93 protein-coding genes, 1 rRNA gene and 3 pseudogenes are annotated in these 82,197 nt (G+C 40.9%); 16 read left to right on the top strand and 81 right to left on the bottom strand.

Annotated features, from left to right (window positions below; all coding sequences use genetic code 11):
• From BUB11_RS20985 to BUB11_RS20955, 6 genes are all read right to left on the bottom strand, one after another.
• Positions 1 to 171 (bottom strand): 16S ribosomal RNA (locus tag BUB11_RS20985); the annotation flags it as partial.
• 456 nt (positions 172 to 627) lie between these two features.
• Positions 628 to 936: a DUF6897 domain-containing protein gene (locus tag BUB11_RS20980; protein WP_073031974.1), complete on the bottom strand. Its 309-nt coding sequence runs from the start codon at positions 934 to 936 to the stop codon at positions 628 to 630.
• 38 nt (positions 937 to 974) lie between these two features.
• Positions 975 to 1,838 carry a nitroreductase family protein gene (locus tag BUB11_RS20975; RefSeq protein ID WP_073031972.1) on the bottom strand — a complete coding sequence of 288 codons (864 nt, stop codon included), beginning with the start codon at positions 1,836 to 1,838 and terminating at the stop codon, positions 975 to 977.
• Between the two features lie 603 nt (positions 1,839 to 2,441).
• A complete protein-coding gene (locus BUB11_RS20965) occupies positions 2,442 to 2,888 on the bottom strand; it encodes a DUF6773 family protein (protein WP_084110441.1) in 447 nt (148 codons plus the stop codon).
• The gene (locus BUB11_RS20960; RefSeq protein ID WP_073031967.1) at positions 2,881 to 3,090 is read right to left on the bottom strand and encodes a helix-turn-helix transcriptional regulator; all 210 of its coding nucleotides are present in this window, start codon (positions 3,088 to 3,090) and stop codon (positions 2,881 to 2,883) included. Before BUB11_RS20960 ends, BUB11_RS20965 begins: the two co-directional genes overlap by 8 nt.
• A gap of 169 nt (positions 3,091 to 3,259) precedes the next feature.
• Positions 3,260 to 4,870, bottom strand: coding sequence for a gamma-glutamyltransferase family protein (locus BUB11_RS20955; protein ID WP_073031965.1), 1,611 nt, complete (start codon positions 4,868 to 4,870; stop codon positions 3,260 to 3,262).
• A 218-nt stretch (positions 4,871 to 5,088) separates the two neighbouring features.
• Here BUB11_RS20955 and BUB11_RS20950 point away from each other — a divergent pair, with 218 nt between their 5' ends.
• Together BUB11_RS20950 and BUB11_RS20945 are read left to right on the top strand one after the other, a co-directional pair.
• Positions 5,089 to 5,586, top strand: a complete 498-nt coding sequence (locus BUB11_RS20950) for a DUF2680 domain-containing protein (protein ID WP_073031963.1) — start codon at positions 5,089 to 5,091, stop codon at positions 5,584 to 5,586.
• A gap of 303 nt (positions 5,587 to 5,889) precedes the next feature.
• On the top strand, positions 5,890 to 6,804 hold the full coding sequence (locus BUB11_RS20945) for an RluA family pseudouridine synthase (RefSeq protein WP_073031983.1): 915 nt from the start codon (positions 5,890 to 5,892) through the stop codon (positions 6,802 to 6,804).
• A 108-nt stretch (positions 6,805 to 6,912) separates the two neighbouring features.
• On the opposite strand, the gene BUB11_RS20940 is transcribed toward BUB11_RS20945, so the two are convergent.
• From BUB11_RS20940 to BUB11_RS27910, 10 genes and pseudogenes are all read right to left on the bottom strand, one after another.
• Positions 6,913 to 7,161: a MoaD/ThiS family protein gene (locus tag BUB11_RS20940; RefSeq protein ID WP_073031962.1), complete on the bottom strand. Its 249-nt coding sequence runs from the start codon at positions 7,159 to 7,161 to the stop codon at positions 6,913 to 6,915.
• A complete protein-coding gene (locus BUB11_RS20935) occupies positions 7,158 to 9,056 on the bottom strand; it encodes an aldehyde ferredoxin oxidoreductase family protein (RefSeq protein WP_073031960.1) in 1,899 nt (632 codons plus the stop codon). The genes BUB11_RS20940 and BUB11_RS20935 overlap by 4 nt, the downstream gene beginning before the upstream one ends.
• Positions 9,057 to 9,062: 6 nt before the next feature.
• Positions 9,063 to 10,163, bottom strand: a complete 1,101-nt coding sequence (locus BUB11_RS20930) for an iron-containing alcohol dehydrogenase (RefSeq protein WP_242947631.1) — start codon at positions 10,161 to 10,163, stop codon at positions 9,063 to 9,065.
• Positions 10,138 to 10,266: a hypothetical protein gene (locus BUB11_RS28870; protein ID WP_282434030.1), complete on the bottom strand. Its 129-nt coding sequence runs from the start codon at positions 10,264 to 10,266 to the stop codon at positions 10,138 to 10,140. The genes BUB11_RS20930 and BUB11_RS28870 overlap by 26 nt, the downstream gene beginning before the upstream one ends.
• Before the next feature lie 212 nt (positions 10,267 to 10,478).
• On the bottom strand, positions 10,479 to 11,054 hold the full coding sequence (locus tag BUB11_RS20925; RefSeq protein WP_073031956.1) for a TetR/AcrR family transcriptional regulator: 576 nt from the start codon (positions 11,052 to 11,054) through the stop codon (positions 10,479 to 10,481).
• 100 nt (positions 11,055 to 11,154) lie between these two features.
• Positions 11,155 to 11,451: pseudogene (locus BUB11_RS20920) on the bottom strand (arsenate reductase family protein); the annotation flags it as partial.
• Between the two features lie 186 nt (positions 11,452 to 11,637).
• Entirely contained in the window at positions 11,638 to 12,210 is a 573-nt protein-coding gene (locus tag BUB11_RS20915; RefSeq protein WP_073031953.1) for a nitroreductase family protein, read from the bottom strand.
• A gap of 125 nt (positions 12,211 to 12,335) precedes the next feature.
• Complete coding sequence (locus BUB11_RS20910; RefSeq protein WP_242947629.1) at positions 12,336 to 12,860, bottom strand: TIGR00725 family protein; 525 nt, start codon at positions 12,858 to 12,860, stop codon at positions 12,336 to 12,338.
• A 56-nt stretch (positions 12,861 to 12,916) separates the two neighbouring features.
• Positions 12,917 to 13,279, bottom strand: a complete 363-nt coding sequence (locus tag BUB11_RS20905; protein ID WP_073031949.1) for a YccF domain-containing protein — start codon at positions 13,277 to 13,279, stop codon at positions 12,917 to 12,919.
• 13 nt (positions 13,280 to 13,292) lie between these two features.
• Positions 13,293 to 13,466, bottom strand: a complete 174-nt coding sequence (locus BUB11_RS27910; protein WP_200797963.1) for a hypothetical protein — start codon at positions 13,464 to 13,466, stop codon at positions 13,293 to 13,295.
• A gap of 296 nt (positions 13,467 to 13,762) precedes the next feature.
• Here BUB11_RS27910 and BUB11_RS20900 point away from each other — a divergent pair, with 296 nt between their 5' ends.
• Positions 13,763 to 14,563, top strand: coding sequence for a DUF3786 domain-containing protein (locus BUB11_RS20900; protein WP_073031948.1), 801 nt, complete (start codon positions 13,763 to 13,765; stop codon positions 14,561 to 14,563).
• Between the two features lie 14 nt (positions 14,564 to 14,577).
• Here the strand turns inward: BUB11_RS20900 and BUB11_RS20895 are convergent, their stop codons facing one another.
• The 4 genes from BUB11_RS20895 to BUB11_RS20880 all read right to left on the bottom strand — a co-directional run bounded on the left by BUB11_RS20895 (position 14,578) and on the right by BUB11_RS20880 (position 18,786).
• On the bottom strand, positions 14,578 to 15,741 hold the full coding sequence (locus BUB11_RS20895) for an amidohydrolase family protein (RefSeq protein ID WP_073031946.1): 1,164 nt from the start codon (positions 15,739 to 15,741) through the stop codon (positions 14,578 to 14,580).
• Between the two features lie 139 nt (positions 15,742 to 15,880).
• Positions 15,881 to 17,065, bottom strand: coding sequence for a pyridoxal phosphate-dependent aminotransferase (locus tag BUB11_RS20890; protein WP_073031981.1), 1,185 nt, complete (start codon positions 17,063 to 17,065; stop codon positions 15,881 to 15,883).
• A 194-nt stretch (positions 17,066 to 17,259) separates the two neighbouring features.
• Positions 17,260 to 17,862 (bottom strand): DUF2238 domain-containing protein, encoded by a 603-nt coding sequence (locus BUB11_RS20885; protein WP_073031945.1) that lies wholly within the window; start codon positions 17,860 to 17,862, stop codon positions 17,260 to 17,262.
• A 51-nt stretch (positions 17,863 to 17,913) separates the two neighbouring features.
• Positions 17,914 to 18,786, bottom strand: coding sequence for a glutamate mutase L (locus tag BUB11_RS20880; RefSeq protein WP_073031944.1), 873 nt, complete (start codon positions 18,784 to 18,786; stop codon positions 17,914 to 17,916).
• Positions 18,787 to 19,019: 233 nt separating this feature from the next.
• On the opposite strand from BUB11_RS20880, the gene BUB11_RS20875 reads away from it, so the two are divergent.
• Complete coding sequence (locus tag BUB11_RS20875) at positions 19,020 to 19,697, top strand: C40 family peptidase (protein ID WP_073031979.1); 678 nt, start codon at positions 19,020 to 19,022, stop codon at positions 19,695 to 19,697.
• A gap of 137 nt (positions 19,698 to 19,834) precedes the next feature.
• Here the strand turns inward: BUB11_RS20875 and BUB11_RS20870 are convergent, their stop codons facing one another.
• The 19 genes and pseudogenes from BUB11_RS20870 to ilvE all read right to left on the bottom strand — a co-directional run bounded on the left by BUB11_RS20870 (position 19,835) and on the right by ilvE (position 38,491).
• Positions 19,835 to 20,185 carry a GIY-YIG nuclease family protein gene (locus BUB11_RS20870; RefSeq protein WP_073031943.1) on the bottom strand — a complete coding sequence of 117 codons (351 nt, stop codon included), beginning with the start codon at positions 20,183 to 20,185 and terminating at the stop codon, positions 19,835 to 19,837.
• A gap of 4 nt (positions 20,186 to 20,189) precedes the next feature.
• Positions 20,190 to 20,669 carry a DUF6530 family protein gene (locus tag BUB11_RS20865; protein ID WP_073031942.1) on the bottom strand — a complete coding sequence of 160 codons (480 nt, stop codon included), beginning with the start codon at positions 20,667 to 20,669 and terminating at the stop codon, positions 20,190 to 20,192.
• 422 nt (positions 20,670 to 21,091) lie between these two features.
• Complete coding sequence (locus BUB11_RS20860; RefSeq protein ID WP_073031941.1) at positions 21,092 to 21,955, bottom strand: DUF3221 domain-containing protein; 864 nt, start codon at positions 21,953 to 21,955, stop codon at positions 21,092 to 21,094.
• Positions 21,956 to 21,976: 21 nt separating this feature from the next.
• Positions 21,977 to 22,630, bottom strand: coding sequence for a YjgB family protein (locus BUB11_RS20855; RefSeq protein ID WP_073031940.1), 654 nt, complete (start codon positions 22,628 to 22,630; stop codon positions 21,977 to 21,979).
• Positions 22,631 to 22,802: 172 nt separating this feature from the next.
• On the bottom strand, positions 22,803 to 23,471 hold the full coding sequence (locus BUB11_RS20850) for a phosphatase PAP2 family protein (protein WP_073031939.1): 669 nt from the start codon (positions 23,469 to 23,471) through the stop codon (positions 22,803 to 22,805).
• A 40-nt stretch (positions 23,472 to 23,511) separates the two neighbouring features.
• Entirely contained in the window at positions 23,512 to 24,660 is a 1,149-nt protein-coding gene (locus BUB11_RS20845) for an MGDG synthase family glycosyltransferase (protein ID WP_073031938.1), read from the bottom strand.
• 672 nt (positions 24,661 to 25,332) lie between these two features.
• Positions 25,333 to 26,580, bottom strand: coding sequence for an MFS transporter (locus tag BUB11_RS20840; RefSeq protein WP_073031937.1), 1,248 nt, complete (start codon positions 26,578 to 26,580; stop codon positions 25,333 to 25,335).
• 175 nt (positions 26,581 to 26,755) lie between these two features.
• On the bottom strand, positions 26,756 to 27,430 hold the full coding sequence (locus tag BUB11_RS20835; RefSeq protein WP_073031935.1) for a protein kinase family protein: 675 nt from the start codon (positions 27,428 to 27,430) through the stop codon (positions 26,756 to 26,758).
• Between the two features lie 154 nt (positions 27,431 to 27,584).
• The gene (locus tag BUB11_RS20830; protein WP_073031933.1) at positions 27,585 to 28,835 is read right to left on the bottom strand and encodes a glutamate-5-semialdehyde dehydrogenase; all 1,251 of its coding nucleotides are present in this window, start codon (positions 28,833 to 28,835) and stop codon (positions 27,585 to 27,587) included.
• Positions 28,836 to 28,887: 52 nt separating this feature from the next.
• Positions 28,888 to 30,006 carry a glutamate 5-kinase gene (proB, locus tag BUB11_RS20825; RefSeq protein WP_073031931.1) on the bottom strand — a complete coding sequence of 373 codons (1,119 nt, stop codon included), beginning with the start codon at positions 30,004 to 30,006 and terminating at the stop codon, positions 28,888 to 28,890.
• The gene (gene proC / locus BUB11_RS20820) at positions 30,003 to 30,812 is read right to left on the bottom strand and encodes a pyrroline-5-carboxylate reductase (RefSeq protein WP_073031929.1); all 810 of its coding nucleotides are present in this window, start codon (positions 30,810 to 30,812) and stop codon (positions 30,003 to 30,005) included. Before proC ends, proB begins: the two co-directional genes overlap by 4 nt.
• 117 nt (positions 30,813 to 30,929) lie before the next feature.
• The gene (locus BUB11_RS28070; protein ID WP_207650051.1) at positions 30,930 to 31,088 is read right to left on the bottom strand and encodes a hypothetical protein; all 159 of its coding nucleotides are present in this window, start codon (positions 31,086 to 31,088) and stop codon (positions 30,930 to 30,932) included.
• A 201-nt stretch (positions 31,089 to 31,289) separates the two neighbouring features.
• Positions 31,290 to 32,351 (bottom strand): 3-isopropylmalate dehydrogenase, encoded by a 1,062-nt coding sequence (leuB, locus tag BUB11_RS20815; RefSeq protein ID WP_073031927.1) that lies wholly within the window; start codon positions 32,349 to 32,351, stop codon positions 31,290 to 31,292.
• Positions 32,344 to 32,766: pseudogene (locus BUB11_RS20810) on the bottom strand (LeuD/DmdB family oxidoreductase small subunit); the annotation flags it as partial. The gene leuB and the pseudogene BUB11_RS20810, both read right to left, overlap by 8 nt.
• Positions 32,762 to 34,309: a 2-isopropylmalate synthase gene (locus BUB11_RS20805; RefSeq protein WP_282434031.1), complete on the bottom strand. Its 1,548-nt coding sequence runs from the start codon at positions 34,307 to 34,309 to the stop codon at positions 32,762 to 32,764. The pseudogene BUB11_RS20810 and the gene BUB11_RS20805, both read right to left, overlap by 5 nt.
• Before the next feature lie 25 nt (positions 34,310 to 34,334).
• Positions 34,335 to 35,333, bottom strand: coding sequence for a ketol-acid reductoisomerase (ilvC, locus tag BUB11_RS20800; RefSeq protein ID WP_073031923.1), 999 nt, complete (start codon positions 35,331 to 35,333; stop codon positions 34,335 to 34,337).
• Between the two features lie 77 nt (positions 35,334 to 35,410).
• A complete protein-coding gene (gene ilvN, locus BUB11_RS20795; RefSeq protein WP_073031921.1) occupies positions 35,411 to 35,890 on the bottom strand; it encodes an acetolactate synthase small subunit in 480 nt (159 codons plus the stop codon).
• Positions 35,891 to 35,894: 4 nt separating this feature from the next.
• Positions 35,895 to 37,583 carry a biosynthetic-type acetolactate synthase large subunit gene (gene ilvB, locus BUB11_RS20790; protein WP_073031919.1) on the bottom strand — a complete coding sequence of 563 codons (1,689 nt, stop codon included), beginning with the start codon at positions 37,581 to 37,583 and terminating at the stop codon, positions 35,895 to 35,897.
• Positions 37,584 to 37,609: 26 nt separating this feature from the next.
• Complete coding sequence (gene ilvE / locus BUB11_RS20785; RefSeq protein WP_073031917.1) at positions 37,610 to 38,491, bottom strand: branched-chain-amino-acid transaminase; 882 nt, start codon at positions 38,489 to 38,491, stop codon at positions 37,610 to 37,612.
• A gap of 398 nt (positions 38,492 to 38,889) precedes the next feature.
• Between ilvE and BUB11_RS20780 the strand changes: the two genes are divergently transcribed.
• The 3 genes from BUB11_RS20780 (at position 38,890) to BUB11_RS20770 (ending at position 41,702) form a co-directional block, all read left to right on the top strand.
• Entirely contained in the window at positions 38,890 to 40,182 is a 1,293-nt protein-coding gene (locus BUB11_RS20780; RefSeq protein ID WP_073031915.1) for a homoserine dehydrogenase, read from the top strand.
• 30 nt (positions 40,183 to 40,212) lie between these two features.
• A complete protein-coding gene (thrB, locus tag BUB11_RS20775; RefSeq protein ID WP_073031913.1) occupies positions 40,213 to 41,106 on the top strand; it encodes a homoserine kinase in 894 nt (297 codons plus the stop codon).
• A gap of 266 nt (positions 41,107 to 41,372) precedes the next feature.
• The gene (locus BUB11_RS20770) at positions 41,373 to 41,702 is read left to right on the top strand and encodes a hypothetical protein (protein ID WP_073031911.1); all 330 of its coding nucleotides are present in this window, start codon (positions 41,373 to 41,375) and stop codon (positions 41,700 to 41,702) included.
• 81 nt (positions 41,703 to 41,783) lie between these two features.
• Here the strand turns inward: BUB11_RS20770 and BUB11_RS20765 are convergent, their stop codons facing one another.
• On the bottom strand, positions 41,784 to 42,623 hold the full coding sequence (locus BUB11_RS20765; protein ID WP_073031909.1) for an NAD(P)/FAD-dependent oxidoreductase: 840 nt from the start codon (positions 42,621 to 42,623) through the stop codon (positions 41,784 to 41,786).
• Between the two features lie 222 nt (positions 42,624 to 42,845).
• Here BUB11_RS20765 and BUB11_RS20760 point away from each other — a divergent pair, with 222 nt between their 5' ends.
• From BUB11_RS20760 to BUB11_RS20745, 4 genes are all read left to right on the top strand, one after another.
• Positions 42,846 to 43,244: a PadR family transcriptional regulator gene (locus tag BUB11_RS20760; protein ID WP_073031907.1), complete on the top strand. Its 399-nt coding sequence runs from the start codon at positions 42,846 to 42,848 to the stop codon at positions 43,242 to 43,244.
• The gene (locus BUB11_RS20755; protein WP_073031905.1) at positions 43,241 to 44,065 is read left to right on the top strand and encodes an extracellular solute-binding protein; all 825 of its coding nucleotides are present in this window, start codon (positions 43,241 to 43,243) and stop codon (positions 44,063 to 44,065) included. The genes BUB11_RS20760 and BUB11_RS20755 overlap by 4 nt, the downstream gene beginning before the upstream one ends.
• A 78-nt stretch (positions 44,066 to 44,143) precedes the next feature.
• Complete coding sequence (gene chrA / locus BUB11_RS20750; RefSeq protein WP_073031903.1) at positions 44,144 to 45,406, top strand: chromate efflux transporter; 1,263 nt, start codon at positions 44,144 to 44,146, stop codon at positions 45,404 to 45,406.
• A gap of 254 nt (positions 45,407 to 45,660) precedes the next feature.
• Complete coding sequence (locus tag BUB11_RS20745; protein ID WP_073031901.1) at positions 45,661 to 47,232, top strand: N-acyl-D-amino-acid deacylase family protein; 1,572 nt, start codon at positions 45,661 to 45,663, stop codon at positions 47,230 to 47,232.
• Positions 47,233 to 47,264: 32 nt separating this feature from the next.
• Here the strand turns inward: BUB11_RS20745 and thpR are convergent, their stop codons facing one another.
• The 3 genes from thpR to BUB11_RS20730 form a co-directional block, all read right to left on the bottom strand.
• Positions 47,265 to 47,810, bottom strand: a complete 546-nt coding sequence (gene thpR / locus BUB11_RS20740) for an RNA 2',3'-cyclic phosphodiesterase (protein ID WP_073031899.1) — start codon at positions 47,808 to 47,810, stop codon at positions 47,265 to 47,267.
• Between the two features lie 19 nt (positions 47,811 to 47,829).
• Positions 47,830 to 48,093, bottom strand: a complete 264-nt coding sequence (locus tag BUB11_RS28485) for a YcxB family protein (protein WP_242947628.1) — start codon at positions 48,091 to 48,093, stop codon at positions 47,830 to 47,832.
• Positions 48,094 to 48,423: 330 nt separating this feature from the next.
• Positions 48,424 to 48,639, bottom strand: a complete 216-nt coding sequence (locus BUB11_RS20730) for an aspartate/glutamate racemase family protein (protein WP_143187676.1) — start codon at positions 48,637 to 48,639, stop codon at positions 48,424 to 48,426.
• Positions 48,640 to 48,875: 236 nt separating this feature from the next.
• Here BUB11_RS20730 and BUB11_RS28865 point away from each other — a divergent pair, with 236 nt between their 5' ends.
• Positions 48,876 to 48,998 carry a hypothetical protein gene (locus BUB11_RS28865; RefSeq protein WP_282434029.1) on the top strand — a complete coding sequence of 41 codons (123 nt, stop codon included), beginning with the start codon at positions 48,876 to 48,878 and terminating at the stop codon, positions 48,996 to 48,998.
• Between the two features lie 22 nt (positions 48,999 to 49,020).
• Here the strand turns inward: BUB11_RS28865 and BUB11_RS20725 are convergent, their stop codons facing one another.
• Positions 49,021 to 49,455 (bottom strand): GNAT family N-acetyltransferase, encoded by a 435-nt coding sequence (locus tag BUB11_RS20725; RefSeq protein ID WP_073031895.1) that lies wholly within the window; start codon positions 49,453 to 49,455, stop codon positions 49,021 to 49,023.
• 144 nt (positions 49,456 to 49,599) lie between these two features.
• Between BUB11_RS20725 and ilvD the strand changes: the two genes are divergently transcribed.
• Entirely contained in the window at positions 49,600 to 51,261 is a 1,662-nt protein-coding gene (ilvD, locus tag BUB11_RS20720; RefSeq protein WP_073031893.1) for a dihydroxy-acid dehydratase, read from the top strand.
• Positions 51,262 to 51,358: 97 nt separating this feature from the next.
• On the opposite strand, the gene BUB11_RS20715 is transcribed toward ilvD, so the two are convergent.
• From BUB11_RS20715 to BUB11_RS20630, 18 genes and pseudogenes are all read right to left on the bottom strand, one after another.
• A complete protein-coding gene (locus BUB11_RS20715) occupies positions 51,359 to 51,733 on the bottom strand; it encodes an MmcQ/YjbR family DNA-binding protein (RefSeq protein ID WP_073031892.1) in 375 nt (124 codons plus the stop codon).
• Positions 51,734 to 51,753: 20 nt separating this feature from the next.
• Entirely contained in the window at positions 51,754 to 52,395 is a 642-nt protein-coding gene (locus BUB11_RS20710) for a class I SAM-dependent methyltransferase (protein ID WP_073031891.1), read from the bottom strand.
• A gap of 120 nt (positions 52,396 to 52,515) precedes the next feature.
• Entirely contained in the window at positions 52,516 to 53,265 is a 750-nt protein-coding gene (locus tag BUB11_RS20705; RefSeq protein ID WP_073031890.1) for an N-acetyltransferase, read from the bottom strand.
• A gap of 82 nt (positions 53,266 to 53,347) precedes the next feature.
• Positions 53,348 to 54,133, bottom strand: coding sequence for a VanW family protein (locus tag BUB11_RS20700; RefSeq protein ID WP_073031977.1), 786 nt, complete (start codon positions 54,131 to 54,133; stop codon positions 53,348 to 53,350).
• Between the two features lie 734 nt (positions 54,134 to 54,867).
• Positions 54,868 to 56,640 (bottom strand): annotated as a pseudogene (locus BUB11_RS20695) (FAD-dependent oxidoreductase); the annotation flags it as partial.
• Between the two features lie 67 nt (positions 56,641 to 56,707).
• Entirely contained in the window at positions 56,708 to 56,917 is a 210-nt protein-coding gene (locus BUB11_RS28480) for a hypothetical protein (RefSeq protein WP_073031888.1), read from the bottom strand.
• Positions 56,910 to 57,110: a DUF362 domain-containing protein gene (locus BUB11_RS28475; protein WP_073031887.1), complete on the bottom strand. Its 201-nt coding sequence runs from the start codon at positions 57,108 to 57,110 to the stop codon at positions 56,910 to 56,912. The genes BUB11_RS28480 and BUB11_RS28475 overlap by 8 nt, the downstream gene beginning before the upstream one ends.
• A gap of 56 nt (positions 57,111 to 57,166) precedes the next feature.
• Positions 57,167 to 57,370 (bottom strand): FmdB family zinc ribbon protein, encoded by a 204-nt coding sequence (locus BUB11_RS20680; protein ID WP_073031886.1) that lies wholly within the window; start codon positions 57,368 to 57,370, stop codon positions 57,167 to 57,169.
• Positions 57,371 to 57,732: 362 nt separating this feature from the next.
• Complete coding sequence (locus tag BUB11_RS20675; RefSeq protein ID WP_073031885.1) at positions 57,733 to 59,262, bottom strand: hypothetical protein; 1,530 nt, start codon at positions 59,260 to 59,262, stop codon at positions 57,733 to 57,735.
• Between the two features lies 1 nt (position 59,263).
• The gene (locus tag BUB11_RS20670) at positions 59,264 to 59,629 is read right to left on the bottom strand and encodes a hypothetical protein (protein WP_073031883.1); all 366 of its coding nucleotides are present in this window, start codon (positions 59,627 to 59,629) and stop codon (positions 59,264 to 59,266) included.
• Between the two features lie 12 nt (positions 59,630 to 59,641).
• Complete coding sequence (locus tag BUB11_RS20665) at positions 59,642 to 60,265, bottom strand: cytochrome b N-terminal domain-containing protein (RefSeq protein ID WP_073031881.1); 624 nt, start codon at positions 60,263 to 60,265, stop codon at positions 59,642 to 59,644.
• Positions 60,262 to 60,714: a QcrA and Rieske domain-containing protein gene (locus BUB11_RS20660; RefSeq protein ID WP_073031879.1), complete on the bottom strand. Its 453-nt coding sequence runs from the start codon at positions 60,712 to 60,714 to the stop codon at positions 60,262 to 60,264. Before BUB11_RS20660 ends, BUB11_RS20665 begins: the two co-directional genes overlap by 4 nt.
• Before the next feature lie 225 nt (positions 60,715 to 60,939).
• Positions 60,940 to 61,836, bottom strand: coding sequence for an NrfD/PsrC family molybdoenzyme membrane anchor subunit (nrfD, locus tag BUB11_RS20655; RefSeq protein WP_073031877.1), 897 nt, complete (start codon positions 61,834 to 61,836; stop codon positions 60,940 to 60,942).
• A 21-nt stretch (positions 61,837 to 61,857) separates the two neighbouring features.
• Positions 61,858 to 62,433, bottom strand: coding sequence for a 4Fe-4S dicluster domain-containing protein (locus BUB11_RS20650; protein ID WP_073031875.1), 576 nt, complete (start codon positions 62,431 to 62,433; stop codon positions 61,858 to 61,860).
• 37 nt (positions 62,434 to 62,470) lie between these two features.
• Positions 62,471 to 64,678: a molybdopterin-dependent oxidoreductase gene (locus tag BUB11_RS20645; RefSeq protein WP_073031873.1), complete on the bottom strand. Its 2,208-nt coding sequence runs from the start codon at positions 64,676 to 64,678 to the stop codon at positions 62,471 to 62,473.
• 71 nt (positions 64,679 to 64,749) lie between these two features.
• Positions 64,750 to 65,319, bottom strand: coding sequence for a YeeE/YedE thiosulfate transporter family protein (locus BUB11_RS20640; protein WP_159436961.1), 570 nt, complete (start codon positions 65,317 to 65,319; stop codon positions 64,750 to 64,752).
• Between the two features lies 1 nt (position 65,320).
• Positions 65,321 to 65,833: a YeeE/YedE thiosulfate transporter family protein gene (locus BUB11_RS20635; protein WP_242947626.1), complete on the bottom strand. Its 513-nt coding sequence runs from the start codon at positions 65,831 to 65,833 to the stop codon at positions 65,321 to 65,323.
• Positions 65,834 to 65,840: 7 nt separating this feature from the next.
• Complete coding sequence (locus BUB11_RS20630) at positions 65,841 to 66,755, bottom strand: cytochrome c3 family protein (protein WP_073031869.1); 915 nt, start codon at positions 66,753 to 66,755, stop codon at positions 65,841 to 65,843.
• Positions 66,756 to 67,051: 296 nt separating this feature from the next.
• Between BUB11_RS20630 and BUB11_RS20625 the strand changes: the two genes are divergently transcribed.
• Positions 67,052 to 67,249 (top strand): hypothetical protein, encoded by a 198-nt coding sequence (locus tag BUB11_RS20625; protein WP_073031867.1) that lies wholly within the window; start codon positions 67,052 to 67,054, stop codon positions 67,247 to 67,249.
• A 155-nt stretch (positions 67,250 to 67,404) separates the two neighbouring features.
• Here BUB11_RS20625 and BUB11_RS20620 read toward each other — a convergent pair whose 3' ends face one another.
• The 16 genes from BUB11_RS20620 to BUB11_RS20545 all read right to left on the bottom strand — a co-directional run bounded on the left by BUB11_RS20620 (position 67,405) and on the right by BUB11_RS20545 (position 79,985).
• Positions 67,405 to 68,259: an Mrp/NBP35 family ATP-binding protein gene (locus BUB11_RS20620; protein ID WP_073031865.1), complete on the bottom strand. Its 855-nt coding sequence runs from the start codon at positions 68,257 to 68,259 to the stop codon at positions 67,405 to 67,407.
• Positions 68,260 to 68,457: 198 nt separating this feature from the next.
• Entirely contained in the window at positions 68,458 to 68,832 is a 375-nt protein-coding gene (locus tag BUB11_RS20615; protein WP_073031863.1) for a NifB/NifX family molybdenum-iron cluster-binding protein, read from the bottom strand.
• Positions 68,833 to 68,978: 146 nt separating this feature from the next.
• The gene (locus BUB11_RS20610) at positions 68,979 to 69,467 is read right to left on the bottom strand and encodes a DUF134 domain-containing protein (RefSeq protein ID WP_073031861.1); all 489 of its coding nucleotides are present in this window, start codon (positions 69,465 to 69,467) and stop codon (positions 68,979 to 68,981) included.
• A 200-nt stretch (positions 69,468 to 69,667) separates the two neighbouring features.
• A complete protein-coding gene (locus BUB11_RS20605; RefSeq protein ID WP_073031860.1) occupies positions 69,668 to 69,946 on the bottom strand; it encodes a metal-sensitive transcriptional regulator in 279 nt (92 codons plus the stop codon).
• 106 nt (positions 69,947 to 70,052) lie between these two features.
• On the bottom strand, positions 70,053 to 70,634 hold the full coding sequence (locus tag BUB11_RS20600) for a lytic transglycosylase domain-containing protein (RefSeq protein ID WP_073031858.1): 582 nt from the start codon (positions 70,632 to 70,634) through the stop codon (positions 70,053 to 70,055).
• Between the two features lie 71 nt (positions 70,635 to 70,705).
• Positions 70,706 to 71,311, bottom strand: a complete 606-nt coding sequence (coaE, locus tag BUB11_RS20595) for a dephospho-CoA kinase (RefSeq protein WP_073031856.1) — start codon at positions 71,309 to 71,311, stop codon at positions 70,706 to 70,708.
• A gap of 12 nt (positions 71,312 to 71,323) precedes the next feature.
• A complete protein-coding gene (gene ytaF, locus BUB11_RS20590; RefSeq protein WP_073031855.1) occupies positions 71,324 to 71,983 on the bottom strand; it encodes a sporulation membrane protein YtaF in 660 nt (219 codons plus the stop codon).
• 64 nt (positions 71,984 to 72,047) lie between these two features.
• Positions 72,048 to 73,889, bottom strand: a complete 1,842-nt coding sequence (locus BUB11_RS20585; RefSeq protein WP_073031852.1) for an ABC-F family ATP-binding cassette domain-containing protein — start codon at positions 73,887 to 73,889, stop codon at positions 72,048 to 72,050.
• 177 nt (positions 73,890 to 74,066) lie between these two features.
• Complete coding sequence (locus BUB11_RS20580; protein ID WP_073031850.1) at positions 74,067 to 74,486, bottom strand: ferritin family protein; 420 nt, start codon at positions 74,484 to 74,486, stop codon at positions 74,067 to 74,069.
• Between the two features lie 91 nt (positions 74,487 to 74,577).
• The gene (locus BUB11_RS20575; protein WP_143187679.1) at positions 74,578 to 74,925 is read right to left on the bottom strand and encodes a ribosomal maturation YjgA family protein; all 348 of its coding nucleotides are present in this window, start codon (positions 74,923 to 74,925) and stop codon (positions 74,578 to 74,580) included.
• 149 nt (positions 74,926 to 75,074) lie between these two features.
• The gene (locus tag BUB11_RS20570; protein ID WP_084110435.1) at positions 75,075 to 75,416 is read right to left on the bottom strand and encodes a DinB family protein; all 342 of its coding nucleotides are present in this window, start codon (positions 75,414 to 75,416) and stop codon (positions 75,075 to 75,077) included.
• A 12-nt stretch (positions 75,417 to 75,428) separates the two neighbouring features.
• Positions 75,429 to 75,881 carry a GNAT family N-acetyltransferase gene (locus tag BUB11_RS20565; protein ID WP_073031848.1) on the bottom strand — a complete coding sequence of 151 codons (453 nt, stop codon included), beginning with the start codon at positions 75,879 to 75,881 and terminating at the stop codon, positions 75,429 to 75,431.
• A 117-nt stretch (positions 75,882 to 75,998) separates the two neighbouring features.
• Positions 75,999 to 76,757: an AAA family ATPase gene (locus tag BUB11_RS20560; protein ID WP_073031847.1), complete on the bottom strand. Its 759-nt coding sequence runs from the start codon at positions 76,755 to 76,757 to the stop codon at positions 75,999 to 76,001.
• Positions 76,758 to 76,775: 18 nt separating this feature from the next.
• The gene (locus BUB11_RS20555) at positions 76,776 to 77,699 is read right to left on the bottom strand and encodes a TIGR01777 family oxidoreductase (protein ID WP_073031845.1); all 924 of its coding nucleotides are present in this window, start codon (positions 77,697 to 77,699) and stop codon (positions 76,776 to 76,778) included.
• Between the two features lie 184 nt (positions 77,700 to 77,883).
• Positions 77,884 to 78,696 carry a metallophosphoesterase gene (locus BUB11_RS20550; protein WP_073031843.1) on the bottom strand — a complete coding sequence of 271 codons (813 nt, stop codon included), beginning with the start codon at positions 78,694 to 78,696 and terminating at the stop codon, positions 77,884 to 77,886.
• A 155-nt stretch (positions 78,697 to 78,851) separates the two neighbouring features.
• Positions 78,852 to 79,985 carry a glycosyltransferase family 2 protein gene (locus tag BUB11_RS20545; protein ID WP_073031842.1) on the bottom strand — a complete coding sequence of 378 codons (1,134 nt, stop codon included), beginning with the start codon at positions 79,983 to 79,985 and terminating at the stop codon, positions 78,852 to 78,854.
• Positions 79,986 to 80,311: 326 nt separating this feature from the next.
• Between BUB11_RS20545 and BUB11_RS20540 the strand changes: the two genes are divergently transcribed.
• On the top strand, positions 80,312 to 80,503 hold the full coding sequence (locus BUB11_RS20540) for a hypothetical protein (protein ID WP_073031841.1): 192 nt from the start codon (positions 80,312 to 80,314) through the stop codon (positions 80,501 to 80,503).
• A gap of 7 nt (positions 80,504 to 80,510) precedes the next feature.
• Complete coding sequence (locus BUB11_RS20535; protein ID WP_073031840.1) at positions 80,511 to 80,831, top strand: hypothetical protein; 321 nt, start codon at positions 80,511 to 80,513, stop codon at positions 80,829 to 80,831.
• Positions 80,832 to 81,008: 177 nt separating this feature from the next.
• On the opposite strand, the gene BUB11_RS20530 is transcribed toward BUB11_RS20535, so the two are convergent.
• The 3 genes from BUB11_RS20530 to BUB11_RS20520 all read right to left on the bottom strand — a co-directional run bounded on the left by BUB11_RS20530 (position 81,009) and on the right by BUB11_RS20520 (position 82,048).
• A complete protein-coding gene (locus BUB11_RS20530) occupies positions 81,009 to 81,332 on the bottom strand; it encodes a HepT-like ribonuclease domain-containing protein (RefSeq protein ID WP_073031839.1) in 324 nt (107 codons plus the stop codon).
• Positions 81,329 to 81,619, bottom strand: coding sequence for a nucleotidyltransferase family protein (locus tag BUB11_RS20525; RefSeq protein ID WP_073031838.1), 291 nt, complete (start codon positions 81,617 to 81,619; stop codon positions 81,329 to 81,331). Before BUB11_RS20525 ends, BUB11_RS20530 begins: the two co-directional genes overlap by 4 nt.
• 213 nt (positions 81,620 to 81,832) lie before the next feature.
• Complete coding sequence (locus tag BUB11_RS20520) at positions 81,833 to 82,048, bottom strand: hypothetical protein (RefSeq protein WP_073031837.1); 216 nt, start codon at positions 82,046 to 82,048, stop codon at positions 81,833 to 81,835.
• Between the last annotated feature and the right edge of the window lie 149 nt (positions 82,049 to 82,197).

The raw sequence follows: 82,197 nt of genomic DNA, 5'->3' as shown, positions 1-82,197 counted from the left end.
CCCTCGTTTCCAAGGGTTGTCCCGGCTTTATGGGTAGGTTACCCACGCGTTACTCACCCGTCCGCCACTAAAAACTTCTCTAAGTAAACTTATTGAAATTCTCCGTTCGACTTGCATGTGTTAGGCACGCCGCCAGCGTTCGTCCTGAGCCAGGATCAAACTCTCCAAAAAAAGTTATTTCACTTCAATGAAGAAGATGATTCGCTCATGATTTCTTTTGAAACTCTTTCGAGTTTCTCTCATTGGCTGTCCTTGTTGTTTAGTTTTCAAAGACCATCATTTTCTTTGGCTGTTTAAGGCCAGAGTTGTATCTTAGCATTTTCAACTCTCGTTGTCAATAGCTAATTTCTTAACCTTGAGTCAGATGCATAGAGTAGTAACTCTTGCCTTTCTGATTTACCAAGTGCGTTTGAGGCACCCAGTCATAATACCATTTTCATGATATGCTGTCAACGACTATTTTAACTCCTATTGCTCTCAAATATTCACCTCAATGGAGCAAAGTCATTATAATATCATAGATACTTACGTGCCCGTCAATATGGTGTTTCAAGATTAAAGAACTCTATTTCTAGGTCCTTTCATTTCAAGGGGTTTGGATACCGTACTATATTGTAGCATTTGCATTTATATCATTTTTATACTCTGAATAAATTCCGCATTAATAAGTTCGTTACCTTTTTTCGTTTCTACTTCAAGCCAATTTTCATTGACACCTATTATTATTCCCTTGACAGTAGTTCCAAAAGTCCCTGTGGATATCAGACATTTCTTGCCGATGTACTTTTTGATGAGCTCGTTAGTCATTATATCTACACCTTTCCTCTTCCTGATTTTTAACAGTACCGCCTTATGCACCGCACGTTGCTGTGGCAAAATGATAAAAAATATTATGAACAATGGCAAGTAGATTGCAATCCATGACCCTGCGTTCAATAGACCTCATCCTTCACATTAAATAGAATAATAATAGATTAAATGCCATCGACCCAACTAACCAAATACTCGGTATCTGGTGGTGTACTGATGCTTCCGATATCCCTGATCTGCCATTTTCCACTGATACCTTGTTCTTTGGCAGTCAGTTCAAAATGACACATGGCAATACCCATATCGACTCTTTGCAAATCGTGAGCCATAAATTTAGCATAGCCCTTAGTGTGTTGGAGAAAGAAATGACTCTTATTAGTATCCTTCACAAACCTCCACGGTTGCTTATTGGAAGCTGAGGGTGCAAGTCGAAGCATTTCCAGAGGGGTTTCGTATTTCCCAGCCGCCGACTTAGACAAATGATGCCCAAAATCACTATTGAAGAAAAGCTCGCTCCATCCTTTTCTGTTCTTTGATCCGGCAGTAAATCTCATAGCAGAATCGATCAAACTCTTTCTATTGCTAGGATAACCAATCGGCGAGATACATGGCAAGATCTCATGATCTTTTTGCTCAATCGCTTTAGCAAATTCACTTTTCTTAAAAGTACCTCCAAGCCAACAAGTACCTAACCCCAAGGATGTAGCATATAAAACAACCTTCTCAAAGGAATATCCAAAATCCTCCAAATCTCTGTCAGCCTTTTCAACTGCGGCAACAACATAGGTCGATGCACCTTTTATCACCCCATAAGTCCCTAGCTTTACGCTCGATTCTTTACGAGCAAGATCACTTTCAATGAGCTCAAATCTTACATTTCCTCCAAATGGACCCCTGGAGGTTAAAAAAAATCCACGCAACTTATCCTGAATCTCAGGCGTTAATGGTTGCTCTAAATAAGTCCGGACAGAAATTCTTTTTTTAACTATTTCTGTGATCGATGATCCAAATAGTAGTTCATCCGACATACCAAAACCTCCAAGACTTTTATTTAACACCAACCACTATCTTTGTAAGCACCTGTTTACGATACCCATTTCTAGGTTGCAAAGGAAATGCTTCTAGCACACTATTATAGCAAATACTGGAGATTATAAAAGTTCTTTTACATAATGACTCTTTTCACAATCTACGCCCGGAAACTTAAACTCTCTAAACACTTACTATATTTGTTTATCAAAGTTGTAAGTGTTTAGAGAAAAATAGACCCCGGCTTAATACCGAAGTCATCTAGAGAATTATAATTACCTATGAATTTTCGAGATTAGAACTAAGATACTGGAGGAGTAGCTTTCTTCTCAGACTTCTTCTTCATTTTCTCCTTGTTCCTAGGACTTTTGTCTCCCATGAAAAATACCTCCAATCTCACATTAACCCTAGTATTGCAGGTAAAACATTTTTCCATACATAATCTGTGCCTATTCTCGGCATTAGGGTATAAACCACATATCCAGGGGTTAAATCTTATCCCCCCTACATAAGGTTCCTTCAAAAAAACTTCTTAAACCTTTATGCTAAAGTTTTCATCAGCACCTTTACCCTCTAAGCATTGATGATTTGTCGCTGGTTAATTATTCATCGTTTCTAGCTTGCCACTTAGTGAGTAAGCTAACAATCCCTAATACAATAAATAATACGATTGAAAACACAAATAAAATCATCGCACTATTATCCCCAGTTGAAATTGGTTTTTTCAAAGAATCCATGTTGAGATAAGCAACTGTTCCAGCCACGAATGCTGCCCCCCCAATACCAAGGGCAATTCTTCTACCTATATTCTCATTTCTATTTTTAGGTCTAGGTCCAACGTAGGAATTATTCCATATTATTCGAGTCAAATAATAAGTCATACACCCTAGCATAATAACGAAAACATTCATGGGATACTGAAGCCAGCGGAAACCAAACCCACTGAGCCCAATGTCAATCAAAAGAAGGTAAAAAAGTAACATAAACGCTTGATTCCCAACCATGTTTCGTTTTTGAACTTGCATTTCATCTAAGTTAGTTCTACTCATCTTCATCTTCCTCCCAAAATAGTTGATCGAGGGTTTTCCCTAATACTTTGCAGATAGAAACGCACAACTTAATAGATGGATTATAATCCCCTTTTTCAATGGCATTAATAGTCTGCCGAGTTACTCCCGTGGCATCTGCCAGATCTTTTTGTGACATGTCTTTAGCCGCCCTTGAAGATTTCAACTTCAAATTTTTGCTCATTCCAACACCTCAAGTATAATAGTAATACGTATTTATCTTTTTGTCAATTATATCATACATTTTGTATTATTAATTTGCCACAGTAAAAGGCAGCAAAAGCAGCAACAACAAAAAAAGAGCAAAAAACTCCTAGATGCTTATATCTAGGAGTCACTAAAACCTCCGCTAATTACCACATGGCAATATGCCCATCCGCTCTTGGCTCAGTGCCTCCGGCTAATATCCCATCTGCGGTTCTCCAGATGATTTGACCGCGTCCAAAACTGGATGTATCCATCGACCATTTTATGTCATGTCCCCTGCGGACAAGTTCCTGAGCAATATGCTCTGGGAAAGAGTGTTCAATCTCAATGGTTTTCCCATTAATCCATTGCCAACGAGGTGCATCAAGGCTTGCTTGAGGATTCATATGATAATCAAGAGTGTTCATGACAACCTGGACATGTCCTTGAGGTTGCATAAATCCTCCCATAACTCCGAAGGGGCCAACTGGAAGGCTATCTTTTGTTAAGAATCCGGGAATGATAGTATGGTAAGGCCTTTTACCCGGTTGAAGACAATTAGCGTGGTTGGGATCCAGGGAAAAATTATTCCCGCGATTGTGAAGGCTAATCCCCGTCTCTGGGACGACCAATCCTGAACCAAATCCCTTATAGTTGCTTTGAATAAACGAAACCATATTTCCCTCCCCATCTGCAGTTGCCAAATAAACCGTCCCCCCTTTCGGCGGGTTTCCAGGTTCGGGCTGAAGAGCTCTTTCTCCAATTAGCTTTCGGCGATCCGCAGCATATCCTTCCGAAAGAAGACCTTCAATATTTAATGACATCTGAGATGGATCAGCTATGTATTTCTTCCCGTCAGCAAATGCCAACTTTAGGGCCTCGATTTGAAGATGATAGGAATTTGCACACTCTTTCATCTCAAAATCAAACCCTTTTAAAATATTTAAAGCCATCAACGCGACTAATCCATGTCCGTTAGGAGGAATCTCCCATACGTCATAGCCACGATAATTTACGGAGATCGGGTTTACCCATTCAGGCTTGTAAGCAGCTAAATCTACTTTCCTCAGAAAACCGTTGTGACGTTGAGAAAATTGAACGATCTTATCAGCTATGTCTCCATGGTAAAACGATTGAGCCTTTGTTTCAGCAATCGATTGTAACGTTCGGGCCTGATCCGCAGACCTCCAGAGCTCCCCAATTTTTGGAGCACGCCCTTGAGGAGCAAACGTTCGAAACCAGTTCTCAAACTGCTCGCCTTTAAGCTTATGAACATATCGGTCAAAGGAGATCTCCCAATTCCTTCCTACCGTCGGAGAAATGGGGTAACCTTCTTCCGCATACTTTATGGCAGGTGCCATCACCTCAGTTAGGGGAAGCTTACCAAAACGGGCTGATAATTCGGCCCAAGCTGCTGGCGCTCCCGGAACGGTGACAGGGAACCATCCATAAGCAGGCATTTCTTGACACCCGGCATTTTTTAAAGTCTGCATGGTGAGCTGTTGAGGTGCAGGACCACTAGAATTAAGCCCATAAAGTTGACCCTTTGTCCATACTAAGGCAAAGGCATCTCCTCCAATTCCGTTCGAGGTCGGCTCCAAAACCGTCAGGCATACGGCAGCAGCAATCGCTGCATCTATCGCATTTCCGCCTTTTCTCAAGACAGATAACCCAGCTTCAGCTGCAAGAGGCTGGGCAGAGGCTACCATACCGTTTTTGGCGTAAGCAGTCATTCGGCGGGACGCATAAGGATTATGAAGTGTGTTAAAGTCGAGCATTAAGATCCCCCTTCTAATTAGTTATTAATCACACTCTGCTATTATGGTTAATAACTGGACAAATACTTAATTCTTTATATTATAATAATGTTAAAATAGCAATATTGAAAAGCAAAACTCTTTTTAATTTAGCTTTGATTTGTCATACTTTTGACACATATCCTGGCTATAATTCAGTCATAAGGTTAAATTAACTAATCAAAAGGAGCGAAACAATCATGAGAAAAATGAAAACTTACATTGCAGCCGCCACAATTGTAGGGCTTTTAGGGGTGACAGGAACTGCTTTTGCAGCAGTAATCGGTCAGACGCCTGCAGAAATTACAGCAGGATTAACTTCTAAAACTGTCGAACAGGTCACGGCAGAAAGAGCAACAGGAAAGACATACGCTACTATAGCAGATGAAGCAGGTAAGTTAGACGAGTTCAAAGCACAAACTCTTGAGCAAAAGAAAGCAATCCTTGACCAAAGAGTAGCAGCCGGCAACCTTACTCAGGAACAAGCGGACGCTATTTATAACTCACTGAAGACAAATCAAGCCACCTGCGACGGAACAGGCAGTGCAGCAATTGGAAAAAGTACGGGAGCCGGATTTGGTCTGGGGCAGGGCCAAGGAGTGGGTCAGGGTATGGGGCGAAAAGGGAATAATTCAGGTCAACGCACTGGAGGGGGCTTTGGGGGCGGAATGGGCAGTGGAGCCTGCGTGAACTTCTAAGCAGGGTTTAAAATGAAAAATACAGCTAGGAAACTATCATGTTTCCTAGCTGTATTTAATTTAGATCATACTTCATTAACCAACCAAAGAAAATCATTGCTTTTCTTCTATCTACTTTCATAAGTGAAATGAAATATCTATGCCTTCATATTTAAAAAACTTAGTTAAAATGGTTTTTTATATGATATTGAGGTGAAAATATGGTAGTGTAGAGGGAGAGTTTTCCCCTTTTAGTGTTAGCTTAATATGATTAAAATACACAGGAAATGTTGTGACAAGAGTGCAAAGATTGGAACCGGCGTTATGAAGTCATATAATGCATACCCTATTGATGAGGAGCATCAAGGTCTTACGATTGAGGTCTACCTAAAACAGGTTCAGAAGTATTCAGGAAGAAAGATTCAGAAGCTAACCCGACTAAAAGGAATCTTGCTTAACAAAAAGCCCGTTTTCTTACAGAAGAAGGTTAAAACGGGAGATATTTTACGAGTACTGTCCCTTGAAGACTCGTCCTACGGAGTTGAACCGGAGTCAGGTCCAATTGAAGTCTTGTACGAGGATAGTTATCTAATAGTATTGAATAAGCCCTCTGGTCTATTGGTACATCCTGCGGGCCAAACTTCCCGGGGTACGTTAAGCAATTACCTTGCCCATTACTATCAACAGCAGGGAGCAATCTGCACAGTTCGTCCAATACACCGCCTGGACAGAGAAACTTCAGGGTGTGTTGTATTTGCCAAAGACAGCCATACCCAAGCCTTATTAGATGGCTTGCTGAAAGAAGGAATTCTAAAGCGCACTTACCAAGCCGTGGTTCATGGTCTTATGGATCCTCCAGCCGGAACCATCAATGCCCCAATCGGCTCACACCCTACCAAGCCGAACCGGCGCGCGGTAAATCCCAAAGGGGACCAAGCTGTTACCCATTACAAAACGATTCGGAGCTTTTCTGAAGCTTCACTGTTAGAACTAACTCTAGCCACCGGCAGGACTCATCAAATCCGTGTTCATTTAACTCACGTTGGGCATCCAATTATCGGAGACAGGATGTATGGAAAAGGCTCGCCATTCATAACGGGTCAAGCTTTACACGCCTCATTTTTACACTTCCCACACCCGGTTGAGGAGCGTGAAATTGCAGTTGAAGCTCCATTTCCAGCAGATTTTTTACGAGTACTAGAAAATCACTTCAGTTGTAACCACGAACCAGATAGTTAAAGTTAATCACTCCAAAAATAGGGATAATCTCATTTTTCATAAACAACCCCCCCATTACCACGTCATTAATGGGGGGGTTGTTGTAACTCCTGATAATTTGCAGATCATTTACCCTCCACTGGAAGGACTGAGTAATGCCAACTCATCGCCATCCTTTAGTAGCACAGAAAAACGCTTTTTACCATTGATGTGTTGTTTATTGACAAACATAATTGCCTGACTCAGCCGATGTTCAGAGATGTTTGGACAGCTTTGCATGACCTGATTTAACACCTGCTTTACTGTGCCTTCTTTTACAATCAGCTGCCTTATATTACAGTCAACACAAATCAACCCAAAAAACTTAACAGTAATCATATACTATAGCCTTCCAAACCTAACTTTTTCAGTCTGCGTCTTGTTGGCACACCCTGTTCATCCCAGCCTCTGATTTTGTAGTAATCTTTAATCATTACATCCAATTTCACCTTACTGTCAGCGTCATCTGCCCTTTGAAGTTCACTTATAAGTCTCTTGGGGAGGGTATCGTCACTACTCTTCAAACCTTGTCTAATATTGATAATTCTTTCCAGGTTGTAACCCCGTTCTCCGGTTTTGATAAATCTTCCGATAGTTGTTTCAAAGCCTGTCACTGATTTAATTGAATAAGGATGCGGCAGTATACCCTTTACGTTAAAACTCATTAACCAAGAATGGTTATGCAAAAAGGCCACTAACCAACCAAAAGAAGGTATAACTTTGTTAATAAACCTCACAAGAATATTATTGGGATTTTTTATCAGTGCCCGTGGTAATAACGAGTAAGTGGTAAATAAACACGTTCCACCAGCTGATACTGCTTCCATGAGATCTTGAAAGAAAATCGTATAGGCAGCTTTTCCCTTGGAGATCCTCCCGCTAACATTCAGCCCCAGTCCTTCAAGCACAACAAGGTAACCGCCATTTAAGTGACAACCTCCTCTGTTTGCTGTTGCATACCCAAGTCCCATCCCCTGTGCAGCCCGAGGTTCATATGCGGCAATCTCCAGACCTTTGACATTCATCGCAAAGTCATTGCCGCCATATTTATCTGCAATACGTCTTGTTCCTTCTGCCAATACATCACCAATTCCTTGCCGAGTTGCAACTTTTTTAACTAATTCCTCCAGACCTATACAGTCGCCAAAGTTCAAGCCACTATTCCATAAGCCTTTTTCATTGAGTTCCATTGCAAAACCAACACTGCTCCCAAAACTAATGGTATCCATTCCATACTCGTCGCATAGATGATTGAGGTTTAAGATACTTTGCATATCATTGTTAAGCAAATTGCTGCCTAATAACCCCATTGTCTCCAACTCAGGTCCTTTAACATTTTTCCCATAGGCTTTGACCACCCTGCCACATTGAATTGGGCAAGTAACACAGCCCTTATTTTTTATTGTAAAATCTTGTCTTAATGTTTCACCATTAATCTTTTCAAAATCCTTATAATTGCCCCTTGAATAATTCTTAGTAGCAAGTTGATTGCGAAAATTCATCATACTTACAAGCGACGCAGTTCCCAGCTTTGGCAACTGTTCCCCAGTAAGTAGATGTGATTTAAGCTTTTTAATCCAATTCAGGTTGTGTTTTTTTAAATTATCCCTGTCGTAAATTCTTATGTTGTCTGTTCCACTCGCAATAATACCTTTAAGATTTTTGAAACCAAAAACAGCGCCAACTCCCCCACGCCCCGCAGCCCGCTCCTCGCTGATAACAGCTGCATACCTCACCATGTTTTCGCCGGCTATACCAATGACGAATTTACCTATGTTTTTTCCACCCAACAAATCTTGTACTTCGCTTGTATTTTTTCCCCATAAATGTTCAGCATTTTTAATGGATATATCTTCATTCCGGATATCGATATATACCTTTCCCTTACTTTTTCCGCAAATGACCAATCCATCATAACCCGCACGCCGGAGATGTAATCCAAAGCTTCCGCCACAATTTGAGGAAACTAAAAGACCTGTTAAAGGGGAAATTGTGGACACATTAAACCTGGATGAACACGGTGATGTTGAACTTGTAAGAGGGGAAGTGGTGATTACAATAATGTTCTCCTCAGAAAATGCTTCCACCTTGCTCTTGAAAGAATCATAGATAATCTTAGCAGCCAGAGTCTTGCCTCCAAAAAACATTTCTCTGTCTTTATCAGACACGGGATAATCCTCAACTTTGCCACTGCTCAGATTTATCTTAGCAATTTTCTCAGCATAACCAAACATAATTACCTACTCCTTAATAATAAGATAAATTCTCATTATATCCTCTTCATTCATAATCTTTGGCACAGGATAAAGCGGGTTGCTTTCTGCCAAAGCACGTTTTACCATTAAAGGAACATCACTCTCAATAATGCCGTTCACCTTATTGGGAATCCCCATACTTTCATTGAGCTTCTTAATTGCATTAATAAAGTTAACTGATTTTTGTTCACTGTTATCGCCTGGTTCACTTAAACCAACCAAATCGGCAAGCTTAGACAAAGGTTTGTGTACTGACTTGCCATAGTATTCTAAAACATAAGGCAGGATGATAGCATTAGCCAGTCCGTGAGGAACTGAGTAAAATCCACCAAGCGTATGGGCGATCGCATGGACATAACCAACATAGGCTCGTGTAAATGCCAGACCAGCAAAAAACGAAGCCTCTTGCATATTCTTACGCGCAGCAAGGTTTTGGCCGTTGGAATATGCTTCATAAATGTTTTCGAAAATCAACTTTACTGCATTTCTACTATACTGTTTTGTGGCTTTTGTGTTACTCCTGCCGATGTAAGCTTCGACGGCATGTGTCAAAGCATCAATCCCGGTTGTCGAGGTAATATGTGGCGGCAGATTAACCGTAAGCACCGGGTCAAGCACTGCATATTGTGGAATTAGAGCGGTGTCATTGATTGCATACTTTTCATGGGTCCTGTTGTCCGTAATAACTGCCGCAATTGTGGTTTCACTGCCAGTACCGGAGGTTGTTGGAATAGCATATAGAGGAGGGATTTTTTTCAAAACCTTAAATAACCCCTTCATTTGAGGAATGCTCTTTTTCGGTCTTGCTGCACGTGCACCTACACCCTTTGCACAATCAATGGGTGATCCGCCGCCAAAAGCTACTATACCTTTGCAATTGTTTGTATTGTACATCTGTAATGCTTCCTCAATATTATCAATAGTTGGGTTCGGGACAGTTCGATCATATACTATAAAGTCAACGCCCTCATTGCTCAAGCCTTTAAGCAATCCATCCATAAGTCCCAGTGATACAATCATTTTGTCAGTTACTATCAAAACGCTGTCAATACCCTTATTTTTAATTAGCTTTGGCAACTTGTTCAAGCTGTTTTCTCCCTCTATCAACTCTGGCATACGCCAAGGCAACAAGTAAGAAATCCCTTTGAAAACGCATTGATAAATCCTGCAATACAATTGATACATACATATCACCCTCCCCCTCTTAAACATTGAGTCTCCTTAGTCACGTCCAAGATCCTGCCCTTGTTTGAACTCCCACTAATTCTTATGCTTTCGCCTAAAATTTACTTATCTTTTAGTTATTTATCCAAAAATATGATCACTTTTGTTATAATACCATTCTCTACTCCTTTTAGTAGCTTCTATCAGTCGTCCGACCGACCGATAGAAGCTAAATAATTACTTAACCTTTGATAATATTTTAGCAATCCCATCAATTGGAATCGTTTCCTCACCAAGCCTGCACTGAATTGTAAATCCGTCAATTGCAGCCAATATTATATAAGATAATACTCTATAGTCTGTTGAACTTTCTTTTAACACCTTTCTTAACCCATTTTCCAGTGTGATTCTCCATTCTTTATACTTTTCCCTAAAACGTTGATTAAGGGGTTCATTGCTCGTTACTGCATCGCTAATAAGATAAAGATGCAACTTTCCCCTGGTTTCAGCCGTCGATATTCTTTCGAATACCACCCTTAATACTTCCTCCGCTATAAGGTTATGCTCGATATTGTCAATCCAAGATAAAAGCTCTTCGGTAATTTTTTTAAGATGAATATCTGCAATGTCGTAAATAATATCACTCTTATTAGAGTAGTAGTAATATAATGTTCCTTTGCTTATGCCAACTTCTTTGGAGATATCAGCAAGACTGGTATTTTTGACACCTTTCTGGGCAATCAATTTACTAGCTGCCTCAAGTATGCTTTGTCTCGTACTGATTAGTTGACTCCCGGTCTCTTCTTTACTCATTTTTCACCTCATACCATTACCCAACTAACTAAAAACATCTGGGCTTCATTTCGCAGTAAAAAACCCCACAATTCCCCAAAACGGAGGGGAATTGTAGGGTTTAACTATACTTCTCCTCTGCCTTAAAACCTATAATCAGTTCGTTATTCCGTACAACTAGGGGGCGGATAATAGCCTTTGGATTTACAGCCAAAAAATTGGCTACAGCCAATTCGTTAGAGTCCTCAAGTTCTTTCCCAAGTTCCTTGTAGGTTTTGCTTCTCTTATTCAGCAAACTCTGAACGAGAACACCCCCAAGTTTAGCAAGGTCAGTCAGTTCTTCGACGGAGAGAGGGTTTTTCACAATATTGCGGTATTCAAACTTAACATTCTGTTGCAGAAGACCCGCTTCTGCTTTACGGCAAGTCGTTCACTGGGGAAAGCAATAAAATGTCAGCATTTTCTTTTTCCTCCTATGTCTAGGGTATATACCGTCTCTCCAAGAACTTGGATCTTATATTTAGAAGTAGGATGTACCATCAAAATATTTTTTACAACCCAGTTTGGCAAGAGGCGAAAGGGGTGCATCGAATCTTGTTTATGATTATAAGTTTATTATTATGTCCTCAAGAGCACGTTTGGGCACATGATGTATCCCTTGCTGGTCTCTCCAATACTTTATGTCTCCTGATTCGCCTAGCTTGTCTATGACCACCACTTCTTTAGGTTTACCCAGGGCAATCACTGTTAAAATAGCAAAATGGTTAGGCAGATCTAATTCTTGAGCTAGTGCAACACGGTCAATCGAATTAAATTGGCATCCTCCTAAACCTTTTTCGACAGCACCTAACAATATGCTCTGAACAGCAATTCCGTGGTCCCAAAAGAAACCTTTACTAATCCTTTGATCATGAAGCACGACCACGTATGCACTAGGCTGCTCCCCTTCTTGAGGCCCATCCCAGTCCTTAAAATAACCAGCCCATTTTAAGGTTTTAAAAATTCGATTATTAATTTCGGGTGTCTGGGATATTATGTACTTTAGCGCCTGAAGATTCCCCCCCGTTGAAGAAAGCCTTGCAAGATCAACGAGGTCTTTTAAAGTCTCACAGGTTACCTCTATGTCCTGATAAAATCGGCGATAGGTCCGATTTTTTTCAATGAGTTCACGAATCATATTAAATATCCCTCCAAAAAGTTATATCTATCAGCGTAGAAAATTACAGTTGGACCGTCTCTTTGTTCTCAATAATATTATTTCCGTGGCAACCATTACCTTAAATGTCTCATGCCAATAAGATCTTACTTTTTTATTCGGCTTAAGGCCAAATCCAAGGCCTCTTTAACCGTCTGTGCATAATCCAGTTTAATGCTTTTTCTTTCATCTAAATACTCTTCTTCATACGCTATAGTCCTCACTTTTTTAGCCCATCCGCCTGAAGGTTCCAGAATTACAACAGGTTTAAGGTTCAGGTATGCCGCAGATAATTCCCCCAGTGTGCCATTACCTCCACCCACCATTATTAAGGCATCCGAAGAATGAACAAGAATTAAGCTCCGATAATCAAAACTTAATCCTGTATTAATAGGAATGTCAATATATTTATTGGCCCTATCCATCGTATCTCCCGGTAAAATCCCTACTACTAGACCATTAGCCTCTTTGGCTCCTTTAGAAGCACATTCCATCACACCGTTTGTACCACCCGTTAAGAGAATTGCACCTCTAAGAGCAATTTCCCGCCCCATTTCTTGGGCCAATTGTTGCAGTTCAGCAGATATGTCCCCTGATTGCCCGATAACCCCAATGCGTATCAAAATACTCATCCTTTCCGAAAAATGTATAGCCCTTGTATAATATGTCACTGAAAAGTAACATTATGCTAGCGTATTTTCGCCCCGAAAGGTATGAGCCCAAGTTTAGCAAATTTGAAATGCTGAAGCCCAAAAGGTACACCAACAATTGTTATACAAAATAGTGCACCTATAATCAGATGGGCTATGGCAAACTCCCATCCAAAAACGATCAGCCAGATGATATTAAAGATTAATCCGCCAGCTCCAAAATGTCCTAGTTCTATTTCTTTTCCAAAAGGCCATAGTACAAATACCGAAATCTTGAAACATTGGAGGCCAAAGGGTATACCAATGATTGTTATGCACAATAAGGCCCCTGCTAAAAACCATAAAGCTGAAGCAATAATACCTCCAATTAATAGCCAAATAATATTGCCAATTATGTTCATTTACGCCCTCCTTTTATTTAGTCATCACAGTCTGCAGTACAGGTAATCCATAATAAACTAGGGCAATAATAAATACTATGCTAATGGCCAACTTAAATAACTTCTTAAGAATGAAGCCGACAGTAGCGATCACTAAACCTCCAATTAGTATTTCTTGAAATCCTAACCCCCCGAAGAAATTCTCCATAATTCATAACTCTCCTTCTAAAAGTTCTATAATACATTCTATATCACACTCTCCAAAGAAGGAAGACCATATGAAAATACTTAAATGACTGCCATTCATGAAAAGATCAGCACGAATTTAAACCCTTCCCCGTTAAAGGGTAATCCATATTGAGGCATATGAGATTGTTGTTACAGAAATGCGCAACAATGGAGGAAATCGGGATTAAATATAGAATCTAAATATTTAAAAGTTTCCGAACATCCCTTTTTCCGTCAATTACTAAGTTGCTATTTGCTGAAAGGAGTTTAAAGCCTATGTCAAAGCTAGATAATCCGCTAAATATATACAAGTTACTTCCAAAATCAAATTGCAAACTTTGTGGAGTAGCGACCTGCTTGGCGTTTGCCGCTGCTGTAATCAGGGGCGACAAACGTCTCAAAGAATGCCCTCATCTGGAGAACAATACAATCGAAGAACTTGAGGGTAAGATTATCAGACAAATGACTCCTGAAGAGCATCTGAAGCAAGTACTCGTCCCGCTGAAAGAAGAAATTGTCAAAGTAGATTTTTCTGCTTCAGTGAAACGATTGGGAGCTAAGCTTTCAGGCGATAAGATAACAATTAAGTGTCTTGGCAAAGACTTTACAGTTGATTCTAAGGGCACTGTTATATCTGACTGTCATATTAATGTCTGGGTAATTGTACCTTTACTGAACTATATCATCAGAAGTGCGGGAATTGATCCTTCTGAAAAATGGGTTCCTTTTAGGGAGCTTAGCAGCGACACGGTATGGGATTCATTTTTCGAACAAAGGTTTGAAAAACCTTTAAAGCAACTAATAGATAGCTATCCCGATCTTATTGAAGATTTGATTTATATTTTTAACGGAAAGCCAGTAGAAACTAGTTTTACCTCCGATATTTCGCTTGTATTATACCCTTTGCCAAAGATTCCCTTACTTATTTGTTACAAGAAACCAGAAGAGGATCTAGAATCTAAGCTCAATGTTTTTTTCGATAGCACAGCGGGAGACAATCTCCAGATTGATTCAATCTATAGGCTTTGCGTTGGACTTCTGGTAATGTTTCAAAAGATCTCTTCGAGACACATATAGACATAAAACTCCTATTAAATGTTCTTCACAAGCTGTAATTGATTCATCGGAGTTCCGACGTCTAACCTTCCCAATTCAGGTCTGCCAAAGATCCGAGCATTTTCATGCGTTGCCATACCATAGACCTCCAGCCTTGGGATTCCAGACTGAACCATCCAGTCTATCTCATCATACAAGCTCTCAGCGTGAGGCACTTGATAAGCGCCGGCATCTGTGCCAACACCCAGCCGGACGTTTAAACAATAAGCTTCATGGATTTTTGCCAAGTGAGCCTCCAGAATACGTTTCAAAGTATCAACTTCATGTGGGGAGTAACGATCGGATGGATATTTCAGTATATTCCCTATCGGTGACACCGTTGGAACCCAAGCAATGCTCTTTTCTCTCATCCGCTCAAGATCTTTGGTCGTCATATAATATCCGTGTTCAATTGAATCAACTCCAGCTTCAACAGCTAATGAGATTCCCTCTTCCCCACTGGCATGAGCCATGACAAGTATTTGACGTTCATGAGCCGCTTCGACGATCTCCCTTAATTCCTCTACCGTCCACTGATTAGGACCCACCCTCGAAAAATCATCAAACCGAATCAATCCTGTAACGATAACTTTAAGTTGGTCTATGCCTTGGTTGAAGAAATCACTCTCCTTTTCCTGCCATTCCCTAAGGTCTTGAAAGCCCCGACCAAGAAAACGGCCATACATTCCCGCTCGACCCACAGCCTCGTGAACTGATATGACCTTAGGCCCAGACCACAATCCTTCATTAACCTTGTTTTTTGCTTTCCAGGAAAAGCCCGGTAAGTCTCCGCCGTCTCGAATAGCAACAATTCCCATCTCCACATATCGCTGTAAAAACACTTTAATGTTGTCCTCAATCAATAGAGGCTGATCCCAATTTTCTAAGCACTGATAAAAATCCAGGCTGTCTAAAGCTAAATGAACATGGGCATCTAGCCATCCAGGCAAAAGGAAATAGGAGCTCCATAGCAACGACGGTTCAGTGTGACTTTCTAAATGACTTAAAGCCTTCAATGAGTTGACCTTGCCATCCTTCCATTTTAAAAGCACAGGTTGAGAACACATACCCCGTTCATGGCTCCAATACCCTGCGATGATCGTTTCCCCTTCATCGGGAATTTCCAAGATTTTTCGTTCTGAACTGCACGAAATGTACACCCTATTTATCTCCTCTCTATCCTAAGTAGAAGTTATTCTCAATCTTAATCTTTCCTGCCAGATATTTACCTAAAAGAGCAAGAAGCACCCAGTTAAAGGGTTTAGCTTCTTGCTCTTATTTACACCCGGACGCACAGTCTTATTTTAGTTCTTCAATCAATGCCTTAAAGCCGGGCAGTGCTTTCACGATTGTTTCATAAGCAACACAATAGGCAATTCGGACATAACCGGGGCATCCAAATGCAGACCCAGGAACTATGAGAATATTTTTCTTATTAGCCAAACTGCAGAATTCGGCATCGTTTTCAATAGGGGATTTGACAAACATGTAAAATGCACCCTCGGGTTTAATACATTGGTAGCCATAGGACAAGAGCTCCTTATAAAGAAGTTCCCGATTCCTATTATAAGCTTCAAGATCCACCTTTGCATCCAAGCATTTCACAATAACGCGCTGAAATAATGCCGGCGCGTTAACAAAACCTAAGATGCGATTTGCAATATTGGCTGCAGAAATAATATTTTCAAAATCGGCTGCTTGATCTGAAATCATTAGATAGCCTATTCTTTCGCCGGGAAGCGAAAGTGATTTGCTATACGAGTATCCGACGATGGTATTTGCATAATACTTTGACAGGTATGGTACCTCAGCCTGATCGTAAGCAAGCTCTCGATATGGTTCATCGGCAATCAGATATATATCTGTGCCAAATTCCTTTTGCTTCTCTCTCAGTATTTCAGAAAGCTTGATTATAGTTTCTTCCGAATAGATAACCCCTGTTGGATTATTAGGAGAATTGATGATAACCGCTTTGGTTTTAGGGGTAATTTTATCCTTGAATTCTTTAAGATTTGGTTGAAAATCAATCGTATTAGGCGACACTGCAATTAATTCACCATCGAAGTTTTTGACGTAGTTTCTGTACTCTCCGAAAAAAGGGGCAAAAGTAATTACCTCATCCTTTGGATTAAGTAAGGTTTTCAAAATAACATTTAACCCGCCTGCTGCGCCGACGGTCATAAGAATACTGTTGTGGGTAATTGTGGTACCAAATTTATCATTGATAGATTTGGCAATCGCTGCCCTAACTTCTTCATACCCTGAATTATTCATATACCCGTGAATACCTATAACATTTTTATCATTTACAATCTCTAAAATTGCCTTCTTCACTTCTTCAGGCGGTTCAACATTGGGGTTTCCAAGGCTAAAATCGAAAACATTTTCCGCGCCGTAGATTCCTGCTAACCTTTTACCCTCCTCAAACATTGCCCGAATTACAGAACTGTTTTTTACCTGCTCATGCATTTTTTCTGAAATCATACCACTCAAACCTTTCTTCTTTAACTAATATTGGAAATTGTGGATAAGTCGAATATAATTAAATTGAAAAATAAGTTCCCTTCAAGATTTCGATAAAAAATCCGATAATCCTGCCAGCACTATATGATTATTGTCTGCTGAGACTGGGGCTCAAGATTTCTCAGATAAAGCGCTTGCTCTAATATCCTTTATGATTAGCGTTCTTTATGTTTCAAGCCGTGAAAATAATAATAAAAAATCGCTGTGCAAAAAGCCGCCGCAATTTTTACAAGAAGATCCATTGAAGTGTCTTCAAGTCCGCCCTTTACCATGTTCGTATTAAATAAATAATCCCCTATAAACTCGAACATTTCCCATAGAGTGCCTAGGGCAATTGCAACACTAAAAGCAACTATTACTGCAAATAATCTGAATCGTTGCTCGGAAATTTCTTGTCTCTTTTTGAAAATTCCTTCTATCAAATAAAGTGCTATGATAACAGCATAGCTCCCAAATATTGCATGGAGAAATAAATCCCACCACCAAAATATTACATAGAAATTCTTGATTTCCCCCAAGAATTGTGCAAAAAAGATAAATACTAGGGCTATTGTTTGAAAGCCAGAAGGTAGAAGTATGTTTCTTTGATTAGCAATACGGGTAACTATAAAAGGAAAAATAAGACAAACGACAGCGAGCATTGCCAAACTCAAGTTCTTCCATTGTCTAAATGCAATATCTTCAATAGCCGTATATATAAGAATTATCTCAAAAAACAAAGCCATTCCAAGTGACAGAGTACTGTATTGATTATTCATTAGAGCAAGACTCCTTCCGAATGGAATCTCTGGGGAGGCCCTTATCCTGATCTAATTTTCTACTCCAAATGATTCACGCATTAATTGCCAAGCCGCTTTTCGGTAGGTGGCTGTTAAACTTCCCAAGGATGACATAATACAATCTTTGTCTAATAAAATAGCGATTTTTTCTTCTGAAAACAGTGTACCCGCCATCCCCATAATGCTTTCCTGAAAAATTTCAAGGCCATTAGGTAACTGAGTTAGTGCCACACCTGTTCCAACAATCCACCGAATATTACTTAAATCTCTCTCCCCACAATTACCCGAGACACCACTATGTCGTTTTAGAGCAATTGTTATTGCGGCGGAAGTTATCTCAGCGCTAAAGACCATCTGTTCAGGTGTTTCCGGTCTGGATGTAATAAGTTTTTCCCATTCTTCTCCATGATGTTCTACGATTCTATTTTCACCTATCAGCTTTACCAAGGGTAAAGGATTAATAAGAACTCCCAAATCCTCTTCAACCGTTCGTTGGGGCATTAGTCCAGAAGTTAGCGAATACAAGTTTGTCGCTATCGCACCAACATCAAGTACCAGGACTTCTCCAACTTCCTCATAGATCAGTTTAGCAGCTTTCATAATAGCTTCAGTAGCCGGTAAAATCCCGCCCGTAAAAACAATTGGTCCATTCACTTTCATTGTGTGAATTTTCGGCACTGAACTTACAGCATAAAAAGGTATATCCCCTAAACAACCAACAGGTCCGATATCTTTCTCTAAGTCAGTAAGAGCAAATTGTAACCCAGTTCGATAATCCCCATCGTATTCAGTCGTCAGAGAGATCCCTTGCCCTAGTAAAAGTGGATTTTCCGTGTCTAGATTGGCAAATGCTTTCACAACTATTGTATCATCACCAATTTCGGCGACTAATACCTTTTGCATACTCTCTCTCCTCACTTAGGCAACTTATTGGCATCTATTATCCTACCCCAAAAAAGAAAAAGTACCCGAAACGGTTTTTAAACCTGAAATATAGATAAGGTTATTTATGGAAGTTCAACCAACAACTTGTACTATATTTTTAGGTAGTCAGCATGTATACTTCACTGTACGAGGCCTTAAAGATAGTAAGCAACAGGAAAGGGGTAGTACTAGTGAAAAAAAGTATTTTATTAATGACATTAGTTATAATAGCTATTATCGCCTCAGCTTCCGTAACCCAAGCTGCAACATTAAAGGCAGGCTCAACAGGTTCAGAAATCATTATGTTGCAATCAGAGCTCCAATCCTTAAATTACGATGTTGGTCCGGTGGACGGAATTTTCGGAAGTAAAACCAAAGCCGCTGTTCAGGCATTTCAACGTGACAATAATTTATTAGTTGATGGAATTGTCGGTCCACAAACACAAGAAGCCTTGAAAAAAGCAACTATTTCTAATTCAGATGTTTCAAATGCAAGTATTTTAAAAGCAAATACTTCGCCTCAGGAAAAAACTAACCAAATAATAAGTACAGCCAAAAGTTTCTTAGGCGTTCCCTACAAATGGGGAGGCACCACTCCTTCAGGCTTCGACTGCTCTGGCTTTACCCGTTATGTTTTTGCCAGCCAAAATATTTCTTTACCGCGTGTCAGCATTGATCAATATGCAGTAGGAACCCCAGTAGCCTTTAACAATCTTATTCCAGGTGACTTGGTTTTCTTTAACCTTGTCTCAGGAAAGCAAGTAAGTCATGTAGGCATCTATATTGGAGATAATCAATTTATCAGTGCAACCAGCAGTAAGGGAATTGCTATTTATAGCTTTACTCCCTATTGGGCAAATGCCTATGTGGGAGCGAAACGTATCTATTAAACATTCCTCAAATATTTAAAAGCATTATACAGAATTAACTTGCTTACCCAGCTTGACGAGTCAATCTAGTTTCGATGAAAGTTAACGTTTTCACTAAATAACATCAAAGGCCACGCATACGCGTGGCCTTTCCCATTTCATTTCATATAAAACTCAACTTCTTGTTTCGCCATTTTTTCTTCCCAATCCATTTGTAACAACGCTAAATCATCTTTATAATCGGTTTTTGTTTCATCCTTGTCATATTCGAGATTCTCTAACACCTCAATTGTAAAGCTCTCTTCCCCATATTCTTTCCATTCCTTTTGTAACTCTCGGTTAGGATAAGCACCCAATTCCAATTTGAACTTGATGCTGTTTAGGGTCGCTCTCAAATTTTGTGTTCCTTCAATTAGACATTTATTATTGTGCTTAGACCGGATAATTAGTACTCCCATATCCGGTTTCATTTGTAGATATTGTTGTTTCAACTCTTTCTTTCTGTCCATTAGTTTAATAACCCATCTCCTTAAGAATCCTGCTTAGAGTACTCAACCGTTCCCCCATCAGCTCGTCATCAATACTCAGCGCCTGGCTGAACAACTTTATGTCTTCATTAATTTTTTCATTATCTGTACATACTGCTACTGTCATAGCGTCACCTTGTAAGCCCACCCGGTCTATGACAGGAGTTTCAGTATCGTATAATTTTTCATATCGATAAGCCTCTCTGAAATGCAGTTTTGCTCTGCATATTAGAATTGCAAGATCTAGGACACGATGAAGGGGTAGTTCCTCAGACTGTCTTGACCATTTTTCTCCCGTATATCTCCATACTTTAGCTGATACATCTACCTTACCTCGATCATTCCACTGGGCAAGTCCTAATGAAAGACCTTTTGCATCTGAATTATAGGCATATCTGCCATCAACATTTTCATAATTCTCCGAAATAATAACTGGTTTATGCTTTAAAGTGGTCGGTATTTTCATTATCTCTACCTCCAAAATTTTGATCAACCTTAGTAATTTAGTAAATTACTAATTCACTGTATTTAGTATAGACTTTCTGACAAGCAAAGTCAAACAACATAAAAGACCGCCACAAATAGTGACGGTCCCTAAAAGTTACTTGCAATACTTGTACAGACGCGACGATTCAAATATTAGAGGGTCCGGTCAAGGCCGTTTGCCTAAAAACGTTTAATTCGCCAAGATCAAAGCGGCATTTGGACAGTAGTTGGCTATGACCCCAGGTAACCCTGCTCGCATAGAGGCTAGTTTCAAGGCAGAAAAAAGGGGTTCCCGGAAGTGTATTTTGAGAACCCCTTTATCATATTCTCCGTAATAAGCAAGCCCAAAATGCTTGCTTTCTAAGTATTATGGGCTTGGTTTCCGGTTATTCAATCGCTATACTAATCTAAAAAGTTGCTCTTTGTTAATCGAATCATTTCTACTTTGGAATCTGCTTTCACATCCTGGTTTAACAGCGAATTATCATCTTTGTCTAAGTCAAAAATAATTAACTGCCCATCTCCCAGATCGTAAAAACCTTCAAGTCTACCTTCCCCGTGCCGACTTTCTAACTGTTTATAATTCGGACCGTAGTTATCAAACACGTCTTTAGCCATATCTCCTATTTTACTTCCCCTATTTGTCGGAAATTGTGCCGAGGTGGTCTCAATTTCGAGAACCTGTCCGGAGTCCTTTCCTACAATAACGGTAACTCCTTTATCATAGGTTCTCTTATTCCAAGACTCTGGAAAATGACCTGGCTCTTCGTGGTACTCCTCCTTAAAGACACTTCCTAATATCTCATTAACCTGACTTTGACTGTCACCAAGTTGGATTTTTCCAATGCTCGGGCGCATATCAGTATCAGCCTGTTCATCTTTCAGGATTGTAATCTCATCAGCTGTTGCCTGAACCGGATATGACTCAGCAACTGGCCCAATGAACCTCACTTCCACTTTTAGGTTTTCCTGCAAAGCATCGAAATTGGAATTCACTACATTGTCCGCAGATTTTTCATTGATCTTAGTCTTTTGGGTTACTTTAATTGAAGCCTGGTCATAAGGCTTAGAGCCTTTTTCCCCTTCGACTAAAATAGTTCCAAGAATCTCCCCTGATTGGTTCTTAGTCAACTTGATGACGGTACCAACAATATCTGTTTTATTGGTACCTTGTAAATCTCCAGGATTTTGGGAGTTAGCTGAACCGCATCCAGAAAGCGTAAATATCCCTACTAAGGAAATAGCAATTAATTTAATTATTTTCATAATTTCTCCCTCTGCAACTAGTTACCACTGTCGCCCCGGATCATCAGCCATATTGTTAACAGTACCTGCAGGATGAAGCACAAGATAATGATCCATCACAGGATCAGAATTGCTAGCAGTCGTCAGTGGGAATACAAACTCTATCTTAAATTCCGGCCCAGCTGTATAACCGATGATTTCTTCTCCATTAACTTTCACGTCATAAGCTGGAGTTCCATATACTTCTTTAGTTTTCGCAAGAGAAAGCTGCTTCAGCTGTTTATCAAAGGATCGAACCTCAAAAATCCGGGAACCTTTGTTAAAACCAAACACGGTTGCCTTGTTCGAATAGGTAGCATAGCTTCCTTTGGCAGCCGCGACCCATTCAGTTTTTTCCGGCTCTCCCCATTTACTCTTTACATCTTCAATGACGGTTGTCTTCACAGGAAAATCATTATTAATAACTTTCCCTTGCTCCGCTAATTGCTTCATGTTTAGCAGTAACTCCTTCGCCGCATCTGTTGTTTGGGGTGCAGAAGACGATGGTGGCATTTGCGACGGAGTTTGCGAAACCGAGTCCGTTGGCTTTGAGGAATCAGAATTTTGGGGATTTGATGGTGAACACCCGACAATCAGTGTCAAAGCCAGCGTTGCAATCATGTACTTTAAGAGTCTCTTTTTAGTTGCAATACTCATGATCTTTCTCCTTACTTATAATTGAGTGATGGTACATTTCCTTATTAATAGACGTTATCAGACCCTTAAATCTGACGTTAAACATGTCATAATTTTCTATAGATCATCTTGCGCAACCACTTAGTCCTCATTTCAGGATGTCAAAATCCTGTTAAATGAGCTAGTTCCCAAATTAAATCTCTGATCTCTTTTTCACCATCGACCACAAGTAGGGGTCCTTTAGCCATGCGCGTAATCCCTCCAATTTTACATAAAAAACCAGATCGAAAATTAAGCCACCTAATACTATCGAGGATAAGAGATCTAAAATTACATGTTGCTTAATAAATTGGGTCGCTAAAATAATTAAAATAGCGGTGATATATACTACAGTTACATTTAAATAATTTTTAGCAGGATACTTGTTAATCGCTTTAATCATTAAAAAGCTCAATAGAACATGAATACTTGGAAAGGCGTTAAAGGGCTGGTCATTATTATAAACAAACGCAATCAGCATAGTCAAAAAGTCATTACCCACAAGATCGGGCCTAGGAACATTTGTTTGAAAAAAGAAATAAATCCCATAAGATATCAATAATCCAAGATTAATTGACAACAACGTCCGGTAAAAGATTTTTTTATCTTTAAAGCAAAAGTAAGTTAACGTTCCAAATATGAAGAAATACCATGATAAATAGGGCAAAACAAATATTTTTAGAAATGGAACACCTTGGTCTAAGTCGGTAACTAAGCTATGGGTACCCCGGTTAGCATTATTGAGCAAAACATAAATAATATTCAAAATCGGAATTGACAACATTAAACATAGAGGCATGAGATTTTTAATGTTCTTTTGCATCTCTTTTAATCTTCCTTTCGACCGATAACTATATTCAAAATCAACCGGTTTTTTTCTTATTTCTTGGATTCCTCATTAATTCAAGCATATTATTCACAGTCTGTTCTGCGGAGTGACCGAGTAAAGCGTATGACGCTTTCTCCCGCATTTCCTCAATCTCCTGTGGATAACTCAAGAAGCGACTAAGTAATCCTTCTAATTCCTCTTCTGTACCAGCAATCTGTCCCGCACCAATGCGTTTCACAAAATTTGCATTTTCTTCTTCTTGACCTGGTATGGGCTGATAAATCACAATCGGTAAGTGCTTCGTCAGCGCCTCAGTAACCGTTAAACCTCCGGCCTTGGTTATGATCAAATCGGTTACTGACATTAGTTCTTCCATGTTATCTGCGTACCCTAACCGTACCATGGGATTACGAGCCTTTGCAGCCACTTCATGCAAAGAGTTATACAATTTTTTATTATTTCCACAAACAATAATTGACTGTACCGGAACCTCTGAATCTGCAAGCTTTTTGCAAATTCTTTTTGTACTTTCCATACTTCCGTGCGCTCCCATTACCAGAAAGGTAGGCAAATCTTGTTTGATACCCAGCTTGGAGCTAATTAACTCTCGATCTATCTTCTTTTCAAATTTCGGACTAATTGGGATTCCTGTCACGTGTATCCTTTGCGAGAGGATTCCCTCTGTCACTAACATTTCCTTAACTTCTTCACAAGCCGCTATATAGCAATCCACACCCGAATGCACCCAATGACTGTGAACAGTGTAATCCGTAATTACTGTGATCACTGGAGCCTGGAGAATATGTTCTAGCCTCAGCTGAGCTAGAATCGAAGAAACTGTAGGATAAGTGCACACAATAAGATCTGGATTAAATTCCTGAATATATTTGAGGAAATCAGATCGACCTAATTGGTTCAAAAAACACTGAATCCTTGAATTAGGACTAAGCTTCGATGTTCGATAATAAAATTTCCCCCAAAGCTTTGGTGAATGTTTGATCAACTCAAAGTAGAGTTTTTTTACCACGCTATTAAATCGCTTACTCAAAAAATCACCAAAATCTAAATGAGTCACAATTGCCGAAGGTTCCTTGATACGCAGTCCCTCAATAACTGCTTCAGCCGCCCGCAAATGTCCGTTTCCAAATGCTGCAGAAAACACGAGAATCCTTAACTGCTTCAACTTTAAACCCCCTTCTCAATAACCTTCTTTTAAAACGATATTAGTAATATGAACCACCCAGGCTATATAGCGACGCACCTTAAGTGAACTCGTTAAACTAAAGTTATACATCGAGACTTCGGTGGGACTCTACCCCCATCGAAGCAGCACACTGGGTCCCACTCCCACTTGTAAAAGCGAGAGTCTGACGATTTGATAAAAGGACATCATTTAGGTCATACCTGCATTATAAGTTTTAGTTCTTAAAATAATGTTAGGCTAATTCTTAGGAAATTCTTAAAATTAGGTTAAAAAATCTTTGGACGATTGACTGGGATTTAAAATTGACAATAGCAAACTCACTCATAGTTACCTAACGTAAAAATATGAGCTAATACTAAACTCTATATTTTTAGACGTAAAGTTTTGGTTTTTAACTTCATATTTTACTTTTTTCTTTATTTCAAACGGTGACATAGCTGTCAAGATAACGTGATAGGGGGACCTTTAGAAAGCATAAAATGAATGTTTAATAGCCCAAAGGACCTGTACCACTTTTCGAGTGATCACAAGTCCTCTTTAATAACTTAGCGAATTCAGTATAATAATTGGTTGTATTTCCCTCGTAAAACCCTAAATCTCATGATCTCTAGCTTATCAAGAATTCAATAGGATAATCCAAAATATGCATAGTTACAGTTCAGGCTTTGAGATTGGCTTTCCAGCCTCAATTAACACTTTGTTACCCAGCAAGAAAAATCCCTGAATAAACAGAAGCAAACCAGTTCCTATCAGGAGCCACTCTATTTTAATGATGTCAGCAAGTGGTCCAAACAAAAGCATTCCTAATGGCAACATCGTGCTTGCTATCATCCCTAAGACACCAAATACTCTTCCTAGAAAATTAGCCTCTACTTTCTCCTGTAATAATACCGTAGAGGGTGTATTAAAGAGCGGCAACGCAATTCCGGCTAACCCCATGATAGTTAGATAAATCCAAAAAACAGGAACAACTCCAAGGGCAAAGGTACAGACTCCAATAAGGAGGCTTGCCAATGTCATCGAGTGAATCCTATTTTTAAAACCACCCCAAGAAGCCATAATCAGGCCACCCAAGATCATGCCAATAGAAAAGGTTATTTCGATGGCCGTTAAACGCCAAACATCGTCACCAAAACTTCGTGCAACCTGCAGCGGCGTTAAAAAAGAAACAGGTGCAATTAAAAAAAAGAAGAATGTGCAAAACAGAAAGAACCTCTTGATATACGCATGATTTTTAATGTAGTTAAAACCTTCATGCATATCACTGAAATAGCTCGTTGTTTGCTTTGCTTGGGCTTTCTCATGAACAGGAACATGCAAAAACAAAATTAAAACCAAAACCGCAATGGCTGCTGTAAAAACATCTATAAAGAAAATCATTTCGATGGTAACCATGGTGAGCAGTGCACCGCTCACCATAGGAGACATCAGCATAACTATAGCTTGTATACTTCCGTTTGTTGCGTTAACCTTAGTTAGTTTATCCTCCGGTACAATTTGCGGAAGGAAGGCTCCTATCGCCGGCATTTGGATCGCTGACCCTAGAGCTCGTATGGCAGATGTCACAAAGAGCAACCATAGCGAACCATATCCCGTCAAAAACAATATAGCTAAAACTAATGTTGATAATGCAATCATAGAATCGGAAAGAATAATTAATGTCTTTCGATTATAACGGTCAGCCCATACTCCTGCAAACGGAGAAAGAAGCAAGGTCGGAAGAAAACCGCAAATAATGGCTATCGTCATCATGATACCTGACTGTGTTGTTAATGTGATGTGCCACATAATTGCATACTGAACCAGTGATGATCCAAAAAGTGATATGGTCTGGCTAGTCAAAAACAGGATAATATTCTTTTTCCAATCTATATTCAAATCTAAAATGTTTCTCTCCATCCTTTACCTTGTGAAATTCATAATGACGGAACAACGTCTCTAATTCTATTACTCCAACTTTATAGGCTCTTCTGCCTGATTACAACTTAATATATGTTATTATTTCTTATCAATTGTTTTTTATAAATGATGGACAAGAATTTGTCCTATAACACTCACAAGGTTGTGGATTTATTCACTTACTACCCATTCGGAAAAGTACAATGAGATCTTTAATAAAGTCTTGAACATTAAGACTCTCAGGCTTCGCCTGATTATACCATTTACGTACAGTCTCTATTATCCATAGCGGAAGGGCTCTTCCATCAAACAAGTGGTAATATTCCTTATATCCTTCTTTCAAGTATTCCCACCTTTTATCGTTTCCCGGTTTCATATATTCAGAGACATCCAGAAGTTTAGCTTTGCCTTCGTGGAGGAGTATGTTCTTTAAATGAATATCTCTAGGATTTAATCCTCTGCCGAGTACATAGTTTATCGCATTATCTACGTCTTCAATAACCTGCTTTGGGATATGAATGCCTTTCAAGAGACAATCGTACAGAGTTATTCCCTCTTCAAAACGAATCACAAGAAAATTAAATCCTCTGCCATAATACACAGGAAAATACTCCGAGTGACCTAGTTTTAAATAAACCTCATTTTCTTGTTCTAACTTACCTAATTTGTCATTACTAAACACTTTGTAAGCGTAGTGTGGCAAATACAAAAAACGAAATACCGCGGCATCTGTTCCTACACCTACACACTCGAATTTGTTAGAATCTCCCTTTACTGTAACAAGCTCATTTTCTCCATTAGATATGACTTTTAATTTACTTAATTCTCTCTCGACAATATCCCATTCCATTAAGCACACACCCTTTAATCCAATGTTGCACCGGGTCTTCGCAATTCCCCGAATATGAACTTAACTATCACTGAATCTTAAAATTACCTTTTATAGAATTGTGGCAGTCTGCACTAAAGGCCGCCAGTAAGTGGCGGCCTTCTATTCGCACCAGTTATTTTACTATTTGTCCATCCCCATAAACAATATATTTGATCGTCGTCAATTCTCTCAGACCCATTGGTCCACGGGCATGTAACTTTTGAGTACTTATTCCAATCTCAGCTCCAAAGCCGAATCGCCCACCGTCTGTGAAACGAGTTGAAGCATTGACATAAACAGCGGCTGCATCAATTTCTCTTAAAAACCGCTGAGCCCTTGTGTAATTCTCAGTGATAATCGTTTCAGAATGTTTGGTACTATATTTGTAAATGTGATCCAGGGCACCATCAAGCCCAGACACAACTTTAACGCTTAAAATTAGGTCCAGATGTTCTGCCACCCAGTCTTCCTCTATAGCAGGAACGGCATAAGGCAAGATTTCACACGTTCTAGAACAACCTTTTATTTCGACTTGATTTTTCCTAAGCTCCTCTCCAATTAGTGGGAGAAAGTTTTCTGCGACTGCATCATCTATGAGCATAGTTTCCAAGGCATTGCAGACTCCTGGATTTTGGGTCTTAGCATTTATAACAATGGGAATGGCCTTTTTATAATCTGCATCTCGATCAACAAAAGCATGACACATACCAGTTCCGGTTTCAATCACTGGTACGGTGGCATTTTGTACCACTGTTTGAATCAGCCCAGCACCCCCTCTGGGAATAATGACATCTACATAATCATTTAAACGCATCAGTTGTTGGACCCATTCTCGATTAGTCTCTGTAATCAATTGGATACATCCTGACGGCAATCCGCTCTCTTCAGCAGCTTCCGCAATTACTCTTGCCAAAACCTTATTGCTTTCTAAAGCCTCCGACCCTCCCCTGAGAATGACCACATTTCCAGATTTCAGACACAAGGCAGCGGCATCGACCGTCACGTTGGGTCGTGCTTCATAGATCATCGCCACAACCCCTAAAGGAACCCGAGTCTGTTGAATACGCAAGCCATTCGGACGCGTCCAAACTTCCCCTTCTCCCACAGGGTCTCGTAATGCAACAACCTCTTTAAGGGATTGACTTATCTGTGCAATGCTCGCCGAAGTCAACCTTAAACGATTGACAAGACTCTTCTTAAGACCTTTCTCTTCAGCCGCTTGAACATCGAGGCTATTTGCCTTAAGAATTTCTCCCTCATTTTTCAGGAGCGCCTCGGACATTAAGGTTAACGCATCATTTTTGGACTCTGTACTGGCAAAAGCCAACTGACGAGCCGCTTGTTTAGCTCTTTGCCCAATTTCAATTAATTCTGGGTGAAACATAAGCAGTGACCTCCTACCATAAACTTAACCTTCTTATCAATTATTTGAGTAATTAATCCACCATAAGTGTCATGTTGTCACGGTGAACTACTTCTTCACCGTCAAAATCTGCAATAAGTTGATGAATTTTCTCAGAATGAAGTCCTTTTACCGTCTGAACTTCATCATTACTCAACTCTACCACTCCTCTGGCAATCTCCTCTCCCTGCGTATTGACTATCCGAACGATTTCTTTACGTTCCCAAGTCCCCTCAGCAACTATAATTCCTTTCGCCAGCAGACTTTTGCCTTCTTTCACAAGGGCCTTGGCTGCGCCATCATCGACTTGGATACTGCCTTCAGTTAACCCTGCATAAGCAATCCAGCGTTTCCGACCTGCAAGACGATGCTTTAAAGGCTGAAAATATGTTCCCTCTGGTCCTTGACCCTTGGTCAAGAAGGTGAGTTCTCGAAGTCGCGTAAAATTCAAAAGCAGCATCCCAATTCCAAAACGAGTAGCTATTTTGGCTGCCCTAAGTTTAGTGACCATCCCTCCAGTCCCTAGTAAGCTTCCTGCCCCGCTCGCCATGCTTTCAACTGCAGAGACCTCTGTTACTTCTTTAATAAGCTGTGCTGACTCATCCTTTTTGGGATTGGCGGTATACAAGCCATCCACATCTGTTAAAATAACCAACAAGTCTGCACCGACAAGCCCTGCCACTAAGGCTGACAGAGTATCATTATCTCCAAAACAGAGCTCATCCACTGCAACTGTGTCGTTTTCATTAATAATAGGCACGACTTGTAAACGCAGTAATTTCTCCAGAGTATTTTGAGCGTTCCTATAGTGTGATGATTGTGCCAAATCTATACGAGATAATAAAACTTGAGCCCCTACAATACCATGCCGTTCGAGATTTCGAGTATACATCTCTATTAGTACCCCTTGACCCACAGCAGCAACGGCTTGTTTACCTGCTAAATCCCGGGGCCGAGCTTGGAGCTTCAGTTGACCCATTCCTGCCGCCACCGCACCCGAAGAAACAATAATGCACTCCACCCCATTTTCCTTTAGGGCGGCGACTACTGAGACGATCTCAGTTATGGCTTGTTCATCTAAACCACCATGAGGATGGTTCAAACTGCTGCTCCCAATTTTCAAGACAACCCTACGAACCTCACTTAATGTCACTCTGAATACTCTCCTTCCAAATCTTCCGCGCGCCGTGCACAAGCCTTTGCCGCATTCAGCACGGTTTCAGCCAATTTCTCATCCGTAAATACATTTAAAGCCGCATACGTCGTGCCATTAGGCGAAGTCACTTCTTCACGCAGTTTTCCCGGCGATTTATCGCTTTCTGCGATCATCTTCCCCGAACCAATCAAGGTTTCAAGAACCAATATCTCAGCCTCTTCTTCGCTAAGCCCTAATTCTACTCCTGCTTTTATTAAGCTCTCGGCGAATAGATAAAAATATGCTGGTCCGCTTCCACTAATTGCTGTTAATGCATTGATGTTTTTTTCTGGAACCCACATGATCCGCCCTGTAGCCGAAAAGATCTTCTCCCCTATTTCGGCCTGTTCTTCTGTAACATTATCACCGCGTACCAATCCAGTCATGGAATGAAGCACTGCCGTTGAAGTATTCGGCATTGCCCGTACCACAGCAACCCCCGGCAAGTATTTATAAAAGACCTTCAATGGGACACCCGCTGCCACACTAATAACCAGTTTATCCTTCAATGGAAAATCCTTTAAATCTTTAAGGACAGCTTGAACATCCTTCGGCTTCACCGCAATGATCAAGACGCGAGAATCTTCCACGAGCTCCAATAATGGAGCTGCAATAACATTATATCTATCAACCAAGCCTTGGAGCCGTCCGCGATTGGAAAGATTCGTCACTCGAATCTCAAGTGAACTATTTGACTGCTTAAGACCACTTATCATAGCCTCCGCAATATTTCCCCCACCAATAAACCCAATAGACTGAGTCATTCTTTACACCCTTTCATAACCCTTTAATCTTATCAACCTTGGCCAACCTTTAATAGCATACCAATCCTGCCGATCCAGTAAACCCAACATATGTGAACGGGCAATTTCCCCTGACTTTCACAGACCCAAAAGACCTAAAAAAAGGCCCCTTTCATCCTCATCAAGGACGAAAGAAGCCTTCCGCGGTACCACCTTTATTGCCAATGCCAACTCTATAGTGCCAGATTGATCCAACAACATTCCGCATAACGGTGGAAAAACCGTCCGATTCTTCATCAGAGCATCACGACTGGGGTTCTGATATCGAAGGCGGAAAAACTCTCAGCAATTGCTTTTCTCTCTGAACACCACCGTCTACCATACTGGGTCGATCCCATGCTTTATTCAATATCTAGTTAACTATACTCTATCTCATCCATCCAAATATTTCAAGTGTCAATAAAAATATTAGCTTATGCAAACCGAAGCAAACACGACCTACTTCAGCGCCTCAACCACAGCATTGCCCATTTCTCGAGTTCCTAGTACTTTATCCCCTGGTTTTGCTAAATCAGGAGTTCTGTACCCCTCTTGCAAAACGCGTTCAACCGCTCTCTCGATTTTCTGAGCTTCATCCTCTAATCCAAACGAATAGCGTAACATCAATGCTCCCGAGAGAATTGTAGCTAAGGGATTGGCAATATTCTTACCAGCAATATCCGGTGCCGAGCCATGAGCTGGTTCGTAGAGTCCTTTACTCCCGTTTAAGCTTGCCGAGGAGATCATTCCGATCGACCCCATTAGCATAGACGCCAAATCTGTAAGGATATCTCCGAACATATTTTCCGTAACGATAACATCAAATTGCTCCGGTAAACGAACTAATTGCATAGCTGCATTATCCACATACATATGAGTCAATTCGACCTCTGGATAATTTTTTGCAACTTCAAGGGTTATCTCTCTCCAAAAACGAGAAGATTCTAATACATTTGCTTTGTCTACTGAGCAAAGTTTCTTACGTCGCTTAACTGCCGTTTGAAAACCTAGTTCTACAATGCGTTTGATTTCTTCTTCTGTATAAATCAACGTATCAAATGCACTTCTTGGGTTTGTTCCTCTCCCTTTCTCGCCGAAGTAAAGTCCGCCAGTCAATTCACGAAGAACAACCAGATCAACGTTCTTAACTACTTCGCTGCGAAGAGTCGAGGCATCAACTAACATGGGTAGCATTTTTATAGGACGAATATTGGCAAACAGCCCCAAGGCCTTTCTAATCGGGAGCAGTCCTCCTAACTCTGGACGTTGCGGAGCAGGAAGGGTATCCCACTTAGGGCCTCCTACGGAACCCATTAAAACCGCATCGGCTGCTTGAGCCGCCGCTAATGTTGCATCTGGCAAAGCCTTGCCCACTTCATCAATCGCGGCTCCACCTATCAAGCCATACTCAAAATTTAGACTGGTAGAATTACCTTTCAAGACCGCTTCTAACACCTTAACGGCTTCCGGAGTAATCTCTACCCCAATACCATCTCCTGGAAGAACTAGTACATTAGGCATTTTTTCTTCTCCCTTCAATATAAGGAATAAGACCACCAGCACGTATCAATTCCTGCATAAAAGGAGGAAAGGAGCGAGCTCGGAACTGGCTATTTGTTGTCCTATTCTCGATAATACCTGTCGCAAGATTTACTTCTATCTCATCTCCCGGAGAAATTCCGGCTACCGCTTCAGGGCATTCCATAATTGGCAATCCAATATTAAGCGCATTGCGATAGAAAATCCGCGCAAACGACTCGGCAATTATTACTTTAATACCACAAGCTTTAATGGCGATCGGAGCATGTTCGCGCGAGTAACCGCATCCGAAGTTTTTGCCGCCGACCATAAGGTCTCCAGACTTAACTTCCTGAGCAAACTGTGTTCCTGCATCTTCCATACAATGTGCTGCCAAATGCTCAGGAGTGGATTTATTTCTCTAGTATTTCAATCCACCCTCGTGAGAAGGCACGGTTTACAGCCTGGAGATAACCTCGTACACTTGCTTCAATTATATCTGTACTTACTCCACGCCCAGCAACTAAATTCTCACCAAATTTCACACTAACCGTTACTTCTCCTTGGGCATCTTCTCCACCATCGAGAGCTTGCAAGGAATAGTGAATCAATTTACCTTGGGTTCCCAGAACTTTATCAATGGCTTTAAATGCCGCATCAACTGGTCCATCCCCACACGCCGCATCTGCTAACCGTTGCCCCTGAAACATGAGCCCGACAGTAGCCGTAGGAACCAGATGGGTCCCGCTTGAGACCTGCAAATAATCTAAGTTTATCAGATCCGTTTTCTCTTTTTGCTCGTCTGCCAGGGAGAACAAATCTGATGTTGTTACTTCTTTCTTGCGATCTGCCAATAGTTTAAACCGAGAAAACAGCTCTTCAAATCGGCCCTCTTCCAAATTCAGCCCAAGATCTGTCAGCCGTTGCTGAACCGCATGTCGCCCTGAGTGTTTTCCTAAAACGATAGATTCAACATCAATCCCTATCACACTTGGTGACATGATTTCGTAAGTGGAACGTTCTTTAAGCATTCCATCTTGGTGAATACCCGATTCGTGAGCAAAAGCGTTCTTACCCACAATCGCCTTGTTATGTTGAATCATCATGCCTGTTAAACGGCTTACCAATTGACTGGTTCTGGCAATTTCCGCTGTCACAATACTAGTTTCAACATTAAACTGGTCCTTGCGGGTGTGCAAAGCCATGACAAGTTCTTCTAAAGCCGCATTCCCTGCCCTTTCCCCGATCCCATTAACCGTACACTCTAACTGATGCACACCTACCCCAACAGCGGCCAGGGAGTTCGCCACCGCCAGGCCCAAATCATTGTGGCAGTGGACACTGACTTTGACCTTCTCAATCCCAACTGTACGCTCCATGATCGATTGCAAAAATGCAGCATACTCTTCGGGTGTAGCATACCCCACAGTATCCGGAATGTTAAGGACCGTTGCTCCTGCTTGAATAACCCCAGAGAAAACTTTAGCTAGAAAATCCACATCACTGCGGGACGCATCTTCGGCACTAAACTCAATGTCACTTACTTTGGATTTTGCCAATCGAACTGCCTGAATGGCTTGTTCAAGCACATCGTCGGGGGATTTTTGTAATTTATAAAGCATATGAATCGGTGAAGTGGCAATAAAGGTATGAATGCGCGGAGACTCTGCACCGGAAATTGCTTCCCAGGCACGTTCAATATCTTTGGCATTGGCCCGCGCAAGGGCAGCCACACTTACGTTTCTTACTTCTTGAGCAATCCTGCGCACTCCCTCAAAATCTCCAGGGGAGGCAATAGGAAATCCTGCTTCGAGAACATTAACCCCTAGCTTACTTAATTGATGTGCGATTTGCAATTTTTCATCTGCGTTAAGTGCTACTCCTGGAGATTGTTCACCATCTCTAAGCGTAGTATCAAAGATCTCGATCCGGCGCATCCCTTTAACTTCCTTCCCAGATATATAACTTTACTTTAAAAAGCGTACTCTATTCGTGCTTTTTCAACCAACTCATCATCCCTCTGAGTTGTTCTCCAACCTTTTCAATCTGATGATTTGCTTCGTTACGAGTCATAGCATTAAAGGCCGGACGATTTGCTTGGTTTTCAAGTAACCAAGCTTTTGCAAAACGACCGTCTTGAATTTCTTCAAGCACGCGTTTCATCTCTTTACGGGTTTCTTGGTTAACAATTCTCTTACCGACAGTCATATCTCCATATTGAGCAGTATCTGACACTGAATATCTCATCCAACTCATGCCACCTTCATACATTAGGTCAACTATGAGTTTTAGCTCGTGTAAGCATTCAAAGTAAGCAATTTCCGGCTGATATCCTGCCTCGACCAATGTGTCAAAACCTGCTTTAACCAGTTCAGATGCTCCTCCACAAAGGACTGCCTGCTCACCAAAAAGGTCAGTTTCTGTTTCTTCTCCAAAGGTCGTTTCCAGAACTCCCGCTTTGGTGGAGCCAATTCCCTTAGCATAGGCCAAGGCTAATTCTTTGGCTTTCCCAGAGGCATCCTGATGAACGGCGATCAAGGCCGGCACTCCAGCACCTTCAGTATAGGTTCGGCGCACTAAATGGCCTGGGCTTTTTGGTGCCACCATAAAGACATCGACATCGCTTGGAGGGACAATTTGTCCAAAGTGAATATTGAATCCGTGAGAAAAGACTAAAGCCTTTCCTGACGTAAGATGCTTTTTAATCTCTTCATTATAAACTTTACTTTGGGTTTCATCTGGAAGCAGAATTTGAATAACATCAGCTCGCTTGGCTGCCTCTTCAACTGTCATAACTTCAAAGCCTGCTGCTTGTGCACGTTCTGTACGAGCACTACCTGGACGAAGTCCGATTACAACGTTAAGTCCTGAATCTTTAAGGTTTTGAGCTTGTGCATGTCCTTGGCTGCCATAACCCATAACTGCGATTACTTTGCCTTTTAATAACTCCAGATTAGCATCTACTTCGTAATACATTTTTGCCATTTTTATAACTTCCTTTCAACTTTAACCTTTTCTAAAAATAAACCATGTATATTATACTACACAATGGAAATCTTTCTCTATGCTTCAGATCGCAAAATTGCAACCTTGCCAGTGCGAACTAACTCAAGTAATCCATAAGGTTGAATTGCATGGACAAACGCATCAATTTTCGGGATATCACCCGTTAACTCTACGGTAATATTTGTCCTTCCCATATCCACAACCCGACCTCGGAAAATATCAACCGTTTGAAGCACCGCGGATCGTGTTTCCGTGCTGACCTGAACGCGAATTAAAGCCAGTTCTCGATCGACGACACTTTCTCCAGTCAAATCTGAAACTGAATGAACAACCACTAATTTACTCAGTTGATTCCTTACTTGCTCAATAATTTGATCATCCCCATTAACGACAATTGTCATTCGCGAAAGCTCCGGATCTTCCGTCTGACAAACCGTGAGACTATCGATGTTATAGCCCCTACGCGTGAACAATCCTGCCACCCGGATCAATACACCAGGATTGTTTTCCACAAGGACTGCAAGTGTATGCAACATATTATCACCTCACTATCATTTCAGTAATGTCTTTACCAGGTGGAACCATGGGTAAAACATTTTCATGCTCTGATATTGTAATGTCTACCAGAACTGGGCCAGGATGTTTAAACGCCTCCTCAATGGCACCGCGTACCTGCTCTGGGGAATTAACACTGATTCCACGAATACCATAGGCCTCTGCTACTTTAACAAAATCCGGGTTACCTTGCAGTTCAATCTGACTATACCGCTCATTATAAAACATTTTCTGCATTTGTCGAACCATCCCAAGAACCCCATTGTTTAGCAAGATAATTTTAACAGGAAGTTTATTCTGAGCAATTGTCCCTAACTCTTGGATCGACATCTGAAAAGATCCATCCCCGGTTATCAATACGACCTTATCCTTCGGACGAGCAATTTGTGCTCCAATTGCGGCAGGCAACCCATAACCCATCACACCAAGTCCGCTGCTGGTCGCGTAATTGCGTGGATTAACTGTCGGATAATATTGAGCAGCCCACATTTGATGCTGTCCTACATCTGTAGTGACAATTGTATCTCCTCCGGCAATTTCTCCCAAACATTCCATGACCATCGGTGGGGTGAGTCTGTCCTTGTCATACTGTATAGTGTTTTTTTTCCTCCAGTCACGCAACTGATTCCACCAGTCTGTCACATCAGGATTTGCGAATCCCGGCAAAGCTTCCAGAATCTCTGCCAAGACTTGGCGGGCATCCCCAACAATTTGGATCTCTGTTTTTACTACTTTGCTGATCTCTACAGGATCGATGTCGATATGAATAACTTTAGCCTTAGTCGCGAAACGATGCCCCATGCCACTTGTTACACGGTCGTCAAAGCGCACACCCACAGCAATAAGCAAGTCACAATCATCCACAGCATAGTTTGCAGTCACAGTTCCGTGCATTCCTACCATACCAAGTGAATTAGGATGTTCTAACGGAAGGCTGCCAATTCCCATTAAGGTTGTGACAACCGGCACTGCCGTTTTATCTGCAAATAGTCTTAAGACGTCTTCGGCTCCGGCAGTGACAACTCCACCACCTGCATAAAGCACTGGCTTGCGAGATTCTGAAAGCACCTTGGCCACTTCTTCAATCTTACCGTTGTTCGCTTGTCCAAATACTTTGTACCCCTTCAATTTCATCTCGTTTGAAAAGGGAACCACATTTTCTTGAGCTAGAACGTCCTTCGGAAGGTCGATGAGAACGGGCCCGGGGCGACCGGTCCGCGCTATATAAAAAGCCTCTTTAACAATCCTAGGCAGATCCCGCGGATCCTTAACCAAATATGAGTGCTTGGTAATTGGCATGGTGATCCCGATGATATCCACCTCTTGAAAAGAATCTGAGCCGATGGAACCCGTAGAGACCTGTCCTGTCAAAACAACTAATGGAATAGAGTCTAAAAAAGCATTAGCAATACCTGTCACCAAATTCGTAGCTCCCGGTCCGGAGGTGCCTAAACAAACCCCTACTTTCCCGGTAACTCTTGAATAACCATCAGCTGCAAAAACGACCCCTTGTTCATGACGTCCTAATACATGTCGAATTGGACTATCTAAAAGTGCATCATATAATGGAAGTAACACCCCGCCCGGATAACCAAAAATGACGTCAACACCTTCTTGCTGTAAAGCATTCAATAAGATGGTGGCCCCTTTAATTCCAGTTCTTTCTTCACTCATACATTTCCCTCCCTAAACGTTTGCTTCTAACTGCTGTAAATATCAGGACCATTGACATGAGTATGCGCCCTAAATGCCTCCAGAAGTTGCTTAAACGTTGGACCGGGAACACCATCCCCGATCTCACGTCCATCTGCATTGATTACCGGAATCAATTCAGCTGCCGTACCAGTGAGAAAACACTCGTCAGCGGTATATAAATCATGACGAGTAAATAGCTCTTCCTTCACTTCAATTTTAAGTTCTTTAGCGAGCTGAATTACAGTATTTCGCGTAATGCCCTCTAGTATTCCTGCCGAAAGAGGAGGGGTCAATAAGACGTCATTACGATAGATAAAAATATTATCCGCCGTCCCCTCTGCCACATATCCATCTTGGGTGAGCATAATAGCTTCTATGACACCAGCCTGAGTGCTCTCGATTTTCGCAAGTATATTGTTAAGATAATTAAGAGATTTAATTCTAGGGTTTAAGGAATCAGGATTGTTCCTACGGATGGCCACAGTTTTCACTTCTAAACCTTGCTCATACATACTTGGCTCAAAGAGCTTAATTTGTGCAGCTATACAAATGATAGTAGCCTTTGAACATTTTCGCGGATCTAGGCCGAGGTCACCTTTACCTCGTGACACCACTAAGCGAATATAAGCATCTTTTAAACCATTTTGGCGGAGCGTTTCCAAAATGACCTCTTGCATCTCTTTCTTATTAATACCAATGGTTAAGTTGATCGATTTCGCAGATTCATAGAGGCGTTTTAAGTGTTCTTCTAATTTAAACACTCGACCATGGTAGGCGCGAATTCCTTCAAAAATACCGTCACCATATAAAAAACCGTGATCAAAAACGGATATTTTTGCGTCTTCTTCAGAAACAAAAGAACCATTCAAGTAAATAATCAGACCCATCTAACCAACCCTCCAATAAACTAGTGTAAAAATTAAAAACCTCAAGCGCAGTCCCCTAGTAACGTGGAACTTTCCGCTTGGGTTTTTTCTACCCACGGTGTAAACCCATTATGGATTCTGTACCGCTTGGACCAGTCAGGTTCTCCCCGGTCTGTTGACCTCTAGCCCTTTTTGGGGGGGAGTATATCCTCGGAACCCTAGGTACACTTCCTTTTCTGTTATATTACATTTGTATTGAGAACTTTGTGTATATGATACAGAATACAGTCTAAAGTGTCAACCCTAATTTACTAATATTGTGCGAAATTCCTTTAGAATTTCCTTGTCAAAGCTGGATAGAACAATGTATAATGTCCACTATGCAGATACATTTGTTTTTTTGAGAGGAGTAAATTATCATGTCCATTAAAATAGGTATTTTGGGGTTAGGCACTGTTGGATGCGGTGTAGTACAAGTATTGCAACAGAATGCAGTCGACATTCAAACTCGCACCCACTGCGACCTTCAAATCAAAGCAATACTTGACCGTGACCTTCAACGTGCAAGGGATATTAGCGGAGACTTTCTCCTCACTGATCAACCGGAAGCAGTTCTTCATGACCCTGAAATCGACATTATTGTGGAAGTAATGGGAGGAATTGAACCTGCCCGTACATTTATCTTAGACGCTTTGCAACATGGAAAAAGTGTTGTTACCGCAAATAAAGATCTAATTGCAGTTCATGGTCATGAACTTCTTGATGCCGCCAATGCCGCAGGGAAAGATCTTTACTTTGAAGCAAGTGTCGGAGGTGGAATTCCGATTATTGCGGCTCTAAAAGAGTCCCTGGCTGCCAATCGAATTACACATGTACTTGGAATCATCAATGGAACGACCAACTACATCCTTACTGCCATGGCCGAACAGGGGCGCGAGTATGCAGAAGTCTTAGCTGAAGCACAACAATTGGGGTATGCCGAGGCTGACCCTTCTTCGGATGTTGATGGCCTGGATGCAGCACGCAAACTTGCTATCCTTGCTTCTCTCGCATTTAATTCACGAGTTGCTCTCAGCGACGTCTTTGTAGAAGGTATCTCTAAAATCACTCGCGAGGATCTGACCTATGCTGCTGAGCTTGGTTGTACTATCAAGCTTTTAGCCGTTGCTAAACACCAAGATGAAGGTATCGAAGTTCGAGTCCATCCGGCTATATTGCCTCTTTCTCATCCCCTCGCCTCTGTAAGCGGTGTTTTTAATGCTATTTATGTAGTAGGAGATGCTGTTGGAGAAACTATGTTTTACGGTCGGGGAGCAGGTTCACTCCCCACAGGCAGTGCGATAATATCCGATATTATGCGCATAGCACGCAACATCCAATCCAACTCAACTTCTTCTATTAATTGTACTTGTTACCTGGACCTGCCCCTTAAGGCTGTCTCGGATTTCTATACTGCCTTTTATATCCGTTTGCTTGTTAAAGACGAACCCCGTGTCCTTGCTACCCTAGCTTTACTTTTCGCTGAAGCGAACATTAGTTTTGCTTCCATTATCCAAAAACCTCGCGGCGCGGATCAGGCAGAAATAGTCCTCGTTACTCACCCCTGCCGTGAAGGAGCACTTCAAGAAGCCCTTGATTCTGTCAAGGCCTACAGCAAGGTCCTTAGCATTGACAATGTCATCCGTTTTGAGAAAGAGGACCAGAAATCATAAATATCCCATTTAAAATGAGGGAGGAATATGATGTTCCGAATAAAGATACCGGCTACTTCCGCCAATCTCGGACCTGGTTTTGATTGTTTAGGAATGGCCCTTCAACTTTACAATACGATCACTGTAGAAACTAAACGCCCCTTTCGAATTTCTTTAACTGGTTCTTACAAAGAGGGCATCCCAGCAGATGAAAGCAATCTTGTCTGGCGAACTATGTGTCATTTTTGGGACCTTATCCACTACCCTGTCCCAACTGTCGATTTAACCTTTGAAAATTGCATTCCTCCTGCTCGGGGTTTAGGCAGCAGTTCTGCAGCCATCGTTGGAGGACTTGCGGCTGCTAACGCAATAGCCGGATCACCTTATACAAAGTTAGAGTTACTACAGATAGCCAATGCCTTAGAGGGACATCCGGACAATGTTACTCCCGCATTATATGGTGGCGTGACTCTATCTGTTCCCACAGAAAAGGGAGTACTTCCAAGAGTCTTAGCTCAATCCCCTAATCTAAAGGCGGTTGTTATTATCCCAGATACACCCCTCAATACCAAAAAAGCGCGCAGTATCCTGCCGCCGCAAGTTCATCGAAAGGATGCCGTTTTTAATATTTCTCATGTTTCGCTGCTTACTGAAGCCTTCATTCGTGAAGAGTATTCCCTTTTAAAGGAAGCCATGTGTGATAAGCTTCACCAAAGTCAACGCGCTGCGCTTATTCCCGGCTTACTAGAAACATTGGAAGCGGCTCTTCAAGCTGGGGCTTATGGTGCTGCACTTAGTGGATCCGGCCCTACACTGTTGACCCTCATTCCCAGAAGCTTTACAGAGGATGTCTCCCTAATCATGACAAATATGTTAGAAAAGCACGGCATTAACGCTGAGGCTATGGTCCTTGAGATTGATGCGAACGGAGCTTCATCAATTTAGGCAACTTTTATGTGTTCCATATAGTCAATATAGGACTTGCTCTCACTGCAGAACGTCTATAATCTTTGCTTTATCTAATCATCCAGCCCGCCTTGAAAGGTGGGCTTTTCTTTATTTCGCCCTTCATTTGTCTTTGGTTGCAGTATATTAAAAGTGGACAAACGCTCACTAACCTTATGGTCTGGTCGTATAAACAATTGGACGTAATCTGACATATCCTAATAGAAACACAATCTTATTTTCAGCGCTTAGAAAGGAAGAATCCTATGAATAAAAATTATAACTCAATTCAATTATTCAAGAAAAATAGGGGAACGGATGGCTCATCTCCTGAGCAACTAACTAAAGAAGACTTGCCTGATCCTGAACAGCAACTATCTGAACTCATTATTCGACCACTGGAGTCAAAGGAAAAGGAAAATTCCTCAGGATCAACTTCTGAGCCATCTCCACTCTCCCCGGGAATTTCAAAAATACTGGAAACACTGCTTCCCATATTTAACGCCAACCGCAAAGATAATTTCCAACTGGACTTAGAAAAATATAAAGATATACTAAAGTGGCCAATCTGGTCAATTTTCAAGAAACCACAGTAATTCCAGTATAAAGAAAATTGACTAAGGACTAACCAGCCGCTGTTTGCCGAATTAATGTCAGCATACAGCGGCTCTAATACTTCAGTGAATAGAGACAACCTCATGAGGATCAGCAGATTTTAAACTGTCTAAGTATTTGACTGCCTGCAAGGCCGCTGTTCCGCCTTCTCCAGCTGCCTTAATCAGTTGATAAGGTTGGCCTGTGCAGTCTCCCGCAGCATATAAACCCGGCATACTTGTCTCTAGTTTGTGATTGACCTTAATAGCGGCCTCCTCCATTTCCAAGCCAGACACCAACTGCTCGGCAGGTAAGGTGTCTCTCAATATAAAGACCCCATCAACGATCAATTGTTCCTCCCCTAGGTCAAGTTGCTCCACCTTTTGATCCCCTGTGATTTTCTTAGCTTTGCCTTTTTTAATCTCAACTCGTGGATCAAGCTTCAGTATTTCACTGTAATAAGGAATATAGTAGACTTTAGAACAAATATTTGCCATATAGTTAGCTTCATCTTCCCCTTCTTGATTGTAAGAAATGATAGCTACCTTTTTATCTTTATATAAGGGTCCATCACATGTTGCAATAATTATGGTATCCGCTTCAAAGGATTTTTCTTTGCCCATCAGTGTATATGGCGGCCCAGGATAAATATTTGTCACTTTAAACGGCGTGATTGGTATGTCCTTTTCCTTTACGTGGTCTAGGAACCGCTGCCGTAATTCTTCCCCTCCAATTTCCGGGAAACCAAGCCAGTTGTCCACTTGTGGAGCTTTCGAGAGTTTGGGACTGCAAAATTCAGAACCCAGTAATACAAAATCACGATTTCTAATTTTAGCATTAAGGGCCGCTGATAACCCAGCTGGTCCGCACCCTATAATAGCTAATTCATAGTGATCTTTTAGTGCATGAAGATCTTCTGACATCAATAGTATCCTCCTTTATATTATAGAACGGCTTGTTATAGTCTTTCCCAAATGATGATAATACATAAAGACTAAAAAGGATTTTTCAGTCTTTATACTTCTAAGCTTAGTTTCAGGTTTGTTTCTTTTTCATGTTCTAGTGATTGACGGTTTGCCTATATACATAGTAGAATATACACAATAAACCTATGTGCACGGTGACATTAGCTGAGGAGTACATATATGAACGAAAATATTGATAAAAATACCTTAACTATCCCCATTGAGCGCTCCATTCAAGCTGAATTACTTCTTCTCCTGGGACAAAAGGCTTCTCATGGGTATGAGCTGATTCAACGCTTGAACGATGCAGATTTTAAAAACGGAGAGGCAGATACTGCAACAGTCTATCGAAATCTAAGACGTATGGATAAGGATGGCCTTATTAACTCCCATTGGGAGGTTGGTGAATCCGGCCCAGGCAGGCGACTTTATCAATTAACTCCTCAAGGGGAGAAGTCTTTAAAGATTTGGGTTCAATACATCTCTCAACAAAAGGCCAAGCTGGAGATTTTCTTGCAAGCTTATAGCCAGTATGAAGAATCTTTATTTAATGAGGAAAATGGGGTGCATAAACCTTGAGCAGTTTATCGAAAACTCTCAGAATTATCCATGCTGGTGCCTTACAACAAGTGATAAGAAAATGTGTTAAACACTTTTCCAGCCATAATGCAAATCTTACATTTGAGGCGACCGGAGTTGGTTCAAGGGAGGGAGCGAAGCGCTTATTATCTGGAGAAAACTATGACATTATTGCCCTTGCTGATCAGGCACTCTTTGCGGAATTGCTGGTCCCCGATTTAGTGAAAAGTTATTATATTTTTGCAGCTGATCAAATTGTGATTGGATATAGTCAACTTTCTAAGGGGAGCGAGGAGATTAATCAAGGGAATTGGTTTGAAACTCTACTTGATCCTCAAGTTACTTTTGCCCGTTCTGACCATCATCTTGATCCTTGCGGCTATAGAACACTGATGGTTTGGCAATTGTCTGAATCCTTCTATTCAAGACCTGGCCTATACTCAAAAATGGAATCAGCCTGTATCCCCTACTCGCTTTACCCTAAATCATTGGATCTTGCAAGTGCTCTAGTTAATGGTAAGGTTGATTATGCTTTTCTTTATTCTTCTGAGGCTGAACAGCTGGGACTTCCCTATATCACCCTGCCGTCAAAGGTCAACCTCTCAAACCCTGCTCATGCAAATTTTTATGACCAGGCGGCTGTATCCGTAGAAAGCAAAGTCCCCGGGAAGAACATTATCATCCATGGTAAACCCATTGAATTTGCAATTGGCATATCTAAAGAAAGTCAAAATCTTGAATTGGCTCAATCCTTTGTCGAACTGCTGACTGGACCTGATGGCAATTCAATATTAGAAGAATGTGGGCTTATCCCCTGCTAAATTTCTCTGTAATGACACGAAAAAATGCCTGTGACTATTCTCTTGTGAAATGCGATACAAATTAAGGGAGGCATCAGCGTGGAGATTAACTCCAACAACGAGAATAAACCTTCTTCGGAACTGCCCAGATTGGTGAGCCTCTTTGAAATTGCCACAACGGTTCTTCACATTGGACTCGTGTCGTATAGTTTAGCCGCGCTTGGTGAAGCCAAGAAATCCCTTGTCGATAAGAAAAACTGGATGACAGATGAGGAATATCTAAACGGGGTAGCTCTTTCCCAGCTCTTGCCCGGAGCGCCTGCTGTAAATCTAAATTCATACATTGGCTATTTCCTGAGAGGTTTTTCTGGAAGCTTAGTTGCCACGGTTTTTTTCGTAATTCCTTGTTTTATACTCATGGTCATTCTTACCCACCTTTATCTGAACTATAACGATATCCCCTTAGTAACCGCGTTGTTTAAGGGTGTAGGTGCATTAGTTGTGGGCCTTGTGCTAAACACCATTATCGATCTCTGGAAAAGAGGGGTAAACTCCCCTCAATTAACGATTTTGGCAGTTAGCGGTTTTCTTATGATTTATTTCTTGAAAGTTAATATCATTTCACTTCTCCTTGTTGCAGGAGTCACAAGCCTAGTGTTTACTTTCCTGACTATTCACTTTTCCGGTTGGAAAGCTTTGATGGATCAACGGTTTTGGATGGCGAAAAAGACCTCTCAAAAAACCGTCATGACTGTTAAATTTATGTTCAGCAAAAAAAAATACATAATTATGTTAATTATGCTTTCAACGCTTATTTCTATTAATTTTATTATAAATTTTAGCAACCCGACTTTTCAACAGCTTGGAAACACCTTCTTTAAGATCGGGGGATTAACTTTTGGGAGTGGCTATGCAATGCTCCCATTTATTCAGGATTCAATGGTCAATCAATATCATTTCCTTACTGATCAAGAATTCGGGGTCGCCCTGGCCTTAAGCTTACTAACTCCTGGTCCGGTCACAGTAATTTCTGCCTTTATCGGCTACAAAGTGGCTGGATTATTTGGGGCAGCCCTAGCTATGGCCAATATGTATTTACCTGCTTTCGCTGTAGTCAATCTTATTTCCGATCTTTATAATCGAGCTGGTAAGACTGATATTATTAAAATGGTGATTACCGGAATTGTAGCTGCCTTTATCGGCACCTTATGGGCTGTAATAATTAAATTAGCTGGGAGTTCCTTAATCGATTTACCGACCATCGGAATTGCCTTAGCAGCTTTTCTCGTACAACGCTTTACTAAGATTGACACTCTCTGGATCATAATCTCCGGAGCTCTACTCTCACTCCTAATCTTTTAATGAAACACGAAAAAAGGACAGGACACTACCTTCAATGACCCTTGTATCATTGACTTAATCTTGACAAGGATCGGTCAAGGATTGTCATAGACAAATAAAAGGTTAAGTGGACGGTTGCAATTAACGACTTTTATATTTATAGTCTTAAGTAAATAATTCACTAAGTTCATCGAGACCACTATCTGGTCTCGATTTGTAATCTACGGTTAAAATAAGCAAAAAAACAAAGTAGAGTAATTGGGTGGTGAAATTGAGTGTACTGTGATCTCTTAATAAAGAATGGTTTTATTATTGATGGTTCAGGAAAGCCTGGATTCTATGGTGATCTAGCTGTATCTCAAGGAAAGATCATCAAAATATCAACCAAAATCGAATTCCAAGCTGAAAGAATCATTGATGCTTTTGGCTTAACGGTATGCCCTGGTTTTATCGACCCCCACGCGCATGAAGAGCTTACCGTTTTATCCAGTGGTAGGTTTGAAGAGTATTTACGTCAAGGAGTAACGACGACGATTAGTGGAAACTGTGGGCATTCCATAACTCCCTATTCTTCGGATAATATTTATAAGTATATGGTTAAAAAAGGGCTTATATCAGTAAAAACAATGGAACAAAATAAGCGTGTGGGATTGGCCTGGGCGGATTTTCTCAGTTATACAGATGTTATCAAGAACAAAGGAACCAACTTGAATATGGGATTTCTCTTAGGGCATGGTACTTTAAGATGGAGTATTATAGGGGACACAAAGCATAGGAAACCAACAGCCCAAGAAGAAAGCAAAATTATTCATTTGGTTGAAGAGGGCATGGAACAAGGCGCCTTAGGGATCTCAACCGGCCTGACCTATAGCCCCAGCAAATATGCTGAAACAGATGAAATCATAGAACTTGCCAAGGCAGTAAAAAAATACGATGGAATATATACATCCCATATTCGAAACTATCTGGGCACCTTGGAAGCCGTCCAGGAAGCTGTAACTATTGGCAAAGCAACAGGCATACGAGTACAGGTGTCCCATCTGACGCCGAATTGTCCTGAGGGATTTGATGAAATATTAGTTGCCAGGCAACAAGGCTTGGAAATCGCTGTTGATACTATCCCGAAGAGCAGTGGACACTTCAGGAGAAAAGATCGCTTATTTCAGTATTTAACTAACTGTGATTCCATCCTGACTTCCGAAGAAAGACGCAAATTAATAAAAAGAATACGTTTTAAAGAGCACCTCATGGCTATCAATACCGGGGATCCGTCCATGGAAACTCGAACCTTAAAGGAACTTGCGATAGAGAGTAAGATGAGCGTTAATGAACTACTCCTCGATCTATTAGAAAATGATCGTCATGAACTGACCTTCTGTCACGGAGGACTTATCCGACAGGATTTCCCAGGAACGCCTTATCCTGATAGCATAGCCCAAAATCCACTGGTGATGGTTGGTTCGGATAGAGTATCCGGGGAATTCGACGACCCTTATGCCTGGTATGAATTATTTAGAAAAGGTTCATTTCCGCTATTTATTAGTTTGTGCAGACAAAGCGGTGTGAGATTAGAAGAGATTATCCGAAGGATTACTTCCTTACCCGCACAACAATTCCGGTTGAGTAATAGAGGTACGCTCTCTACAGGAAAGTCAGCCGATATCACCATCATCGATATGGATAATTACTCTTATCCCTTCAACCCTGAAATAGACTATAAAAACCCCTTTACTATGGCTAAAGGGGTTAAGTATACGATCATCAATGGCAAAGCAGCCTTGGATGATGGAACTATAAAACAATTAAATTCGGGCCAATTATTATCAAGAAATGGCAAAGTTTTATGAAGAATACTAATACTATTACAATGATTCAAATTTTAAGGTTCTAAACGAACTTTAAATAAATCGGTATAGACTCTTTTTCCACTTATAGCCCTGCTCTCAAATAAAACAACTTCCTTTACCAGGAATTCACCCAGCGTTCCAGATTGAACAGTAGAAATATCTATATTGTCAAGGTTGGGACGAGAGGCCAAGGTTACATGCGGTTTAAATTGCCGTTCTTCCAATTCAAAGCTCTTGTTTCTGAGTTCACTATGTAGTTCATCCCTTAGTCTATTTAGTTCAGTTAAACTTCCATTTACCGCGGTCCACAATGTATGAGGACGTTTAAAAGAAGGAAATGCCCCTAATCCAACTATATTTAAATCAAAGGGTTTAAAGTTGCTCGCGACTCTAGAAAGTGTTTCAGTAAGTGCTGGAATCCTACTGGCATCTAATTCCCCTAAAAACTCCAGGGTTATATGAAAATTATCTTGTGATTTGAAGGACCCATTAACCCCGAGAAGTCTTAGCTCTGACTGAAATTCAATCAGGGCTTGTTTAATTTCAGCTGGCAAATCCACTCCAATGAATAATCTCATACGGTATTCTCCTTGTATTTTAGTTCAATCGACCAACCTTATTATTTAATAAGGCCAGAAACTCTTTCTTTTTTTCATGATTCTCAAATATTCTAGTCGGAATAATGTGTGCTGAATCAGCATTTACATAGATAAAAATATGTTCTTTGTCTTCAACAATATTTTCTACAGCATTGAACGGTGTCCTTGCTTCACTGTGTTGACTATTATCAACGATTTCAGTTTCAGATATCGCCAAATTATGAGTTCCAACCACACTATGGTTTTTTCCCTCAGCAAGCATCTTTGAGATTTTCCTTGAAACGATCTTCCTTATACGTTTTGGGTAAAATGCAACCCAGTATATATACAAGAGAATAAATACAACTAACCAGTACCCTAGCGGCATATTCGTAAAATTCCTAATTATGAAAGGTAAAATTAAAAAAGATAACGAAAAAACATACCGTTGTAAAAAAAACGACCGCCTCGCTAATTTAGAATAGGTAATATGGAATATATTGAAATCAATGAGATCCTGTTTATTTAATTCGTACGTAAAATTCACATCGTTTCTCCTTTCATTTCCTACAAAACTAAAACACCCTTTTCCCTTAGATAATGAATTGGTATTTCATGTTTTCTCTCCTAAACAATATCTAATGACACTCTCTGCGTGTATCTTAGCAGTATTTAGGAACGGAATATTAAACTCATCCTTTGTAAGAATAAGGGGTAATTCTGTACAGCCCAAGATTAACCCCTCAATCTTTTCCTCATTAACCGGTAGTAATCTAGTGTGGCCTCCGGCCCAAAACCACCTATCATCCCAATTTTCTTCACCAATCATACCCTCCCTTAAGTTCTAGTATGACCCAAGTTTTGCTGCCCAACCTTTAAATCCTTATAAGGATTAGCCCATTTATAGAATATACTTCAACTCACCGTCAGACGATCCTTAGCCTTTTAGGGCTTCCATGATTTACAATATTTCCGACCCTCCTAATAGCTTGTTTCCCAACGTATAAATATAAAGATAAATTTGTTGAAAATACGGGAAGAATGCTTTTTAATAGGAGGAATATAATGGGAATATCGGGGAAGCTATCCGATTTAAAGATTTTGATAGCTTTATTTGGAAATGCCTCTATAAAAGAAATCATTCAGTTTAAAGAATTAAGAAATATAACCAATCCTAAAGTTGCTTAAAGCTAATCTCACTCGCTGAAAATCATTTCAGTTTCTTCTTATACCCCTTATGCGTGTCAGGATTATATCCTGCGGATTCGTAAAATTTACAAGCATCAATTCTATTAGTGTCTGTGACAAGAATTATTTGTGAGCAGCCTTTTTCGACAGCTCTTTTTTCAAGCTCCGATATCAGTCCTTTCCCAACCCCATGATTTCTATATTTATTATCAACGATCATATTTTCCAGCACCATAAAAGGTTTGCAACCTCCATACAGCTCCCCACAGATAATTCCCATTACAGAACCTATTAGCTGATTGTTTTCTACAGCACTAAGCAATAAGTATGAATCATCCTCCTGAAACTTGCTGAAGTTTTCATACATACTTTCAACCGAAGACTCTTCATTCCAAAATTGCTTGTATAGCACTGCAAGTTGAGGAATATCTTCTGCAATCATGTCTCGAATTATCATTTTTTCTACCTCCACCATAAGTGTACCTATTTTATCTTTTTTTTCATTCTCTCCATATAATGTTCATTAAAATATTATAGACATTGGACATCATACAATCTATAATATAATTATACAACGCATTATAAGAGAGGTGTTTATAGAATGAATAGTGATGCAGTAACCAAGACTTCACCACACCGCGCATTGTTTCATGCGCTGGGATTGACTAATGAGGAAATAGAACGTCCCTTAATCGGCATTGTAAGTTCTCAAAACGATATCGTCCCAGGGCATATGAATCTCGATAAAATCGTAGACGCTGTAAAGTTGGGTGTAGCCATGGCTGGAGGGACTCCTCTTGTTTTCCCTGCGATTGCTGTATGTGACGGCTTGGCGATGGGACATCAGGGCATGAAGTATTCTCTTGTCACTAGAGAATTGATTGCCGACTCTACTGAAGCCATGACACTTGCTCATGCCTTTGATGCACTGGTTATGGTTCCAAACTGTGACAAAAATGTTCCTGGATTGTTAATGGCTGCAGCAAGATTAAACGTTCCAACCATATTCGTCAGCGGCGGACCGATGCTTGCAGGCAAAGTGGATGGGCAAAAGGTTAGCTTTTCCAGTGTTTCAGAAGCAGTCAGTCAATTTCAAGCAGGAAAAATTACTAAGGAAAAATTACAAGAATTTGAAAATAAAGGGTGTCCAACCTGTGGTTCCTGTTCAGGCATGTATACAGCCAATAGTATGAACTGCCTTACAGAAGTATTGGGAATGGGGTTGCAAGGGAATGGAACTATCCCTGCGGTTTATTCTTCTCGTATTCAGCTGGCAAAGCGCGCGGGTATGCAGATTATGGAGTTACTGAAAAAGAATATCCTGCCAAGAGATATTATGACTAAGGATGCCTTTGAAAATGCTTTGACCTTAGATATGGCCTTGGGTTGCAGTACCAACAGCATGTTGCATCTTCCTGCGATTGCTCACGAATGCGGTATTGAATTAAATCTTGAAATCGCTAATGAAATTAGTGACAAAACTCCTAATCTATGCCACCTCGCGCCTGCCGGGCATAACTTTGTAGAGGAGCTCGATGAAGCTGGCGGCATTTACGCGGTTATGAACGAAGTCAATAAATTAGGTTTGCTTAAAACAGATTTAATAACCTGCTCTGGTAAAACTGTAGGAGAAAACATTGCAGGTTGTCTGAATAAAAATACTGAGGTAATCAGGCCTGTCGAAAATCCCTATAGTAAAACAGGTGGGATTGCTGTATTAAAGGGAAACCTGGCTCCTGATTCCTGCGTTGTCAAGCGTTCCGCCGTGGCCCCAGAAATGCTTAAACACGAAGGCCCGGCAAAAGTATTTGACTGCGAAGAAGATGCCATGCAAGCAATTACTTCCGGCGGAATCACAGCAGGAGATGTTATTGTAATCCGGTATGAAGGCCCTAAAGGCGGACCAGGCATGCGAGAAATGTTAAATCCCACTTCGGCTATTATGGGATCAGGACTTGGAGGAAGCGTCGCACTGATTACCGATGGGCGATTCAGTGGGGCCACCAGAGGCGCGGCAATCGGTCATGTTTCTCCTGAAGCAGCGGTAGGAGGAAATATCGCCTTAATAGAAAACGGAGACACTATCCAAATTGACATTATGGCAAATGAAATCAATTTTGTTATAAGTGACGCAGAACTAGAAAAACGAAGAGCAAATTGGAAGCCAAGAAAGCCAAAAATTGTAACCGGATACCTTTCGAGATATGCCGCCCTGGTAACGTCAGGAAACAAAGGCGCAATTTTAGAAATTCAAAAGCAATAGCATAACAAGCAAAAAGCAACCAGCAACCAGCAACCGCATTCGGGTTTCGCTGGTTGCTTTTTTTTCGGCAAGTTTGACGGTTCTCTTAACCACCAGCTTAACTCAACGATAATTTTTCTTCCCTAATTTCTTTTTGCGCTTTCTTACTGAGTTTTCCTACAACTAATTCATAAGACATATCTATCATTTGTTTTACGATATCATCGGGCACATCGCCATCTAAATACAAAGAATTCCAGTGTTCTTTATTCATATAATAGCCTGCAACGATATGTTGATAATTTTCTCGCAGGGATCGCGTAAATAAGGGATCGCATTTCAAGGTAATAATCGCCTTTTTATCTTTATCTCCACCTTGCATAGCAAACATTTTTCCACCAATAAGATATCTTGTCGCATCCCATTCCACCTTGAAATCCTTTTGTGATCCTTTCTTAGAAAGACAGTACTCGTCAAGCCATTCATAGTTCATTTAAAATCGCTCCATTTCACTTAATTCGATAACTTTTGAGCATAGATGAACATGTCTGTCGTGCAGCTGCCGTCACTTTCAGGGTATAAATCTCGGTGAAGCTGCAGTATCCTTAAATTGTTCTTCCCTAGTGTTTTCTGAATAAAGTCTTCCGAGTAATAGTTGAAGAATATGTAATCGTCAGGACTAAAACTAGTTGTTTCAAAACCCGATTTCACTCCCTCCATACAACTCAAATATAAGAAGCCATCCCTGCTTAATACTGCACTTATATCATTAACAAGTTTCTCAGCTTCCTCATTTAATAAATGGGGTAAACAGAATGATAATACAACTGCATCGTATACCTCATCATTTAAATTCAGGTCTCTGATATCTCCAACCAAGAAGTTTACCTTTGGAGATACGACGTTTGCTCGCGCACGATTAATCATCTCTGCTGAAAGATCGATGCCTAAGATCTCAAAGTCTTTATTTGATTCGATCAAGAGCTTTGCAGCATTTCCAGGACCACATCCTACATCTAAAATCTTTGCACCAGGCAATAAAATATCGCAGAACCCCTTTAATTTACTCTTATAACTCTCGAAATCCATGAACTTGCTTTGATATGAATCCGCATGTTTATCGTATGTTTCTATCGTCTTCAGCGTTTTATCCAAATCCAATCATCCTTTTTTTCCTTGATAGGAGTTACCATACTAGATGGCATAATCATCTGAAGAAACTTACTTGACTTGGTGTCCGGTAAAAAAAATAGGATCTGCCTACTTATCCCTCACTCATAAATTTGCTAAAAGCTTTGCAAACTTTTTATCTGAGAGAATTTCATTTGTTACAAATTCTCCGTTATAAAATAAACTATAAGTTGTAAATGGGGCAGGTGCATTTTGGGCCTGTTCAGTTGTTTGATACTTTACCACTCGAAAGGCTATCCCCTTGCTCTTTGCTGTCTCCACAATTAAGGACACATATTTTTCAGTAAAGGGACATTGATTACTGTAAAATAATACAAAACCCTGTTCACCTATTTTTGCATCTTTTGCACAAGACTTAAAGCATGGCTTCTCAATATTTTCTTCAAATGGAAGATACATAAGTTCATAGTAAGGTAACGCAGTATCCGCTAACAAAAAGCCTTTATATTTGAAGTATTTGGGGTCTGACAAAAAGGTCATTTTACTTTTTGAAGAAAGAACTGTTAATCCCTTCTTTCCTTTTCTTTTGCTGTCGTCAATACACTCATTTAAAAGTTCATTGGAGATTCCTTGACCCTTGTATTGGCCTGAAACCCATAAACAATTAATGAACATATACCCTTCAGCGTTTATGGGACACCAAGCTTTTTCAGCAGGTATATATTCAATAAAGACTTTTCCTCTGACATCCCCTTTTTTAAATACAAGGCCATCTGCAAAACGTTCCGCCATCCATGCTTTTTTCGACATAACTTGACAGTCGTTGTTATCTGAAATAGCACAGCAAATATGTTCTTCTTCAAGATTATCCTTAGTAATTGTAATGATATTCATCAACATTCCTCCCTCGCATACGCTTTATATGGCCTGTTGGACTCAAGCATACAAATAAATTGGAATTACTGTAAACTCATTATTATATAGTTTTGCCCACTGACGGCAGCATTGGTTCATACATCATGATTGCGTGATTCTCTGTGATGAATTCATCACCTATTTGCTTGTTGACAGCGTCAAGAACCTTTCGCCTAATTGCATTATGACGTATGTAACCCCCCCACCATTCATGAGTAATCAGATGGTCACTTTCATAAACCTCATATTTTTGAGTCAACAACTGCTCGCTTCTCCATTCTCCACGTAGTTCTGAGTCGCTTATCCAGAGCAAAAGTTGATAGTTTTGTGAAGTATTATTTCTTATTTGTAAGTCAATATAATTGTAAACAACAGTAGCCCCGCTTCCGAATGGTTGTGTCCGGTTGCTATCAGGAAAAACGTCATGTGTATGGCGCCAGCGTTCTGTGACGGTTAACGGTGTATGAATTGCCATCCAATATATGAGATTAGAAAGTTGACAAAGGCCACCTCCCACCCCCGGACAAAATGATCCGTTTGTCAGAACCATCCCTTTCTTAAATCCCTTTGCCTTTGAAGGTTTACCAACTAGACGCCAGAGAGAAAATGTTTCACCTGGCTTTAATATTAAACCATGTATTTTAACTGAAGCCAGTTTTAGATTAGTTACCTTGTTTTGCTGGAGCCACATATCTACATTTCTCAGGCGTCTATATAATGGAGTGCTATGGCTAGCGATAAGATACGGAAGAGGAGTTTCCTTGAAACCAGACGCATACTTAATTGATCGATGAAAAATCCACTGAAAATAGCGACGCCAAGTATAATACAACTTCCCTAGGAGCATACGTAAATCTGAACGTTTGACCGGACGCTCAGAGTGAAAAAGAGTATTAAACTCCAAGTCTACCCACTCCCCTCATGATCAAATGTTCTCACTTCCAAAAAGCAACTCTATTTCGTTATATTCGTAATAATCTGATATTCGATGTATTGAAACAATAAGTACGTTACTATACTGAAACTCGCAATTAACACCAGCAAAAGAATTACCCTAAGTTTTTCGCTAACTCGTATCGTCGTTACGATCTTATAGAACAGAAGTAATGGTACCACTAGATATATTGCTACTGCAATTGCTAAGCTCATACTCAACCAACATCAACCCCAACCACACTTCGTAAATTACAATCCGAATCAGATAGATATTATGCGAACATGTTCATATATAATCTTGACATCCCATTATTTTAATCCGGTTATAATTATTGCAAATACCTAAAACTATCCTAAATTAGAAATTCGACAAACATCTTACATGTCCTTCATTAAATTCAATTATTAACCTATACACCCAGAATTGAAACCATCTCCAGCTTATACATTAATCCGACTAGACTTCGGTGCTTTTCAATAAATTATGTGCCAGAGAAGGCAAGACCTAGCTCACTCCAGCAATTCTAGCATTCTAAACATACATATTAACATCGGAATCTCCGAATCGTACTTGGCAAAATAAAAAAGCCCCCAATATTGGAGGCTCCCAGCCGAAATTCCGTCTTGTTTAGACCACTATTCTGAACATATCCCACAATCACTCTGCTTTTTCTTATAATCACTGATCTCTTTTCCCGTATCACTTTTCACAACTTGAGTATCGGGATCGACGCTCTGTTTTTCTGAGGTCGCTGCAGGAACAACACAAGGAGGTTTTAACGGCGACATAAGACAAGATTTATAGCCACCGGTGAGATTTTTAACGTTATATCCATTTTGGGTTAAGATCCTGGAAGCCACATACCCTCTGAGCCCAATTTGGCAATATTCCAAGATCTCTTTAGTTTTATCGAGTTCCCCTAACCTTGCTCTCAGACTATCCACTGGAATGTGGAGTGCTCCCTCAAGGTGTCCATTATTATATTCTGTTTCTGTACGGACATCCACTAAGATCGTATTTTCTCGGTCATAATCCAAAAATTCCTCGATCGACATGATATCCACTCTGCCAGCCAGGACATTCTCCGCAACAAAGCCCGCCATATTGACGGGATCTTTTGCTGATGAATAAGGTGGTGCGTAGCAAAGCTCCAATTCCGTCAAATCTGAGACAGTTCCACCCAGTCTTATAACCGTTGCAATGACGTCGATTCTCTTATCTACACCATCACTGCCTACGCCCTGTGCTCCTAAGATTTTACCTTCTTCATTAAAGATCAGTTTCAAGGTCATCATGAATCCTCCAGGATAGTATGAGGCATGAGACACTGGATGTACGGTAATTGTTTTATAAGGAATATTAAGGTGTTTCAGAGTCCGCTCATTATTCCCGGTACTAGCTGCTGTTAAGCCGAAGACCTTAATAATCGAAGTACCTTGAGTTCCCTTATAAGAAGTCCTTAGACCGGCTATATTGTCCGCTGCTATTCGACCTTGTTTGTTAGCAGGCCCTGCAAGCGGAATCGTTGTCGCTTGCTTGTTGACAAAATCAACGACTTCGATGGCATCCCCAACTGCATAGACGTTTTCCACATTGGTTGCCATGTATTCATCGACTAAGATATGGCCCTTAGGACCGATCTTAATTCCACTTTCTTTAAGAAATCCTGTATCTGGAACAACTCCAATGGCCATGATCACAAGATCCGTAACCAATGTTTTCCCACTGTTAAGGCTTATCTCCACACTGCTTTCCTGATCCTTAAATGACTTAACCCCATCATTTAAGATAAGTTTGACGCCATGATCGAAAAGTTCCTTTTCCATAGCTCCAACTATATCCGAGTCGAAAGGTGCCAAGACATGTGGTGCTGCTTCAACTAATGTAACGTCAAGCCCTCTATGTTTTAGGTTCTCTGCCATTTCCACACCGACAAAACCGCCGCCAATGACGACTGCACTATTAGTTCCCTCTTTGTCCACATAGGCTTTGATCCGATCAGTGTCCGGTATGTTCCTTAATGTTACGATTCTCTGACTATTGACACCTTCTATAGGAGGTTTAATCGCTTTTGCGCCGGGGGATAAGACAAGGTAATCATAAATCTCTTTATAAGTACCATTGTTCTTGGTTCTGACCGTTACTACTTTATTACGGGTATCTAAATCAATTACCTCGCTGTTGATTCTTACGTCGATATTAAATCGACTCTTCATGCTTTCAGGAGTCTGGACTAAAAGACTCTCTCTTTCTTTTATGGTCCCTCCAATATAATAGGGTAAACCGCAATTTGCAAAAGAAATGTACTCATCTCTTTCAAACATAATAATCTCCGCAGTTTCGTCGAGTCTTCTAAGCCTCGCTGCTGCAGATGCCCCTCCAGCAACACCACCAATAATCAAAACCTTTTTACTCACTGCTTATCCTCCTTAGGTTCTGCAATTTCCTTTTCGACTATCTATTTGATCTTACAATTTTGTAGCCTCATTGTTGGTCATCAAGCAAGCGCATCAACCGTTCTCGTTCCTCTTCTAAGTCCTCTCGTTCTGCCACCATTCTTGGTTGCACTGAATGAAAGGGCCAGCGGGCTTTTAAGTCGGCTAACTTTTCCTCCACATCTTTTAGAAGCAGCATTAGCTTCTGCTGATCTTTACAGGGTTCTTTTTTATTGATCCATTGTCCTTCCTCATCCATTCGATTCCCTCTCCTCTGACGAGGTAAACGTAATTGCGCCATGCATACACGATTCCATACAAGCCTCACACTCAATACAAATTGCAGGGTCCACAACTGGCAGATGTGAAAAAATAGTGATCGCTTGAACAGGGCATGCATTAACACAGCGTTTACACCCTCGACACAGTTTTTCTAAGATGAACGCGGCCATCTATCTGCAACTCCTCTCATTAAGAGAAACACACGGTTTCTCGCTTAGCAGCCTGCTCAGCCAAAGCCGCGAGGAGCTGAGTTTGGTGCTCCTTGGGACCCTTTATCTCCACTTGACCCCATGACATTGACCGTTGTAAACCGCTGTTTTATTTGATCTCCGCCACATATTGGGCAACTCTGTTGGTCTTTTTGACTAATCGTACAAAAGATCGAAAACTTATGCCCACACGATTGGCACACCAAATCATAACTTGGCATTTGATTAAACCTCCCTTATTGACACATTATTTAATTTAATCTTGAGAATAATTTTAGCCACTGTTACAATAGCCCATCCCTATAATCACAGATCCTGCTACTTACTATTTTACTTCCTCCCCCATATACCCCCATACCGTATCATATTTATAATATATTCGCCTCTCTTTAATTTGTCAACACTTCTGACCTATTCATTCTCTTTACCAATTTTCGGATAACCGTGTACTATTATATCTGGTTTATGGTCCCTTTGACCGCAATCCTACATTTAATGTTTCCATTACAACATTGTTCCATCCATACTGTTAAATAACAGTATGGATGGAACGAGTCAAAAAAACTCTATTTAAACTCTAAATTCATGGGTTTTCGGCGGTGCGATTGTGACACTTATGACACGAATCTGCCCCTTGATCTTCAGGGTTCTGTTCGCATTCACTTCCAATCACCAAGGGTATCTTGAACGTTTTCCCGGTCACCCGACTACTTTGATTCCAGGCATCTCCCTCATGACGCAAAAAAGGTAAATCTTCCCCCTTAGACGTCACAAGAATTTCATCCCCCATTTTTAACGTCGGAAATTTCGGATTCGTAACCTGCTTTTGCATTTGAAGAGCTAAGTCCTCCTGACTCTCAAGTTTCTTAGTCAGAGGAGGTTGATCTTTAGTTCCATGACAATCGAGGCATTGAATATGAACAGCCTCATGTTGGGATGTGTATAATTCCCCATCTCCCATGGTATCAAGTCCAGTATGACAATCAATACAGTCTAGACTCACTTCACATCGGGCAAAGAGTTCACCGGGCAAATAATAATCACTCACGCGATCCGTCCAAGTTAAGTCTCCAGCCTGCCAATCCCGTGTGACTTTGTCGATATCAGGCCGTGCAGTAAATTTCATTTGAATTGGATCATGGGTCCCTTGGTTATGACATTGGTTACATTGAGTATAAGGAATTTGGGTTGTCAGGCGGTGAACCATTCCACGCCCGCTTTGATTCTCCTTAATGGTCGTATCATTGCCGATATAAGTATGAGTTGGGTTGGTCAAGACATGGCAGGCTTCACAACCATTTCCCAGAACGTTTCCGTTCGCTTCGCCCTTTTGATTACTCAGGGATGTTGAACCTTTTGAAGCCTCTTGTTCTGTAGTCGCTAGGAGAGGATTATTTGCGGCCAAGAGTAAATCTCCTCCGCTTTGATGACATTGACTCAGACAACTCTGTTGAAATATTTCTTCATTAGGTCGCCCCTGCAACGGATTTGGATAAACAAAGGCCCCTTCGCCTTTGCCAAGACCTGAAACCTCGCTGGTTTTATCAAGCCCAAATATCCGGCGCACAACACTTAACTCTCCAGCTTTCGTGGACATAATCGAGGCTTTCACTGTATCCACTTGATTTTTAGCCAGCTCATGATTCCCACTGTGACAGGCAGCCCCATTAGGACCTGTCCCCCCGCAACTTAAGGATGCTACATCTAAGGACCCTGGATGCCCGCCTCCATACATTTGAGCATGGGCCGTCCTTTTGTCCAGCGACCGAGGGTTTCCGCCATGGCAAACTGCACATCCCAGGGTATTACTGGGATGGGAGTCCGATATCTCTTCAAGCCCCAGGTGACAGGTTTGGCAACGTTCAACTTCTCCATTCGGAAGCACGAGATTGACGATCTCAGGTTTTCGATTTTGATAACTGGCGATTTCTGCTTGTATTCTCTTTTGCTCGTCAGCATCACTAATCGTTCCGAGTTCAAATTGCAGCTTAGATGTTTGCTCAGTAAAATACTCTGTTTGATAATCAGCCCATTCCTGAGACTTAGACTGTTTCAGGGTTAGAATAACCATCAATATTAAGAAAAGACTTGCTAATAAAAATGCTTTCTTCATTTTAAGTCCACCATAATTCTTTGACGACAAACCACAACAGAAGGGCACAAACAAAAACAAAGAGAGTCATAAAGATTCTTTGACCCCACTTTACACCCAAAACATCAACCAACCAGGGCAACCCTGAAATTCCGGCAATAATTAGAATGGGAATTAGCAGAGCCCCGACCCGCGGTGGGAGATATAATAATAAAATTTGAAACGGACCAAAAATCCAGGGAGCAACAGCATGGGAAACAGATGGAGCCTGATTACTCGTGCCGACACTAGGCTGGAACATTAAAGCCAAGCCTAGGCAAAATGCCAAGAAAAATAGTGCAGCTATTCCCTCTTTTTCTGTAAGGTGTTTAAGCGGTAAACGTGCCATATGGACTCCCCCTTAGAGCGGACGTACTCCCCCGTCACGACGAACACGCCAGAAATGATAAAGTTGTAATAAAAAAGCAACCATAGGCAGGGCAACACAATGCCATACATACACTACAAGGGTACTTCCACTTAACACAGAAGGTTCTCCAAACAAAATCTGAGCCAACCCGCTCCCTATTAGTCGAATTAATCCTAATATGTTTACTGCTACAGTGGCGGCGGCACCACTTTCCTGTGATCCAATTAATAAGTATCCTGTAAAATCTAAAAACAATACGAAAATAAGCAACCCCACTCCAACAAGCCAATTCAACTGTTTGGGAGGTTTATAGGAATGTGTCCAAACGACTCGCAGCATATGAAGGTTTACAGTTACCACCATGAGTTGCCCCGCCCAATAATGCAAATTCCTGATGACTCCACCATATGGAATCACCGATGAAATAGTTAAAATACTACTGAAAGCATTATCTCCTGGTTGATAATGAAACATAAGCAGGAGACCCGTCACCCCGAGTACGATGAAGGCTAGAAATGACACCCCTCCAAGGCAAAAGGTATAAAGTACCCTGAGCGCTCCCTCCGGAACAAATCTTGGTCTAATATGATTCACAAAGTTTTTGCTATCATTCATACTCGAGTATCCATTCCTACTATTTTTGAAGTATTAATAATCAGCGAACCGTCCGATTGAGATTGGACAGCGACTCTAGGCAAAGCCTTAGGGGCAGGTCCTGATACAGTCATACCTTCTTCATCATAAATGCTGGCATGACAAGGACAAATCCATTCTTTCTTTTCTGCATGATAGTTTACCTCGCAGCCAAGATGAGTACAGGTGGCTACCAACGCCATGACCCCAGAGGAATCTCTTTTAACCCAGACACGAGCAGCGGCTGTGTTTTGCCAGCCGCTGTTTTCTGAAAGTGGTTTTTTATAAACCACCAGGGGAGATTTCTGTCGATCCTCTTTACTTGTGAGATACTTAAAGAGAGGTTCAATAGTCAAGGCAGCTGAAGCGATGACCCCGACCCATGCTAAACGCAACACGGCACGTCTCGTCCATTCTGACTGCTTAGGCATGTGCAATCTTACCTGGTTAAGAAACCTGGTCAAACCTAACCTTTTCCTTTCCTGTAATTCTATGACCTTCCAGGTTTAAGTAAGTGAACTCGTTCAGCTAAAACCGAACATCGAGCTTCAGATACGGGAGTATTGCCGAAGTTGCTATCCACAAAGGATACCTTCCGACTTAGGAAACCTACACCGAAGGCACAGGCTCCATAGAGCATTAAAATGACTCAATATTTAGAACCAGCTATTCGTTTGCCCAGCATAGGTTATGACATACCGCACGAAAAATCCTCCAAATAAGACCAGGAAACTGCTGCTGATTGTCACAGGCCAAACCCATTTCACTGGGATTTTTCCCTTAAGTTCCATTAACTCCATGAACAAAGGAATGATCAACCCAAGTCCGACGATTAAAAGCCAGAAAACCCAAGCATAGTTTCCAACCAACAAACTGTTAAAGGCAATTGACTCACTGGCTGAGCTTAATCTGCCCATTACAATCATTATTAGTATAATCAAACACTCTAGGATTATCAATCCGGCATCAGCTTTAGTCAAGACGTGTAATTCTTTGTGCCGAGCCCGTTTCCAGGGGCTGAGATTCGAAATCAGGATCACTGCAGCAACCCCAGTCGAAAGTGCAGAAACTAAGAACAGTATTGGCAGCAGCGGAGCATTCCAGATCGGACGTACTGCTGCATTGAGAAGAAGACCTGTATAGGATGCAACAGCAATGGATAGAAATGGCATTAACTTTGTCAGGTGCTTTTTCCATCGTTTCAATTGCTGTGTCTGACCTATTTTTTGATAAGTTTCTGGAAGCCAAAGGTAAAGGTAAACAAAGCTCAACATCGTGAAAAACAGAATGATCCAACTCCCATAGGACATCGGAGAGCTCAGTTCCAGTGTTAAGAATAACTGATAAAAATTAAACGGGCTTCCGAGATCAAGTACCAGCACGCCTAATCCCAAGGAAATCGGGAAGGGTGACAGATAGGCCCCCCAGCGGCTGACTCGTTCAAATTCTTGGCCACCGTAGAGAAAAGCGAGATTCGAGGTGATCATGGCTCCAGCACTCAGTCCCGCAGTGAAAAGATAAATGACAATCATTAATCCCCAAGTTAATTCCACTTAGTCCACCTCCTTAGCCCGTTATTTCCCATCGGGTATATCTGGAACAGCTTCGTCAATATAATAAATATTAGGGCCCGTTCCCACCTCTTTAAGTAGGATTCTTGTCGGATATTGCGCTATGAGCATAGAGACAACACTGCTTGGGTCGTTGAGATCCCCTGCCAGCCGGGATTTTCCCAGGCAAGTTTGCACACATGCAGGCTCAAGTCCTTGCTCAAGGCGATGTAAGCATAGTGTACACTTATCTGCCTTTCCAGTTTCAGAATTGGAAAAGCGTGCATCGTACGGGCAAGCTGTAAGACAATATTTACAGCCGATGCATTTCTTATCCTCGACAATGACAATCCCATCAGATCGTTTTTGTGACGCCCCTGTCGGACAAACCGAGACACAGGGCGGGTTATCACAATGCATACAATTCCCCGGTTGAAACACTTCTGAAACCTTCGGGAACTGTCCTTGGACTCCACTACTCTTCACCCAATTGCGCGTATGCCCCAGTGGCACGTCATTTTCTGAGCGACAGGCCACCATACAGGCATCACAATCGATACAGCGTGAAGTAATGATGACAAATCCCATGCGAACAGTCATTTTTTTCCCTCCTACACCTTATACCTTAATTCTCATCTTACGCTTTACTCACAGTTACGAAGGTTTCACTTAAAGCTGAACCTCCAGAAATCGGGTCTGTGATGGTTTTGTGGAGGGCTGAATCACTTGCCCCTAAACCATAGGCTGCTTTAAGTCCTTTGCTCACGTGCCCAAATCCACCGACCATGAAAATACAATCCGGTCTTATCCCCTCTGTTACATAAGCTTTAATACTAACCTTTCCGACCTCACTCTCCAAAACTACATCATCGTTCATCTTGACTCCTATCTTCGCAGCAACTGAGGTATGCAACCAGGCTCGATTTTCCGGAAATACTTCTAATAGCCAACGATTATTTTGCGTGAACATTTGGGTATGCTGCGCAGTTTTGCCAGTTAAGAGATAGTAATGGTCTTTTTCAGGTCGAGGCGGTTCATTCCAAGTTGGGACGGCCTTCTTGCCCATTTGGGCCATAATGCCCGAAGAGATTTCAATTTTGCCGCTGCTTGTCTGGAACTCAAAATCCTTGGAGTGATCTTCTTTAAAATCTTGCATTTCATAATGTCCCACCCGTTGTAATTCCTCTAAATCTACCGCAAAAGGCTTAAGCTGTTGAGCCAAAAGATCCTTTTCATCCTTAAAGGGCAAAAATTCCCCAAGGCCCAACTTATCTGCTAACTCCTTGTAAATCATTAAACTGCTTTTCGTATCATAGAGAGGCTCAACCACCGGCTGACGAATAAAGATTTTGTTCTTAATCGGAATCAGGCCATCAAAGCGTTCGAGATAATAGGATTCAGGTAAAATCACATCGGCATAATACGCTGTGTCACTGGCTTGAATATCAATCACTGCCACAAAATCCAGCTTCATCAAAGCATTAATAGTTTTTTGGCGTTCAGGAATCGAAAGAACTGGATTCTGTCTAGAAATCAGCCACCCTTTGGCCTCATAAGGCTTGCCGGTTAAAATATTATCCCGCATTGTTTGAATCACACCATAGGCCAAGGGTACCATGGGATATTGCCACGGCACTCCATCAAGACGTATCCCTTGAGCGATTGGAAAAGCTGGGTGAGATAAAACTCCAAGTTTTAAAGTGCTTAAATCCTGGTCTGGAATCAACCCTCCAGGCTGTGCCCAATTCCCTATTAAAGCATTTAGCACGGCAATAGCTCGCTCGGTTTGGAACGAATTTACAAAATTAGACGTTCTCCAGTTAGGATGCGCTATCGCTGCCGGTGCAGCAGAGGCGAAGTCCAGGGCAATCCGACGGATCGTCGTCGCAGGAATTTCACACTTTTTCTCTGCCCATTCCGGCGTATAGTCTTTGACCTCAGTAAGGAGGTCCTCGAAGCCTTGAGTATATTGATTAACAAAAACTTTATTATACAATTTTTCTTTAATAATTACATTAATCATCGCCAAGAAAAATGCTGAATCTGTGCCAGGACGGACAGGCAACCACTCAGTCGCTTTAGAAGCAGTCTTACTAAAGCGCGGATCTAAAACTACAACCTTGACACCCCTAGCCACCATTTCAATCATTTCTTGGGTTTCACTATTGGATATTCCCTCGGCCAGATTTCTACCGGTAAAAATCATATACTTGCATTTCGAAAAATCCGTACCCGGTTGAGGGGTCCCATAGGTATATAAAAACCCCGTCGTCATTGAATTGAAGCATAAACTCCTTTGAGTCCCATAATTCGGAGTGCCATAAGCCTTGAGGAGAATCTCAAAAAACGGTTGCGAAAGGTTATCTGTTGAATTAAACATCATGGCCTTAGCGCCGTATTTATCTTTGATCTTTTTCATTTGCTCAGCTGTATAACTCAAAGCCTCATCCCATGATGCCCTGCGCCACAAACCGCTGCCCCGTGCCCCTGCTCGAATGAGTGGGAACTTAATGCGATCCGGGCTATACAACGTTTCGATTCCTGCATTGCCACGGGGACATAATCTTCCCAAGTTGTTGGGGTGATCAGGGTTCCCTTCCAACATTTTGACGACACCGTCTTCAACTCTGGCGATAACACCACACCGCCATACACATTGCTCGCAGATTGTGGTCACAAGCTTTGTCCCTTTTACCGCTGCCTGATCCGATATTCCTTGTCCCAAGTTGGATTCGGGCCTAAGCAGACCTATCCCAGCGGCTGCACCAAGAGCAGCCGCAGCCACTGAGCCCTTAATAAACTGACGTCGGCTGAACAATTGGTCCCATGTATAGACTTTAGACACATTGCCCCCTCCTTTCCCATAAAGTGAACTATTGTTTTGCTATGCCGACGGATATACCGTTTTAATTTCTCTTAAATCTCTTTGGAAGCACCCAATTTCGTCTTCTTAGAGTTCTCTGCAATTTTAGAAGCCACATAAAAAACCAGGGTACACAGGACAAAAAGTCCTACAAACAACCAATGGTTAACATGAAAGAGATCTTCGAGGGTTTTTTGACCATAATTTCCAATGGTCGAAATCTTCAAGAAAATCGATTGATAGGTCACCCCAAATAAAATTCCACCCGTCAGAAAACCCAAGAGTCCAGGTATTAGGTAATCCAAATTCCCCTGACCACAACCTGTGATCAACGTCCCCGGTCAAGTGCCGGCGAGAGCCATCCCTACCCCAAAAAGCAGTCCGCCGAGAAGATTGCCTAGTATATAAGTGGAAGAAACCTGATCCATCTGGAGAAAGCCCAGATCTTTCAAGGTGTAGATACCTACAAGCCCTACCGAAATCCCCGTCATCATAAACTTCATGACCGTATTATCTTTAAAGCGAAATTGATTAACGATTTTATGGTAGTGTCCCAATCCCGCCTTCTGAAGAGCAAAGGCAAAGAAGAAACCAATCACTATGGGGACGACATATGTCATCATCTTAATAATCCCCCCCGTACAATAATTTGGTTGTAATAATTCCAGAAATAAATAACCCTGCAATAAAGATTAGACCCGCTGGAGAAAGCTGCATTGTCCCAGAAATAGCTAAGCCACTGGTACACCCTCCGGCAATACCGGCAGAAAACTCAATAATCACCCCGCCGATAAAAATCATAGTCCAGCGTTTTAACTTACTGGGCCCAAAGGTTTGTGTCCATTGTTGATCCGGCATCATCCGAAACTTAAAATCTTTGGACCAGAGACTTGACGTTAAGGCTCCTAAGATCATGCCCACAAATAAGAGAATCTGAAAACTCACCACAGGGGGCATCTGGTATTTGAAGTACATTAAGTTAGCCCAGCTGCTGTCAAAGGCCTTCAATAAGATACTGTCTATGTTTTCGATACCACCTGATGAACCAATAGTTTTGCCTACCAAAACATAAGACCCAATAGCTGTTAATCCCAACAACACTCCGGCCGACCAAGGCGACCACTCTTTATCTTTCATTTTCTTACTAAACCCCACGATTTTGCTCACTCCCTTCATTCTTCAATAAATCGCTCAATGAAGAAACGGACTTCAGATCCTTCTCCCCTAAAGTTCTAAGCTGGAACAGAACATTATCTGGCAAGTTAGAAACTGCTTGTAATACCTGAGGACCACATTCACTTTTTAAAATTTTCTCAAGAGAAACGACGGTCTTAATATCTCCCTCTAAAAGCTGATTGAACACTTCCTGAACTTCTAAAGGAAGTGAGTTAAAGGGAACCTTTTTCGTTCTTCCTGCTAAAAATGCCCAAGGCCATAACCCCTTTTTCCATCTCCAGATCAGGCCCCCCAGCACTAAAAGCATCACTGCATTGATAATACCGATCAACCAGCCTAACCATGGGATCTTGTCTGTTACGTTAAAGTCAATTACATCAAAGTTGGTATTCATACCGGGGGGAATTTGGGCAGCAGCTGCTGATGGGGTTACACTACCGGACTCCGTTTGATTCGTTTCAGTTCCGGTCGCTCCTGAACTCGTCCCCGAAGTCGGATTACCCGCTGGAACACCTGTCACCTCACCGCCATATTTTACAACCCGAGTGGCAGTATCTGCCGGATGACAGGATGCACAGCTTTCATCAGGTTGTGTCAAAGGATTAGCCACTATCCCAGCATGAGATTTTGTCTTATCGGTCTCGGTCGCCGCTCCCAGATGACAGGCTTGACAAAAATCAGCGAAAGCATGCTGAGTATGCCAATCACCCTTTTGGGACACGGGATTTTCTCCCTTAACCTCATGACAGGTTTTACAGGAGGTGGTCGATGCACCGCAGGCCGCTTCGGTCACTTTCGGATTTTCCACCCAAAAAGTACCAATAAGAACAATGCCGAATACGCCAAATATTAAGGCTAATAAAGTGCTTTTTTTCTTTTTCAAGTTTGCCCTTCACCTCACAAGTTAATTTATACTTTTATCGGTATACTTAATTGCTTTAAATCACCTCCGTCGGACAAATGTTAGTGGGGGTTATATAAATCCTTCTTGAGATAATGTTTTAATCCCCCTCCCTCGGGGGTAGGTATTTATTAAAGGATACATCTAAAAAATGCTTTGGTCAATATGTTTATAACTGCCCAAAAATATAATATTCTGAGTAATAGGTCAAAAACAAGACACTTAAAATCTTTACCTTGTATTATGATGATGCTATCAAGTCAAAGGAGCGATCAGTCATGTGCGACGAAGATTTAAGAACACGTCTAAAAACATTGTCCGAAGAGCTTAAAGAGTTAGAAGAAGAACAAAGCTATGTCCTAAAGCAAACCGGGTTGCATCTTCCTGGACATACTGTAAGGCGATATGAAGCCGAAGTTCAAACCTTAAAAGCATCTATTGCGGAGATAATTGCAGAATTAGAACTTCGCAAATAACCATTAGCCTCAGAATCAATAAAGTGGGCGCAGCAAGACTAAGATTCGCTACGCCCACTTTATTGATTTCATAATAGTAAAAATAGGGTTAAAACAACTGTAAAATTAGTTGCTCCAACCCCTTAAGAATAAATAAGTATAAAAAAGACGGTTAATTACGCTAGATTCTTCTCACTGCCCATTTTAATCTGTTCTGCCAAGCTACGCGCGATCTGATCAAAGTCAGAGGATTGATAATCCTCTATTTTACCTGCATCTGACAGTGTAGCTAAAGCTGGATCAAGGGGAAGTGCTCCTAAGAAAGGAATAGAAGAACGCTTAGCTTCTTCCTCCCCTTGAGGCTTCCCAAAGACTTCTATCTTTTTACTGCAATCCGGGCATTGGACATAAGCCATGTTTTCAACTAATCCATAAATCGGCGGTTCATAGTTTCTTACCATTTTGATAGCTTTTCTTACCACCATATTGGCTAAGGCCTGCGGACTTGTCACCATCACAACCCCATTGATCGGTAAGGATTGGAATATTGTGATCGCTACATCCCCAGTTCCAGGAGGCATATCGATTAATAAATAATCCAGTTCTCCCCAGATTACATCCTTCCAGAACTGATTAACGACTTGAGTAATCAATGGTCCACGTAAGATCACGGGATCATCTTCATTTTCAATCATAAGATTAAGTGACATAACTTTAATTCCGCCACGACTGGTAGGTGCAATAATCCCACCTTGGCTGGCTCCAGCTCTTTCCTTAATTCCAAAAATTTTAGGAATGCTTGGACCGGTTATGTCCGAGTCTAAAATCCCTACTTTAAACCCTTGACGCATGAGACTTACGGCTAACATACCTGTTACAGAGGATTTACCAACCCCGCCTTTACCACTCATGACTGCAATAACTTTCTTAACATTACTAGCTTTCTGAGCCTTGGTTAATTCGGGCGCACTAGAACAACTTTCTGTGTTACATGAGCCTGCAGCAGCACAGCTATTACATGATTCGCTCACTTTACTACCTCCAATTCTAAAATAAAAACTATTTACCCTTACATGGATGAGTAACCAAAATTTATCTTACTCCCCAAATTTTTTATTTGTCAAGGTTTGTCCACTTAGGTGTTAATCACGCAGGAAATCTTTTTGAGCATATAATTTAATGAGTATAAAAAACAGTTTAAAGCAGATCCGAAATTGAATAGATTATTCTTAGTGGTGACCGTGTCCATGCTCATGATCATGATCGTGTGCGCAAACAGAGCCGGTACTGACAACCTTACCTAAAGCATAACGATTTGCAACATCAACCACTTTTCCAGAAGCACCCGAAACGACTTCGAGCCCCACTGCATTAAGACCATTGATCATGCCTCCACCGATACCACCACAAACAAGAGCTTCGACGCCTTTACTCTTGAACATATTGGCAAGTCCTTCATGCTGATGCTGAAGACCCGTAGAACTGAGTAATTCTACAAAACGAGCTTCAGTTCCCTCAATCTCAAACACCGTAAAACCTGCTGCCCGTCCAAAATGCGGATCTAAATCCTCACCATTTGTTGGAATTGCAATTTTCTTTGACATAAATAAGCCCTCCTAATCATTATTTACGTCACTCTAAGCCTGTCTGTAGCAGATTTAGAGAAACGTTTGAATCTGTTCTGGTCAATTCAATGTCTCGACTTAATTCAGCTGAACTAATTTTACTGCTTTCCAGGCTTTGATTGCTTCTAGGAGTGTCCTCCGCAGCAACCGGGCTTGCTATGACCATCGTGATGCCGGCTACTGCAAGTATGTTTACTTCCGTTTCCAAGTTTCATTTTTTTCATGCTTCCACACTCTGGACATGCGATTTCATAGCCGTGTTTACCTCCAGTCTCACATGGTTCAACTTCCCAGACATGTCTGCATTCAACACATTCGAACACACGATTTTTCATCAAATAGTGGCCACCTCGAATGATTATAGGTCGGCCTTCTATTAAGGCAGCAGCAATCTTTGACCTGGCAGCACCTAAAATTCGCTGAAACGTAGCTCTGGAAACCCCCATAGACGCTGCACAATCGACTTGATCCAAACCAACCATGTCTTTAAGACGAATGGCCTCTAATTCCTCAAGCTTAATAACTATTTCTTCCAAACAAGATTGTCCAAGAGGAATAAAAGTTTGGCAAACTATTGCATCGTCAATCAGGCCACAACAACGTCGCCTTGGCATTAAATCAGCTCCTTTTGGGCATATGCTCAAATAAAGTATATCAAATATACTGAATAAAGCAATCAAAACTTAGACAACTGCAAAAATTATTGACAGTACTATTTTAATTCTATTATTTCACTGATCTTTACTCTTATCCACTAGATATCTAATCAAAGAAAAACCGCCACTCATTAAATGGTGACGGTGAAGGCCCTAGTTCATTGATTAAGTTTCATAAGGGTCTCAATCGCGTTGTTCAGAACCTCTTGGCGATCTTCCCCAGAATCAATGGCATCAATCAGACATGAACTTGCATAACGTTGTGCTATTATGACAGAAGTTTTATGTACTGCAGAGCGAACAGCTACAAGTTGTAATAAAATTTCCTCACAACTTTTCTCTTCCTCTATCATGCGTTCTACACCAGCTATGTGCCCACGAACAGTCTTTAACCTTGTCAGGATTTTTTTTACTTCTTCGGGATCGACCTCTTTCAAATTGACACATTCCTTTCGCAAGTTAATTTAATCTTATCTTTTCTTTTGGGAACCTTTTAAACTAACTTGTCAGGTTCTTACATATCATTACAGCTGCCTAATCTAGCTATGTACGATAAAGTTTAATGTATTTCTGATAACTTTTCAAGACACGATCCACATAACCCCGAGTTTCATTAAAGGGGATATCCTCAAGTCGAATATTTTCAGGGTCAATCTGACCTGATTTGATCCATTCTTGTACACGTCCTCTACCACCATTATAAGCTGCAATTACTAAAGGACGGTTATTCAAAAACAATTTCTGCAGACTGGCAAGGTACCACGTTCCATATTGAATGTTCTTCTCAGGATCGAGTAAATACTCCTCACTATATGCTTTATCTCCAATACTTTCAGCAATAGATTGCGCAGTACTGGGCATCAACTGCATTAGCCCTTTAGCACCCTTGTGAGATTCAGATCGAGGAAGAAACTTGCTTTCTTCTCGGATTACGGCAAGTACAAATAATGGATCGACCCCGTATTGTTCAGCATATTTTTCGACGACGGTCCGGTGTGGATAAGGATAGATTATCTTCTGCAAATCTGATATTTGCAACACACTATAAGCCACAAGGATTGATAGAACAATAATAATACCAATATTCCGGCCACTAATCCAACGCTTTAAAATCCTTTTAGCCATCCCATCTCCTTCTCACCTAGGAAAGGTCCTTATTTTTAGTCTATTTTCATAGCATCGACTATTATGAGCAATTAATCCTTTTGTCTTAGTAGTAATTTTTGCCACACATCTTCAAGTTGACCTATTGTTTGACTCTCGCTCCCAGAATTGTCAATTATAACATCCGCCCGCTGACGCTTTTCATCTAACGATCCTTGAGAAGATATACGTGCTTCTACCTCACTAAGACTCAGCTTGTCCCGCGCAAGTACACGAGAAATTTGCAGGTTCCGCGGTATCCATACAACCCAAACTTCGTCCACAAACTTTTCAAAACCTGCTTCATAAAGCAAAGGCACATCCCATACACAGATCTTAACTCCTGTATCTCTAAGTGCATCTCTCTCTTCATTCATAGATTGTACCACGCGAGGGTGCACGATGCGCTCTAAGCGCTTTCGTGCATCCTCCTCCCTGAAAACCAGCTTCCCTAAACTGGAACGATCGATTTGCCCATTCTCATCTAAAATATCTGCGCCGAATTCCTCGATCAGTTTCAAAACCGTTGTCTGATCCGATTGCAACAAACGGTGCACCGTTTTGTCGGCGTCTAACACTGGAACCCCCTGTTTTATAAACCATTGGGCTACTGTAGATTTACCACTGCCTATTCCACCCGTCAGTCCAATGTTCAACACTTCTTTCTCACCTCAGATCAATTTCCCCAATCCGATCAAGATTAAAACAGCACCTGGCAAATATTCCGCTTTATTTGTCCAGTATACTGGAATTTTACCCGCCATTTCTTGGCCTAAACGCAACATCATAATTTGGGTTAAAGCTACGATTCCGATAACCGATAACGTCATTCCCGCCATCGCGGCACCTATTCCACTAGCAAAAGCATCTATCGCCAGAGCACACCCCAACAATAAGCTTTCTCGCAGACTGATTACTCCTGAACCATCAACATCCGCAATATCAGGCGTCTTAAGTACTTGAATTACTAAGCCAAAAAACCGCAGCTGGAATCGAAACACTGGTTCCAATGCTGGCTTTGGATGGGTCACAGCCATCGCGGGTACTGCTTCGGGAAAGACCTCCTCATTACGATTCCAGATAGCTTTCCCCAATTGAAAGATCCCTAAGGCCAATAAAATTGCAGCTCCCAATAAACGTGCCTGAATTAACTCAAGCCATAACGTTACCCAACCACCAAAAAGCATCGATACTCCCATTGCCAAAACTGTACACATTGCAATAGCAATAAGCGAATTTATGGGTATTCGAATACGACGTAATCCATACGCCAATCCGACTCCAAATCCATCCAGACTTAAAGCCACTGCCATAAGCATAGCTACTCCCATAATATGTATCCCTCCATCTTGCGACTTCAGGATAATATATGGATTCAAAGGCTATTTGGTGAAATCAATCATTTCCAGCAATCCATTCTTCTAAGGCACTATCTCTACGCGACTTTACTTTCTCACACTCTTCATGAAGCCTCATTGCCAATTCGTAATTTGTATCCGCCATAGCGAGTTCCGCCTCTAACGCTAGGAGGGTTTCTTCTAACTCTTCAATTTCCAGTTCAAGTTGCTTCATTCGCTTCTTTTCACGCGCCAAATTACGGCTTTCTTGCTTATCTTGGTTGCTTGGCTTTAAAGCCCGTTCGATGGGAGCAGCACTCATTTCTTCTTGTTGTTTATATTCCTTGAACCCTGTGTAATCTCCCTCGAAAAGCAACAGCCCTTGAGAGGTGAGTTCCGCAATTTTATTAACTACTTTATCTAAAAAATAACGATCATGGGAAACTACAAGTACGGTTCCTTCGTATTCTTGAAGAGCTTCTTCTAAAACCCCGCGGGTTTCAACATCAAGATGATTTGTCGGTTCATCAAGCAAAAGTAAGTTTCCTTGCTCTAAGAAAAGCTTGCATAAAGCCAAACGGCTCTTTTCTCCCCCACTTAGCACGTTAATCAGCTTAAATACATCATCTTTTCTAAAACCATATCGAGCCAGTAGATTTCGGATCTCCGGGTCCTTTAATTTGGTGACATTCCGGATCTCATCCATTACCGTCCCTGACGTGCCTAAATTCTCATGTTCCTGTGAATAATAAGCAATTTTTACATTTGCGCCCAAACGGATGGTTCCCTTAAATGGAGCCTTTTGGAGAATAGCCTTGAGAAGGGTAGTTTTTCCGATTCCGTTTTTTCCCAGCAGGGCTACTTTGTCTCCCCGTCTCAAATCCAATTGCACGTTTGAAAAAAGATTTCGCGCAGCAAAGGAAATCGATAGATCTTCTATTGAAAGAACTCGATTTCCGCTTCGGCCTCCACTTCCCAGTGAAATAGAAAGTCCGTGATCCACCTTGGTTACCTGAATTGGCTTGAGCTTCTGGAGTTGACTTTCCCGTCCGCGCGCCTGCTTAGAATTGACTCCCGCCTTATTTCTGCGGACATAATCCTCAAGTTTAGCAATTTTATTTGCTAAGCGCTCTGCTTCTCGCCCTAATGTCTTGGCTTCTAAAATCTTCAATAATTCGTATTCGGAATAATTACCGGTATACCCTTTTAACTCGCCGTTTTCCAGACAGAAAACTCGCGAAACTATACGATCTAAAAAGTATCTGTCGTGTGAAACAATCAGCAAGGCACCAGGATAATCTCGCAGGTATCCCTCCAGCCACTCCAGAGCCGCAATATCTAAATGATTCGTCGGTTCATCTAATATCAAGAGTTCGGGAGCCCGAAGCAAAAGCTTACATAAAGCTAAGCGGGTCTTCTGCCCTCCGCTCAACCTAACAACTTGAGAATTGATCTCCGCTTCAAGTCCCAGGCCAGCCAAGATTCTCCGCACCAAGGCTTCTAAAGCGTAGCCCCCCTGACGTTCAAAGGACTCGGTCAAGGCAGCATATTGTTCCATGACTTTCTCACTCGGAGTCAAGGCCATCTTATCCTCTAACTCACGCAGTTGTTCCTGCATTTGTAATAAATCCGCTCGTTCTTGGATTACACACTCAAAGACGTTCCCTTCGTCCTCCACAATAGGAGTTTGAGGCAGGTACCCATAGGAACCCAGAATTTGGACCTCTCCACTTTCTAATCGGACATCTCCTAAGCAAGCCCGAATCAGAGTTGTTTTACCCGCTCCGTTCGGACCGACCAAGGCAGCCTTTTCCCCATTTTCTAAAGCAAAACTGATCCGCCGAAAAAGCGGTTCACCTGATATATCGACGCCGCAATCCCGGCTAAATAAAACACTCATTTTTCTCGCACCCGCTCCATTGCTATTCGTGACAGTCATTTTCTTTCGATTTACTATACCATACACATTGTTTTCTAACAAACACTGATTGTGCTTTAATCATTTACAGTCAGTCTTCAAAATAATAGTAGCCCCCGACTAGGGCTACCATTAGACTATTTATTGGATTACCTGTTGTTATCTCCCGTTGCAAAGCTTTGTGTAGAAGTATAAAAACCAAACAGCATGGTTTTGCTCATCAGCTGCAGCTCTTTTAAACTTTTCTTTAATATATGGGTCCGGAGCTTTTCCAGCAATATCGAGATAGAAATCTACTGTATTTTGCTCATCTTTAAAAGCAAACTGTAATCCGTCCTTATAGCTTACTGGACAGCTTTCTGTTATCTGGGGTATCGGCTTAGTTCCTGTTATCCCTATATATATTTGACAAAACTCTTGATAATGGTTAATCTCATCCTTCCTAATCTCATGTATTTGCGTTCTTTCTTCCTCGTTCGGAGCTTTTGCCGCTAACTCGGTGTAACAGGCAATCGCACTGTACTGTCCATTAATCGCCTTTAAAATATCTTGTGTTAAATGATCAGCATTTAGATACATAAATCAGACACCTCCCAACATAAACTTTGCTGGGTTATTCTATCTAACTTAGAGAAGGAAAGTGCCTGACAATGGTTAAACTTTTAAATTTTTAACGTTTTTTAATGTATTGAAACATGTACCTCTCAATCAGAACTCCAACCCCAATCCCGACGGCATAAGAAACCAAATCACTCCACAAAAATCCATACCCTAAAATTAGCCCGCCAATCCTAGTCTTCCTTAAGGAATCAATCCATTGGGAATGGTATAGTTGACTAAATTCAATGCCGAAGGAAAATAAGAGTGCTCTCACTGTGACTACTCTTGTTTCACTAGCCTTAAATGCGAAACCGCATAAGAAAAAAATCATGAGTCCCCATAAAACATCGCCTAAATACAAATTAACCCAACTCGGAAAAAATATTGAGAAACGTCTGCTGCATAAACCAAGGATCATGACAGTTATAACCAGGAATAAATATCTGAAAGCATCCCTCTTAACTGACAACGGCAAAACCTATCCTCTCTTAAGATATTAGCTATTTCCTATTATACTAACCCGTATATACACAACCTAATAATAGTTTAACGAAACCCCTGCTCCTATTACCTTTCTCCTAAATAATAATAAATGAGGTCCAGTGAAGGTGGTTGTTTCTTCAATTGCCTAAGCATAGTGACAACTTGCCCTCGGTGAGAAGTTGAATGATTGTTAACATGAAGCATCTGTTTCCACAATTCTAAAGAATACGATATCCCTGATAAATTCTTATAATTAATTTCTTCAAACAAATCTTTTTCCGTTAATGACACCAAAAATCTGTCAATCTGATTTCTAAAATCACCCCATCGATCAGCTAAAGTAGTGTAAGTCCCCTTAATACTCCATTCCAGATAGTATTTTACATTCTTAGAAAAACAATTCTCGTACAAAACCTCTTTCACCATGAAAAATATCAACTACTTCTTGTGTAAACATATGAGCTGAGTACTTTTCCAACTCAAACTTTTGTAAAATTCCAAAGCCACTGTGTTGTTCCGATCAGCCAAGAGCTGTAACCGCTTTACTCCCTTAGCAATAGCCCAACTTTCAATAGATAAGAGTAACCCCCGACCGATACCTTTTCCCCTATACTCCTTATGTACCACCAAATCTTCGATAACTGCTACAAATCCGCCTTCTGCAGTAGAGACTAAAATCTGAGCAGTGCACATTCCTACGACCTGTTGATTTATTTCCGCAACCATAATGCAGCGTCTCGTATCATCATTCAGCATCATTTCAAGACCACTGCGTTGCTTGAATTCTTCAACTGTAAAATCACTTTCTATAGAAAACAGGATTTCGAGCAGCCCAATGAGACTGTTAACATCAGAGTGGACAGCTCTTCTAAGTATATAATTTGACGCCATTTCTTAAAACTCTCCTAACTAAACGTACTTTGATGCTCGCTGGACTATTTGCGCTAAAGTTCTATCTTATTATTGTTCTTGAGTGTTTCTTTAATTTCCTTTATATCTGAAGCAATTCTAAACACCATCATCCTTATCGTCTTCTAATAGCAGCTTTAACATCTTCTGAGTATTGTTAACAAAAGCTCGCATAACTTGATAATGTTCGGTTTTTTCATAAGTTACATGTTCAAATCCCTCTTCAATTTGATAAATTAATGAATGAGGATAAGCCATTATGATTGGGGAATGAGTAGCTATAATAAATTGAGAGCCTTCTTCAATTAATTGATGCATTCTTGTAATCATTGACATTTGCCGCGAAGGCGATAAAGCCGCTTCGGGTTCATCCAGGATATATAAACTTTCACCGCAAAATCTATTTTGGAAAACAGCAAAGAATGACTCCCCGTGAGATTGTTCATGTAACGATCGGCCGCCATAAGCGTGGTTCAAGTTTAATTTTTCAACATTGGTAGCAAAATTATAGAAACTTTCTGCTCTTAAGAAAAAACCATCTCGTGGTCTTTTTACTCCTTTAACAACCTTTATATATTGACTCAAGTCTGAATGAGTGGCTCTAGAAGCAAAATTAAAATTCCTAGTCCCACCTTCAGCATTAAATCCAAATGCCACAGCTATAGATTCCAGGATCGTTGATTTCCCAGTACCATTTTCTCCAACAATAAAAGTTACTTTTGGATGAAACGATAAGGTGTCTAAACTCTTGATTGCTGGTAAATTAAAAGGATATTCAGTGAATGAAGGAACTTTGTCTCTATTTAATTCAATATATCTTATGTACCGGCCGACACTATTCGATCCAATCTTAAACATCTCCCAAAAATATTATTCTCAGACACCTTTCCGGTTCCCCAAAGCATTCTCTAAAGCTGCTTTTAACTTTGGAAACTTGTATTCAAAATCAGCACTGAGTACTTTTTTCGGTACAGCTCTTTGTCCATGCAATAACATTTCCGCCATCTGACCTAATGCGATTTTTAAAAATATTTCCGGAACTGGTAACCATAATGGTCTAGCTAGAACTTTACCCAGCATCTTGCTGAATTCTCCCATTCTTACCGGATTTGGAGCAACAGCATTTATAGGGCCAGCTAGCTCCTGATGTTCGATTATAAACCTTATCATACTCGTTAAATCTCGAATGTGTATCCATGAGAGCCATTGATTTCCGTTACCTAATGGTCCTCCGATAAAGTATCTAAACGGTAATGCCATTCTCTTTAGTGCACCTTCATTTCCTAAAACTACGCCAATCCGGATGGTCGCTACTCTGGTTCCAGTATTTTGAACCTTGTATGCTTCATTTTCCCACTCTCGGCAAACTTGTGCTAGAAAATCCTGTCCCGCTTCTGCAGACTCAGTTATCTCTTCATCCTCACATAGCCCATAATATCCAACGGCTGAAGCATTAATTAGAACTTTTGGCTGAATAGTACCATTATTAATTGCAGCAACTATTGCACCAGTCGTTCTAATCCGACTTGCTCTAATCTCGGCTTTCACGGAATTGGTCCATCGACGACTACCGATTGACTCACCTGCTAAGTTAATTACAAAGTCAATTTGATCCAACTTATAAATTGAAGATAGAGGAGCAATATTATCCCATTCTATCACCTGAATTTTATTGCCAAATTGGTTGACTGTTTTTTGGTGATTTCTCGTTACAACAGATACTTTATATCCATTCATAAGTAATTCTTCTATTAGGTTTCTCCCGACAAAACCTGTACCACCAAAAAGTAAAACATTCATTTTTTACCGCCTCCAGAATGGCTTCTAAATCCGGGTCGAAGAATGATCTACCGAGTTTATTCTTCCGCAGTCATATTTTGGTGTTAAATTACTATTCTAGGTGGACCTAGATATACCTTTTATTTATATGCCTTTTTTCAAGCTCACATCACGTAGTTTAGCTCTTCTTTCTATACTAATATATTTATGGAAAGGAAACTAAGGTTATCAGAACAATTTCCGGTCTATTGTAAACCCTTATTGGTAGAACGCTTTCTCCTAAACCGCCATTAATAATCATGTTAGTAGAACCGGCAGTAAATTGACCGTAATCTAACTCAGGGAAAAGTCCTTGCCCTGGTACTGCCACTGCACCAACCAATGGAAGTCTAACTTGTCCGCCGTGGGTATGTCCCACTAAAACTAAATCTATCTTGCGATTAATAGCTTTAGAAAATATGTTAGGAGCATGTGCTAATAAAACCTTTGGTTCAGAATCCGAGACACCTGCAATTGCCCTCTCTAACTGATCCCTTCCTAGATAGGGGTCGTCGACACCCATTATCCAAATATGAGAATTGCCTATATTATATTTGAAATGCCCGTTTTCCAATATGTGTACCCCTTGGTCTTCCAAGGAAGATTTGATTTGGTAGTTTGTCCACCACTCGTGATTTCCAGAAACAAAAAATATCGGTTTAGATTGCAACCCTTTCACTAATGATATTGCTGGTTTCATACTAGGGTTACTCTTATCAACTAAATCCCCAGTAATTGCAACCGCATCAAATTGCTGTCGATTAATCAACTCGATTAAATCTCTTTGACTATCTCCGTATTCCTTGCTATGTAAATCAGTCAAGTGGAGAATGGTGAATCCCTGGAACTCAGCTGGTAATTTAGAAATCTTAATCGTATATCGTTTTACTGCAATCGAATGGAGATCGAAATATAGATAGGATAATGTTGCAATCCCACCTAAGATAAATGTTCTACGGGATAAGAGCTTAGCTTCCAAAATCAAACCTCCTTCAAACCCCACTCCGATAGCGTAATGACATATTACGTTCTGCGAATTTGCGAAGTCTGGTTACAACATTCATACCTTCTCAGATTTTGGGAATGCGCTGTTATCTGATGCGCGGCAAAGACTTACCCAAATGTTTTCGTCAATTACTTATGGTTCTTTAATTCTTTCAGAGAATAAACGGTTCCCCGCCATTCTATACCACCTCGGCTTAGCGCCTTTACAGTTGAATTTATTACTGCACTAAGATACAACAATGCTGATATAGGATGAAACAAAACATAACTACGGGAGATATCAAAAAGCTTTGATAAGTGATTGTAGACAGCAAACAAACTGAGGAGAGAAATACCACACAAGGCTCTTGCCCAAACTGAGCCAAAGAACAGACCAACAAAAGGGTAGACATTTGTAACTAAACTATATATGCATAACCCTATTACGGCTGAAACCTTATAGTTCATAGAAGCGAATAGGTTTTTTTCAAAACCCTTAAGCGCAGCAAAGAGGTTTTTATACCATTTTACAGTAATAAAGCCTTTACTCGGCAACCCGAAACCCTGTTTGTATCCCTTATTTACCACGAGTCTTCCAAAAGAAATGTCATCAACCGGCTGTGTCGCTATTATTTCATAGCCTCCTATTTCATTGTATACTGATTTTTTTACTAAGTTAAATGAACCCACTCCAACCTTCTTGGTAACCATAACCGTAGCTGTAAGTGCAAATGCAAAGTATGCAAGAAAAGCACGGTAGAAAACACCTCCATAATACATATCAGGAGCAATTGTAAAATGATCGAGTTTGTGTTCCAAAGCATAACCAACTGTTTGTTTCATACTTTTGGGAGAGAACATGACATCAGCGTCAGTAAAAAGCAACCACTCACCTGTAGCCTCTTTCACTCCCCGAAAAATAGCATGGTTTTTACCCAACCAGTTTGGTGGCAAATTATAAATAGTAATAACTTTCAGTTGAGGGTACTGAACTTTAAGCTTCTCCAAAACAACCCCAGTGTTATCGGTAGATCGGTCATTTACTACAATTACCTCTAATTGAGGGTAATCTTGACTGATTAACTGTCTAACCGCCTGTTCAATGGATTCTTCTTCATTACAGGCTGGAATTATTACTGATACTAAAGGGTAATTTGTTTCAAAATACGAACAATCATTTATATTGAAAACAGGTAGGGTTTTCAAATATCTAAACCATAGCACACTTATGCTTAGCCAGTATGAGGCAGAAATTATAGCAAATGCCATGATAAGAATATCCATATTTTTCAACCTCTTTCTCCTCTTTGAATAATAAAGCCGTAGGGTTAACATTACCCAAGATCATTAAAATATATATTTCCACTTCCTTCAAAATTTTTTATAAGCTAAACATTCCAGTCCACTTTTTATGTTCCTAGCGGTTTCAGATAACGTCCCGAGGGTTTGCGACGCGTCCCAACCACTTTCATCTTTGCAAAGTGTCGCAAACCCTCTGTTATCTGCAGTATCCGAGCTTGCATATATCTAACATATTCTGCCTTTTGGTCATACTTCCTTTTTTGTCGGCAATACTATTATTTGAAGCCAATTTGAAAAGGTGGTACAATATGGATATTAAGAAAGATTCACATCTGCATGAGAAAGGGAGTGGTAAACTCATGGCAGCTCCGATAACTTCAACGCCTGTTTTAAAAGGTAAAGATTTAGTTGATTTAGTAACTGATTTGAGGAAACCCGATATCAATAGGGATCGAAGACAAAAAGCATTAAAAGCCCTTAAGATTGTTACGAAAGGGTAGTTTTCTTATGTTTTATTGTGAAAATGAATTCGAATATATTTTACAAACTGTAGTTCTTGTTCCATACTCCCCGGGATATAAACTCGGGGATTTTGATTGTGGAACTGAGGATTATAATCAATTTCTAACAAATGATGCTCAATATTATGTAGAACAAAATATATCTCAGGTTAGGCTCTTAATACATAAGCAGACCGCTGACCTAATCGCATATATGGCACTGAGTACAGATTCTTTCCTATTAGATAAGGAAGAGAAAATAGACATCGAACTCGCGCTATCAGTATGCGGTATGATGTGTTTCAAGGCTAAGATTTTAGTCCCTTAAATATTGGGGCTTTTTATTTTTCTCCGATATAGGATATTGCAGATAACTTCCCGAGGGTTTGCGACGTCGGGTTACTACCTTCATATTCTCTCAGATTTTGGGAATATGCTGTTAGACGATGGCCCAAGCCCCAAATATAGACATGCACTGAACATTATCTGCTCAGTGCTTAATCAATTACAATATATTCTTGATCATAATCTTTAGTTGAGGTAGCTCGTTTTGTACGACATTCCACACAATTTTTAAACTTATTCCCATATAATCATGTATTAGCACGTCACGAAGCCCCGCCATTTGCCTCCAAGGAATTTGGCTATTTTGTTCTTTTATATCTTGCGGAATATTCTTAGTAGCTTCACCTATTACCTCAAGATTCCTTATTACCGCATCTTGAATGAGAGTCGACTTCATAAACTCATCTTTTCCTGAGAAAGTATAGTTTTCTATCTTTTCAATAGATTCAAATATACTCTGGAGAAAAACTTTAACGTCTTTCATATCGGTCTGGCCTCCAGAAGAATTCTATCCTTTAAAGTCCAGTGCAAAGAATCATATGTTACGATATCTACATGTCTTCCTAAAAATTCTTCAAGGTCATACTTCAAAGAGATGATATCAAAAAGAGAACAATCATCCTGGCATTCTACTAAAAAATCGATATCACTCTCCCGAGTTTCCTCTTCTCTAAGGACTGAGCCAAATAATTTGACATTATGCGTTTTATATTGTGTTGCTAAGCTAATTATTTGCTCTCTCTTACTTAAAACATCTTCAATAGCAGGCATTTTATCACCTCAGATTTATTATACCTTATTTTACCACAAAGAAAAACTACTATTTGGGCTTTCGTCTAACGTCCCGAGGGTTTGCGACGTCGGGTTACTACCTTCATATTCTCTCCGATGTTGCAAACCCTCTGTTATCTGCTGTGCCGGCAAATTCAGGCTGCAATTCATCAGTAGACACGCTAGGATAAACTCATCTTACCTTTGCGTTTGCTAATGAGACCACTTTTCCAAATTAATTGTACGTTCATTTGTGACTTTAATGGATGAAATTCTGGGATCAAGTTTGAGGATATCATCTTTAGACAAGCCGATTGTCTTAAAATCCAGTGAGCCCTTGATTTCGATGGAAGACTTCGGGGCTATTTCGTTATTTACAGTAACGGTCAGTTGTTTGGTAACTAAAGTCTCTTCAAATTCCTTAGGCAAAACTAGGGTGACCTCCTAAATAAACGCTGTATCCTTATCGTTATTGGCCAAGTGAACTCGTTCAGCTAAAGCTGAACATCGAGACTTCGGTGGGGGAGTCTACCCAATGTCATCAGGCTATCCTTACATAAATAGGAAATAGCCCTTTA

The sequence above is a fragment of the Desulfosporosinus lacus DSM 15449 genome (assembly GCF_900129935.1).
GTDB lineage: Bacteria > Bacillota > Desulfitobacteriia > Desulfitobacteriales > Desulfitobacteriaceae > Desulfosporosinus > Desulfosporosinus lacus.
Note: the sequence above shows the minus strand (reverse complement) of the source record. Positions and strands in the feature narration are given on the sequence as shown.

Bases quoted from the DNA above. Each gene is read 5' to 3' on its own strand.
- BUB11_RS20580 (WP_073031850.1), bottom strand. From the start codon at position 74,486: ATGTATCTAAATGCTGATCATTTAACACAAGATATTTTAAAGGCGATT.
- BUB11_RS28070 (WP_207650051.1), bottom strand. From the start codon at position 31,088: ATGAAGAATCGGACGGTTTTTCCACCGTTATGCGGAATGTTGTTGGAT.
- BUB11_RS27910 (WP_200797963.1), bottom strand. From the start codon at position 13,466: ATGGAGAATTTCTTCGGGGGGTTAGGATTTCAAGAAATACTAATTGGA.
- BUB11_RS20535 (WP_073031840.1), top strand. From the start codon at position 80,511: ATGTTTTATTGTGAAAATGAATTCGAATATATTTTACAAACTGTAGTT.
- BUB11_RS20900 (WP_073031948.1), top strand. From the start codon at position 13,763: ATGTCAAAGCTAGATAATCCGCTAAATATATACAAGTTACTTCCAAAA.
- BUB11_RS28480 (WP_073031888.1), bottom strand. From the start codon at position 56,917: ATGGATGAGGAAGGACAATGGATCAATAAAAAAGAACCCTGTAAAGAT.
- BUB11_RS20940 (WP_073031962.1), bottom strand. From the start codon at position 7,161: ATGATTACTGTTAAGTTTTTTGGGTTGATTTGTGTTGACTGTAATATA.
- ilvN (WP_073031921.1), bottom strand. From the start codon at position 35,890: ATGTTGCATACACTTGCAGTCCTTGTGGAAAACAATCCTGGTGTATTG.
- BUB11_RS20565 (WP_073031848.1), bottom strand. From the start codon at position 75,881: ATGGCGTCAAATTATATACTTAGAAGAGCTGTCCACTCTGATGTTAAC.
- BUB11_RS20575 (WP_143187679.1), bottom strand. From the start codon at position 74,925: ATGATCCTTGGTTTATGCAGCAGACGTTTCTCAATATTTTTTCCGAGT.
- BUB11_RS20730 (WP_143187676.1), bottom strand. From the start codon at position 48,639: ATGATTGGTGAAGAAAATTGGGATGATAGGTGGTTTTGGGCCGGAGGC.
- BUB11_RS20555 (WP_073031845.1), bottom strand. From the start codon at position 77,699: ATGAATGTTTTACTTTTTGGTGGTACAGGTTTTGTCGGGAGAAACCTA.
- BUB11_RS20635 (WP_242947626.1), bottom strand. From the start codon at position 65,833: ATGAAAGATAAAGAGTGGTCGCCTTGGTCGGCCGGAGTGTTGTTGGGA.
- BUB11_RS20855 (WP_073031940.1), bottom strand. From the start codon at position 22,630: ATGAGTATTGCAACTAAAAAGAGACTCTTAAAGTACATGATTGCAACG.
- BUB11_RS20615 (WP_073031863.1), bottom strand. From the start codon at position 68,832: ATGTCAAAGAAAATTGCAATTCCAACAAATGGTGAGGATTTAGATCCG.
- BUB11_RS20600 (WP_073031858.1), bottom strand. From the start codon at position 70,634: ATGGCTAAAAGGATTTTAAAGCGTTGGATTAGTGGCCGGAATATTGGT.
- BUB11_RS20725 (WP_073031895.1), bottom strand. From the start codon at position 49,455: ATGATAATTCGAGACATGATTGCAGAAGATATTCCTCAACTTGCAGTG.
- BUB11_RS20870 (WP_073031943.1), bottom strand. From the start codon at position 20,185: ATGGACAGAAAGAAAGAGTTGAAACAACAATATCTACAAATGAAACCG.
- BUB11_RS20890 (WP_073031981.1), bottom strand. From the start codon at position 17,065: ATGATTTCAGAAAAAATGCATGAGCAGGTAAAAAACAGTTCTGTAATT.
- thpR (WP_073031899.1), bottom strand. From the start codon at position 47,810: ATGAGATTATTCATTGGAGTGGATTTGCCAGCTGAAATTAAACAAGCC.
- BUB11_RS20680 (WP_073031886.1), bottom strand. From the start codon at position 57,370: ATGCCAAGTTATGATTTGGTGTGCCAATCGTGTGGGCATAAGTTTTCG.
- BUB11_RS20780 (WP_073031915.1), top strand. From the start codon at position 38,890: ATGTCCATTAAAATAGGTATTTTGGGGTTAGGCACTGTTGGATGCGGT.
- BUB11_RS20955 (WP_073031965.1), bottom strand. From the start codon at position 4,870: ATGCTCGACTTTAACACACTTCATAATCCTTATGCGTCCCGCCGAATG.
- BUB11_RS20830 (WP_073031933.1), bottom strand. From the start codon at position 28,835: ATGTTTCACCCAGAATTAATTGAAATTGGGCAAAGAGCTAAACAAGCG.
- BUB11_RS20530 (WP_073031839.1), bottom strand. From the start codon at position 81,332: ATGAAAGACGTTAAAGTTTTTCTCCAGAGTATATTTGAATCTATTGAA.
- ilvB (WP_073031919.1), bottom strand. From the start codon at position 37,583: ATGAGTGAAGAAAGAACTGGAATTAAAGGGGCCACCATCTTATTGAAT.
- BUB11_RS28475 (WP_073031887.1), bottom strand. From the start codon at position 57,110: ATGGCCGCGTTCATCTTAGAAAAACTGTGTCGAGGGTGTAAACGCTGT.
- BUB11_RS20675 (WP_073031885.1), bottom strand. From the start codon at position 59,262: ATGAAGAAAGCATTTTTATTAGCAAGTCTTTTCTTAATATTGATGGTT.
- BUB11_RS20570 (WP_084110435.1), bottom strand. From the start codon at position 75,416: ATGGTGAAAGAGGTTTTGTACGAGAATTGTTTTTCTAAGAATGTAAAA.
- BUB11_RS20540 (WP_073031841.1), top strand. From the start codon at position 80,312: ATGGATATTAAGAAAGATTCACATCTGCATGAGAAAGGGAGTGGTAAA.
- BUB11_RS20950 (WP_073031963.1), top strand. From the start codon at position 5,089: ATGAGAAAAATGAAAACTTACATTGCAGCCGCCACAATTGTAGGGCTT.
- BUB11_RS20850 (WP_073031939.1), bottom strand. From the start codon at position 23,471: ATGCAAAAGAACATTAAAAATCTCATGCCTCTATGTTTAATGTTGTCA.
- BUB11_RS20875 (WP_073031979.1), top strand. From the start codon at position 19,020: ATGACATTAGTTATAATAGCTATTATCGCCTCAGCTTCCGTAACCCAA.
- BUB11_RS20770 (WP_073031911.1), top strand. From the start codon at position 41,373: ATGAATAAAAATTATAACTCAATTCAATTATTCAAGAAAAATAGGGGA.
- BUB11_RS20860 (WP_073031941.1), bottom strand. From the start codon at position 21,955: ATGAAAATAATTAAATTAATTGCTATTTCCTTAGTAGGGATATTTACG.
- BUB11_RS20765 (WP_073031909.1), bottom strand. From the start codon at position 42,623: ATGTCAGAAGATCTTCATGCACTAAAAGATCACTATGAATTAGCTATT.
- BUB11_RS20525 (WP_073031838.1), bottom strand. From the start codon at position 81,619: ATGCCTGCTATTGAAGATGTTTTAAGTAAGAGAGAGCAAATAATTAGC.
- BUB11_RS20560 (WP_073031847.1), bottom strand. From the start codon at position 76,757: ATGTTTAAGATTGGATCGAATAGTGTCGGCCGGTACATAAGATATATT.
- BUB11_RS20880 (WP_073031944.1), bottom strand. From the start codon at position 18,786: ATGCAAAAGGTATTAGTCGCCGAAATTGGTGATGATACAATAGTTGTG.
- BUB11_RS20585 (WP_073031852.1), bottom strand. From the start codon at position 73,889: ATGAGTGTTTTATTTAGCCGGGATTGCGGCGTCGATATATCAGGTGAA.
- BUB11_RS20660 (WP_073031879.1), bottom strand. From the start codon at position 60,714: ATGCCTAAGCAGTCAGAATGGACGAGACGTGCCGTGTTGCGTTTAGCA.
- BUB11_RS20975 (WP_073031972.1), bottom strand. From the start codon at position 1,838: ATGTCGGATGAACTACTATTTGGATCATCGATCACAGAAATAGTTAAA.
- thrB (WP_073031913.1), top strand. From the start codon at position 40,213: ATGTTCCGAATAAAGATACCGGCTACTTCCGCCAATCTCGGACCTGGT.
- BUB11_RS20835 (WP_073031935.1), bottom strand. From the start codon at position 27,430: ATGGAATGGGATATTGTCGAGAGAGAATTAAGTAAATTAAAAGTCATA.
- ilvD (WP_073031893.1), top strand. From the start codon at position 49,600: ATGAATAGTGATGCAGTAACCAAGACTTCACCACACCGCGCATTGTTT.
- BUB11_RS20715 (WP_073031892.1), bottom strand. From the start codon at position 51,733: ATGAACTATGAATGGCTTGACGAGTACTGTCTTTCTAAGAAAGGATCA.
- BUB11_RS20625 (WP_073031867.1), top strand. From the start codon at position 67,052: ATGTGCGACGAAGATTTAAGAACACGTCTAAAAACATTGTCCGAAGAG.
- BUB11_RS20960 (WP_073031967.1), bottom strand. From the start codon at position 3,090: ATGAGCAAAAATTTGAAGTTGAAATCTTCAAGGGCGGCTAAAGACATG.
- BUB11_RS20915 (WP_073031953.1), bottom strand. From the start codon at position 12,210: ATGATTCGTGAACTCATTGAAAAAAATCGGACCTATCGCCGATTTTAT.
- BUB11_RS20670 (WP_073031883.1), bottom strand. From the start codon at position 59,629: ATGGCACGTTTACCGCTTAAACACCTTACAGAAAAAGAGGGAATAGCT.
- ilvC (WP_073031923.1), bottom strand. From the start codon at position 35,333: ATGGCAAAAATGTATTACGAAGTAGATGCTAATCTGGAGTTATTAAAA.
- BUB11_RS20610 (WP_073031861.1), bottom strand. From the start codon at position 69,467: ATGCCAAGGCGACGTTGTTGTGGCCTGATTGACGATGCAATAGTTTGC.
- BUB11_RS20705 (WP_073031890.1), bottom strand. From the start codon at position 53,265: ATGAATATCATTACAATTACTAAGGATAATCTTGAAGAAGAACATATT.
- BUB11_RS20665 (WP_073031881.1), bottom strand. From the start codon at position 60,265: ATGAATGATAGCAAAAACTTTGTGAATCATATTAGACCAAGATTTGTT.
- BUB11_RS20840 (WP_073031937.1), bottom strand. From the start codon at position 26,580: ATGGAGAGAAACATTTTAGATTTGAATATAGATTGGAAAAAGAATATT.
- proC (WP_073031929.1), bottom strand. From the start codon at position 30,812: ATGACTCAGTCTATTGGGTTTATTGGTGGGGGAAATATTGCGGAGGCT.
- BUB11_RS20910 (WP_242947629.1), bottom strand. From the start codon at position 12,860: ATGAGTATTTTGATACGCATTGGGGTTATCGGGCAATCAGGGGACATA.
- BUB11_RS20935 (WP_073031960.1), bottom strand. From the start codon at position 9,056: ATGTTTGGTTATGCTGAGAAAATTGCTAAGATAAATCTGAGCAGTGGC.
- BUB11_RS20865 (WP_073031942.1), bottom strand. From the start codon at position 20,669: ATGAAAATACCGACCACTTTAAAGCATAAACCAGTTATTATTTCGGAG.
- BUB11_RS20885 (WP_073031945.1), bottom strand. From the start codon at position 17,862: ATGAATAATCAATACAGTACTCTGTCACTTGGAATGGCTTTGTTTTTT.
- BUB11_RS28485 (WP_242947628.1), bottom strand. From the start codon at position 48,093: ATGCTTGCTGAGGGAAAAAACCATAGTGTGGTTGGAACTCATAATTTG.
- BUB11_RS20945 (WP_073031983.1), top strand. From the start codon at position 5,890: ATGAAGTCATATAATGCATACCCTATTGATGAGGAGCATCAAGGTCTT.
- BUB11_RS20760 (WP_073031907.1), top strand. From the start codon at position 42,846: ATGAACGAAAATATTGATAAAAATACCTTAACTATCCCCATTGAGCGC.
- ilvE (WP_073031917.1), bottom strand. From the start codon at position 38,491: ATGGGTCTGATTATTTACTTGAATGGTTCTTTTGTTTCTGAAGAAGAC.
- BUB11_RS20650 (WP_073031875.1), bottom strand. From the start codon at position 62,433: ATGACTGTTCGCATGGGATTTGTCATCATTACTTCACGCTGTATCGAT.
- BUB11_RS28870 (WP_282434030.1), bottom strand. From the start codon at position 10,266: ATGTATGTATCAATTGTATTGCAGGATTTATCAATGCGTTTTCAAAGG.
- BUB11_RS20925 (WP_073031956.1), bottom strand. From the start codon at position 11,054: ATGAGTAAAGAAGAGACCGGGAGTCAACTAATCAGTACGAGACAAAGC.
- leuB (WP_073031927.1), bottom strand. From the start codon at position 32,351: ATGCCTAATGTACTAGTTCTTCCAGGAGATGGTATTGGGGTAGAGATT.
- BUB11_RS20905 (WP_073031949.1), bottom strand. From the start codon at position 13,279: ATGAACATAATTGGCAATATTATTTGGCTATTAATTGGAGGTATTATT.
- ytaF (WP_073031855.1), bottom strand. From the start codon at position 71,983: ATGGGAGTAGCTATGCTTATGGCAGTGGCTTTAAGTCTGGATGGATTT.
- BUB11_RS20545 (WP_073031842.1), bottom strand. From the start codon at position 79,985: ATGGATATTCTTATCATGGCATTTGCTATAATTTCTGCCTCATACTGG.
- BUB11_RS28865 (WP_282434029.1), top strand. From the start codon at position 48,876: ATGGGAATATCGGGGAAGCTATCCGATTTAAAGATTTTGATAGCTTTA.
- BUB11_RS20700 (WP_073031977.1), bottom strand. From the start codon at position 54,133: ATGCTCCTAGGGAAGTTGTATTATACTTGGCGTCGCTATTTTCAGTGG.
- BUB11_RS20965 (WP_084110441.1), bottom strand. From the start codon at position 2,888: ATGAGTAGAACTAACTTAGATGAAATGCAAGTTCAAAAACGAAACATG.